At 62.1% G+C, this 101183-nt stretch carries 92 protein-coding genes, 1 tRNA gene and 6 pseudogenes; 53 read left to right on the plus strand and 46 right to left on the minus strand.

Features of this window, described 5'->3' with window-relative positions:
- Positions 1 to 177 precede the first annotated feature (177 nt).
- The 3 genes from EOB49_RS06300 to EOB49_RS06310 form a co-directional block, all read right to left on the minus strand.
- Positions 178 to 828, minus strand: a complete 651-nt coding sequence (locus EOB49_RS06300; RefSeq protein WP_127380496.1) for a dihydrofolate reductase family protein — start codon at positions 826 to 828, stop codon at positions 178 to 180.
- 108 nt (positions 829 to 936) lie between these two features.
- Positions 937 to 1779 carry a protein-L-isoaspartate O-methyltransferase gene (locus EOB49_RS06305; RefSeq protein WP_164781603.1) on the minus strand — a complete coding sequence of 281 codons (843 nt, stop codon included), beginning with the start codon at positions 1777 to 1779 and terminating at the stop codon, positions 937 to 939.
- A gap of 81 nt (positions 1780 to 1860) precedes the next feature.
- A complete protein-coding gene (locus tag EOB49_RS06310) occupies positions 1861 to 3225 on the minus strand; it encodes an Nramp family divalent metal transporter (RefSeq protein WP_127380498.1) in 1365 nt (454 codons plus the stop codon).
- A 232-nt stretch (positions 3226 to 3457) separates the two neighbouring features.
- Between EOB49_RS06310 and mntR the strand changes: the two genes are divergently transcribed.
- Both mntR and EOB49_RS06320 read left to right on the plus strand, forming a co-directional pair.
- Positions 3458 to 3907, plus strand: coding sequence for a manganese-binding transcriptional regulator MntR (gene mntR, locus EOB49_RS06315; RefSeq protein WP_127271216.1), 450 nt, complete (start codon positions 3458 to 3460; stop codon positions 3905 to 3907).
- A gap of 90 nt (positions 3908 to 3997) precedes the next feature.
- Positions 3998 to 4186 (plus strand): hypothetical protein, encoded by a 189-nt coding sequence (locus EOB49_RS06320; protein ID WP_127380499.1) that lies wholly within the window; start codon positions 3998 to 4000, stop codon positions 4184 to 4186.
- Between the two features lie 157 nt (positions 4187 to 4343).
- Here EOB49_RS06320 and EOB49_RS06325 read toward each other — a convergent pair whose 3' ends face one another.
- Positions 4344 to 6413: a hypothetical protein gene (locus tag EOB49_RS06325; RefSeq protein ID WP_245472553.1), complete on the minus strand. Its 2070-nt coding sequence runs from the start codon at positions 6411 to 6413 to the stop codon at positions 4344 to 4346.
- 187 nt (positions 6414 to 6600) lie between these two features.
- Between EOB49_RS06325 and EOB49_RS06330 the strand changes: the two genes are divergently transcribed.
- The 3 genes from EOB49_RS06330 to EOB49_RS06340 all read left to right on the plus strand — a co-directional run bounded on the left by EOB49_RS06330 (position 6601) and on the right by EOB49_RS06340 (position 9845).
- Complete coding sequence (locus EOB49_RS06330; RefSeq protein ID WP_127380501.1) at positions 6601 to 7506, plus strand: neutral zinc metallopeptidase; 906 nt, start codon at positions 6601 to 6603, stop codon at positions 7504 to 7506.
- Between the two features lie 156 nt (positions 7507 to 7662).
- Positions 7663 to 8928, plus strand: coding sequence for a TCR/Tet family MFS transporter (locus EOB49_RS06335; protein ID WP_127380502.1), 1266 nt, complete (start codon positions 7663 to 7665; stop codon positions 8926 to 8928).
- Positions 8925 to 9845, plus strand: a complete 921-nt coding sequence (locus EOB49_RS06340) for an aldo/keto reductase family oxidoreductase (RefSeq protein ID WP_127380503.1) — start codon at positions 8925 to 8927, stop codon at positions 9843 to 9845. The genes EOB49_RS06335 and EOB49_RS06340 overlap by 4 nt, the downstream gene beginning before the upstream one ends.
- 248 nt (positions 9846 to 10093) lie before the next feature.
- Here EOB49_RS06340 and EOB49_RS06345 read toward each other — a convergent pair whose 3' ends face one another.
- On the minus strand, positions 10094 to 10285 hold the full coding sequence (locus EOB49_RS06345; protein WP_127326272.1) for a hypothetical protein: 192 nt from the start codon (positions 10283 to 10285) through the stop codon (positions 10094 to 10096).
- A gap of 41 nt (positions 10286 to 10326) precedes the next feature.
- Entirely contained in the window at positions 10327 to 11544 is a 1218-nt protein-coding gene (gene carA / locus EOB49_RS06350; RefSeq protein WP_127380504.1) for a glutamine-hydrolyzing carbamoyl-phosphate synthase small subunit, read from the minus strand.
- A 276-nt stretch (positions 11545 to 11820) separates the two neighbouring features.
- Between carA and EOB49_RS06355 the strand changes: the two genes are divergently transcribed.
- Both EOB49_RS06355 and EOB49_RS06360 read left to right on the plus strand, forming a co-directional pair.
- Entirely contained in the window at positions 11821 to 12270 is a 450-nt protein-coding gene (locus tag EOB49_RS06355) for a GatB/YqeY domain-containing protein (protein WP_127380505.1), read from the plus strand.
- Between the two features lie 133 nt (positions 12271 to 12403).
- The gene (locus EOB49_RS06360; protein WP_127380506.1) at positions 12404 to 12718 is read left to right on the plus strand and encodes a hypothetical protein; all 315 of its coding nucleotides are present in this window, start codon (positions 12404 to 12406) and stop codon (positions 12716 to 12718) included.
- 45 nt (positions 12719 to 12763) lie between these two features.
- On the opposite strand, the gene EOB49_RS06365 is transcribed toward EOB49_RS06360, so the two are convergent.
- On the minus strand, positions 12764 to 13738 hold the full coding sequence (locus EOB49_RS06365; protein WP_127380507.1) for a LysR family transcriptional regulator: 975 nt from the start codon (positions 13736 to 13738) through the stop codon (positions 12764 to 12766).
- Between the two features lie 101 nt (positions 13739 to 13839).
- Between EOB49_RS06365 and pcaD the strand changes: the two genes are divergently transcribed.
- From pcaD to EOB49_RS06380, 3 genes are all read left to right on the plus strand, one after another.
- Complete coding sequence (gene pcaD / locus EOB49_RS06370; protein WP_127380508.1) at positions 13840 to 14631, plus strand: 3-oxoadipate enol-lactonase; 792 nt, start codon at positions 13840 to 13842, stop codon at positions 14629 to 14631.
- 277 nt (positions 14632 to 14908) lie between these two features.
- Positions 14909 to 15154, plus strand: coding sequence for a hypothetical protein (locus EOB49_RS06375; protein WP_127380509.1), 246 nt, complete (start codon positions 14909 to 14911; stop codon positions 15152 to 15154).
- 44 nt (positions 15155 to 15198) lie between these two features.
- Positions 15199 to 15414 (plus strand): hypothetical protein, encoded by a 216-nt coding sequence (locus EOB49_RS06380; protein ID WP_127326277.1) that lies wholly within the window; start codon positions 15199 to 15201, stop codon positions 15412 to 15414.
- Positions 15415 to 15569: 155 nt separating this feature from the next.
- On the opposite strand, the gene EOB49_RS06385 is transcribed toward EOB49_RS06380, so the two are convergent.
- The 3 genes from EOB49_RS06385 to EOB49_RS06395 form a co-directional block, all read right to left on the minus strand.
- Positions 15570 to 17390 carry a DUF190 domain-containing protein gene (locus EOB49_RS06385; RefSeq protein ID WP_127380510.1) on the minus strand — a complete coding sequence of 607 codons (1821 nt, stop codon included), beginning with the start codon at positions 17388 to 17390 and terminating at the stop codon, positions 15570 to 15572.
- A 479-nt stretch (positions 17391 to 17869) separates the two neighbouring features.
- Entirely contained in the window at positions 17870 to 18787 is a 918-nt protein-coding gene (locus EOB49_RS06390; RefSeq protein ID WP_127380511.1) for an NADP-dependent oxidoreductase, read from the minus strand.
- Between the two features lie 501 nt (positions 18788 to 19288).
- Positions 19289 to 20266 (minus strand): hypothetical protein, encoded by a 978-nt coding sequence (locus EOB49_RS06395; RefSeq protein WP_127380512.1) that lies wholly within the window; start codon positions 20264 to 20266, stop codon positions 19289 to 19291.
- 583 nt (positions 20267 to 20849) lie between these two features.
- Between EOB49_RS06395 and EOB49_RS06400 the strand changes: the two genes are divergently transcribed.
- Positions 20850 to 21563, plus strand: a complete 714-nt coding sequence (locus EOB49_RS06400; RefSeq protein ID WP_127380513.1) for a DNA helicase — start codon at positions 20850 to 20852, stop codon at positions 21561 to 21563.
- Between the two features lie 19 nt (positions 21564 to 21582).
- Here the strand turns inward: EOB49_RS06400 and EOB49_RS06405 are convergent, their stop codons facing one another.
- The gene (locus EOB49_RS06405) at positions 21583 to 22536 is read right to left on the minus strand and encodes a hydrogen peroxide-inducible genes activator (protein ID WP_127380514.1); all 954 of its coding nucleotides are present in this window, start codon (positions 22534 to 22536) and stop codon (positions 21583 to 21585) included.
- 263 nt (positions 22537 to 22799) lie between these two features.
- Between EOB49_RS06405 and katG the strand changes: the two genes are divergently transcribed.
- Positions 22800 to 24995 (plus strand): catalase/peroxidase HPI, encoded by a 2196-nt coding sequence (gene katG, locus EOB49_RS06410; RefSeq protein WP_127380515.1) that lies wholly within the window; start codon positions 22800 to 22802, stop codon positions 24993 to 24995.
- Positions 24996 to 25229: 234 nt separating this feature from the next.
- Here katG and EOB49_RS06415 read toward each other — a convergent pair whose 3' ends face one another.
- On the minus strand, positions 25230 to 25673 hold the full coding sequence (locus EOB49_RS06415; protein ID WP_245472554.1) for a helix-turn-helix domain-containing protein: 444 nt from the start codon (positions 25671 to 25673) through the stop codon (positions 25230 to 25232).
- A gap of 78 nt (positions 25674 to 25751) precedes the next feature.
- On the opposite strand from EOB49_RS06415, the gene EOB49_RS06420 reads away from it, so the two are divergent.
- Complete coding sequence (locus tag EOB49_RS06420) at positions 25752 to 27938, plus strand: heavy metal translocating P-type ATPase (protein WP_127380517.1); 2187 nt, start codon at positions 25752 to 25754, stop codon at positions 27936 to 27938.
- Between the two features lie 6 nt (positions 27939 to 27944).
- Here the strand turns inward: EOB49_RS06420 and EOB49_RS06425 are convergent, their stop codons facing one another.
- Both EOB49_RS06425 and EOB49_RS06430 read right to left on the minus strand, forming a co-directional pair.
- Entirely contained in the window at positions 27945 to 29129 is a 1185-nt protein-coding gene (locus EOB49_RS06425) for an MFS transporter (RefSeq protein ID WP_127380518.1), read from the minus strand.
- A gap of 148 nt (positions 29130 to 29277) precedes the next feature.
- Entirely contained in the window at positions 29278 to 30942 is a 1665-nt protein-coding gene (locus tag EOB49_RS06430) for a Na/Pi cotransporter family protein (protein WP_127322913.1), read from the minus strand.
- 388 nt (positions 30943 to 31330) lie between these two features.
- Here EOB49_RS06430 and EOB49_RS38770 point away from each other — a divergent pair.
- The 7 genes and pseudogenes from EOB49_RS38770 to EOB49_RS06465 all read left to right on the plus strand — a co-directional run bounded on the left by EOB49_RS38770 (position 31331) and on the right by EOB49_RS06465 (position 38536).
- Positions 31331 to 31711: pseudogene (locus EOB49_RS38770) on the plus strand (RcnB family protein).
- A 136-nt stretch (positions 31712 to 31847) separates the two neighbouring features.
- On the plus strand, positions 31848 to 33782 hold the full coding sequence (dnaG, locus tag EOB49_RS06440; protein WP_127380519.1) for a DNA primase: 1935 nt from the start codon (positions 31848 to 31850) through the stop codon (positions 33780 to 33782).
- A gap of 421 nt (positions 33783 to 34203) precedes the next feature.
- Positions 34204 to 36225 (plus strand): RNA polymerase sigma factor RpoD, encoded by a 2022-nt coding sequence (gene rpoD, locus EOB49_RS06445; protein WP_013530149.1) that lies wholly within the window; start codon positions 34204 to 34206, stop codon positions 36223 to 36225.
- Positions 36226 to 36406: 181 nt separating this feature from the next.
- A complete protein-coding gene (locus EOB49_RS06450) occupies positions 36407 to 36700 on the plus strand; it encodes a GYD domain-containing protein (protein ID WP_027039270.1) in 294 nt (97 codons plus the stop codon).
- 106 nt (positions 36701 to 36806) lie between these two features.
- The gene (locus EOB49_RS06455) at positions 36807 to 37076 is read left to right on the plus strand and encodes a DUF333 domain-containing protein (protein WP_127380520.1); all 270 of its coding nucleotides are present in this window, start codon (positions 36807 to 36809) and stop codon (positions 37074 to 37076) included.
- Between the two features lie 26 nt (positions 37077 to 37102).
- Positions 37103 to 38167, plus strand: coding sequence for a DMT family transporter (locus EOB49_RS06460; RefSeq protein WP_127380521.1), 1065 nt, complete (start codon positions 37103 to 37105; stop codon positions 38165 to 38167).
- Complete coding sequence (locus EOB49_RS06465; RefSeq protein WP_127326291.1) at positions 38168 to 38536, plus strand: DCC1-like thiol-disulfide oxidoreductase family protein; 369 nt, start codon at positions 38168 to 38170, stop codon at positions 38534 to 38536. It begins immediately after the preceding gene.
- 66 nt (positions 38537 to 38602) lie between these two features.
- Here EOB49_RS06465 and EOB49_RS06470 read toward each other — a convergent pair whose 3' ends face one another.
- Entirely contained in the window at positions 38603 to 38860 is a 258-nt protein-coding gene (locus EOB49_RS06470) for a DUF2798 domain-containing protein (protein WP_127380522.1), read from the minus strand.
- Positions 38861 to 39129: 269 nt separating this feature from the next.
- On the opposite strand from EOB49_RS06470, the gene EOB49_RS06475 reads away from it, so the two are divergent.
- Positions 39130 to 39819 (plus strand): PadR family transcriptional regulator, encoded by a 690-nt coding sequence (locus EOB49_RS06475; RefSeq protein WP_127380523.1) that lies wholly within the window; start codon positions 39130 to 39132, stop codon positions 39817 to 39819.
- Between the two features lie 112 nt (positions 39820 to 39931).
- Positions 39932 to 40231, plus strand: coding sequence for an HlyU family transcriptional regulator (locus tag EOB49_RS06480; RefSeq protein ID WP_127380524.1), 300 nt, complete (start codon positions 39932 to 39934; stop codon positions 40229 to 40231).
- Between the two features lie 87 nt (positions 40232 to 40318).
- Here EOB49_RS06480 and EOB49_RS06485 read toward each other — a convergent pair whose 3' ends face one another.
- The 5 genes from EOB49_RS06485 to EOB49_RS06505 all read right to left on the minus strand — a co-directional run bounded on the left by EOB49_RS06485 (position 40319) and on the right by EOB49_RS06505 (position 43655).
- Positions 40319 to 40528, minus strand: a complete 210-nt coding sequence (locus EOB49_RS06485) for a hypothetical protein (RefSeq protein ID WP_127326295.1) — start codon at positions 40526 to 40528, stop codon at positions 40319 to 40321.
- Positions 40529 to 40620: 92 nt separating this feature from the next.
- On the minus strand, positions 40621 to 41256 hold the full coding sequence (locus EOB49_RS06490) for an outer membrane lipoprotein carrier protein LolA (protein WP_127380525.1): 636 nt from the start codon (positions 41254 to 41256) through the stop codon (positions 40621 to 40623).
- 49 nt (positions 41257 to 41305) lie between these two features.
- A complete protein-coding gene (locus tag EOB49_RS06495; protein WP_127268100.1) occupies positions 41306 to 41569 on the minus strand; it encodes a YMGG-like glycine zipper-containing protein in 264 nt (87 codons plus the stop codon).
- A gap of 298 nt (positions 41570 to 41867) precedes the next feature.
- Positions 41868 to 43070: an MFS transporter gene (locus tag EOB49_RS06500; protein WP_127321868.1), complete on the minus strand. Its 1203-nt coding sequence runs from the start codon at positions 43068 to 43070 to the stop codon at positions 41868 to 41870.
- A 126-nt stretch (positions 43071 to 43196) separates the two neighbouring features.
- Entirely contained in the window at positions 43197 to 43655 is a 459-nt protein-coding gene (locus EOB49_RS06505) for an Lrp/AsnC family transcriptional regulator (RefSeq protein ID WP_127268102.1), read from the minus strand.
- Between the two features lie 170 nt (positions 43656 to 43825).
- On the opposite strand from EOB49_RS06505, the gene EOB49_RS06510 reads away from it, so the two are divergent.
- Entirely contained in the window at positions 43826 to 44560 is a 735-nt protein-coding gene (locus EOB49_RS06510; protein WP_127321867.1) for an AzlC family ABC transporter permease, read from the plus strand.
- Positions 44557 to 44856, plus strand: coding sequence for an AzlD family protein (locus EOB49_RS06515; RefSeq protein ID WP_127326299.1), 300 nt, complete (start codon positions 44557 to 44559; stop codon positions 44854 to 44856). The genes EOB49_RS06510 and EOB49_RS06515 overlap by 4 nt, the downstream gene beginning before the upstream one ends.
- 20 nt (positions 44857 to 44876) lie before the next feature.
- Here EOB49_RS06515 and EOB49_RS06520 read toward each other — a convergent pair whose 3' ends face one another.
- The 3 genes from EOB49_RS06520 to EOB49_RS06530 all read right to left on the minus strand — a co-directional run bounded on the left by EOB49_RS06520 (position 44877) and on the right by EOB49_RS06530 (position 46218).
- A complete protein-coding gene (locus EOB49_RS06520) occupies positions 44877 to 45170 on the minus strand; it encodes a type II toxin-antitoxin system RelE/ParE family toxin (RefSeq protein ID WP_127268105.1) in 294 nt (97 codons plus the stop codon).
- 3 nt (positions 45171 to 45173) lie between these two features.
- Entirely contained in the window at positions 45174 to 45413 is a 240-nt protein-coding gene (locus EOB49_RS06525) for a CopG family ribbon-helix-helix protein (RefSeq protein WP_127256140.1), read from the minus strand.
- A gap of 169 nt (positions 45414 to 45582) precedes the next feature.
- Positions 45583 to 46218 carry an FMN-dependent NADH-azoreductase gene (locus EOB49_RS06530; protein WP_127268106.1) on the minus strand — a complete coding sequence of 212 codons (636 nt, stop codon included), beginning with the start codon at positions 46216 to 46218 and terminating at the stop codon, positions 45583 to 45585.
- Between the two features lie 111 nt (positions 46219 to 46329).
- Here EOB49_RS06530 and EOB49_RS06535 point away from each other — a divergent pair, with 111 nt between their 5' ends.
- Complete coding sequence (locus EOB49_RS06535) at positions 46330 to 47280, plus strand: LysR family transcriptional regulator (RefSeq protein WP_127326301.1); 951 nt, start codon at positions 46330 to 46332, stop codon at positions 47278 to 47280.
- On the opposite strand, the gene EOB49_RS06540 is transcribed toward EOB49_RS06535, so the two are convergent.
- Positions 47219 to 47839 carry a TetR/AcrR family transcriptional regulator gene (locus tag EOB49_RS06540; RefSeq protein ID WP_127380526.1) on the minus strand — a complete coding sequence of 207 codons (621 nt, stop codon included), beginning with the start codon at positions 47837 to 47839 and terminating at the stop codon, positions 47219 to 47221. The two genes, EOB49_RS06535 and EOB49_RS06540, sit on opposite strands and share 62 nt — an antisense overlap.
- Before the next feature lie 66 nt (positions 47840 to 47905).
- Here EOB49_RS06540 and EOB49_RS06545 point away from each other — a divergent pair, with 66 nt between their 5' ends.
- Together EOB49_RS06545 and EOB49_RS06550 are read left to right on the plus strand one after the other, a co-directional pair.
- Entirely contained in the window at positions 47906 to 48331 is a 426-nt protein-coding gene (locus tag EOB49_RS06545) for a VOC family protein (RefSeq protein ID WP_127380527.1), read from the plus strand.
- A gap of 131 nt (positions 48332 to 48462) precedes the next feature.
- Positions 48463 to 49566 carry a helix-turn-helix transcriptional regulator gene (locus tag EOB49_RS06550; RefSeq protein ID WP_127380528.1) on the plus strand — a complete coding sequence of 368 codons (1104 nt, stop codon included), beginning with the start codon at positions 48463 to 48465 and terminating at the stop codon, positions 49564 to 49566.
- 62 nt (positions 49567 to 49628) lie between these two features.
- On the opposite strand, the gene EOB49_RS06555 is transcribed toward EOB49_RS06550, so the two are convergent.
- A complete protein-coding gene (locus EOB49_RS06555) occupies positions 49629 to 50576 on the minus strand; it encodes a trypsin-like peptidase domain-containing protein (RefSeq protein ID WP_127318378.1) in 948 nt (315 codons plus the stop codon).
- A 169-nt stretch (positions 50577 to 50745) separates the two neighbouring features.
- On the opposite strand from EOB49_RS06555, the gene EOB49_RS06560 reads away from it, so the two are divergent.
- The 3 genes from EOB49_RS06560 (at position 50746) to EOB49_RS06570 (ending at position 53238) form a co-directional block, all read left to right on the plus strand.
- Positions 50746 to 51618: a S1C family serine protease gene (locus tag EOB49_RS06560; RefSeq protein WP_127380529.1), complete on the plus strand. Its 873-nt coding sequence runs from the start codon at positions 50746 to 50748 to the stop codon at positions 51616 to 51618.
- A gap of 7 nt (positions 51619 to 51625) precedes the next feature.
- Positions 51626 to 52261: a helix-turn-helix transcriptional regulator gene (locus EOB49_RS06565; RefSeq protein ID WP_127380530.1), complete on the plus strand. Its 636-nt coding sequence runs from the start codon at positions 51626 to 51628 to the stop codon at positions 52259 to 52261.
- 110 nt (positions 52262 to 52371) lie between these two features.
- Positions 52372 to 53238: an NAD(P)-dependent oxidoreductase gene (locus tag EOB49_RS06570; protein ID WP_127318372.1), complete on the plus strand. Its 867-nt coding sequence runs from the start codon at positions 52372 to 52374 to the stop codon at positions 53236 to 53238.
- 125 nt (positions 53239 to 53363) lie between these two features.
- Here EOB49_RS06570 and EOB49_RS06575 read toward each other — a convergent pair.
- Both EOB49_RS06575 and EOB49_RS06580 read right to left on the minus strand, forming a co-directional pair.
- Positions 53364 to 53857: pseudogene (locus EOB49_RS06575) on the minus strand (TIGR00645 family protein).
- Positions 53858 to 54162: 305 nt separating this feature from the next.
- The gene (locus EOB49_RS06580) at positions 54163 to 56058 is read right to left on the minus strand and encodes an OmpA family protein (protein ID WP_127380531.1); all 1896 of its coding nucleotides are present in this window, start codon (positions 56056 to 56058) and stop codon (positions 54163 to 54165) included.
- Between the two features lie 197 nt (positions 56059 to 56255).
- Between EOB49_RS06580 and EOB49_RS06585 the strand changes: the two genes are divergently transcribed.
- Positions 56256 to 56702, plus strand: a complete 447-nt coding sequence (locus EOB49_RS06585; protein ID WP_127318366.1) for a YcgN family cysteine cluster protein — start codon at positions 56256 to 56258, stop codon at positions 56700 to 56702.
- 253 nt (positions 56703 to 56955) lie between these two features.
- A complete protein-coding gene (locus EOB49_RS06590) occupies positions 56956 to 57312 on the plus strand; it encodes a hypothetical protein (RefSeq protein WP_127326311.1) in 357 nt (118 codons plus the stop codon).
- Between the two features lie 243 nt (positions 57313 to 57555).
- On the opposite strand, the gene EOB49_RS06595 is transcribed toward EOB49_RS06590, so the two are convergent.
- Positions 57556 to 58266: an SIMPL domain-containing protein gene (locus EOB49_RS06595; RefSeq protein ID WP_127318362.1), complete on the minus strand. Its 711-nt coding sequence runs from the start codon at positions 58264 to 58266 to the stop codon at positions 57556 to 57558.
- Positions 58267 to 58401: 135 nt separating this feature from the next.
- On the opposite strand from EOB49_RS06595, the gene EOB49_RS06600 reads away from it, so the two are divergent.
- Positions 58402 to 58477: transfer RNA gene (locus tag EOB49_RS06600), tRNA-Ile, on the plus strand.
- 116 nt (positions 58478 to 58593) lie between these two features.
- On the opposite strand, the gene EOB49_RS06605 is transcribed toward EOB49_RS06600, so the two are convergent.
- The 3 genes and pseudogenes from EOB49_RS06605 to EOB49_RS06620 form a co-directional block, all read right to left on the minus strand.
- Positions 58594 to 59784 (minus strand): site-specific integrase, encoded by a 1191-nt coding sequence (locus EOB49_RS06605; RefSeq protein ID WP_127380532.1) that lies wholly within the window; start codon positions 59782 to 59784, stop codon positions 58594 to 58596.
- Between the two features lie 532 nt (positions 59785 to 60316).
- Complete coding sequence (locus tag EOB49_RS06615; protein ID WP_127318356.1) at positions 60317 to 60982, minus strand: GntR family transcriptional regulator; 666 nt, start codon at positions 60980 to 60982, stop codon at positions 60317 to 60319.
- Positions 60983 to 61206: 224 nt separating this feature from the next.
- Positions 61207 to 61693, minus strand: a pseudogene (locus EOB49_RS06620) (adenylate/guanylate cyclase domain-containing protein); the annotation flags it as partial.
- An 823-nt stretch (positions 61694 to 62516) separates the two neighbouring features.
- Here EOB49_RS06620 and EOB49_RS06630 point away from each other — a divergent pair.
- The 8 genes from EOB49_RS06630 (at position 62517) to dhaL (EOB49_RS06665) (ending at position 71616) form a co-directional block, all read left to right on the plus strand.
- Entirely contained in the window at positions 62517 to 63992 is a 1476-nt protein-coding gene (locus EOB49_RS06630) for a sugar ABC transporter ATP-binding protein (RefSeq protein WP_127380533.1), read from the plus strand.
- 40 nt (positions 63993 to 64032) lie between these two features.
- The gene (locus EOB49_RS06635; protein ID WP_127380534.1) at positions 64033 to 65037 is read left to right on the plus strand and encodes an ABC transporter permease; all 1005 of its coding nucleotides are present in this window, start codon (positions 64033 to 64035) and stop codon (positions 65035 to 65037) included.
- Positions 65038 to 65122: 85 nt separating this feature from the next.
- On the plus strand, positions 65123 to 66109 hold the full coding sequence (locus EOB49_RS06640; RefSeq protein ID WP_127330537.1) for a substrate-binding domain-containing protein: 987 nt from the start codon (positions 65123 to 65125) through the stop codon (positions 66107 to 66109).
- Positions 66110 to 66169: 60 nt separating this feature from the next.
- Positions 66170 to 66940, plus strand: a complete 771-nt coding sequence (locus EOB49_RS06645) for an SDR family oxidoreductase (RefSeq protein ID WP_127380535.1) — start codon at positions 66170 to 66172, stop codon at positions 66938 to 66940.
- Positions 66941 to 66962: 22 nt separating this feature from the next.
- Entirely contained in the window at positions 66963 to 67955 is a 993-nt protein-coding gene (locus EOB49_RS06650) for a dihydroxyacetone kinase subunit DhaK (protein WP_127330541.1), read from the plus strand.
- A gap of 11 nt (positions 67956 to 67966) precedes the next feature.
- Complete coding sequence (dhaL, locus tag EOB49_RS06655; protein ID WP_127380536.1) at positions 67967 to 68629, plus strand: dihydroxyacetone kinase subunit DhaL; 663 nt, start codon at positions 67967 to 67969, stop codon at positions 68627 to 68629.
- Between the two features lie 175 nt (positions 68630 to 68804).
- Positions 68805 to 70901 (plus strand): bifunctional sugar-binding transcriptional regulator/dihydroxyacetone kinase subunit DhaK, encoded by a 2097-nt coding sequence (locus EOB49_RS06660; RefSeq protein ID WP_127380537.1) that lies wholly within the window; start codon positions 68805 to 68807, stop codon positions 70899 to 70901.
- A gap of 61 nt (positions 70902 to 70962) precedes the next feature.
- On the plus strand, positions 70963 to 71616 hold the full coding sequence (gene dhaL / locus EOB49_RS06665) for a dihydroxyacetone kinase subunit DhaL (RefSeq protein WP_127380538.1): 654 nt from the start codon (positions 70963 to 70965) through the stop codon (positions 71614 to 71616).
- A gap of 221 nt (positions 71617 to 71837) precedes the next feature.
- Here the strand turns inward: dhaL (EOB49_RS06665) and EOB49_RS37405 are convergent.
- Both EOB49_RS37405 and EOB49_RS37410 read right to left on the minus strand, forming a co-directional pair.
- A pseudogene (locus tag EOB49_RS37405) lies at positions 71838 to 72094 on the minus strand (ATP-binding cassette domain-containing protein); the annotation flags it as partial.
- Between the two features lie 69 nt (positions 72095 to 72163).
- Positions 72164 to 72562: pseudogene (locus tag EOB49_RS37410) on the minus strand (hypothetical protein); the annotation flags it as partial.
- Here EOB49_RS37410 and nanR point away from each other — a divergent pair.
- The 10 genes and pseudogenes from nanR to EOB49_RS37415 form a co-directional block, all read left to right on the plus strand.
- Complete coding sequence (gene nanR / locus EOB49_RS06675; RefSeq protein ID WP_127321679.1) at positions 72509 to 73216, plus strand: transcriptional regulator NanR; 708 nt, start codon at positions 72509 to 72511, stop codon at positions 73214 to 73216. The pseudogene EOB49_RS37410 and the gene nanR overlap by 54 nt on opposite strands.
- Positions 73216 to 73521 (plus strand): putative quinol monooxygenase, encoded by a 306-nt coding sequence (locus EOB49_RS06680; RefSeq protein ID WP_127321680.1) that lies wholly within the window; start codon positions 73216 to 73218, stop codon positions 73519 to 73521. Before nanR ends, EOB49_RS06680 begins: the two co-directional genes overlap by 1 nt.
- Positions 73522 to 73569: 48 nt before the next feature.
- The gene (locus EOB49_RS06685) at positions 73570 to 74346 is read left to right on the plus strand and encodes an aldolase/citrate lyase family protein (protein WP_127321681.1); all 777 of its coding nucleotides are present in this window, start codon (positions 73570 to 73572) and stop codon (positions 74344 to 74346) included.
- Between the two features lie 13 nt (positions 74347 to 74359).
- Positions 74360 to 75412, plus strand: a complete 1053-nt coding sequence (locus tag EOB49_RS06690; protein ID WP_127380540.1) for an NAD(P)-dependent oxidoreductase — start codon at positions 74360 to 74362, stop codon at positions 75410 to 75412.
- Positions 75413 to 75531: 119 nt separating this feature from the next.
- Complete coding sequence (locus EOB49_RS06695; protein ID WP_127380541.1) at positions 75532 to 77187, plus strand: extracellular solute-binding protein; 1656 nt, start codon at positions 75532 to 75534, stop codon at positions 77185 to 77187.
- Between the two features lie 88 nt (positions 77188 to 77275).
- Positions 77276 to 78217, plus strand: a complete 942-nt coding sequence (locus EOB49_RS06700; RefSeq protein WP_127380542.1) for a sugar ABC transporter permease — start codon at positions 77276 to 77278, stop codon at positions 78215 to 78217.
- 41 nt (positions 78218 to 78258) lie between these two features.
- Positions 78259 to 79065 (plus strand): carbohydrate ABC transporter permease, encoded by an 807-nt coding sequence (locus EOB49_RS06705; RefSeq protein WP_245463715.1) that lies wholly within the window; start codon positions 78259 to 78261, stop codon positions 79063 to 79065.
- A gap of 12 nt (positions 79066 to 79077) precedes the next feature.
- The gene (gene ugpC, locus EOB49_RS06710) at positions 79078 to 80172 is read left to right on the plus strand and encodes a sn-glycerol-3-phosphate ABC transporter ATP-binding protein UgpC (RefSeq protein WP_127380543.1); all 1095 of its coding nucleotides are present in this window, start codon (positions 79078 to 79080) and stop codon (positions 80170 to 80172) included.
- Complete coding sequence (locus EOB49_RS06715) at positions 80169 to 82145, plus strand: hypothetical protein (protein ID WP_127380544.1); 1977 nt, start codon at positions 80169 to 80171, stop codon at positions 82143 to 82145. Before ugpC ends, EOB49_RS06715 begins: the two co-directional genes overlap by 4 nt.
- Positions 82146 to 82172: 27 nt before the next feature.
- Positions 82173 to 82262: pseudogene (locus EOB49_RS37415) on the plus strand (SAM-dependent methyltransferase); the annotation flags it as partial.
- A gap of 362 nt (positions 82263 to 82624) precedes the next feature.
- Here the strand turns inward: EOB49_RS37415 and EOB49_RS06725 are convergent.
- From EOB49_RS06725 to EOB49_RS06785, 12 genes are all read right to left on the minus strand, one after another.
- Positions 82625 to 83155 carry a GNAT family N-acetyltransferase gene (locus tag EOB49_RS06725; RefSeq protein WP_164781605.1) on the minus strand — a complete coding sequence of 177 codons (531 nt, stop codon included), beginning with the start codon at positions 83153 to 83155 and terminating at the stop codon, positions 82625 to 82627.
- A gap of 1138 nt (positions 83156 to 84293) precedes the next feature.
- Positions 84294 to 85808 carry a zinc-binding dehydrogenase gene (locus EOB49_RS06735; RefSeq protein WP_127380546.1) on the minus strand — a complete coding sequence of 505 codons (1515 nt, stop codon included), beginning with the start codon at positions 85806 to 85808 and terminating at the stop codon, positions 84294 to 84296.
- Between the two features lie 9 nt (positions 85809 to 85817).
- A complete protein-coding gene (locus tag EOB49_RS06740) occupies positions 85818 to 86255 on the minus strand; it encodes an SRPBCC family protein (RefSeq protein WP_127380547.1) in 438 nt (145 codons plus the stop codon).
- A gap of 17 nt (positions 86256 to 86272) precedes the next feature.
- Positions 86273 to 88462 (minus strand): flotillin family protein, encoded by a 2190-nt coding sequence (locus EOB49_RS06745; RefSeq protein ID WP_127380548.1) that lies wholly within the window; start codon positions 88460 to 88462, stop codon positions 86273 to 86275.
- Positions 88463 to 88543: 81 nt separating this feature from the next.
- Complete coding sequence (locus tag EOB49_RS06750) at positions 88544 to 90751, minus strand: ABC transporter permease (RefSeq protein WP_127380549.1); 2208 nt, start codon at positions 90749 to 90751, stop codon at positions 88544 to 88546.
- Positions 90744 to 91514, minus strand: coding sequence for an ABC transporter ATP-binding protein (locus EOB49_RS06755; protein ID WP_127318638.1), 771 nt, complete (start codon positions 91512 to 91514; stop codon positions 90744 to 90746). The genes EOB49_RS06750 and EOB49_RS06755 overlap by 8 nt, the downstream gene beginning before the upstream one ends.
- A gap of 41 nt (positions 91515 to 91555) precedes the next feature.
- Complete coding sequence (locus EOB49_RS06760; protein ID WP_127318640.1) at positions 91556 to 92803, minus strand: ABC transporter substrate-binding protein; 1248 nt, start codon at positions 92801 to 92803, stop codon at positions 91556 to 91558.
- 49 nt (positions 92804 to 92852) lie between these two features.
- Entirely contained in the window at positions 92853 to 93881 is a 1029-nt protein-coding gene (locus tag EOB49_RS06765) for a branched-chain amino acid ABC transporter permease (protein ID WP_127380550.1), read from the minus strand.
- Complete coding sequence (locus EOB49_RS06770) at positions 93878 to 94927, minus strand: branched-chain amino acid ABC transporter permease (protein ID WP_127380551.1); 1050 nt, start codon at positions 94925 to 94927, stop codon at positions 93878 to 93880. Before EOB49_RS06770 ends, EOB49_RS06765 begins: the two co-directional genes overlap by 4 nt.
- A complete protein-coding gene (locus EOB49_RS06775; RefSeq protein ID WP_127318646.1) occupies positions 94924 to 96252 on the minus strand; it encodes an amidohydrolase family protein in 1329 nt (442 codons plus the stop codon). Before EOB49_RS06775 ends, EOB49_RS06770 begins: the two co-directional genes overlap by 4 nt.
- A 51-nt stretch (positions 96253 to 96303) precedes the next feature.
- Positions 96304 to 97083: an alpha/beta fold hydrolase gene (locus EOB49_RS06780; RefSeq protein WP_127318648.1), complete on the minus strand. Its 780-nt coding sequence runs from the start codon at positions 97081 to 97083 to the stop codon at positions 96304 to 96306.
- The gene (locus EOB49_RS06785) at positions 97080 to 97958 is read right to left on the minus strand and encodes a fumarylacetoacetate hydrolase family protein (RefSeq protein WP_127380552.1); all 879 of its coding nucleotides are present in this window, start codon (positions 97956 to 97958) and stop codon (positions 97080 to 97082) included. Before EOB49_RS06785 ends, EOB49_RS06780 begins: the two co-directional genes overlap by 4 nt.
- Positions 97959 to 98161: 203 nt before the next feature.
- Here EOB49_RS06785 and EOB49_RS06790 point away from each other — a divergent pair, with 203 nt between their 5' ends.
- Together EOB49_RS06790 and EOB49_RS06795 are read left to right on the plus strand one after the other, a co-directional pair.
- Entirely contained in the window at positions 98162 to 98833 is a 672-nt protein-coding gene (locus EOB49_RS06790; RefSeq protein WP_127380553.1) for an FCD domain-containing protein, read from the plus strand.
- Complete coding sequence (locus EOB49_RS06795; RefSeq protein ID WP_245472557.1) at positions 98830 to 99747, plus strand: LysR family transcriptional regulator; 918 nt, start codon at positions 98830 to 98832, stop codon at positions 99745 to 99747. The genes EOB49_RS06790 and EOB49_RS06795 overlap by 4 nt, the downstream gene beginning before the upstream one ends.
- 636 nt (positions 99748 to 100383) lie before the next feature.
- On the opposite strand, the gene EOB49_RS06800 is transcribed toward EOB49_RS06795, so the two are convergent.
- Positions 100384 to 100638 carry a hypothetical protein gene (locus EOB49_RS06800; protein ID WP_127380554.1) on the minus strand — a complete coding sequence of 85 codons (255 nt, stop codon included), beginning with the start codon at positions 100636 to 100638 and terminating at the stop codon, positions 100384 to 100386.
- Between the last annotated feature and the right edge of the window lie 545 nt (positions 100639 to 101183).

Below are 101183 nucleotides of genomic sequence, written 5' to 3' on the forward strand. Positions count from 1 at the left end.
ACTCCGTCGCTGCTTCGCAGCGCCACCTCTCCCCCCTCCGGAGGGAGAGGAAGGGAGCCAACCTTTCTAAAGCTCGCGCCTTTCCTCTACCCCGTCGATCGGGGGAGAGGTGGCTCGGCGAAGCCGAGACGGAGTGGGGGTCGATCTTTCATCGTGGGGCGAGGAACCCAGGTCCTGCTACTTCCAATTCTTGCGTCGCTCGAGCTCGGCGTCGGATGCTTCTCCTGTGACAAACGAGCCGACCTTGATCTCGCCTGATCGTTCGTAGGTCGCCATGATGACGCCTGTGCTGGTTGCCTGCGACTTGATGAGCTTGAAGGCGGCCGGCATCGCGCTGTCGCCGAACAGCCGCTTGCCCTTGCCCAGCAACAGCGGGAAGATCATCAGCCGAATTTCGTCGATCAGCCCGTTGGCGAGCAAGGTCTGGATCAGATCGCCAGATCCCTGGATGAGCAGGTCAGGTCCATCCTCCTGCTTGAGGCGGCGCAACGTCGCGACGATATCGGGTCCGAGCGCTTGCGTGTTCTGCCAGGTGAGGGTGTCAGGCCGATGCGTCGCCACATATTTGGTCGCGGGGTTGAAGGCATCCGCGATCGGATCCTTCTGATACGGCCAGTAGGCGGCGAAGATGTCGTAGGTTCTGCGGCCGAGCAGCAGGGCGAAAGGCTTGGAGAACAGTTCATCCATCGCCGCGCCCCCCGCCTCGTCGAAGTAATGGAAGGTCCAGCCGCCGAACTTGAAGCCGCCGACCGGATCCTCTTGCGGGCCGCCGGGCGCCTGCATGACGCCGTCGAGGCTGACGAATGTCGCAGAGATGATCTTTCTCATTCCAATGCTCCCGCTCTTCGGTCCACGCCGTCGTGGCCGGACTTCAGCCCAAGGACGGGCGACGAGCCACCGGTCCGACAGGACATATGAAATTTTGGCAAACCACCATCATTTGCGAGGCCCGGGATGGAGATCTTCCGACGAGAACCAGACATCGCCCGATATGGCGGTGGCGGTGTCGTCCGGCGCCCTGTCCTGCACCAGCCAGATCGAGCGGCTGCGCGCGGCCTGCTCGCGCGTCGGGATCCTCGACGCTGAGTCTGCGAGCGAGGCGCCGACGCAGGGAATGAACCACGACCGCATGAACGGATCGCAGGCGAAGCCTTTTTCGGTGCGGATCACCATCACCGCCAGCGGGACGCGCTCGGCCGGGCGCCAAGGGAAGATCATGCGGCCGCCGGGCCGCAGCGCCTTCAGCCACCCTGCTGGTGGCGCTGCGACGCCAGCATTGACGTAGATGATGTCGGATGGCGGCAGGGGCGTCGTCACCGCATCGCCATGGACGACCGTTGCATTGCCATATGCTTCGAGATTTTTGCGCGCCAGATCGGCCAGTTTTTCGTCGAGTTCGAAGCCGGTGACGGTGCCGCCTGGTAAAACCAGCCTGGCCAGCACGGCGGTGTAGTAGCCGGTGCCGGCGCCGATATGAGTGACGGCCTCGCCAGGTTTAGCCGCAAGCTTTCCGATCCACATGGCATGCAGGAAGGGCTCGCCATTGTTGATGCCCTTGTCGTCGTCGAGCGTCACCAGCACGTTCTGGTAGACATGGGCCGGGTCGGCGCTCGGCGTCGTGACCTTGCCGTTGCCGGCGATGACCGTCCACGGACCGGGACCGAGAAACGCTTCGCGCGGCACCTCGGCGAAAGCCGCTTCCAGGCGTGGGTCGGGCGAGCCGGCATGGGCGACCAGCAGCCGCGCGTAGAATTTCCTGATGTCTTCGATCCGGGCCATGCTGGGGGACAACATAGCGCGGATTGCCGATTTGTCGCGAGACTACCCTTTGCGCACGGTAGTCGATTTTAGAAGCGGAGCTTAGCCGATGCCGAACATGGTGTCGTAGAGCAGCTTGAAGTTGAGCCCCAGGATGACCGCGGCGACTACCCAGGCAAGGGCGGCGACGCCGCGCGGAATGGCGAGATTGCCCATCTTCTTCTTGTCGGAGACGAACTGCACCAGCGGGACGACCGCGAAGGGCAACTGCATCGACAGGATCACCTGGCTGAACACCAGTAACTGGCCGGTGCCCTTTTCGCCATAGAGCGCGGTGACGACCACCACCGGGATGATGGCGAGGCCGCGCGTCAAGAGCCGGCGTGCCCAGTTGGGGATGCGCAGGCGCAGGAAACCCTCCATGACGATCTGGCCGGCAAGCGTTGCGGTCACCGTCGAGTTCAGGCCGGAAGCCAGCAGCGCCACCGCGAACAGGATCGAGGCGATGCCAAGGCCGAGCAGCGGCGACAACAGCTCGAAAGCCTGGCCGATCTCGGCAACATCCTGATGGCCGGTGTTGTGGAAGGCGACCGCCGACACGATCAGGATCGCGGCATTGACGAACAAAGCCAGCATCAGGGCGATGGTCGAGTCCGTCGTTGCCCATTTGATGGCGTCGCGCTTGCCCTTTTCGGTGCGTTCATAGGCGCGGGTCTGCACGATTGAGGAGTGCAGATAGAGATTGTGCGGCATGACGGTGGCGCCGATGATGCCGATGGCGATGTAGAGCATCTCCGGGTTGGTGACGATCTGCGACGACGGCACGAACATGGCATGCAGGATCGAGCCGGCCGGCGGGGCGGCGACAAAGATCTGGATGGCGAAGCAGCTGAAGATGATGATCAGCAGCGTGACGACGAAAGCTTCGAGATAGCGGAAGCCCTTGTTCATCAGCAGCAGCACGAGGAAGGCGTCGAGCGCCGTCAGCATGGCGCCGCCGATAAGCGGAATGCCGAACAGAAGTTGCAGCGCGATCGCGGTGCCGATGACTTCGGCCAGGTCGCAGGCGATGATGGCCAGTTCGCAGGCAATCCACAGCACGAAGTTGACTGGACGGGGATAGTAGGCGCGGCAGGCCTGGGCGAGGTCGCGGCCGGTGGCGATGCCGAGTCGTGCCGCCAGCGCCTGCAAAAGGATCGCCATCAGGTTGGACAGCATGATGATGAACAGCAGCGTGTAGCCGAACTGCGCGCCGCCGGCGAGGTCGGTCGCCCAGTTGCCCGGATCCATATAGCCGACCGAGACCATGTAGCCGGGACCCATGAAGGCGAACAGGCGGCGGAACCAGACCCCCGAACTCGGAACGGCGATCGACGCGTTGACCTCGCGCAGGCTGGGCTCCTCGTCCTCGTCGGGCCTGGCGAACCGCCATGAGGAACGGGAGGCTGTGGCTTCGACTTCGGACATGGGGGAGGGCTTTCCGGGAGACTGGGCGATGTTCCCTAAAGCTATGCCATGGCTCAACATTATGCAATATGCTATATTTCATTGTCGGTGCTTTTTATTCTGCTGGCGGTATCGGGCGAACTCGCAATCGGAAGTCCGGTTGCACCTGTTGCGGAATGCAAATAAACGGCCTGAAGAATCAGAGCCCGTGCTATGAAAGCATGGATGGCAATAGTCCTGGGAGGAGCGCGTATTGGCGCTGAAGAACAGACCGGTCCCGCGCGAGCCGCTGCTCGACGCCGAAATTCATTCGGAGGGCTTCCGGCAGCAGCGCGAAGCGCGCCGCAGCGCGCTGGTCGAGGATTATGTCGAGCTGATCGCCGACCTGATCGAAGACGGCAACGAGGCGCGCCAGGTGGACATCGCCGCACGCCTGGGCGTCGCCCAGCCGACAGTGGCCAAGATGCTGACCAGGCTGTGCGCCGACGGCCTGGTGTCGAGAAAGCCCTATCGCGGCGTGTTCCTGACCGATGCCGGCCGCAAGGTCGCGGAGCAAAGCCGCATCCGCCATCAGACGGTGGAAGCCTTTTTGCGCTCGCTTGGTGTCAGCGCCGAGACGGCGCGCATCGACGCCGAAGGCATCGAGCACCATGTCAGCGCCGAGACGCTGGAAGCTTTCCGCAAGGCGATGACGGCGCGCTGAGCCGCCAGATTTCCGGCGCTGCCGGAACCGTGGCACGCCGGGCACGTTGCTCCCGACAGCGCGCGTTTTGTCGCGCGAACGGAGGAAGCGATGGGCATCGAACAAGCACCGACCGCAAAGGGCAAGCAGGCGGCCGCGGGACTGAAACAGGCGGCGGCGAGGGAGGAGCGCAAGACCGAGGCGGAAACCGGCCGTCCGCTTAAAAAGGGCGCGGCGCGTTTCGAGGAACGGTCGAAGAGCTCTGACGGCAAGAGCGCCGGCGCCAAACAGGAAGATTAGGCGTCTGACGTGATTGGCTGCAGGCCAAGGCCGCTGTTGGACGTGGTTTACGTCCTTTCTTGCGGCAGTGTCTATCGCCCTCCGCTATGGCTGCGGGCGTTCGAGCCTTTTGAAAGGTCCAGTGGACCTTTCAATTTGCCTGCGGCAAACCGTTCCCTCACTCCCTGACATCCTGCACCCAGCTGCGCGGGTGGCCGTCGACGCGGAACTGGAAGATGAAATAGGGTGGGATGCAGGTGCCTTTGCCGGCTTTTGCTTGCGCCAGATCATCATAGCCTGCCGTGCAGATATAGTCCTCGCGGCAGGGATGCGCCTTGTCGCAGGCGCGCAGGCCGGCGGTCTTGGTGAATTCCTTCGTGCAGAATTTGTGGTCCTTGCCCGACGCGATACAGTCGTTGAAGCCGGTCTTGGCCAGACGCCCGCACGTCGCCTCGTCGGGAAGCTTGTCGCAGCTCGCCTTGCGCAGCATGCCACCGGGAAAGCCGCCGGTCTTCTGCTGCGGATTGTCGTAGCGCTGGCGCGCCGCGCCATAGCCGGCGAGCTTGACCGGCGGCTTCTTGTCCCGCGCCGGGTCGATGGCGCAGGCCTTGGCGGTGGTCGGCGAGATGCGGCAATATTGGTCGTTGCCCCAGCTCGACATCTTGATCTCGCCGAACTCGACGGGATCACCGACCGCGGTGCCGGCCTCGCTGACGCAGGTGCCGAAGCCCGGATGGATGGCGCTTTCGTGGACGCCTGCGCAGCGCAGGCCCGCACCGCAGTTCCAGTCCTTGAAACTTGCATCCTCGCCGCGATAGCAGATCGAGCCCCAGCCATTGTAGAGGTCGGTGCCTTTCAGCGCCTCGGCATATCTGGCGTCCGGACGGGCGGCGAAGCCGCGCGTAAAGTCCGGGTGACTGCCGGCGGCGAACTGCTCGACGATGGCGCGGCGGCGCGGCAGGTCGGCGAAGAACACGGCCGAGCCCGGCACGAAGACGGCGTTGCGGCGCGGCTCGCTGGCCGGATCGGCGCCGGTGTAATGAAAGCCGGCAATGCCGCGCGTCTGATGGCAGCCGGTGCAGCTCATCTCGTTGAGCCGCAATTTGAAGCCGGCCGCCGACTTGATGGTGGCGAGCGTGTTGCCTTTGGCGACGTAGTCCTTCAGCGCCTTGTCGATGTCGGCGTCGTCGACCAGCCCGTAGACGATGTTGTTCTGCGACCGGCTGAGGCCGCCGGGTGCGACGGAGACGGCGCTCCTGGCCAGGAATTTTTCATCGATGACCAGCCGGCCATGGTCGAGGTCGTAGATGTTGCGGTCGGTGAGCAGCCATTTGGCGAAAGACGGCTTGTCGGCCAGCACGGTGGCGCGGTCGATCTGGTTTTCCATCTTCGCTTCATAGAAGCTGGACGTCGCCGGATCCCATTTGAAGATCTTCAGGAGGTATTCGGCATGGCCGCCGAAATCGCGCCGCGTCGAGGCCGACAGCCTGAGCACCTGCATGTTGAGTTCGAGCCGCATGATCTGCGACGAATTGAGCATGGCGCCCGAGAGCGGCCCCTCGTCGGAGCGCAGCCAGGCGGCAAGCTGGTCGGGTGGCAGGTCTTTCTTTCCGGCTGCCAGCCAGCGCTGGGCAACATCGGCGCAGGACACGTCGGTGGCGCTTGGCAGGTCCTTGGAGGCGCGCGCTTGTGCCTGCCTGGGTTTGGCGTTGAACACCAGGCTCATGGTCAACGGCAGCCGCGAGGAAATGCGCTGGCCTGCCTTTCCCTTGACCGGCTTTTCAGCAATCGAATAGTGGAAGCGGTAGATCAGCCGGATCTCGCCGCATTCTGTGTGCCCGAGATAGCCGCGGTCCATGCGGTTGACGACGCCGGTGAGATCCAGCGTCGAGCCGTCGTCGTCGATGTATTTCGGGTTGAATTTCTGGCTGGTGTCCTTCGATCCGGCCATGTCGGCGACATAGGGGTCCGGACTGGTCTTCGGCTCGTCGGCGATCTGCTGCTTGACCGTGTCGCGCACTGTCGCCAAAGCCGGCACCGAAAACAGGCCGCGATTGTCGACCTCGCGGGTCAGGCCGAGCGCTGGCCCCAGCAGGCGGCTGATCGACAGTCCGCCACGCTCCAGTGCCTGCAAGGTGGCGGGGTCGGTGACGGCAACGCTGGAATCGAGCGTCACCGCGCCGGCTACCGGCGTGCCGAGGCAAAACAACGCCGCAATCAGCGACAGGAACGAACCGATCGTCTTCAAGCCCAATACATCCCCCATCCACGAGCAATGCTACAGGCCTTGCGCACTCTCGGCCAGAGCGGTGAGGCCGTCATGCCAGAACCGCCGCGGTCTGGAAAAATACTGTGACTTGGAGCAACCATTGAGATAGTTGTTTGTTGGGTTGAGCCCCGCAACAACGGGGAAGTTTGCAGCGCGAGGAGTTGCCATGCTCTGGAGAGGCCGTCGTCAGAGTGACAATATCGAGGACGACCGCAGCGGCGGTGGCGGGCTCGGCGGCGGCGGTGGCCAGTTCCGCATTCCGATCGGCGGCCGCACCGGTGGCGGCGGCAGCATCTTCCTTGTCATCCTGGTGGTGCTGGCCGGATGGTATTTCGGCTTCGATCCGTCGACGATCCTGGGTGGCGGCGGCGGCGGACTGGCGCCGGGCGGCGGCGGCCAGATTACCGAGGACAGCGGCTCTGCTACGCCCGCCAATGATGAGATGAAGCAGTTCGTGGCGACCGTGCTGGCCGAGACCGAGGACACGTGGACCGGCATCTTCAAATCGCAGGGGCTGACATATGAGGACCCGAAGCTGGTGCTGTTCAGCGGCCAGATCCGTTCGGCCTGCGGCTCGGCATCGTCGGCCGCCGGGCCGTTCTATTGTCCGGGCGACCACAAGGTCTATCTCGATACAACTTTCTTCCAGCAACTTGACCAGCAGTTCGGCGCCTCTGGCGACTTCGCCCAAGCCTATGTGATCGCGCACGAGGTAGGCCACCACGTGCAGAACTTGACGGGCATTATGTCCAAGTTCAACCAGATGCGGCAAGGCATGGACCAGGCGGAGGCCAACCAGATGTCGGTGCGCATCGAGCTGCAAGCCGACTGCTTCGCCGGGGTGTGGGCGCATTTCACCGGGCAGAAGGGCATCTTGGAGCAGGGCGATTTCGAAGAGGCGCTCAATGCTGCCCAAAAGATCGGCGACGACACGCTGCAGAAGAAGACGCAGGGCTATGTCGTACCGGAAAGCTTCAACCACGGCACCTCGCAGCAGCGGCAGACCTGGCTGGCGCGTGGTTACAAGAGCGGCAAGCTGTCGGATTGCAACACGCTGAGTGGGCCGATCTGACCAGACCGTTTTCAAGCTTCACCTGCCGGCGATGTTGTCGTCAGGGGGTGTCAGGATGACCAGATTCGGCCTGTTCCCGCATTGTTCCTTGCCGCGAGCTCGCCTATAAGCTGCGTCCGCCTGCGCCTGAGGGCGAGCAGAGGAGCTTGACCCAGCATGATCGATCCCAAAACCGCCAGACGGGGCCTTGCGCTCGTCTTCACCACGCTGCTGCTCGACATTATCGGCTTCGGCATGATCATGCCGGTGCTGCCGGCCTATCTCAAGGAATTGACCGGGGTCAGCATCAGTGGCGCGGCGATCGAAGGCGGCTGGCTGTTCTTCGTCTATGCGGCGATGCAGTTCGTCTTCGCGCCGATCATGGGCGGCTTGAGCGACCGGTTCGGGCGGCGGCCGATCTTGCTCGCATCGGTGCTGACCTTCTCCATCGACAATCTGATCTGCGCGGTCGCCTGGTCCTACCCGATGCTGTTCATCGGGCGTGTGCTGGCCGGCATTTCAGGCGCCAGCTATTCGACGACTTCAGCCTTCATCGCGGATATCTCGAACGATGAGAACCGGGCAAAGAATTTCGGCCTGCTCGGTATCGCGTTTGGCGTCGGCTTCGTCATCGGGCCGGTTCTGGGCGGGCTGCTCGGCACGTTCGGGCCGCGCGTGCCATTCTATTTCGCCGCCGGGCTCGCCTTCGTGAATTTCCTCATTGCGTTGTTTTTCCTCCCGGAAACGCTCGATGACAAGCATCGCCGCCGCTTCGAGTGGAAACGCGCCAACCCGGTCGGCACGCTGCTGCAGATGCGCCAATATCAAGGCATCGGCTGGATCGGGCTTGTCTTCTTCCTGATGACGCTCGGACACATGATGTATCCGGCGGTCTGGTCGTTCGTCTCCAGCTACCGCTATGGCTGGAGCGAGCAGCAGATCGGCTTCTCGCTCGGCGCCTTCGGCCTGTGCGGTGCGATCGTCATGGCGACGGTTCTGCCGCGAGTGATCCCGAGGCTTGGCGAGTGGAAGACGGCGGTCATCGGCCTGACATTCACGGCAGCCAGCGCTTTCGGCTATGCCTTCGCGTCGCAAGGCTGGATGATCTATGCGGTGATCGTCGTCGGCTGTCTGGAAGCGCTGGCCGATCCGCCGCTGAGGAGCCTCGCCGCCGCCAAGGTGCCGCCTTCGGCGCAGGGCGAGTTGCAGGGCGCGATGACCTCGATCTTCTCGATCACCTCGATCATCACGCCGCTGCTCTATACGGCGATCTTTTCCTGGTTCACCGGGCCAAGCGCGTCGGCGACCTTCGGCGGTGCGCCCTATCTGGTCGGCGCATGTTTTCTGACGCTGGCGGTCATCGTCTTCGTCACCAAGGTGGCGAGGCCCGCGGCGCGCGCAAATGTCTCCGTCGGCGTCGCCGAAGATGGAGCGCAGGTGTGAGCCATGACAGCCGCATTGCGCTGACTCGGGACGGACTGTCGCTGTCGCGGTTGGTCTTCGGCGCCTCGCGTCTGCTCGACAGCGCCGACCGCCCGGATGCCGATCAGGTCGCACGGCTGATCGGCACCGCCGTCGATCTCGGACTGACCAGCTTTGATCATGCCGACATCTATGGGCACTATGAGGTTGAAGCGGCCTTCGGCGCCGGGCTGGCGCGCTGGAAAGGCAAGCGCGACAGCATCGAACTGATCTCGAAATGCGACATCATGAAGAAATCGCCAAACCGGCCGGACAACCGGCTGAAGCACTACGATACCAGCGCCACTCATATCGCGGCCTCGGTCGACCGCTCGCTCGCCAATCTCGGCACCGACTATCTCGACCTGTTGCTGCTGCATCGGCCGGACCCGTTGATGGATGCCGATGAGACGGCGACGGCACTGGCCGGCCTGGTCAAAGCCGGTAAGGTGAGGGCGGTCGGCGTCTCCAATTTCACGCCGTCGCAGTTCGATCTGCTGGCCTCGCGAATGCCGTTCGCGCTCGCCACCAACCAGATCGAGATGTCGGTGCTGAAGACATCAGCGCTGACCGATGGCAGCCTCGACCACGCGCAGCGCCTTGCCTATGCGCCGATGATCTGGTCGCCGCTCGGGGGCGGCTCGCTGTTCACCGGCAAGGAGGGGCGCGAGGCGCGGGTGCGGGCAGCGCTTGCCGAGGTGGCAGCGGAAATCGGTGCCGGCGATCTTGCCGCAGTCGCCATCGCCTGGCTACTGCGCCATCCGGCCCGATTGGTGCCGGTGCTGGGTTCGATGAAGCCGGAACGGCTGGCCGCCATGGTCAAGGCGCTCGATATCGTGCTCGACCGCCAGAAATGGTTCGCCGTCCTGGAAGCCAGTGAAGGCCGGCCGGTGGCGTAAGGGTGGCGCTCGTGCTGCTTGGAGGTCTGCCGGTGGCACTATCCATCATTCGCTTTAGCGGACTGTTGTTCCATGGATATTGGCCGCGCCCCCAAGCATCGTCATCCTCGGGTCTGCGCTGCGTCGCTACGCTCCTTGCTCCGCCCGTGGATGACGATGGGAGGCAAGTCTCAGCCAAATGTCGAAGTCACGCGATTTGCCTTCGAATGATCAAAGCTTCTTCGTCGAGGATTTAGTGCTCAATTCATTTACTCGGAATGCCGAATATTGATCTGCGCCAGTTCGGCGAGCGTGAGCCGGCCCTGCAAGATATCCATGGTCACGTCAGCGGGCAGTGTTTTTTCGATTTTCAGCTGAGCCTTGCGTTCATCGTAGATCGCCACATCTGCGGCGTCTTCAAGGGCTTCTTCAGCGGCATGTAGGTTCGTATTTTTGCGCATGTCTTTGCCCCAAAACTGTGCCGCGCCGTCGCGGCGGTCCGCTAAGCCCGCTCGGCCAGCAATTCCTCGCCGCGCTTTTCGCGGATCAAATTGACGAAGCGACGGAACAGATAGTGCGAATCCTGCGGGCCGGGCGAAGCTTCCGGGTGATGCTGGACCGAGAACACCGGCCGGCCGGTCAGCGTGATGCCGCAGTTCGAACCATCGAACAGCGAGACGTGGGTTTCCTCGACGCCTGATGGCAGCGAGTCGGCATCGACGGCAAAGCCGTGGTTCATCGAGACGATCTCGACCTTGCCGGTGGTGTGATCCTTGACCGGATGGTTGGCGCCGTGATGGCCCTGGTGCATCTTGGCGGTCTTGCCGCCCAGCGCCAGTGCCAGCATCTGGTGGCCGAGGCAGATGCCGAACACCGGGATGTCGGTCTTCAACAGATCCCGAATGACCGGCACGGCATAGTCACCGGTGGCTTCCGGGTCGCCGGGGCCATTGGAGAGAAAAATGCCGTCCGGCTGCATGGCAAGGATTTCTTCGGCGCCGGTCTTGGCCGGCACCACCGTGACCTTGGCGCCGAGGCCGGCGAGCAGGCGCAATATGTTGCGTTTGACGCCATAATCGATGGCGACGACGTGCATTGTCGGTTCGGTCTGTTCGCCAAAGCCTTCGTTCCACACCCAGGGCGTCTCGCGCCAGACCGAGGACTGGCCCGAGGTGACATCCTTGGCGAGGTCGAGCCCGATCAGGCCCGACCATGCGGCAGCGCGCCGCTTCAGATCGTCGAGATCGAACACGCCGTCGGGCGCGTGTGCGATCACGGCGTTGGGCATGCCCTTTTCGCGGATCAGTGCTGTCAGCGCGCGCGTGTCGATGCCCGACAGGGCGACGATGCCGCGCTTCTTCAGCCATTGGTCGAGACCGGTGCCGGCGCGATAGTTGGAAGGGTTGGTGACATCGGCCTTGAACACGGCGCCGACGGCGCCGGCGCGGGCGGCGGGATTGAGGTCCTCGATATCCTCGTCATTGGTGCCGATGTTGCCGATATGCGGGAAGGTGAAGGTGACGATCTGGCCGGCATAGGACGGGTCTGTGAGGATTTCCTGGTAGCCGGTCAGCGCCGTGTTGAAGCAGACTTCGGCGACGGCGGAGCCGGTGGCACCGAGACCGCGACCTTCGATGACGGTGCCGTCGGCCAGCACCAGAAGGGCGGTCGGCTTTTCAGTGGCCCATGCGGGGGTCAAGGCGGGCGTCATCTCGGCCATGCGGCACTCCTATCAGGCCGCGCGCTGCAACCGCCCCGGGAGGCCATCTGCGCGGCAAACGGCGCGAAGCGGCGATTTCGCGGCTCCCACGCAGTCAAATTTCCGTTCATGCAAGGCCCAGTACATAGGGGAAGGGGGCAGGACGGTCAATGATCATGCGAAATGCCGCCATGTTTTATTTCACCTAGCAAAATCAGTGGCTTGCCCCGGCATATCAGGGTTTGCCTTGGCTTGCGCCTGGCGCTATTGTCCGCGCCGATCGAAGGAGAATGCACCATGCGCGGCAAAATCGCCGAATCCCTGAAGAGCGCGATGAAGGCGCAGGACAAGCACCGGCTGCCGACATTGCGGCTGATCCAGGCGGCTATTCACGACCGCGACATCGCCAATCGCGGTTCGGGCAAGGAGCCGGCCAGCGACGAGGAGATCCTGCAGATCCTGGCCAAGATGGTGAAGCAGCGCGAGGAATCGGCCAAAGCCTTCGACGACGGCAAACGGCCCGAACTCGCCGCGCAGGAGCGTGGCGAGATGGAGATCATCCGCACCTTCCTGCCGACGCAGTTGGACGATGCGGCGGTGACGGCTGCGGCGCGCGAGGCGATCGCCGCGACCGGTGCGGCCAGCCAGAAGGACATGGGCAAGGTGATTGCCGTACTGAAGCAGAAATATGCCGGCCAGATGGATTTCGGCAAGGCGAGCGGCATCGTCAAGGGCCTGCTGCAGTAGGGTGCTGCTCATCTCGTCGCTTGGGTGGCCGACCGGGCGCTCCCGGAACCCAGATCCGTCCAGAATCGAAGTCCAGGAGTTGGAACTCGGATACCGCTGAGATGTTTATCCGTCATGCAACTGGAGAGATGTCATGACTGAGAACGAAACCCGCTATGAAACCGGTGCGACGAAATATCCGGCAAAGACCGATGCCGACGCTTCCGATGAATTCTCCCAGGATGCGGCCGCCAACAAGAAGCCCGCAGGCGGAATGGGGCTCACCCGCAGGAAGGATGAAGTAGAAGACCGCACCCGCCAGTCGGAGGGACAAAACCCGCCAAGGCAAGTCACGCCGAGCGCCGCAACCGAAAAGACGTCCGGGGCCGGCCCCGCTATCGCGGAGCGTTCAAAGGACGCCAAGGCTCCGAAGAGCGGCCGCCAGCCCGGAGCGTATGTCAAGAAGTGATCGCTGGACGGGACCCGAGAGGACCTGGCATTGCACGGCCGGTCATCAGCGACCGGTTTCCACTTGCGCCTTTCGCGACAGGTTGGTCGGTATCTGTCCGGCGGGCCTGCTCGGCTCCAATGCGCGGCGCAATGCCGGCGCTTCCTGCTGGATATGATCCCACAGCCGGTTGGCGATCGGCCCATGCGGCCGGTCGCGGCGCCGCGCCACCACCAGTTCGTCGGTGCGGCCCGGCAGATGGCGGCCGGCAATGGATTGCAGGCGCCCGTCATGCAGTTCTTCCTCGATCAGGAAGCGGGGCAGGTGGCCCCAGCCAAGGCCCTGCAGGATGATCTCCTTCTTCATGCCCTGGTCGGCGACGAGGCATTGCGGCGCGCCTTCGATCAGCGAATAGTTTTGTTGTGGCGAATGGCGGGCGCTGTCGCGCATGACGCATTGGGTGAGTGCCTGCATCTGGTCCAGAGTGATCGGCTGCTCGATACGCTCGGGCAGAAAGCCCGGCGCCACCACGGGAATGAAGGACACCTTGCAGAGATCGACCCATTCCACCCGCGCATCGCCCTTGTCGACCCAGTGCAGGATCAGATCGGCTTCGTCATCGAATAGACGCTCCCATGGGCCGCCCACCGCTTCAAAATGCAGATGCAGGCGCGTGCCGGGGCACTGTGCGAAGAACCGCCCGAGCATGCCCAGCACATGCGGGCGCGGGCACAGGTCGCCTATCACCACGTGGATCTCGCTTTCCTCACCCATCGCCAACTGGGCGGCATGGACGCGCAAACCGTCCAACTCGCGCAGCAGCGATAGCGTTCGGCGGTGGAACGAAAGCCCGGCCTCGGTCGGACGCACGCGATAGCCGCTGCGGTCCAAAAGGATGAGGCCGAGCTGTCGTTCCAGCTTGGCGACGGCGGCGAACACCGCCGGGTGCGAGCGATACAGCATGGCCGCCGCAGGTTGAAAACCGCCGGTGCGGACCACTGCATCGAAGCATTGCAGGTCGTGCAAGGTGAATTCGGCCATGTCAGTTTTTATTACAGAGATCGTCCTATCTTTGTAATATCAACAAAATCGCTTCACGGCTAGGCTCTGTCTCGTTCAACGTTCCAGAAGGAATCTTCATCATGAATGAGCTGAATTTCGTCACAACGGGCGACGGCACGCGCATCGCCTACCGCTTCGATGGCGAGGCAAGCAAGCCGGTGCTGGTGCTGTCGAATTCCATCGGCACCACGCTGCACATGTGGGACAGGCAGATCGGCGAATTGTCGAAGCATTTCCGTGTCTTGCGCTACGATTTTCGCGGCCATGGCGGATCGAGCGTTCCCGTCGGCGCCTACTCGCTCGACCGGCTTGGCCGCGACGTCATCGAGCTGCTCGACGCGCTCGACCTGCAACGCGTACATTTCCTTGGCCTGTCGCTCGGCGGGTTCGTCGCGCAGTGGCTCGGCATCCACGCGCCCGAGCGGATCGACCGGCTGATCCTGAGCAACACCTCGTCCCATCTCTCGCCGGCAAGCTATTTCGACGAGCGGATTGCCGCGGTGCGGCAGGCGCCGGACATGTCGGAAACCGCCGAGACGTTCCTGAGCAACTGGTTCCCCACGTCGATGGTTGCCGCCAACGAGCCGGTGGTCGAAGAGTTTCGCATCATGCTGCTGGCTATCGACCGGCAAGGTCTGGCGGGCCTGTTCGCGGCGGTTCGCGACGCCGATCTTCGCCGCACCGTAGCACTGATATCGCGGCCGACGCTGGTGATCGCCGGTCGGCACGACACGGTGACAGCAGCCAGCCACGGCGAGATGATTGCCGCGGCGGTGCCCGGCGCGAAGCTGATAGTGCTGCCCGCGGTCCATCTGTCGAACATCGAATATCCGGCAGAGTTCATCCAGGCTGTGGTCGATTTCCTGCGCTGAGCTGGAGCGCGACGGAAAGGCGTCCGGCACCAGTCCGGCGGTCGCCGAAACGTTCAAAGGACGTATTGGTTCAGAAGGCGGGGCGGCGGCCTCGGTCAACGTGAGCGCCTCGGTGAACCGAGCCATCCGGCGAAAAGCTTATTCAACGCCTTCGGAACGATCCCGTCACCTTGCCATTATCAGCACGAGAGCCGGCTCGGACAGGCAAACGCCGTGACCCGACCTTAGAGGCGGCCGATGACTTTCGAGCGCCAACACGAACACGCCGGAGGAAGCGATGACTGGACGCAAAACCCATGACCAACAAATTCGCATCATTGAAGAGCGGGAAAACACAAGGAATGCCGGCAAGGATTTCGATTCAGAGGCGGATCTGAAACGATCAGCGGCGGAACGCGAAGCGCTGCGCAAGGGATCGGACATGAGGACCGACACGCCTGACCTCGTCGATCCGGACGACCGCAACATCCTTCGCGGTAAAAATCAGGAAAGCGTCCATCACAAAAACCGTCCTGACGACTAGATGAGCACCGATCCTGGAACATTTGTCATAGATTGGAGGCAGCCATGGCACGCGGGAGCAAGAAACACATCGGAGCAGGTTCGCAGGGAAAGGGTTCTGGCACAGGCGCCATGACCGTAACGCCAAAAGACAAGCTTGAAGAAAACAAGGTTCTGTCCAATCGCGACAAGGCACAGCATTCCAAAGAACGCGGTTTGGACTCCAGGCAGATCGCGACCGAGCAGCACCAGGATCATGCCGCCAACCGTTTGCGAGACTGACGCCCTCGGCGCGCCAGCCTCGGCAAGGTTGCTCGCAAAGCCGTCGGATTCGTTGCCGTCGCTATTTTCGGGCCAGAGCGCCTGGATTTCCTTCGGCAGCGCACGACGCGATCCCAGCGCCGACGAAGACGACCGAGTAGATCATTCCGGTCTCTTCAAAGTGTAGCCTTCATCAGCGCCTCTTGGGCGGCGATCTCGTGGCCGAGAACATCCCAGTGCTCGATGTGTTTGTAGACGATCACCTTGTTCCTCAGGAGCGCCCCATGGGTGCAGCAGAAATCTTCGAGTTGCTCACGGTCCGCGATCAGTTCGACGCACATGGTCAGATCGGGATTGGGAATCTCCACGCCCTCCTGCTGAAGCTTCCCATGGTTCGAGTATCCGAAATGAGTGCTATGCGCGACGGCATTCATGATACCGGCGGCCTTGGCCTGCATGACCAACTCCCTGTAGAGGGGCTTGCCACTGCCGAACCAAGCAGCCTTGCCGACTGCTTTCTCGCGCGGCTTCATGTAGATGCGGACCATCCCAACTTCGCGGGAGGTGAGCTTGTGGCTGGTCATGACGGTAGGCCTTTCCTGAAAGTTTGCGGTTGTCCGGAGGGAGCGCAGCCGTGCACGGCTAATGAGGTCGCCCATGGCTTGGGCGTTCATGTCGCGCATGTGGCGAACGGAAATATCCGGCGGAATGTCATTGGCGGCGACCGTCTTCGGCACGCCGACCCGTTGGGAGAGATAGATGCTGGAATGGCCGCTACAGAGATAGGCAACGAAGCAGGCGACCGCCAGATAGACGGCGTGTGTGGCCCCGAACAGTTCGATGCCCATGATCATGCAGGCGAGCGGTGTATTGGTTGCGCCAGCGAAAACCGCCACGAATCCAAGAGCTGCGAACAGGTCTGGCGGTGCACCGAGGACGCCTGCAACCGCACTGCCGAGGGCCGCGCCGATGAAGAACAGAGGCGTGACCTCACCGCCCTTGGAGCCTGCGCTCAGGGTGACGATGGTGAAAAGCCCTTTCCAGGCCCAGCTCCAGTAGTCGATATGATCCGGACGGAAGAAGCCAAGGAGCGTCGCGTCATCAGGATTGGGGGACCAGACGCCCAGGCCGAGATACTCCCGTGTACCAAGGAGGTAGACGAGACCAATCAGCATGGCACTCGCCAGCACGGGCCGTAGCGGAGCGTAGGGCAGGATTGTCTTGTAGAGTGAAGACGCTTGATGAGAGAGTTCTGCAAAGACGTGTGCGGCCAGCCCAAAGGCGACGCCAGCGATCACCACCTTGAGCATCAGAAAAGCGTCAAGATGGAAGCCGATCCCTTTGCCGACACCGCCGAGATAGGTGATCGAGTAGTGGACGTGGCCGATGCTCCAGGCATGGCAGGTCCAATCGGCAACGACCGCCGCGAGCAGGGCTGGCAGCAGCGCTTCATATTGCATCCGGCCGATGGTGAGAACCTCCAGGGCGAAGACCGCTCCCGCGATCGGCGTGCCGAACACCGCCCCGAAGCCCGCCGCAATACCTGCCATCAGGAGGATGCGGACGTCGGCAGGAGGCAGCTTGAATACCTTGCCACATGCGCTTGCCAGGCTGCCACCAAGTTGGACGGCCGTACCCTCTCGTCCGGCCGAGCCGCCGACAAGATGCGTCATGACAGTGCTCACCAGGATGAATGGAGCCATGCGGAACGGCACGCCGCCGCCCGGTTCATGGATTTGATCGACAATGAGATTGTTGCCGCCTTCGGCGGACTTCCCGAAGCTGCCATAGGCCCAGACCATGGCAAAACCCGCCACCGGCATGCAGAAGATCAGCCAGGGAAACGCGAAGCGAAGCTCTGTCGCCCTGTCGAGGCTCCAGAGAAATAGTGCAATCAGCGATCCCACCGCGACCGCCATGGGGACAACGGTCATGATCCACTTTGTGAGACTGCGGATTTGCTGAAAACGGAGGCCGAAAATCGATGCCGGCGTCATGCGTGCGACGCTCCGTCGAGGACGGCACCCTGATTGGGAGAACACAGAAAGTGAATTCCAGGCACGACTCTACTCCTTCGCGTGGCTCGCGTTGAGTAGGAGTCATCAGCTTCATCGGGGAAGCGGTACGGCGTAATGCCCGGCAGAATCCATTACCGTGTGGACGTGGATAAGTCATGCTTGGCAAGGCTGTCAACTGCAATCACGACCGTCACCGTGAGATGGCACAACGCTTACGCATCATCGCTCCTCATTGAATTCATGTCTGGTTTCGAAACGATGCTTGGGGACAATCGTTTCGCTATCTGTCGCTAAAATTGGCTTGGCGGCCCGTGATCCGGCTCTGCTTCCGGAATCCACGGAACGCTCTTGGTTGCGCTGCCGGCATGATGGTCAAGACTGTCATTGGCTCGACAGTCGCGACGGCGACGCGCGGATCGGATAACCCGTTCCAGAGGGACGGCAGAAGCACCAACTCGCTAGGCGGAAACCTCAAGCACGATCTTGCCACGCACATGCTCATTTTCCAGCCGTTCTTCCGCTTTGGCGACCTCTCCAAGAGGGTAGGTGGCTTGCACGAAGGGGGCGACCTTGCCGGCCTCGATGAGGCGGCCGATCTCGGCAAGATGCGCCGCATTCGGTTCGGCCAGATAGGAGACGCCACGCGCCCGGCGCAAGTTTGCCTTTTCCTGCGACGGTTCGGAAAGAGTGGAAACGAGCGTCCCGCCTGGCTTGAGCACCTCCCAGGAGCGGTCCTGCGTGTCGCCCGCGACAAGGTCGAACACCAGATCGACCGCATCGACGACCTCTTCGAAACGCTGGTTCTTGTAGTCGACCGTCTGATCGGCTCCGAGCTCACGCACGAAAACCGCGTCCTCGGCGGAAACGGTTGTCGCGACGAACGCGCCCGCCGCCTTGGCGAATTGGATCGCCAGATGGCCGACGCCGCCGGCGCCGCCATGGATGAGAACCCGTTGCCCGGATTTGAGGCCGCCATGGTCGAAAAGGCCCTGCCATGCAGTGATGCCGGCAAGCGGCACCGCCGCGGCTTCGACATGGCTGAGACGATCCGGTTTCGCAGCCGCCTCCGTCGCCTTGACCACGACAAATTCGGCATTGCCGCCCCGGTCATGACCAAGCATCGCAAATAACGGGTCGCCCTTCTTCAACGTATGCGCCCGCGTGCCGCATATTTCCACCGTGCCGGACACGTCGCGCCCGAGCGTGACCGGCAGGGTTTCGCTCGTCGAACTTTCGCGGATCTTGTAGTCGATCGGATTGACGCTCGCGGCGCGAACCCTGAGCACAACCTCGTCGTCAAGCGGTTGAGGCAAGGGGACTTGATCGATCGAAACAACCTCAGGTCCGCCAAAAGCATGGATGCGGGCTGCTTTCATGTCGGCATATCTCCTGTTGTTTGGCTGTCGGCGACGGTGTCTGCTGGGCTGTCGTCAGCGGCTGTGCAGCCCAGGTTGCGGAGGCAGGCACACCGGTTTCCCAGCGGGCCACCGCCGCTGCAAGGTCGCCACTCCTGCTAGGCCGTAGACTGCGTCGGCGGGTTTTGATTCACATGGCGGCAAGGCTACAACCAGACTTGCTGGCTTTCTAACTGGGTAGCAGGCCGTTGGTTCCAACCACCGCAATCGGCTGAACGTGGTGCCGGAAATTCTCTCCTCGGCCAGAGCATTCAACCAGTCTGATCCATCCGGCCCTTATGCACACAGCTGTTTTGAGTAGCGACGCCGAGGAGAGAGGCGGGGGCCGAAGCTGCTGGCGCGCTGACCTTGGAGATCGGATTGAATCATTGCTGGTGGGTCGCAGGGCCGCCGATCAATGCGGTTCGCACGACGAACATAAAGCAGCACGGTCTTAATCGACGCGGCGGCGCGATGCGGACTTCAAGACGCTTCGCAGATCGGCAGCGGCTGCGGCGGCGGTGCCGGATGATCCTTCCTGTATTGGGCGATGATCGGCTCAAGGGTCTTTCTCGGCCAGAATTTCGGTGTGCCGATTTCCTTCAGGCAGGACGCGTTCCAGTAGGCGCCCGGCTGTGAACGGTCGGCTGCGACCGCGGTGATGTCGCGCGATTCCGGATAGATGTAGAGCGTCGTCGGATTGTCCTTGACCATCGGGATGATCCGCTTGGCATCCGCCGGCGACCAGCTGGTGCAGCCATTGCTGCGACCGCCGGCATAGTCCACCAGCTTGCCGAACGGCACGAAGCCGTCATGGTCGGCGTGCGAACTGTTCGGGTTTTTGCGCAGGCACATGCCGTGCAGCACCTGGGCTGCGTGGCCGCCGATCACCCGCTGCCTGGCGTTCGCGGCTTCGCCTTCGCCGTCGAACTGGATGAAGGTGCGCTGGAAAACCGCGTCCTGCTTCGCGCCGGTGCGGTAGTAGCCCTTGAACGAGGTTTTGGCCTCTCTGGTCATATAGGCGCCGCCGGCCGTCAACGATGAATCCATCGCATTGCCGAAGTTCTTCGCGCACCGTTTGCCGTTTGAAAAATCGACGACGCCTTTCAAATTCCGGCCGCTGCCGTGGCCTGACGAAATCGCGCGAAATGATTGGCTGGCCTCGCAGATGACGTAATAGCGACGGCCGAGCACGCCATTGCCCAGATCGCTGGGGCGTGTCGCATCCATGGCGAAGTAGCAGGGGTTCTTGACAGCGCCTTGCGCGACCTTCTTCCGGTAAAGCGCGCGGGCTCGTTCGAGGACAATCTGTGAGATCTGGCCGTCGCTGTTGCCGACATGAGCCTGCAGCCAGGCCGGCACGTCAGAAGGTGCGGCAAAGGATCGAGCCGACACCGTCACGGCGATGACGGCGACGAAAAAGCTGGCGACGACGCCCAGAGGAACAGATCTCAACCGCACCGGATCAATTCTCCTTGTCGAAGCGAATGGCGATTTCTTGCGGCATTGCCGCGAGAATCGATCATAGATGGCCTCGCATTATCGGGCGAAACACATCTTGTTTAGCGTACCCGCATGAAGAGCCGTAAAGCAGGTCGATGCATGCAACGGCCTACGCCGACATGCTGGCTCCAGGCTTGCGGCGGACGTCTTCGCTTCCTTGAAGCAGGGCAACGAACTCGGGTTGGCGGGTCCCTTCGGAGGCCGTCGGCGCGTTGGCTGACGGAGCATCAAACGAAAACCCGCCTGTGCGGCGGGTCATTGGCGCAAATCAGCACCATGAACAAATATGTACCATAGCTGAGGGCAGGAAGTCAAGAAAAAATTCCTATCGTGAAGAGCCGCGAGTCCGGAGCCTGATCCCTGGAGGTCCGCGATTTTCGATCTGCAGGGATTGAGTTATCATCTGATTCTGGCGCGGCCCACGCCACCTCCCTCCGCCGGGAAAGCATCGTTCATGCAGGGCGCTATCCAATCACTGAACCGACTGTCGAGCGCCAGGCATAAGGAGGGGTTGCGAAAAGGCTCGCACCAGGAGGTTTTCATGAAGCTGTCCGCGCCCATCTACCATCTCAAGCGTCAAGCCAGGCTTTTGTCTCGAGAGGCCAAGATTGCGCTGCACGAAGCGCTTGACCGTGTCGCAGCGCAGGAAGGTTTCACCAGTTGGAGCCTGCTTGTCGCCAAGGCATCCCAGGCAGCGCCTGCCGGCAGACTGTTTGCGCAACTTGCGCCCGGCGATATGGTTCTGGTCGGTGCCCGACCCGGCCACGGCAAGACGCTGATGAGCCTCGAGCTCGCGGTCGAAGCCATGAAATCAGGTCATCGCGGTGTGTTCTTTACGCTCGAATATACGCAAAGGGATGTGCTGGACCGATTTCGCGCCATCGGGGCGGACCCGGTGCAGTTCAACGACCAGTTCACATTCGATAATTCCGACGCCATCAGTGCCGCCTATATCGTCAAGGCATTGGGTGCGGCGCCGCGCGGCACGCTGGTGGTGATCGATTATCTGCAACTGCTCGATCAGAAGCGGGAAAACCCGGACCTGATGGCGCAGGTTCGCACGCTGAAGGCCTTTGCCCGCGACAAAGGATTGATCCTCGTCTTCATCTCGCAGATCGATCGGTCATACGATCCGGCGGAGAAGCCATGTCCCGATATCGGCGATGTGCGGTTGCCGAACGCTCTGGACCTGTCGCTGTTCGACAAGACCTGCTTCCTCAACAAGGGCGAAATCCGGTTCCAGGCGGCAGGCTGACGATCAGGTCAGCCTGCCTTCATTGGGCCGCTGCCGGCAGATTCAGAGGCTGCGCAACCGATGCCGAACTGTGCTGCGCGCGCAATGCTTCGGCCGCCTGGCGAACCACTTCGGATATAAGCAGCAGCTGTTTGGCGATCGGGCTTGTCTTGCGCCAGATCATGCCGATCGTCCGCGACGGTTGGGGGTTGGCGAAGTGGGCGATAGAGACCGCCGCCGAGCGCGTCTCCACCGGCACGGCCATTTCGGGGATCAAGGTGACGCCGACGCCGGCGCCGACCATCTGCACCAGGGTCGACAGCGAGCTGCCGTCCAGCAACTCCCTTGGGCGCACCGAATGCATGTTGCAGAACGACAGCGCCTGGTCGCGAAAACAATGGCCTTCCTCGAGCAGGAGCAGCCGCATCTCGCGCAGCATTTCGCGGTTGGGCACCGGCTTTCCCTCATCCTCGCCGGGTCGGACCAGCACGAAGTTCTCGGCAAACAGCACGATTTCCGTCAGCGACGCTTCCGATACCGGCAAGGCAACGATGGCGGCGTCGAGCCGCCCGTCGGCCAGTTCCTGGATCAGCTTCTGCGTCTGCGTTTCGCGCACGTGGATATCGAGCCCGTCATGCATGCGGGCGAGGTTGCCGATGATGGCAGGCAGAAGGTAGGGTGCGATCGTCGGGATCACCCCGATGCGCAACCGTCCCACCAGCCGGTCGCGCGAGGCGCGGGCCAGATCCGTCAGCTCATCCACCGAGCGCAGGATGTCGCGAACGCGCAAGGCGAATTCCTCGCCGAAATTGGTCAGCCGGACCTGACGTGGCCCTCTTTGGAAAAGCTCCGTGCCAAGCGTTTCCTCCAACTCCCGGATCTGCACCGAGATGGCGGGCTGCGAGATCGCGCAGGCATCGGCGGCACGGCCGAAATGATTGTGCCGCGCCAGTGCCTCGAAATAACGCAACTGCTTCAGCGTCAGGTTTGTCATAATTTCATCTTATCGCTGTAATCAGGAAATCCAACTTAAATTAATCAAGCGGCTTTGCTATAGGAGTCCCAACGAAGATGAGGAGCAGCCGGGACCGCCTGGTGAGGCGCATGCCCGCGGCAACGGGACATCCAACATATTCGGTCGCGTATCGGGCATATGGTCATCGCGCCAGCCATGAAACGGACCGCCTCCAGGGACATCCAACGTCCCTGTTCACGCAGCAGTTGAACAGCTCAACACAGCCACGATCGGAGAAGAACATGGACGCACAGACCGATGATCCCAGCGCCGGCAAATGCCCCGTTGCACACGGATCCTCCAGCAGGAGCAACCGTGACTGGTGGCCCAACCAACTCGATCTTGGCGTTCTCCATCAGCAATCGAACCTTTCGGATCCGATGGGCGAAGAGTTCGACTATGCCGAGGAATTCAAGTCGCTCGATCTCGATGCGGTGATCAAGGACCTGCACCAGGTGATGACGGATTCGCAGGAGTGGTGGCCGGCCGACTTCGGCCATTACGGGCCGCTGTTCATCCGCATGGCCTGGCACAGTGCCGGCACCTACCGCATCGGCGATGGCCGTGGCGGCGCCGGGGCCGGCCAGCAGCGTTTTGCTCCGCTCAACAGCTGGCCGGACAATGCCAATCTCGACAAGGCGCGCCGGCTGCTGTGGCCGGTCAAGCAGAAATATGGCCGCAAGATCTCCTGGGCCGACCTGCTGATCCTCACCGGCAACGTCGCGCTGGAATCGATGGGCTTCAAGACCTTCGGTTTTGCTGGCGGCCGCGCCGACGTCTGGGAACCCGAACAGGACGTCGATTGGGGTTCGGAAACCAAGTGGCTCGACGACAAGCGCTACTCCGGCGACCGCGAACTCCAGGGCCATCTCGGCGCCGTCCAGATGGGACTGATCTACGTCAATCCGGAAGGGCCGAACGGCAAGCCGGATCCGCTGGCCTCGGCACGCGACATCCGCGAGACCTTCGCGCGCATGGCCATGAACGACGAGGAGACCGTGGCGCTGATCGCTGGCGGTCACACCTTCGGCAAGACGCACGGCGCCGGCGATGCCTCGCTGGTGGGCGCGGAGCCTGAAGGCTCGAGCATCGAGGCGCAGGGCCTCGGCTGGTCGAGCAAGCACGCCTCCGGCATTGCAGGCGACGCCATCACCTCGGGCCTCGAGGTGACCTGGACCACGACGCCGACCAAGTGGAGCAACAACTTCTTCGACAATCTGTTCAACTTCGAATGGGAGCTGACCACGAGCCCGGCGGGAGCGCATCAGTGGACGCCGAAGGGCGGCGCCGGTGCCGGGACCGTGCCGGATGCCCACGATCCGTCCAAGCGCCGCGCGCCTGCCATGCTGACGACCGATCTCGCACTGCGGGCCGATCCGGCCTACGAGAAGATCTCGAGGCGCTTCCATGAGCATCCGGACCATTTCGCCGACGCGTTCGCCCGCGCCTGGTACAAGCTGACCCATCGCGACATGGGTCCGGTCGTTCGTTATCTCGGTCCGCTCGTGCCGAAGGAAGAGCTGATCTGGCAGGACCCGATCCCGGCGGTCGACCATGAACTGGTCGGCGAGCAGGACATTGCGTCGCTGAAGGCGAAGATCCTCGCATCGGGCCTTTCGGTCTCCGAATTGGTCTCGACTGCGTGGGCCTCGGCCTCGACGTTCCGCAATTCCGACAAGCGCGGTGGTGCCAACGGGGCACGTATCCGACTGGCACCGCAGAAGGATTGGGACGTCAACCAGCCGGCGGAACTGTCGCCGGTGCTGGCGAAGCTGGAAGCCATCCAGACGGAGTTCAACGCGGCACAGACCGGCGGGAAAAAGATCTCGCTGGCCGACCTTATCGTGCTCGGCGGCGTCGCTGCGGTCGAGAAGGCGGCGAAGGACGGCGGTCACGAGACCAAGGTGCCGTTCACGCCGGGCCGCATGGATGCTTCGCAGGAACAGACGGATGTCCATTCCTTCGCCGCGCTCGAGCCGAAAGTCGACGGCTTCCGCAACTATGTCAGGGGCAGGCAGCCGCTGTCGATCGAGGCCATGCTTGTCGACCGGGCGCAATTGCTGTCGCTGACCGCGCCCGAGATGACGGTTCTGGTCGGCGGTCTGCGTGTGCTCGGCGCCAACACGGCCAAGTCGAAGCACGGCGTGCTCACCGACCGGCCGGGTACGTTGACCAACGACTTCTTCGTCAATCTGCTCAGCATGAACACGGTCTGGGACCCGGCCGCCGGCTCCGACGAAGTCTACGAGGCGCGTGACCGCAAGACCAAGGCGGTCAAGTGGACCGGCACCCGTGCCGACCTGATCTTCGGCTCGCACGCCCAGCTCCGCGCGCTTGCCGAGGTCTACGGGTCGGCGGACGCCAAGGCGAAATTCACCAGGGATTTCGTCGCGGCGTGGACCAAGGTGATGAACGCCGACCGCTTCGACATCGCCTGAGACCGCTAAAGGTGCTCCGGCGCAGCCGCGCCGGAGTGCCAGTCCTCCCAAGGACCCAACGTCCGGGCCGTGTTTCCAGCGATGGGAGCGCGGCCCTTGTCGTAAGAGACTGCGCTTTGGTGGACCGTGCCTCGCCGGGCGAGATCGTTGCGGGGTGATCTCGTCGGATTGAGTTCACCCCCTCATTTCGAACTCGGCGCCGACTTTGACGCGCAAGTTTGTCCTTCGCACCTCTCAACCATGCTCATCGGCGCACAGCGCATGATCCGATAGCGCGCGGATGACGTAGCAGTCGCCGACCGTCTGGCCATTGCAGCACGTGGCGATGCGTTCGAGCTCGGCCTCGAGCCGATTCAACTGGGCAATCTTTTCCCGCACCGAGATCAGTTGCTCCTCGGCGATCTTGTCGGCGTGGCCGCAGGGCTGCTCGGGGTGGCCGCTCAACTCGATCAGGGAGCGGATGTCCTCGACGGCGAAGCCGAGGTCGCGGGCGTGGCGGATGAAGGCCAACCGCTCCAGCTCCTGCCTGGAATAGCGGCGCTGGTTGCCTTCCGAACGCTCGGGTGCGGCAACAAGGCCCATCTGCTCGTAATAGCGGATGGTCGGCACCTTGACCCCGGTGCGGCGCGAGAGATCACCGATGGAAAACTTGAATTTGCCTCTTGAAGCTCTAGTCACTAGAGCAATTACAATGCCTGACATCAGCATTCAAGACCATACGGCGACGCCGCGCGGGCAAGACAGGCAGGTGATGTGATGACGACGCTCCTCAAGCAGGAAACAATCGGGCAGACACGGTTCAAGATCGGCGGCATGGACTGCGCCTCCTGCGCGGCCAAGATCGATACGGCGGTGCGTCGCCTCGACGGCGTCGCCGATGTCTCGGTTTCGGTGACCGGCGCCAGCATGACGGTCAGCCACGGCGGCGCGCTGCCGGAAGACAAGGTGCTGCGGCAGGTGGCGCGGCTCGGCTACGGCATCGTCAAGGCCGAGGCGCACGTATCGCCGATCTCAGACAAGGCGCACGCCGATCACGTCCCCAATGACCATGAAGGCCACGATCATGGCCACGCCGAGCCGGGGCAGGGGTGGTGGCGTTCCCGCCGGACGGTGTTGACGCTGGCCTGCGCGGCAGCGCTTCTCGCCGCCTATGGCATCGGCCATCTGTTCCCAGTGGCGGAGCGCTGGGTCTTCCTTGCCGCCCTGCTGGTCGGCCTGGTGCCGATCGGGCGGCGCGCGCTGATGGCGGCATTGGCCGGCACGCCGTTTTCGATCGAGATGCTGATGACCATAGCGGCGATAGGCGCCGTGATGATCGGCGCCACGGAAGAGGCAGCCGCCGTGGTGGTGCTGTTCCTGATTGGCGAACTTCTGGAAGGTGTCGCAGCCGGCCGGGCGCGGACGAGCATCCAGGGACTTGCGGACCTGGTGCCGAAGACGGCCTTGGTCGAGCGCGCGAGCGGCACATCGGAAGTTCCTGCCGAACGGCTCGGCGTCGGCGACATCATCTTGGTGCGGCCGGGCGACCGCATCCCGGCCGATGGCGAGATCATCGAGGGATCGAGCGATATCGACGAGGCGCCGGTGACCGGCGAGAGCACGCCAAAGCGCAAGGGTGTCGCTGACGCCGTCTTTGCCGGCACCATTAGCACAGACGGCGTGCTCAGGGTTCGCGTGACGGCGGCCGCGTCTGACAACACCATCGCCCGCATCGTGCGGCTGGTGGAGGAGGCGCAGGAAGCCAAGGCACCGACCGAACGCTTCATCGACCGCTTCTCGCGCACCTACACCCCGGCGGTGCTGGCGGTCGGCGCGCTGGTTGCGCTGTTGCCGCCGCTGCTCATTGGCGGCGACTGGAACGAATGGATCTACAAGGGCCTGGCGATCCTGCTGATCGGTTGCCCCTGCGCGCTCGTCATCTCGACGCCGGCGGCAATCGCCGCTGGCCTTGCGACCGGCGCGCGGCGTGGCCTGCTGATGAAAGGCGGTGCGGTGCTGGAAGGGTTTCGCCGGATCACGGCGGTGGCCTTCGACAAGACCGGCACGCTGACCGCGGGCAGGCCCGTGGTGACCGACATCATGGCCTATGGCCGCGATGAACGCACCGTGCTGGCGCTAGCGGCAGCGCTCGAGCAGGGTTCCAGCCATCCGCTGGCCATGGCGATCCTCGACAGGGCCAAGGCTGATGGTGCGCCGGTGCCGCCGGCTCTGGCGGCGAAGGCGATCTCGGGCAAAGGTATCGAGGGCAGCGTCGGTGGCGTCGCCGTCTTCCTCGGCTCCGGTCCGGCGGCGGGCGAACGCGCCGACATGACGCAAGTGCAGCGCCTCGCCGTCGACAGCCTCAACGGGCAGGGCAAGACCGTGTCAGTGCTGGTCGCCGACGGCGTGGTGGCAGGGCTGATCGCCATGCGCGACGAGCCGCGACCGGATGCGGCGGCCGGCATTGCGGCGCTTAAGGCCGAAGGCATCCGCACGATCATGCTGACCGGCGACAATCGCCGCACGGCGCAAGCCATTGCCGCTTCGCTCGGCATCGAGGCTCGGGCGGAGCTGTTGCCTCAGGACAAGCAGCGCATCATCGGTGAATTGCAGCGCGAAGGGCTGAAGATCGCCAAGGTCGGCGATGGCATCAACGACGCACCGGCGCTCGCCGCCGCCGACATCGGCATCGCCATGGGCGGCGGCACCGATGTGGCGCTGGAGACCGCCGATGCGGCAATCCTGCATGGCCGCGTCATGGACGTCGTGCGCATGGTAAGACTGTCGCGGGCGGTGATGGCCAATATCGGCCAGAACATCAGCGTTGCGCTCGGCTTGAAGGCGGTGTTCCTGGTCACCACCATTTTGGGCATCACCGGCCTGTGGCCGGCGATCCTGGCCGATACCGGCGCCACGGTGCTGGTCACCGCCAACGCCATGCGCCTGCTGCGCTGGCGCGGGTGAAGTGGTCTATTCCGCCGGAGCCGTCAGCGGCGGCGTGGCGTGGCTGCGCCCTTCCCAGACATAGGATGCCAGCGCCACCGCGACGGCGACCAGCATGGCTATGGCGCCCAGCAGCGGCAGGCTGCGGTAGCCATAGCCGCTGTTCAGCATCGCGGCGCCCAACGACGCGGCCAGCGCGATGCCGACATTGAAGCCGGACGGAATGAGCGACGAGGCGAGGTTCGAGGCGTCCGCCGTCCAGGCCAGGATGCGGGTCTGGATCGGTGTGCCGATGGCGAAGTTGAGGCCGCCCCAGACGACGATCGCCACAACCATCGGCAGGGGATAGGGGCTGACGGCGTAGATGACGGCCAGCGTCACCGCCTGCAGGGCCAGCATGGTGATCAATGACGGCATCAGCTTCCAGTCGGACAGCTTGCCGCCGAGGAAGACGCCGAGCGTGGCGCCGACGCCGTTGAGCAGCAGCACCCACGGCACCAGGTTCTCGTCGAGCCCGGTGACCTCCAGCAGTGTCGGGGTGATGTAGGTGAACAGGCCGAACTGGCCGATCATCAGCATCAGCATCAGGATCAGCGAAGTCCAGACCTGCTGGCGGGCCAGCACACGGACCTCGCGGGCGAAACCGGCGGGCCTGGCCGATGAGCCGGTGGTGCGCGGCAACAGGGCTGCCATGGCAAGCGTCGCCGCCACGCCGAGCGCGCACATCACCCAGAAGGTGGCGCGCCAGCCCCAGATGTTGCCGATCGCGGTGCCGGCCGGCACGCCGATGACGTTGGAGACGGTGAGGCCAGACAGGATGACGGCGACAGCCATGCCGCGCTGGTCCTCGCGCACGAGACCGACGGCGACGACCATGGCGACGCCGAAATAGGCGCCATGCGCGACCGCCACGGCAATGCGCAACAGTAGCATCGAGGTGAAGTCGGGCGCCAGCGCGCAAGCCGCCTGGCCGATGGTGAAGGCGATGGCGAGGCCGAGCAGCAGGCTCTTGCGCGACAGCGACTTGGTGGCGAGCGCCAGCAGTGGACCGCCGATGGCGATGCCGCAGGCATAGCCGGAGACGAGATAGCCGGCCGAGGGAACCGAGACGCCAAGACCGTGCGCCACTTGCGGCAGCACGCCGGCAATGACGAATTCAGTGGTGCCGAAGGCAAAGGCGGCAATGAACAGCGCAATGAGCGGAAGCGACATGGGGAAGCCTTAGCTGGAACGGCCTCAAACCACGGATGAGCGTCGCGGGCAATCCAGAAATTTTTGTCGCGAGTTTAGGTTTTCTTCAGTGGGGGCGCGAGGCGATGAAGCGCCAATCTCCCTCACGAGGGGGGAGATCGGCTGCTTCTCAGCTCGCCTTCAACCTGGATCCAGTCAGCAGACCGCGCTCTTCGAGCACCGGATAGGCCATCGAGGCCAGCAGCGAATTGATCTGCTTCAGGTCGCGGATGGTGTCGAGATGGATCGAGCTGGTCTCGACGCTCTTGGCAGTGCCGTCGCGCAGGCGCACGAAATGGCTGGCGCTGGTTTCTTTTTCGCGGTCGCGAAGCCGGTCTTTTTCCAGCACCAACTGGCGGGCGGTCTCGGGATCGCGCGACACCAGAACGTTGAAGGCAAGCCGCGCATTGGCCAGCACCGAGCTATGGAAGGCGCACAGCTCGGCCCAGCCCTCGTCGGTGAATTCCAGTCCGCGCTCGAACTTCTTTTTCACATGCACCAGCATGTTGCGCACGATGATGTCGCCGACCTGCTCCAGCTTGACGCAGGCGCCGATCAGCTCCTGGCAGCGTAGCGCCTCGTCCTCGGTCAGCGCGTTCCTGGTCAACTTGGCGAGGTAGAGCTTGATCGCGGCGTGCTTGCGGTCGACGCGGTCGTCGAGTGCGGCCAGCGCTTTAATCTTGTCGGCGTCGGCGCTTTCATAGAGTTCGATGATGCGCTTGAGCATGATCTCGATCGTCTCGCAGACCCGCACCACCTCGCGGGTGGCATTGGCAAGCGCCTGGCTCGGCACGTCGAGCGCGCTTTCGTTGAGCGCGGACAGCTCGACGACGTCAAGCGAGGCGGCCGGCACGGGCTTGGTGCCAAGTGCGACGATCTTCTCCGAAGCGCGGTAGACAAACCCTGCCAGTGGCAGGCCGGCGAGCAGGATCAGCACATTGAACAGGATGTGGGCATTGACGATCTGGTCCGCCGCCGTCGAACCGAGAAAGGCGAAGTGCGGCCTGAAGATCATGACCAGGATCAGCATGACAAGCGAGCCAAGCCCGCGCATCAGGAGATTGCCGATCGGCACGACGCGCACTTCGGGGCTCGACGAGCGGGTCAGCATCGGCGCGATGATCGAGGAGCCGAGGTTGACGCCGAGGATAAGAACAACGCCGAGTTCAGGCGTGATCAGGCCGCGGCCTGCCAGCGTCGCCATCAACAGCACCGCCGCGATGCTCGACTGGAACAGCCAGGTGATCAGCGCCGCCAGCAGATAGGCGGTGATGGAATCGGTCGAGAAGTAGTTGATGATGACCGGCATGAGCTGGCTGTTGCGCAGCGGCTCAGACGCCTGTCCGATCATCTCCAGCGACAGGATCAAAAGGCCGATGCCGACGAGGATGCGGCCGGTCTGGCGCCAGTCGCGCCGCTCGGTGGCCATGAACATGACCGTGCCGGTGATCAGGCACAGCGGCACCAGCAAGGTGAGGTCGAAGGTCAGCAGCTTGACCACCAGCGCAGAGCCGATCTCGGCGCCGCGCACTGCCAATTGGCCCGCGGCGCCCGAGACGATGCCAGAGCCGGCGAAGGAGCCGACCAGCAGCGTGACGGCGGTGGAGCTTTGCAGGGCGATGGCAAGGCCGGTGCCGGCCAGCACCGCCATGATCGGATTGCGCATGGTGGCGCGCAGGCGATGGCGCAGCACGTCGCCATAGGCGCGTTCGACGCCGGTCTTCACCATGCGGGTGGCAAACAGCATCAGCGCCACGGCGCCGGCCAGGTGCAGAAGGACGACGGACCCGCTCATTTCGTCCCCCGCATGCAAACAGGATGCGCGTCCTGTTTGGCGTGGCGATCAGAAGGGAAAACGAGGGTACGAATCATGTTCATGGCGGTGGCTTATAATAGCTCGAATATTTTAGCCGGATAATAAAATCTTGTCGATTTCAAGGGCCGTTGCAGCGCGACGGGCGGTGTCGGAAAATGGACGGACGCGCAAATGGTTGCATTGCGGGGCGGGCGCGAAGCAACGGATAGGCCGAGTTAGCAGCGCGACAGACTCCTGACCTTTGCGATTATGTTCAGCTCTATCGGGTAAATCAAGGAATTCATTACGCAATTGTAATGCAGGCGTTCAGTTTCGGTTCATCGGTGGCCCGCTATTCCTCTGGCATCGACAACCAAGGAGACTTCTCTTGAAACGCATTGTCCTTTCCGCACTCGCTTTCTCGATGCTGGCCGCTACGTCGCTCACCGGCCAAGCCGCACCACTGAACGCACCGAACGCTCCGCAGTCGAACTAGAGCCAGGTCGACTGGCAAAAGCCCAACAACAGGGATGTCAAGAAGCGCTTCATCCAGAAGCGCGTCATCCATAAGAAGGTCATCGTAAAGCGCAACAACTGGCGCAACGGCCACAAATATTCAGGCTGGAGACAGCACCAGCCGATCCGCGACTACGGCCGCTACGGCCTGCATCGTCCCGGCCGCGGCCAGGAATGGATCCGCGTCGGCAACGACTATGTGTTGGTCGGTGTGCTCTCCGGCGTCATTTTCGGCGCGCTTGCCGCGTACTGATCGCTCCCCAGGCGGATATTGGAAAGAGGCGGCCCGCAACGGCCGCCTCTTTTGCCTGTGGAAACCGGGTATGGCCCGCATTAAGGGTCGTCGGATTTCGCGGGTATGATTATATAATCGGGAAACGAGTTCCCCGATGCGCTTTCCACCCGCCTTCCTCGACGAGATACGCGACCGCGTGCCGATTTCATCGGTGATCGGCCAGCGCGTTGCGTGGGACAGGAAGAAAACCAGCGCGCCGCGCGGCGACTATTGGGCGTGCTGCCCGTTTCATGGCGAGAAGAGCCCATCCTTCCACTGCGAGGACAAGAAGGGCCGCTATCACTGTTTCGGCTGCTCGGTTTCGGGCGATCATTTCAAGTTCCTCACCGAACTCGATGGGATGAGCTTTCCCGAAGCGGTCGAAAAGATCGCCGACATGGCCGGTGTGCCGATGCCGGTTCGCGATGCGCAGGAGGAGCGGCGCGAAAAGGAACGCGCCAGCCTGACCGACGTCATGGAGATGGCCACCACCTTCTTCCAGGAACGGCTGCAGGGGCCGGAAGGCGCCAAGGCGCGTGCCTATCTGCGCGACCGCGGACTGACGCCGGCGACGCAGCAATCGTTCCGGCTCGGTTTTGCGCCCGACAGCCGCAATGCGCTGAAGGAGCATCTCGCCGCCAAGGGCGTGCCCAAGGCCGACATCGAGGCTTGTGGACTGGTGCGCCACGGTGACGACATCCCGGTTTCCTATGACTGGTTCCGTGACCGCATCATGTTCCCGATTCCGGATTCCCGGGGCAAGATCATCGCCTTCGGCGGCCGTGCTTTGCAGCCGGACGCGCTGGCCAAATACATGAACTCGCCTGACACCGAGCTCTTCCACAAGGGCAACGTACTCTATAATTTCGCCCGCGCCCGCAAGGCCTTGGCCAAGGGCGGCACGGTCATCGCCGTCGAAGGCTATATGGACGTGATCGCGCTGGCGCAGGCCGGCTTCGAGAATGTCGTGGCGCCGCTCGGCACCGCGCTTACCGAGAACCAGCTCGAACTGCTCTGGCGCATGGCGCCGGAGCCGATGCTGTGCTTCGACGGCGACAAGGCCGGGCTTAAGGCAGCGTGGCGGGCCGCCGACATGGCGCTGCCATCTGTGCAGGCCGGCCGTTCGGCGCGCTTCGCGCTGCTGCCGGAAGGCAAGGATCCCGACGATCTGGTCAAGGCCGAAGGACCGGATGCGTTTCGTAGCGTTCTGGCCGAGGCGCGGCCGCTGGTCGACCTTTTGTGGATGCGTGAGACGGCGGGCGGCGTCTTCGATACGCCGGAGCGGCGGGCCGAACTCGAGAAGACGCTGCGCGAGCTGACCAGCCGCATCCGCGACGAAAGCCTGCGCTACCACTACCAGCAGGAGATGCGCGAGCGTGTGCTGAGCTTCTTCGGCTCGCAGCGCAGTGGGCGTCAAGGTCGGCAGGACTGGAAACAGGGCCAGGGCAAGACGGCCGCGCCCGGCGGGCAGTTCGCCAAAGGCGGTGGCGGCCGCATTGCGATCACCGAAAGCCTCGGCCAGTCGGCTTTGGTCAAGCGCGGCGGCGAGGGGATGTCGGTGCGCGAGGCGACGATCATCGTCGCGTTGATCAACCATCCGGCGCTGATCGACGAGAATTTCGCCCATATCGAGTTCCTCGATCTCGCCAACTCCGACCTGAGGCGGCTGCATGCGGCAATCCTCGATGCAATGGCGCATGACATGGCCAATGACCGTCAGGCGGTGATTGCGACGATCGAACGCGCCGGCTGCGCCGAGATCTGGGAGCGGGCCGTCGGGCTGATCCGGCGGATGCGGCAATGGCCGGCGCTGGAGACCGCCGCCCTTGAAGATGCCCGCGATGCTTTCAGCCAGGCGCTGCACTTGCAGCGCAGCGCGCGCACCTTACATAAGGAGCTGAAACAGGCGGAAGCGGCGCTCGCCACCGATCCCACAGACGAAAACTACCGGCATCTGATCGAAATTCAGGCGCAATTCCAGGATGTGCAGGCCACGGAAGCGCTGATCGAAGGGTTTGGCGTCTCCTCGGGCAGGGCTGGGCGAGCTTAGTTGGAAGCGAGTGAATTGAGAAAGCGTCGTTGCGCGTCCAAATGGCGCGTAACGGGCTAAGTCGGGTAATTGATTCGCTTTTTTCATGCGAATCATGCGAGAGGCGCTTGACCTTCTGGCAGATTGGCGGAATCAGGACGATTCGAAACGTTAACCCGACCCGCGTCGACGGGAAATAAGCGATGTGAGGTACTGGTCACTGGACAGGCAGCCCGCCTGCCACAGATATCAGGGTTAATCTGGACTTAATGCATGTCGCCCAAAAGGGGAAACCGATTTGGGCAACGACATACACCAAACGAAACGAGTTGATGCAGTTACTGGCCCGGTGAAGCGCGTTTCATAAGCGAGCGCATCCGATTTGACTGGTCCGACAGCTTACGCGGCTTTGAAGTTCGGCCGCTAGGAGAAGATAAAGACTATGGCGACAAAGGAAAAGGAAGAGGTCGAAACCGAACGCGAAGGCGCCACCGATGGCCCTCTGCTCGACCTTTCCGATGATGCTGTCAAGAAGATGATCAAGGCCGCCAAGAAGCGCGGCTATGTCACCATGGACGAGCTGAATTCGGTGCTGCCCTCAGAGGAAGTGACCTCCGAGCAGATCGAGGACACGATGGCGATGCTGTCCGACATGGGCATCAACGTGGTCGAGGACGACGAGCAGGGCGAGGAGCCCGAGGCCGCCGACACCGCGGCCGATGCCGAGGAAGACGCCAACGAGTTGGCTGAGCAGACCGGCACCGCGGTCGCCGCCACCACCACCAAGAAAGAACCGACCGATCGCACCGACGATCCGGTGCGCATGTATCTGCGCGAGATGGGCTCGGTCGAGCTGTTGTCGCGCGAGGGCGAAATTGCCATCGCCAAGCGCATCGAGGCCGGCCGCGAGACGATGATCGCGGGTCTGTGCGAAAGCCCGCTGACCTTCCAGGCCATCATCATCTGGCGCGACGAACTCAACGAATCCAAGATCCTGCTGCGTGAGATCATCGATCTCGAAGCCACCTATGCCGGCCCCGAGGCCAAACAGGCGCCGGTGGTCGAGCGCGTCGAGGAAGCCAAGGTCGAGGACAAGCCGCGCCGTTCGCGCGACGACGAAGACGACATCACGAATGTCGGCGCCGATACGCGTGGGCTGACGGATGACGACGACGAAGACGAGGACGAAGCGAGCCTGTCGCTGGCCGCGATGGAAGCGGAACTCCGCCCCCAGGTGATGGAGACGCTCGACGTTATCGCCGACACCTACAAAAAGCTGCGCAAGCTGCAGGACCAGCAGGTCGAGAACCGTCTGGCCGCCGCCGGCACGCTGTCGCCCAGCCAGGACCGCCGGCTGAAGGAGCTCAAGGACCAGCTGATCAAGGCGGTGAAGTCGCTGTCGCTCAACACGGCGCGCATCGAGGCGCTGGTCGAGCAGCTCTACGACATCAACAAGCGCCTGGTGCAGAACGAAGGCAAGCTGCTCAGGCTGGCCGAAAGCTACGGCGTGCGCCGCGAAGAGTTCCTGAAGGAATATCAGGGTTCCGAGCTCGACCCGAACTGGACGCGCTCGATCGGCAATCTGACCTCGCGCGGCTGGAAGGAATTCACCAAGAACGAGAAGGATGCGATCAAGGACCTGCGCGCCGAGATCCAGAACCTCGCCACCGAAACGGCGATCTCGATCCTGGAATTCCGCAAGATCGTCAATCAGGTGCAGAAAGGCGAGCGCGAAGCGGCGATCGCCAAGAAGGAAATGGTCGAAGCCAATCTGCGCCTCGTCATCTCCATCGCCAAGAAGTACACCAATCGCGGCCTGCAGTTCCTCGACCTGATCCAGGAAGGCAATATCGGCCTGATGAAGGCGGTCGACAAATTCGAATACCGCCGTGGTTACAAGTTCTCGACCTACGCGACGTGGTGGATCCGGCAGGCGATCACGCGTTCGATCGCCGATCAGGCTCGCACCATCCGTATTCCGGTGCACATGATCGAGACGATCAACAAGATCGTGCGCACCTCGCGCCAGATGCTGCACGAGATCGGCCGCGAACCGACGCCGGAAGAACTGGCCGAAAAGCTCGCCATGCCGCTCGAAAAGGTGCGCAAGGTCCTGAAGATCGCCAAGGAGCCGATCTCGCTCGAAACGCCGGTCGGCGACGAGGAGGATTCGCATCTGGGCGATTTCATCGAAGACAAGATGGCGATCCTGCCGATCGACGCGGCGATCCAGGCCAATCTGCGCGAGACCACCACGCGCGTGCTGGCCTCGCTGACGCCGCGCGAGGAGCGCGTGCTCAGAATGCGCTTCGGTATCGGCATGAACACCGACCACACGCTGGAAGAAGTCGGCCAGCAGTTCTCGGTCACCCGCGAGCGTATCCGCCAGATCGAAGCCAAGGCGCTGCGCAAGCTCAAGCACCCGAGCAGGTCGCGCAAGCTGCGCAGCTTCCTGGATAGCTGAGACTTACCGATGCAAAAAGTTCAAGGGCGCCGATGGCGCCCTTTTTTGTTGTGGGGCGCACTCTTGCGGGCGAGGCCCTTCGGGAGGATAATTTCGGTATCGGATGCATTTTCTGGGCGACAACCCGGATGCCCGCCCCGGCGAAGCCGCCGTGCTCCGTGGCCCCGGAGGGAGGTGTGCCATGACAAGCTACATCGTGCTGATGAACTGGACGGAGCAAGGTGCCAGGAACGTACGCGAGTCACCGAAGCGGCTCGACGCCGCCAGGAGGCAACTGGGAGACATGGGCGGATCGTTCAAAGCGTTCTACCTGACCATGGGCGAATACGATATGGTGGCGGTGGTCGAAGCGCCCGACGACGCGGTGCTGGCGCGCTTCTCGCTGATGCTGGCGGCAGCGGGCAATGTCAGGACGCGGACGCTGAAGGCCTTTCCCGAATTAGCCTACCGCGAGATCATCACCTCGCTCGGGTGAAGGAATCGGCAGGGTTTCTCGAAGTCGCTGGTTGGTGCCGGCCTGGTGGCGCTTTGCCGCAAGACGGGGCGCTTCGCCGTGATAGAATGCGGCCGGGGAGATCGCGATGAAGAAGGTTTCGATATTGGTCGCCAGCTTTGCCGCTTTGTCCTCGCTGCCGTTTTCCGCCGGCGCCAGTGCGCAAAAACCGGTCGGCATGGCCAATCCGGCATCCGTCCATTGTGGCGATATCGGCGGGCGCTCGATGATCAGGAAGGACAAGGCCGGCAACGAATATAAGTTTTGCCGCTTGCCCAACGGGCGCCTTTGCGAGGAGTGGGCGCTGTTTCGCGACAACAAGTGCGTCGGGCCGAAGGCGGCCATGCGCCGCAAGTGACACACCTGCCATCATAGGGTGAAATCATGTCCGAACCGCATTCCCATTCGCATCTGTGGCCCGGCGTGCCACTCGCGCTTGGCTCGGCCGCCCTGTTCGGGGCGACGCCGCCGCTCAGCAAGCTGCTGCTCAATGGCGTCAATCCCTTCATGCTGGCCGGGCTGCTCTATCTCGGTGCCGGTCTTGGCCTCGCTCTGTACCGCCTGCTTCGGGGCAGGCAGGCCGTGGCCGGGGAGGCGCAACTGACCGCTGGGGATATTCCCTGGCTGGCGCTGGCGATCGGCATGGGCGGCGTTATCGCGCCGGTGCTGCTGATGTTCGGCTTGACCCTCAACACGGCGTCCAGTTCGGCGCTGCTGCTCAATCTGGAAGGGCTGGCGACGATGGCGATCGCCTGGCTCGTCTATCGCGAGAATGTCGACCGGCGCCTGCTTTTTGGCGCCTTCGCCATTCTGGCGGGTGCCATTCTTCTGTCGTGGCAAGGTGAGGGCGTCGCCTTCAACCGTGGCGCCCTGATGGTGGCAGGGGCTTGTCTGGCCTGGGGGATCGACAACAATTTCACGCGCAGGATCTCCGCCACCGACCCGGTGGTGATCGCCATGCTCAAAGGGCTGGTGGCGGGTGTCGTCAATGTCGGGCTGGCGCTTGCCGGCGGGGCCTTGTTTCCCCCGGCGTCGGTCATTGCAGCGACCGCCGCAGTCGGTTTCTTCGGCATTGGGGTCAGCCTGGTGATGTTCATCGTGGCGCTGCGTCATCTGGGCACCGCCCGGACAGGGGCCTATTACTCGCTCGCTCCCTTCATCGGCGCGTTGCTGGCAATCGCCATCCTGGGTGACGCCGTCACGCTCAAGCTTGCGGCCGCCGGAGTTCTGATGGGCGTTGGCCTATGGCTGCATTTGTCGGAACGCCATGAGCATGAGCACGACCATGAGGAACTGGAACACGAGCACAGCCATGTGCATGACGAGCACCACCAGCACCATCATGACGGGCCGGTGAGCGAGCCGCATTCGCACTGGCACCGGCATGCCCCGATGCGCCACCGGCATCCGCATTATCCCGACCTGCACCACAGGCATGGCCACGGATAGATGCTGACCGTCTGGTACAACACGCGCTGCCCGGTCTGCGATGCCGGTATCAGCAGGCAGAAGCGGCGGCTGATCGAGGCGGTCAAGGCCGGGCGGATCGAGTTCCGAGACATCAATCTTGAACCGGCAGCGCTTGCCGGACATGGCGCGTCGCTTGAGGACATCCGCCGCCGGCTGCACGCCACCGATGCGGCGGGCAGGCTGCTGGTCGGCGCCGACGTTGCCATCGCCGTGTGGAAGGTCACGCCGGGCGAAGGCTGGCTGGCGATGGTGTTCGGCAATCCGGTTGCCTTGCCGGTGACACGCTTTGCCTACGACCGCTTCGCCGATCTTCTCTATGCCTGGAACCGCCGCAAGGGTCGCTGGTAGCGGTTCGTCATTGATGACCGCAGGGCAAAAGGTCCGGAGGACATCTCCGGACCTTTTTCGTGCGCGCTATCGGCTGGCCGGCTTGCACAGCGCGCCGACGATGCGGCGCACTATCGGCAGCACCAGCAGCAGCGTCGGAAACGCCACCAACCACGACAGACCCCAGGCGGTCAGCCAGATGGACGGCAGCTCGGGGTGGAAGCCAAGGCTTTTCAACGTCGAGATGAACGAGACGATGAAGGTCATCAACAGCAACAGCACCAGCGGGCTGAGAACAGCGGCATAGCGCGCAGGCAGTTTCCTGCGCTGATATCTTGCATTCATTTCGGGTGTTCCCTGAAAGTGTCCGGTCCGTCGCATTGGCATCCATTCGCCGGTGGCCGGCAAAATTGCCCGGAAGACCGGGTTGGATGCGTTGCTTGACGTCAGACGCTTACGGAGCAGCCGAGGCGCTCGCCGGCCTTCTAGCGGCACGTTCCAGTGAAAGCAAGCCTCTGGCGCCGCATTCAGATACATCGTAAGATATATCTTGACTCCGTCGATTGGCTTGCCTAACTAAGATATATCGTAAGATACAACTCAAGGAGCAATCAATGCACAAACATTTTGGGAACAATCATTTCGGCGAACGCATGTTCATGCACATGGCCGGCAAATTTGGTGGCAGAGGGGGCGGCGGTTTTGGCCCGTTCGGGCAGGGCGGTCGCGGTGGCGGGCGCGGCGGCCCGGGCGACATGTTCCGCGCCGGGCGCATGCTGGCCGACGGCGACCTCAAGCTGATCACGTTGTCGCTGCTGGCCGAGGCGCCGCGCCACGGCTACGACATCATCAAGGCCCTGGAAGAGCGCACCAGCGGCATCTACAGCCCGAGCCCGGGCGTGGTCTACCCGACGCTGACCTTCCTGGAAGAGGCCGGCTATGCCGCCTCCGCCGCCGACGGCAACAAGAAGGTGTTTTCGATCACCGAAGCTGGTCAGGCGCATCTCGCCGACAACCGCGAGATGATCGATGGCGTGCTCGACCATCTCGAGCGCTTCGGCCGCAAAATGGCCAAGGCGCGCGACTGGTTCGGCTGGAACGACGAGAGTGAAGAGGGCGGGCGTCGTGGCGGCCGGGGTAGCCGCGGGGATCGTTCGGAAGCGCGCGACGAATTCCGCGGAGTCCGCCACCGACTGCGCGAGGCTCTGGGCGACTTCGTCGACGCCCCGGCCGACAAGCAGGCCGAGGCGATCGCCATCCTCGAAGCCGCCGCCGAGGCGCTGGAAGCGCTGTCGCACAAGTAAGCTCGTCCAGCCGACCGGACGCAGCCCTTGCCCGCTGGGCCAAGGACCGATAGTGAAATTCATCCCGCGTCACTCTACATGGTGCGGGATGAATGCTGTTGGAGGAAGCCCGATGTCTTTTCTGAAGCGTCTTTTCGGCGGTGGTGGCGGCGGGACCCAGGCGGCTGAGCCGACGAGTCCAGCGCCAGCCAAGCAGGTCGAGCACAAGGGCTTCCTGATCAGCGCCACGCCCTACAAGGCGGATGGCCAGTACCAGACGTGCGGCGTCGTCTCCAAGGAGATCGACGGTGTGGCGAAGGAACACAAATTCATCCGCGCAGACCGTTTCGCCGGGCTCGACGATGCCGTCGACATCTCGATCAAGAAGGGCATCCAACTGGTCGACGAGCAGGGCGACCGGATTTTTGGGTAGATCACCGCCAGCAGGGCACTGCCTAACCATGCCGGCCTTTGCACCACGATGGGCCTCTCGGTCCGGGTTGACCTGACCGCCGGCGAATCAACTCGTCCTGGCGGGATCGATCGTCATCAGGCGGGTCCTGGCCTCGATCAGATGCCTTCTCGCGGCCCTTATCCGGCCGCACAATGCCAGATTAAGAGCGACGCCGCCTTCCTCGTCGAGTAAGTCATTCGCGCGCTTCAGAGAGTGCTCAGCTCTCCTTATGCGCAGTCTGGCGTTGGCCGCTTCGATGCTGTGAATTTCAATCATTGTGCCGCGTCCTTTGCGGTTCCGGTCCCTTCACGGATTAAACCGCCGCTGATCATATTGGTTCCGGTGCTGTGACCATTCTGCGGCCGCCGCTATTTCGTTGTGGTGTTGAATTCACGGTTCGCCGCATAATCGATAACGAAGGTGCCCTCGGGAGCGCGAACGCCCTGCTTCACATTCGATATAGTCACCGTTGTGGTAAGTCCCTTCTCGTCGGTGAGGCTCCATCTGCGCAGATCGAGCGATTTTCTGTCGAACACCATGGAGATGTTCGAATTGCCGAAAGCCGATCTGTCGGCCAGCTTAACGGTAACTTGGGCGCCGTCGTCTCTGATGCTCTTGAGGCGACTGCCGGAGAAGTCGACCTTGTTGTCGAGCAGCAGCTTCAGCGGCGTCTTCGAGAGAGCATAGAGCCGCGATGTCTTCAGTTTCCTGTTGTAAACCACCAGGGATTTACCATCCGCAATCACGCTGATCCCAGATTGGCCAGCATAATTGAACCGGATCTTGCCCGGGCGTTGGAGAAAAAACCTGCCATGTTTTGTTTCCGCCTTCGGGCCCGACTGCACGAAATCCCCTGACATGGATTTCACCGATGAGAAGTGATCGGCAATCGTCTTCGCATCAACCGGCGCGGCCGAAATCGCAATCGTGGACGCGATATTCACTGCGGCAGCGCCGACAGCGGCAAACAAGAAACCCGGCAGCTTTTTGATCCGATAGGCCATTCGACTACTCCTGGCAGACGCGTGATCGAAGGAGATCACGCGCCTTGGATCAGTAGCCGTCTGGGCACCGCGCGACGTAAACCCGGCCGTACCGATCGCGATATCTGCACTGGCCGGCTTCGCTCGCGTGGCCGATGACGGCCCCGGCTATCGCTCCCACCGCACCGCCAACAACCGCCCCTTCCACAGGGTCTCCGGCCACCGCGGCGCCTACGGCCGCGCCACCCAAGCCGCCGACAGCGGCGCCTTGTTCGGTACGGGAGCACGCCGAGAGCGGAATGAGCAGGCTCAAAATGAGCAGCGTCTTTTTCATCGTTTCTCTCCTGAGGCTACTATTAGCCAAAGCTTAAATGCTTAAGAGAGCTTTTCGATCCATCGACCGTTGCCTGCCATTCAAGCCTGGCCGTGGCGGAGCCGCGTGCCTTCGGCTCAAATGGTACCCTCACTGGTGTGGATGGGTGCGCGAAGTCGTCGCTTGGTGCAAACGTTGGCCGTGGACTTCCGCACTCGCACAAGGGGGAACGGATGAAACAGAGGACAGGATCCGCGGCGAACCGAACGGGCCAGGCTGATTGCGCGCCTGGCCAGCAAGGTTTGGAAGTCGACCCCAACTAAGCCGGCTGCAGTTCCCTGCGCGGTAGTGGCGGGAACGCGATGGCGATGCCGACCGCGCCGAGCCCGATAAGAGCAGAGCCGATGAACAGCCAGGAATAGTTGGCGTAGGCATCGAACACCATGCCGCCGGCAAGCGGTCCCAGCGCCATGCCGAGGCTGGACAGCATGGTGGCGGCGCCGAACACGGTGCCGAGGATGCGCTGGCCGAAATATTCGCGCGCCAGCACCGCATAGAGCGGCATGACGCCGCCATAGGTGGCACCGAAGATAACGGCCAGCATGTAGAACTGCTCAAGCTGGCTGATCGACAGATAGGCGGCAATGACGATCGCCTGGATCGCCAGGCCCGCGATCAGCACCGGCTTGACGCCCAGCCGGTCGGCCAGCACGCCGTAGAAGAGCCGGCCGCCAAGGCCTGCCAGACCTTCGACACTGTAGATCGAGACCGCTGCCATGGGGGCGACGCCACACAGCATGGCATAGCTGACCATATGGAAGATCGGTCCGGAATGCGCCGCGCAGCAGGCAAAGAAGGTCAGCCCGAGCACGATGAATTGCGGCGAGCGCAGCGCCTGGCCGACTGTCAGGCCGGCACCTTCGGCAACCGGCGCGGAGCCGGTGTCGACCAAGACGGGCTTCGGCGGCTGGCGCACCAGCAGCACCGCCGGCAACAGCAGCACCCAGGCGGTAATGCCGATGTCGAACATGGCGGTGCGCCAGTCATAGGCGGAGATCAACCAGCGGGCGAAGGGCGAGATCGTCATCGGCGCCACGCCCATGCCGGCCGAGACCAGTGAGACGGCAAGGCTGCGGTTGGTGTCGAACCAGCCTGTGGTCAGCGCGATCATCGGCGCAAAAAAGGCGCTTGCCGCGAGACCGACCAGCACGCCATAGGTGATCTGGAAGCTCAGCAGCGAACCGGCGCGGCTGGCCAGCACCAGCGCCAACCCGAGCAGCACCGCGCCGATCATCACGACGATGCGGGCGCCAAAACGGTCCGATATCGCGCCCCAGGCGAAGCCACCAAGGCCCATCACCAGGAAGTTGAGCGTCATGGCGCTGGAAATGCCGGCGCGCGACCAGTTGGTGTCGATCGCCATCGGCTCCAGGAATATCGCCAGCGAAAACATCGTCCCGATGGCGACACAGGACATCAGCGCGCCAGCGGCGACGATGACCCAACGATAGGAAAGGCTCATTCAAATCTCCCATGCCTAAAGGCAGCGCTGCGCGCTGCTTGCACCCGAAGGACGCCGGCACCGGGTTCGATCCTACAATCCGGTTGCATTTTTTATCCAGTTTGACGTGACGCCGTTTTCGGCAGCTCAGATCGGCAGTTCCGACGTGTATTTGATCGTCTGGCTGGGGACGTCGGTCTTGACGTTCTGCACGCCCTTGATGCGGCTCAGATGCTCCGACTGGAAGCGGCGGTAATCGTCGATGCCGGCCGCCACCACGCGCACCATGGCGTCGCAATCGCCGAGCATCAAATAGCACTCCATCACCTGCGGCAGCTTGGCGACTTCGGTGGCGAAATGCTCGATCGTGTCCTCATCCTGCGTTTTCAGCCAGATGCGGGTGAAGAAGGTGAGGCCCTTGCCGATGCTGCCGGGGTTCAGCACTGCGACGTAGCGATCGATGATGCCGGCTTCCTCCAGCAGCTTCACGCGCCGCAGGCAAGGCGAGGGCGACAGGCCGACCTCTTTGGCCAGATCGTTGTTGGCCATGCGGCCGTCGCGCTGCAGCGCCCGCAGGATCCGCTTGTCGATCTCATCCAGCTTCATGGCTCTAGATTCCATCTATTTTGAAATTAATGGCACTCAATGCCGAGCCTAGTTGAAGTACAACAATATTCGCAACCATATTGCGGAGAATTGTGGGTATGTTTGCCGCCAGTATCATGAGAGTTCAAACGCAGGGCAGCGGCGGCCGCGAGGCGCGCCAGTGGAGACACATGAGCATTTCACAGGCAGTCGAGGCGGCGGGCAATGGTTCGCGATCCGAATTCCGCCGTGGCGTGGCGTCCTGCGCGCCGGTGCTGTTCGGCACCATCCCCTATGCGCTGGTGCTTGGCGCCCAGGCCACGCAAAAAGGGCTGAGCACGGTCGAACTGTCCATGATGACAGGACTGAATTTCGCCGGCGGTTCGGAATTCGCGGCGATCCAATTGTGGACGTCGCCGCCGCACATCGTGCTCATCGTCGCCATCACCTTCCTGGTCAACAGCCGTCACCTGCTGATGGGTGCGGCACTGGCGCCGTTCCTGCGCCACCTGCCACGGCGCAAGGTGTTTCCGGCGCTTTTCTTTATGTGCGATGAAAGCTGGGCACTGGGCCTGGCCGATGCCAAACAGCGCACCGCTGCCGGCGTCACGCCGGCCTTCAGCCCGCGCTACTATATGGGCGCGGCGCTGGCGATGTATCTCACCTGGGTGGCCTTCACCACGCTGGGTGCCTTGCTCGGTCCGATGCTCGGCGACGTCGGCACCTATGGTTTCGACATGGCGTTCCCGGCCGTATTCCTGGTGCTGATGCGCGGTATGTGGACGGGTATGGCGGCGGCGCGACCCTGGCTGGTCAGCCTGGTCGTGGCGGCACTGGTCTATCTCTTCGTTCCCGGCGCCTGGTATGTCGCCGCGGGCGCCATGTCGGGTCTGGTCGCGGCCTGGCTGATGGCGAGTGATGCATGATCGATGCAACGACCTTTTTCACCATCGTGCTGATGGCCGGCGTCACTTATCTCACGCGCATCGGCGGCTATGTCGTGCTGCGCAACCGTACGCTCAGCGGGCGTGCCACGGCGGTGATGGAAGCGGCGCCCGGTTGCGTGCTGATTGCGGTCATCGCACCGGCCTTCGTGTCGAAGTCCCCGGCGGATATTCTGGCGCTGGCTGTTACGCTGGTGGCCGCCACGCGGCTTTCCATGCTGCCGACTGTGCTGATCGGAGTCGCTTCGGCGGGGTTGCTCAGGCATTTCATCGGCTAGAAAGGCAGCGGCCAGTTGGCTCAGAGGCTCTTTGGCCACTGTTGGGCGGCATGTATGACGGTAAGTATTTCGACGGCATCTTCGCTTACGCGATAGGGGACGATATATGGGATATCGGCCAAAACGAGTTCTCGCGTCGCCTTGATGCGTCCAACGCGACCCATAGCCGGCTGTTCGGTAAGCAACTCCGCTGCGGACAAGATGCGCCCAATGACACGGGCGGCAGCTTCGGGACTGTCTTTCTCGATATGCGCGCCGATTTCGCCAAGCCGACGCAAAGCCCGCTTGGTCCAACGGATTGTCTTGCGGCTCATGGATCAGCCGGCGGGCTTGACGTATTTCCCGATCACGGCGGCCAACTCTTGTTCGCTGGCGAACTCACCGCGCTCGGCCTCGGCCAATCCGGCCTCTATCTCAGCGAGTTGCCACTCTTGACGAGCTACAAAGTCTTCGATGGCCTTGGCGGCCACATAAGAGCGCGAGCGATCGAGCTTTTCGGCAAGTTGGTCGAGCCTGTTTGTCGTGTCGTCGGGGAGGCGTACGGTGAAAGCCGTCATGGTTTCGATCCACTTGGTTCATTGTGATTGTGAGTGAACCAAGGTGGATCGTCAAGTCACACCCAAAGGACTCTGGTCGCTTCGCGCTGTTTACTGTCAGGAAAACAAGCGGGAGCGCATTGAAAAAGGGCGGGCGCCAAGCGCCTGCCCTCCAATTTAAGTCTTTTCCCTATGCGGCAGCCGCGACACCCTGGCTGGCTGCCACCACGGCATCGACCTTGGCGGTCGCCTTGGCGAGCGCTGCGGTCACCGCGTCAGGACCCATGCCGACGCCTTCGATGCGGATGACATCGACATCGGTCATGCCGAGGAAGCCGAGCACGCCGCGCAGGTAGGGAATGGCGTGATCGAACTGCACGGCCGCACCTTCGGAATAGATGCCGCCCGAAGCCAGCACGATATAGACCTTCTTGCCGGTGACGAGACCCTTGGGGCCGTTCTCGCCATAGGAAAAGCTCTTGCCGGAACGAGAGATATGATCGACCCAGGACTTCAGCGTTGAGGAGATGTTGAAGTTGATGAAGCCTGTGGCCAGGATCACGGTGTCGGCAGCAAACAGCTCGTCGAGCACGACATCGGAGACGCCGACGACCTCAGCCTGGCGCGCAGTGCGCGCTTCCGCCGGCACGTAGATGCCGCTCGCGTAGTCGGCGTCGATATGGGGGAGCGGATTGGCGACGAGGTCGCGCACGACGAGCGTGTTCGACGGATCGGCGGCGACGAGCTTTTCAGCGAATTCGGTAGCGATGCGGGTCGAATGGGAGGCGGCGCCGCGCGGGCTCGAAGTGATGAGAAGAATGGACATTTTGGGCTCTCCAGCGGTTGGAATGATTTGTCCCGCCAGATATGGGACTTTCGATCCATTCAATAAACTGGTATATTTTCTATACGATCCATCTATAAGTTAGATATCACGATGCAGCCCAATCCGACGCTCGATCAACTTCAGATCTTTGTGACAGTCGCCGAAGCCGGCAGCTTCTCGGCCGCCGGCCGCAGGCTCAATCGGGCACAGTCCGTCATCAGCTACGGCATAGCCAATCTCGAGGCGCAGCTGGGGCTGAAACTGTTCGAGCGCGAGGGTACCCGCGAGCCGCAATTGACCGAGATCGGCCGGGCGATGCTGGAGGATGCGCGGCGCATGATCGGTGTGCTGCAGCGCATCCGCTCGCGCGTCGACGGCCATCATCAAGGGCTCGAGGCTGAAGTCGCGCTGTCGGTCGACGCAGCGTTGCCGTCGCCGGTGCTGGTGCGGGTGCTGAAGGCGTTCGAGGCGCAGTTTCCGACCGTGATGCTGCGCCTGCATATCGGTACGCTCGGCCTGATCCCCGATCATGTCGTCAGCGGGCAGGCCGACCTTGGCATTGGCGGCCTGCTGGGCGATGTCGATGTGCATCTCGTGCGCATCGGCTTCATGTCGATCGTGCTGGCCGCCGCGCCCAGCCATCCGCTGGCTCTGCTGCCGAAGCCGGTGGCGATCGAGGATGCGCGCGAACACACGCAGCTTGTCGTCACCGACCAGTCGGAGCGCACCAAGGGGCGCGACTTCGGCGTCTTCGCCTACCGCACCTGGCGGCTGACGGATGTGCGCACCAAGCATATGCTGATGCGCGAGGGGCTGGGCTGGGGCGGGCTGCCGCGCTGGCTGATAGCAGACGACCTGGCGAGTGGCCGGCTGGTCGAAATTGACCTCGAATCCTTCAGGGAGGTGAGTTCGCCGCTGTTTGCCATGCACCGCAACGATCGCAGCCCGAAGCCCGCGGCGGCCTGGCTGATCGACCAGTTCAAGCGCCAGCTCGGCTGCTTCAACGAGTTCGAACCGGGCGAGGTGCCTGAGGAAGAGACAGGCCATCGATCAGTGCCATGAGCACGGCGCGGTAGTCCTGAGCTGACGCACCGGCCTCGATGGCCAGGGCGGCACGATCGAAGGCGGAGCCGAGCAGCGCGGTCAGCGCGTCGGCCGGCAATCTCGTCATCGTCTGCGCCCGCATCGCCGCGACCAGCCCTTCGCGCAGCGAACGGTTGCCGTGGCGGTTGTCGATCGCGTCCATGGCGGCGCGGCCAAGCACGGCCGGGCCGTCGAGCAGCAGCAGCCGCGTGCGGCCGGGTGCGCGCATCGCAGTGAGATAGGCGTCGGAGCCGGCAATGAGCGCGTCGCGGGCATTGAGCGATGGCGGCGAGGCGCGCTCGATCTCCTCGGCGACAGCCGCTGCCTCCTGCTCGACCACGGCGGCAAACAGCGCCTGCTTGTCGGCGAAGTGATGGTAAAGCGCGCCGCGCGTGACGCCGGCGGCAGCGACGATCTCCGGCGTGCCGGTCTCGGCATAGGATTTTTCGGTGAACAGCTTTCGTGCCGCGGCAATCAGGTCGGCGCGCGTCGCCTCGGTGCGGTCACGGTTGGAACGACGCGCGGAATCGCGTTGCATACATGCAGCCTGTATGTTAATTCAATCTACATGCAGACTGTATGTTAACTCACGGGAGAAGGAAAGATGAAGACGACGAGCTATTACCCGGTGCTGATGACCGGCGACGTCGCCGGCACGGCGGCGTTCTATATCGAGCATTTTCGCTTCCAGCCGCTATTCGAAAGCGACTGGTATGTGCATCTGCAATCGGTGGAGGACAGAAGAGTCAATCTCGGCATCGTCCAGGGCGATCATGAGACGATCCCGGAAGAGGGGCGAGGCCGCGCGTCGGGCCTGCTGATCAACTTCGAGGTGAGGGACCCGGATGCGGTCTATGAACGGATCGTCGCGGCCGGGCTGCCGATCCTGCGCTCTCTACGCGACGAACCCTTCGGCCAGCGCCATTTCATCACGCGGGATCCCAATGGCGTGCTGATCGACGTCATCAAGCCGATTCCGCCGAGCGAGGCGTTTCTGGCGCAGTACGCGGAGGGGGCGGTGGGCGCCTGAACGATGTTTTCGTGTTGGCTGTTTCCTACGCAATTTATGATCATCCGGTAATTGCCAAGCCGAGAAAGGTTTGATTTCTGAGCAGATGTGCGATGCAATCATGCGAGTGCAGGTGGCGAGCGGACCATTGAATGACCGAAGATCTTGTCGATCGAATTTATGAAGCGGCGTTCGTCCCCGATTTATGGCCAGACGTCTTCGACAGGTTGAGCGAACTGTCGAACTCGGCCGGAGGCGGTATGGGTTTATTCGATGATCGGCTGGACCCGATGCTCATCGCGTCGGACCTGGTCCGGCCGATACTGGAGGGCATCTCTGCGGAAGGCGGGGTCAAGAGCAGCAGTGTCTCCCAACTCCTGCTGACGCTGCCCCCACCCTCGGAATTCGTCTACGACGCGGATTACTTCCCCAAGGAGGCGCTCGAGAACAATCGGACGCGGCTCGACCGGACGCTGCCATTGGGAATCGGTGGCGAAGTCGGTACGTTCATATCCCTGCCTACAGGCGAAGTTCTGTTGTTTACGATGGAGCGTTGGCTGACCAATGATCGGCCATCCCGAGACGAATTGGACCAGCTCAACCGCATGAGGCCACATTTGGCGCGCGCCGGCCTGATTGGTGCGCGCCTGCGGCTGGAACGAGCGCGCGCTACGACTACGGCGCTTGGGGCGATCGGCCTGCCGGCCGCGGTGATGACGAGCAGGGGACGCGTTGTGGCGACCAATCAACTGCTTGACGCTCTGCCCCTTGTGTTCGTGCCGACGGCCCGTGATGGGCTCGCCCTTGCCGATGCCAAGGCAAACAAGTTGTTTCAGCAGGCGATTGCAAGCGGGACTGGTGACGCTGCGTCGGGTCGCTCCGTGCCCATAGCGCCAAGCGAGAATAGCGAGGCCATGATCGTTCACCTCATCCCTCTTCGCCGTCTGGCGCACGAACTTCTCTCAGGCGCCGACATACTGATCGCAGCCACGGCTCTCAACCCGACGAATCTGGTGCCTTCGCCGACCATCCTGACGGGCCTTTTCGACCTCTCGCCGGCCGAGGCGCGATTGGCAGCGGCATTGGTATCGGGGGATAGCCTTGGTGTGGCGGCGACAAGCGCCAACATCACCTATCGCACGGCCAGCACGTATCTTGGTCGTATCTTCGACAAGACAGGCACGCATCATCAGGCGCAACTCGTAGCTCTCCTGAAGGGAGCCTATGTCCCCGTTGCTCCCTCGAAGGGGGAGTGAGCAACGGCGGCCTTAAAGTCTTCGTTGTCCCAGAACCGCGGCACACTTCTGGGCGACATGCACTAGCTTCGCGCCACCGGCGTCACCGTCACCTGGCTGACGCCGGTGCGGCGCACCACGGTGCATTGTGTCTCGCGGCCGATGCGCTCGGCGTCGAGCACGCGCACCAGGTCGTCGACACCGGTGACCGGGCGGCCGTCTATTGCGGCGATGATGTCGCCCTCCTTCAAGCCGGCCTTGGCCGCCGGGCCATCCTTCTCGACGCTGCGCAGCCGCACCGCGGTATTCGTCGACACTTGCGACAGGAGCGCGGCGCGTCTCGGCAGATTGACGGTGTCGGCCGAGACGCCGATGAAGGCGCGGCGCACGCGGCCGAAGCGGATGATCTCCGAAATGACGAAATTGGCGGTGTTGGAGGCAACCGCGAAGGCGATGCCTTGCGCGCCATGGATCATGGCGGTGTTTACGCCGATGACCTCGCCGGCCGACGATACCAGCGGTCCGCCGGAATTGCCGGGATTGAGCGCTGCGTCGGTCTGGATGACGTCGTCGATCAGCCGGCCGGTGGAGGCGCGCATCGAGCGGCCGAGCGCGGAGACGACGCCGGAGGTGACGGTCCATTCGAAACCGAGCGGGTTGCCGATTGCAATGGCGATCTGGCCGCGCCGCAGCCGTTTGGAATCGCCCAGCGGTGCGACGTCGGCAAAGCTGCCGTCGGCGCGCACCAGCGCGATGTCGGTGTCGGGATCGCGGCCAAGAACACGACCCTCTCTCGAGGCGCCGTCCGGCATCGAGACGCGTACTGTCCTGGCATCGCCGACGACATGGAAGTTGGTGACCACCAGCCCGTCCGGCGCAATGACGAAGCCGGAGCCATGGCCGCCCTGACCGCCAACGCGCTCGATGCGGCAGACGGCCGGACCGATGCGGTCGACAGCGTCGGCAACCGTAGTCGAATAGGCGTCGAGCAGCGTATCATCGGTTTGGAATTTGGCGGCGGCGAGGGCCATGGGAGGGCTCCGTGTGTTCAGGCTTGATCGTGACTATATGTGCGGAGCGGCTGGAACCGCAGCGACCTGACCAGATGGCCAGTCAAACCGGCAACTAGCCGTCAGGCGAGTACCCGCGGACGCGCTGTCGAGCGATATCTGGGGCATGGATGAACCCAGGAGACCATTAATGAGCGATTTCAATCTGAGCGCGTTTTCGCAAGCCGTCGCCGATCTCGCCGCCAAGGCCGCGCCGGCAACGGCTGGATTCGCTACGCATCATCACCGCACGGCAAGCGCCTTCCACTGGCGTGACGGCTATTTCGTCACCGCTGAAGAGGCTGTCGAGGCCGGCGAGGAGATCGATCTGGTGTTGGCCTCGGGGGAAACGGTGAAGGCCGAGTTGGTTGGCCGCGACCCTTCGACCGGTGTTGCCCTGCTGAAGCCGGCGGAGGCCGTCAGCGCCGCGCCGCTGGCCAAGGCCGATGCGGTGCGGCCGGGCAACATCGCCATTGCCATCGGCAGCAGCGACGGTTCGGCTTTGGCTGTTTCGGGCTCGGTGGGCGAAGTCGGCCCGGCCTGGCGCTCGATGCGCGGCGGCACCATCGACCGGCGCATCAATCTTGCCGTCGGCGCCGGCGGCCGTTTCGAGGGCGGCCCGGTTCTCGACGCCAAGGGTGCGCTGATCGGCATGCTGTTGTTTGGACCGCGCCACCGGGCGCTGGTCATGCCTTACGAGACGATCGAGCGGGCGGTCGCGACCTTGCGCGAAAAGGGCCATGTCGCGCGCGGCTATCTCGGCGCCGGCTTGCATCCGGTACGCGACCGCGACGCGCAGGGCGCGATGGTGATGAGTCTCGATGACGATGGTCCCGCGAAGGCCGCCGGTCTCTCTCTTGGCGATATCATCGTGGCGTGGAACGGTGAGGCGGTGCACGGCCCGCGGGACCTGATCTGCAGGCTCGGACCCGACAGTGCCGGCGCTTCGGTGACGCTCGGTGTCGTGCGCGGCGGCGAACAGCGCGATGTCGTGCTGACAATCGGCGAAAAGCCGCTGAGCTGAGGCATCCATGGACACGCTCACCAGCGACAGGATCATGCATGACGGTGCCGTCTCGCGGCGGCTGGTGGTGCTGATTGCGCTTGGCGATGCGTCACGCGCCGAGCGCCTGGCGGCCTCGCTGGCCGCGAGCGATGACCTGCTGCCGGTCGTGGCCGGCGGTGGAAGAGCCGACGTCGCCATCGTTGACGACAGCATTGGTGATGGCGTGCCGGCCCTCATTCCACGGGTGCTGCTGACCGGACGCGCTGGCGGCGAGCGGCCCGCCGGTGAGGTGCTGGCCGTGAGGTCCGCTGGCGCGGAGGATTTGCTGATCGCCGCGGCGGCGCGGCTGGCCGCGGCCGGCTATCGCGTCTCGGGCGAGCGCGGAAGCGGACGCGATGAGGATTTCCGTGCCGGCGATGGCGAGCCGTTCGAGGAGGAGGCCTCCGACGAGCATGCCGCCCGGCCTTCGCTGTCGCCGCGTGAGGCGGAAGTGTTGGCGCTGCTGGCCGAGGGCGCTCCAAACAAGGTGATTGCGCGGCGGCTGAACATTTCGGTGCACACCGCGAAGTTCCATGTCGCTGCAATCCTGATCAAGCTCGGCGCCGCCAACCGCACCGACGCGATTGCCATTGCGATGCGCCAAGGGCTGGTGCTGGTTTAGTCATAAACCCTACGCTGCGTAACGCGGTGTCCAGCGTGTCGGGTCTTGCGCTGCGGTCGCCCGCCGCGCAAAGGTTTGCGCCTGTTGTGTTGCAAGGGAGGCGCAAGGAAATGTCGCTCAAGGGAAAGACGCTGTTCATCTCCGGCGGGTCGCGCGGCATCGGGCTGGCGATCGCGCTGCGCGCGGCGCGCGACGGCGCCAATGTGACGATCGCAGCCAAGACCGCCGAACCGCATCCGAAGCTGCCGGGCACGATTTATAGCGCTGCCGAAGAGATCGAGCAGGCTGGCGGCAAGGCGCTGCCTGTTTTGTGCGACATCCGCGAGGAGGCGCAGGTGGCCGAGGCGGTCGCCAGGACCGTGGAAAAATTCGGCGGCATCGACATCTGCGTCAACAATGCCAGCGCCATCCAACTCACCGGCACGCTCGAGACCGACATGAAGCGCTACGATCTGATGCATCAGATCAACACGCGCGGTACCTTCCTGGTCTCGAAAATGTGCATTCCTCACCTGAAGTTGGCGCAAAATGCTCACATCCTGAATCTGGCGCCGCCGCTCGACATGAAGGCCAAGTGGTTCAGGAATCACGTCGCCTACACCATGGCCAAGTTCGGCATGTCGATGTGCACGCTGGGCATGAGTGCGGAGTTCGCCAAGGACGGCATCGCTGTCAATTCACTGTGGCCGATCTCGACCATCGACACGGCGGCGGTGCGCAATCTGCTCGGCGGCGCGACGGTGGCGGCGATGAGCCGTTTGCCCGACATCATGGCCGACGCCGCGCATGCCATCTTCATGCGCCCGGCGCGCGAGACAACAGGTAATTTCTACATCGACGAGGAGGTGCTGCGCGCCGAGGGCGTCAGTGACTTTTCAGCCTATGCGCCAGCTGCGACGGGGCCTCTGGCCGGTGACTTTTTTGTCCCTGACGAGGTGTTTGCCCGCACGGACAGCAAGATCAAGAGTATCTACTAGATCCGCGTCATTGTGAGCGTCGAGCTAAGCCGTCCGCCGTGGCTGAGCCACGGCAAAGCCTCGTTCAAACAAAGCGATAGGGCGCCAACCCTGCCGGGGTGATTCAAGGTCCGGCAGGCGCTTGCTTACGCCTCATCCTTCTTGCCTTTGCCGAGGCCCATCAGCCGGTCGATATAGGCGAGCATGAGGGCCGAGGCGACGAAGGCGAGATGGATGATGGTCAGCCACATCAGCTGGTCGGTCGTGTAGGTCGACGAGTTCAAAAACACCTGCAAAAGGTGGATGGACGAGATGGCGACGATGGTCGAGGCAACCTTGACCTTCAGCGAGCCGACATCGATGGTGCCCAGCCAGTGCACGCCACCCTCCTGGTCGTCGAAGCGGCTGACGAAGTTCTCGTAGCCCGAGATGATGACCATCACCACCAGCGAGGCAACCAGTGCGGCATCGATCAGGCCGAGCATCTTGAGGATAGTGTCGGTGTCACCGAGCGTGAACGCCAGGGTAATGAACTCATAAAGCTTCTTGCCAATGCCAGGGCCAGGCCGATATAGAAAACGACGAGCAACCAGCGTGAAGCGAGAATGATCGATTCGATGGCGAGTTCGAGACGCTTCACGGGATGATTCCGGCTGGTTATCTCTCAGACAATGGTCGTATTCGGCCACGCCGCCACCGTTTGCAAGACAAAAAACCCCGCCGAACAAGGTCCGGCGGGGTTCAATGCGTCCCGCTGGAGCCGGGACGGGGCAGGGAACGCCCAGCACCGAATCTGGGGTGGCTGGGCTCGCGATTCAATGAGCCGTGTCTAATGCCCGTACAATTCTTGTTGAACCCGTCACATCCATCCATCCCCGGCGGTGCCGGGGATGGATGCTTCTCGTGCCGATTCCACAAACCGGGACATGATTTTGAAATCATGACCTAATTGTTGTTGGCCACAGGTGCCACCAGCGAGGTGATGCGGCGAATGCCGACGCGCCGGTTCTCGCGGTTCGGCGCCGACGTATTGACCTTCAGATACTCCTCGCCATAGCCCTGTGTCGTCAGGTTCTCCGGCGGGATGCCGAAGGCGTTGGTCAGAGCCTCGGCCACCGATTCTGCGCGGCGATCGGAAAGAGCCAGGTTAGCCTCCGGTGTGCCGACGGCGTCGGTGTGACCTTCGATCAGGAAGGTCTCGGCCGGATTCTTCTTCAACAGCTTCTCCATTGCGGTGGCGACGCCCTCGAGCTTCTGCACCTCGGTGTCGGAGATCGAGGCCGAGCCGAATTCGAAGTTGAGCGTGTCGAGATCGACGCGCCGTGCAATGTCGCGCACGCGTGCCGAACGTTTGACCTCGTCGATCGAGTAGAGGCGCTGGACCTTCTCCACCGGTGGCTGTTCGAGGAAGGTGTAGTAGTCGTCCGGATCTTCGACATCCTCGGAGTCCAGAATGTACTCCTCGCGCGGGATTGTCAGCCGCATCGGCGGCAGATCATCGCCGGGATCGCGCCAGTCGCTGTCGTCCTCATAGTGCCGCTCATCGACATAGCTCAGCACATATTCGCGTCCATCCGGCGCAATGCGGGAACGCTGGATAACGTCGCCATAGCGGTTGCGGATGGTGACGATCTGAACACCGTTGTCACGCTCGACGATTTCCCGGGTGCGGTCGCCCGACAGATCCTCATAGTAGACGTTCCTGGCGCCGCGGGCCATGCGCGGGGCGTCATTGCTCTCGACGAATGTCTGGTTGTTGAACTGCAGGATGACGCGGTCGCCGAGTTCCCTGACGACGTCGACGCCTTTCGGACGCCGGCGGTCACGGACGTTCTCATCGGGCGCACGCTCTACGCGCGTGCCCTTTTCCTCGGTCACCGGCGCGATCTTCTCGGGCTTGATCTCCTGTTGTGCGGCCCTGTCGTCGGTGGGCGGCGGACCTTGGTCGATGGGAGCAGCCACCGGCTTGCGGCCCTGATCGCCACCTTGCTGGGCATTTTGCCCGCCATTCTGCTGCTCGCCATCCTGGGGGACGATCTTGTCGCCCTGCTTGCGGCCGCCCCTGCGCTCGGCGTCCTTCTGGCTGTCCAGGATGGGAGCGGCGTTTGGATCGGCCGGTGCTTCGCCTTGCACCGGGTTTTCGCCCTGTGCCGGTGCTGCCGTCTCACCATTGGCCGGTTGTTCGCCGGTGGCTGGCTGTTCGGCTGTGGCCGGCTGCTCGCCAACAGGTTTCCTGACACGCTTCTTCGTCGTGTCCTGGGGCTGCTCGCCCTGGGCCGCGGGCTGTTCGCCGGCAGGGGCCGTCGCCTCTCCAGCGGGAGCCTCTTTCGGTGCCGGGGCGACTTCAGGTTGGGCCTGCTGGTCCTGCCTGTTCTTCTTGCGCGGCTTGGCCTGCTCGCCGGGCTGATTGTCGTTGGCCGGTTCCGCCTGGTTGGCCGGCGCCTGCTCGGTCTGCTGCTGCTGGTCGCGCTTTTTCCTGCGCGGCTGCTGTTCCTCGGCTGGCGCGGCCTGTTCGGCCGGCGCCTGCTCAGCCTGCTGCTGCTGGTCGCGCTTCTTCCGGCGTGGCTGCTGCCCCTCGGCGGGCTGTTCGCTCTGGGCAGGCGCGGCCTGCTGTTCAGGCTCGGCCTTCTTGCGCTCGCGCTTCTGTTCGGGTTCCGCCTGCTGCTGTTGTGCGCAGGCTTCGCCTTCGGCGCATGCTGCTTGCGCCAGGATGAATGGGGCTGCCGTGCGCTGGGCAAGGCCGGACGCGACACTTCCCTGAAGCGGGAACGCGCCCAACGGCGCGGATGCCATAAGCAGGCCGAGTGCCGTGCCTGCCAGAATCCGTGGTTGGCGTTTCATCGAAATTCTCCTTGTGGGGTCCCATCCTTGCCGAAACCGATCTTGTGCCGATTGGTTCCAGTCTGGCACGGATAGAGGCCATACGGGGCGATTGACCGACCTTTTGAAGGCAACTTCATGTCATTCACCTGGCGATAGCCGCAATTGCGACCATTGCCGCGCTTGACCTTGCCCGCGGCTGGGGCCACATCCCGGAAATGGAAACGCCATTCTGGAAAACCAAGGCGCTGGAGGCGATGAGCCCGGCCGAGTGGGAATCGCTGTGCGACGGCTGCGGTAAATGCTGCCTTTCGAAGCTTGAGGACGAGGACACCGGCGAGATATACTGGACCAGCGTCGGCTGTCGGCTGTTCGATGCCGAGACCTGCCGCTGTTCGGACTACGTCAACCGGCTGGCGCGCGTTCCCGACTGCGTCGGGCTGACGCCACAGAATGTGCGAACCATCAGTTGGCTGCCCAGCACCTGTGCCTATCGGCTGGTGGCCGAGGGCCGCGACCTCTACTGGTGGCACCGGCTGGTGTCGGGCAGCGCCGAGACCGTGCATGAAGCCGGCATCTCGATGCGCGGCCGGGTCAAGGCGAGCGAAACCGATCTTGCCGAGCCGGAAGACTATTTTGACTATGTACTGGACGAGGAGCCGTAGACCAGCGGCGGTGAGCAAGAGCCTCGCGTTTGAAGACATTCGGCCAATCCGCGGGGTCGGAACCGGGCGCCGGGTCAGGCGTTCTGGCCTTCACCGAGGGCTGGGGACGACGGCGAATGGCGGGAACTTTCCTTTTCCCGCCATATGAACCGGAGATGAACGGCAGGTTCGTAAAGAGTTCAGACAGGCAGGCGCATTCTCCCACCATCGGTTCACGAGGACGGGCGAAGGCCCGCAAAAAGGAGAGAAGACGATGTTCAACACGATCAAGACGGCAGCCCTTTCGGCCCTGGTCGGTCTCGGCACGCTGGCGGCCGTTCCCGCTCACGCCGACAGCCTCTATCTCGGCTTCGGCAACAACAACGATCCGCGTTTCGGCGTCTATACCGGTGACGACGGTTATCGCCATCGCCGTGACGAGCGCCGTGGCAACTGGCGCCGTGGCTGCTCGCCGGACCGCGCCCTCGACAAGGCCGAACGCATGGGCCTCCACCGCGTCCGGATCGTCGACGTCAACCGTCGTACGGTAAAAGTGGCGGGCCGCCAGGATGGCGACCGTGTCGTGGTGGTGTTCGCCAATGAGCGCGGCTGCCCGGTCATCTATCGCTAAGCTCGGGTTTGGCCGATCAAGAGGCATGATCCTCTGCAAGGATCAGCCGGCGGCATGATCTTCTACGAAGATCAGCCGGGAGACACAATCTTCTGCGAAGATTGGTCTGGACTAGCCGAGCCCCTTTCCGTTTGAAGGGTGTGGCTCGAAAAAACCCGCGGGAGCAATCCCGCGGGTTTTTTCATGCACTCTATTGGTTGATGATTGCCGTGGCCAGGCTCAGCCACGGATCTTCAGAGCCGCTTATTTCAGCTCGAAGGTGACGGTGACCTGCACATTGTAGGCGTTCTCACCGGCCTGTACCGGAGCCGCGCCGGCCGCGGCATCGAAGGCTTTGGCATTGATCGGCATCGGCGCCGGCCTGATGTTCTGGTCTGTGATCTCGAGCACCCGGCCCAGGCTGACGCCGGCGGCTTCGGCCAGCGTCTTGGCCTTGGCCATGGCGTCGGCGACCGCCTTCTTGCGCGCCTCGGTGACCGTAGCTGCCGGGTTGTCATTGGTGAAGGCAATGCCGCCGCCCTGGTTGACGCCTAGCGACACCGCCTTGTCGAGGATCTCGCCTGTCTTGTCGACGTCGCGCACCCGCACCGAAAGCGTGTTGGTCACCTGGTAGGCGACGAGTTCGGCTTCCTGACTGCCGTCCGGCTTGTTGGTGTAGTTGTAGCGCGGGTTGATCTGGATGCCAGCGGTCTGCAGATCGCGGTCCTTGATGCCGGCGGACTTCATCGCCGCGATCACGGCGGCCATGGCGTCATTGTTGGCATCGAGCGCGGCGCGCGCGGTTTTGGCCTCGCGCATGACGCTCAGCGTCAGGACCGCCAGATCGGGGGCTACGGTTGCTTCGCCTTCGCCCGACACGATGATGCGGGGCGGCGTCGGCAGATCGGCGGCTCCAGCCATCGCCGGAAAAGCGATTGCAGTGGCGAGCGCGAGAGGCAAAAGATGTCTGGTCATGAAAATCTCCTTGGTCTGCGATCAAGTCGCATGGGGTCGCGTAGAGCGCGATTATGGGTTGATTTGGGCGATCTGCGGAAGCCCGTCGGGAAAGCCTTGTGCCGCGATGCGAAAAACATTAATCCAGCCCGCGTGGGGCCTGTAGCTCAATGGTTAGAGCCGGCGGCTCATAACCGCTTGGTTGGGGGTTCGAGTCCCTCCGGGCCCACCATAACCATTGATTTTATTGATAAAAATATGCCTCGGCCCAAAACGTTTTGGGCCCATTATGGGCCCAAAGAGAAAGGTCGGTTGATATGCCATCCTGCGCACGGTCGGTTGATTGGCTTACTTGACGACGCGCAGGGCCGCTCGCTGCTTCATCGCATCGCGTTTGGCCTCACGCTCGTTGATGGCGCGGGCTATGTCGACAGCCATTCGCTTCTTGTTTGCCCCTCGGACATATTCGTCCGTCACCGTCATGGAAGAATGCCCCATCGCCTCCATGATGGCGCGCGCTTGGATGTTGCATTCGGCGAGATACGTGCCGAAGGTGCGGCGGAGCCCGTGCAGAGTGTAGCCCTCCGGAATGCCTGCCTGCTTGTTCCAATGTGCCATCATGCCGGTGAGGCTCTTTTCGGCGAATGGATGCCCATAGGCATTCTTCAGTACCGTCCCGCCTTCCGAACGATCGAGCGGCGCCAACGCTTGCGCCAGTTTGTCGACGATTGGGATGAACATCTCGCGCCCGCCGTGACGGTTGCGGTTCTTCTTCTGCCGGAAATCGAAGGCCTCGATCATCTCCAGAGAGCCATCGAACAGTTCGATCTCCTCGAAGACCAAATCGTCCCATTCCAACGAGGCGATATCGCCGCGTCGGTTGCCGAGCCAGAAGGCGAGCGCGTAACAGGTGCGCGGCGGGGAGCCGATCGGATGGCGCGCCTCGAACTTTTCACGAATGGGGACCGGCCACGCGGGATTGGCGGTCGATTTAGGAATGCGGACGCGGATCGACAGTGAGGGATCGTCCTGTGGTTTGATCCATTTCTCAACTTCGATCCCCACCCACAGGAGCTTCTTGATCGCGACCAGCAGGTGCTTGGCAACCGTCCGGTTGGCGGCAAAGACGCTTTCGATAATCGCGCGCAGATGGTCGGCGTCGAGATGTTCTACTGGCGTATCGCGCCAAGTCAGCGGATAGGCAGGATCGACCTGCATCCGGAGGAAGCGTTCAATAAGCCGGGCATTTTTCCGTTGCGTAGCTTCGTCAAAGTCCAGCCATTCCATCGTCGCTTCAAGTCGCCGCGCAGCATGACCGAACGTTTTTGGCAACGCCCGACCGGGGAGGTCGATAATAATTGCCTTCAGGCCCTGGCCTTGCGTTGCCCTTTCATAGGCAGCCTCGAATTCCGGATCGCCGGGCTGACCGGGAAGGCGGATTTCGGGCATTCCCTTTGCACGATAACGATAGACTGTTTTTCCGTTTTTGAGGCGCGACGAAACGCCGGGGTAAGTGTCATCCTTGAATGGCCGGGCCACTAATGCCTCCTTCCAGTCCTCTACCGCCGCTTTTCCGCATGCGGAGAGGCCTCTATCATCGCCTGAAGCGAAAGGGATTTGCTTTCGAGAGCAACGCGTAGGAGTATCGGGTACGGGAAACCTCGGCCTTGCTCTATGCCTTCGTATGTTCGTTTCGGTATTCCCAACACCTTGGCTGCACTTTCAGCAGTGAATCCCCCCTTCGCCCGCCAGGCTTTCACATCTCGCGCAAGCTTCTCATTCTCGTTCACGTCATCCCTTCCGCTCAGACGATGACCGTACTACGCCAACAGCGTATACGCAATGTGCGTAGTCTCTATCTTGTTGCTGCCTTCCGCTTACTCCGATCCAACAGTTCTTGGAGACCGCTATCTTTGTCCGGCAGGGAGGCTGGTCATGCATTCCTATGGGCCTCCCAAGCCTAGCTCTCGGCCATCCGAATCCCCTCAAGGGAGATGGATGGTCAGAGCGCTGGTGGCCAAGGCAATGCTTGCTCAGGACTCGATTCGGCGGCCAATGCGCCTTCAGGTCCTTACATCATGCTGGTTTCGAGGCGCTCCACGATCTCGTCAATTTCCTTGGCGCTACGACGGCGCTGTTGTTTATGTATGGATCGCGCCAACAGCAGATCTCCTTTGAGAAGGGCGTCGACGAGGGCCCCGTGAGCTTCCGTCGAAGGCACCGGAGTTGGCCTAAACGTGCGGGTTATGGTCCGTACGCGCCACATCTGTTCGAGGAACTGGTTGGCGCATTTGATTAGGACTTCGTTGCCGCTCAGTCCCAGCAATGCGCCATGGAATTCCGCGTCCGCTTCGGACCACCGCTTCAGGTCGTCCATCTCGTTCGCCTTCCGCATCTTGGCGACGGCGACCACGAGGGATTGAAGCAGCTCCTGGGAACAGCGCTCGTGGATCACGTCGATCGCGAGCAATTCGAGGCCGGCAAGAACCTCTTGGATGTCCCACAGTTCCTTTCGCGAAATCAGGGGCACGCGGAAGCCCTGGCGCGGCAGCACCTCCAGCAAATTTTCTTCAGAAAGACGCTGCAACGCAACTCTGATCGGCGTACGACTCATCCCCAGACGTTTCTCGACCTCGCCGATGGAGATGGACACGCCCGGCCGATAGCTACCTGCGAGGATGTCACGCTTGAGTGATGCATAGGCCACGTCGTAGTTCGTTTGATTTTCAGAAGCCATCGGCGCTCCAGATTATGACAGGAATTATACGCTATTGTATACCTAGAAAGGCCCCAAATGTCCATCTCGCCTTCTTCCTTTGAAAGCGGAAGTAGGTGTGCCCGATCCCGACGAAGCCAAACGGATGACTCAGAGACGGCACATCAGGTTGCTCTCACGACGGCTGCGCGCTCTTGAGGGCTTGATCGAGGTGGCGATTTCTCGAATCCACGCATTGCCCCTTGCATTCTGACGCTGTAGGTGCGAACCGGCTCGGCGATATTCTTGACCTTTTGAGCGCCGGCAAAGTCGATTGGCAGGCTGAGCTTGCCCTTCATGTGATCGTAGGCGGTGCCCGAGATGAGAACGCCGCCCGGCGGGCAAAGCTGCTCAAGGCGCGCCGCCACGTTCACGCCGTCGCCGAAGAGATCATCGCCTTCGACCATAACGTCGCCGAGATTGATGCCGATACGAAATACTACGCGACGCTCGGCAGGTGCCTCGATCTGATGCGCGGCGACGCTGGTCTGAATGGCCACGGCGCAAGCAACGGCATCGACGACGGAGTGGAACTCAACCAGGGCGCCATCGCCCATGAGCTTGACGACGCGTCCCTTATGCTCGTTGAGTAGTGGATCGATCACCTCCGCCCGGAGCGCCTTGATCGCTCCCGAGCGTCGCCGCCTCGTCGGCCTCCATGAGGCGCGAGTAACCGACGATGTCGGCGGCCATAATGGCCGCCAAGCGCCGCTCCGGTCGAGTGGTCACCACGCTGGTGTGCTCCCACAGCCAAAGGTGTGCTCTCGCATCTGGCTCGCTTCGATCCTTTCAGGTCTCGACTCAAACCGCAAGGCGAATGGGCTACGGGTAGTGGGTCAGTTTGAAATCTATTGCTCGGCAGCTTACCGCAGTTCCGATCGGGGAGCGGACCGTCCGGTCTTGGCCCCAATCCTGTCGTTCATTGGTAATCCGACCGGTATTCGCCGATGCGGCGAGAGCGGCTTGCGAGAATAGGCGGGGCAGGCGAGGGCTATTCTTAGGCTTAGTTCGGCCTTCGATGGTCTGGCATTCTCCAAGCAGGCTAACGCCTCTATAGACGCCAGTGTGTTTGCCCTTCTGAAGCCTTCCCCTTGCCCCTCTCTGATAGTCAATCGCTATCAACGCCATTGCGCGGCCCTCTGCAACACCTCGGCAAAACTGGCTCAATGAGATCCGTCCGCGTGATGCGGTCTTGCGGCCAGATGCGCTGCAATCACGTCCAGAAGCGGCTTTCCCGCCCTGTCGGTGCGGGTAGTAATTTTCATAGGCTCCCTCCCTCGTTTGGTGTCCCTCCGCCATGGCGCCGGTGCGGGACGGGGCTTGGCTTTCTGGGCTAGGCATTCATCGGGAATTCGAACCACGGTCCACGCCCGAGCAACTAAGATAAATTCACCTGCCCAGATTGACATTTGTCGAGCGCTAATCGACTATTGTAAAAATCGACAGGGAGTAGCAATTCTTCTGTCGATCGGCTCGAGCCAGGGAGGGGTGTCGAGCATCCGTGGGAGGAGAAAAATTGGAATTTCTGCTCGAAGTAGATGGGCTGAAGAAATCCTTCGGCGGCGTCGCGGCCTTGCGCGAAGGCCGCTTTCAACTTCACGCTGGCACGGTTCACGCACTCTGCGGCGGTAACGGCGCGGGCAAGTCGACCTTCCTCAAGATACTGATGGGCATCTACAAGCGTGATGCCGGCACAATCCGCCGCCGCGGCAAGGACGTGGAATTCGCAGGCCCGGCCGACGCATTGGCCTCGGGCATTGCCATCATCGAACAGGAACTCAGCCCTGTCCCTCACATGACGGTCGCAGAGAACATCTATCTTGGCCGCGAGCCTTCGCGGTTCGGAGGCATCGATTTCCGCGCGATGAACCGGTCCGCGCAAAAGTTGCTGGACGGTCTCGAATTCGATATCCGAGCCACGCAATACATGATGAACCTCTCCGTCGCGCAGATGCAGCTCGTCGAGATCGCCAAGGCGCTCAGTCACGACGCCGAGGTCATCTTCATGGATGAGCCGACATCGGCGATCGGCGAACGCGAGGCGCAGCATCTGTTTGCGGCGATCCGCCGCCTGCAGGCCCAGGGCCGCGGCATCGTCTATGTTTCCCACCGGCTGTCGGAGATCTTCCAGATCGCCGATTCCTACACGGTCTTTCGCGACGGGGCCTATGTCGGCAGCGGGACGCTGGCCGACATCGACCGACCCGGTCTCATTCGCATGATCGTCGGCCGCGAGCTGTCGGAAGAATACATCAAGACCAACACACCCACCTTGGAAACCGGCCTCGAAGTTGCCGGGCTGAGTTGCCCCAACAGAATCGAGGATATCTCCTTCTCCGTGCGCAAGGGCGAGATCTTCGGCATCTACGGCCTGATGGGCGCCGGACGGACGGAGATCTTCAATTGTCTGTTCGGGCTCGACAAGCCTTCGGCGGGAAGCGTCTCGGTCGACGGAGTGAAGATAGCCGTTTCGAAGCCATCGGATGCCATGGCGCATGGGCTGGCACTGGTCACCGAGGACCGCAAGCTGACCGGCCTCAATCCGAGCGCCTCCGTTCGTGCCAACATTTGCATGGCGAGCCTGCCGGAAATGAGCCCTGCCTTTGCCATGGATCGCGCCCGGGAGGCGCAGGCAAGCCAGCAGATGCAGGAGCGGTTTCAGATCAAGGCGGCGCGCGACACGATGCCAGTTTCCGGCCTTTCAGGCGGCAACCAGCAGAAGGTGGTGCTGGGCAAATGGTTCCTTCGAAATCCGAAGGTCCTTCTTCTGGACGAGCCGACCCGCGGCGTCGACGTCGGCGCCAAGCGTGAAATCTATCGAATCATCTGCGAATTCGCCGCTGTCGGCGGCACGGTGGTCATGATCTCGTCGGAAATCGACGAGGTTCTGGGCATGTCGGATCGGATCATGGTGATGCGCGCCGGCCGAAGCGCCGGCATCTACAGCCGGGAGGAAACGGATGCCCAATCACTCGTCCACCTTTCAACATGAGCAAGGACTGGGTGCCCGTCCGGCAGCAGAGGAGTCAGTAATGTCGGTTGGCGACAAGGAGAATACGAATGGCTGGCTCGGTTCGGAGCAGCGCCGGATGCTGATCCAGGAATACGGCATCTTCCTTGCGTTCCTCATCCTGGCGGCCGTGCTGTCGGTCTCCAACGAGTTCTTTTTGACCGCCGGCAACATCTCCAACGTGCTGTTGCAGACCTCTATCAACGGTGTCCTCGCCATCGGCATGACCTTCGTGATCCTCACGCGCGGCATCGACCTTTCGGTCGGTTCCATCGTCGCGCTTGCCGGCCTCATCAGCGCCAGCTTCGTCACCACATCCGCCACCGCCGGGATTGCAGGCGCGCCCTACCCTGTCGTCTTCGGCCTCGGCATCGGCCTGCTGGTCGGCGTTGCCTGCGGCGCCGTCTCCGGCGTGATTGTGTCGCGGTTTTCCGTGCCGGCCTTCGTGGCGACGCTCGGCATGCTGTCGGCGGCACGCGGACTGACGCTGATCTATGGCGGCGGCCGACCTGTTCCCGCGCTGACGCCGGCCTTTCGCTGGATCGGCACGGGCGACGTCCTTGGCTTGCCCACACCGGTCATCATTCTGGTGGTGGTGTTCGCCGTCTCCTGGTGGATCCTCAACCGGACCCGCTTCGGCCGTTACATCTATGCCGTTGGCGGCAACCCTCACGCCGCCAGGACCTCGGGCATCAACACGACCCGCATTCAGTTCGTCGTCTATGTCATCTCCGGCGGTCTTGCCGGTCTCGCTGGAATGCTGCTCAGCGCCCGCACCGGCTCCGCGCTGCCGCAGGCCGGCATTGCCTATGAACTGGACGCGATCGCGGCGGTGGTGATCGGAGGAACCAGCCTTTCGGGAGGGGTCGGCCGGGTGACCGGCACGCTGATTGGCGCGCTGATCATCGGCGTCATGAACAACGGCCTCGACCTGATGGGAATCCAATCCTATTACCAGCAAGTGCTCAAGGGCGCCCTCATCGTCGGCGCCGTGATGCTCGACCAGAAGAGAAACTACGGGGCCTAAGCCCCCTTTCGGGATCGGACCTGCACAACGCGTGTCCGTTGATAGGCGAACCATGTCGGTCGCTCACTTAAGGTGGAGGTACGAAATGAAAAGATTGATGATAGCGCTCGCATCCGCGACCGCGTTGTTGGCCTCGCCGGCCATGGCGCAGGAGAAGATCAAGATCGGCGCGGCGCCTTACGGATTGAATGCCGAGTTCATGCAGATCTGGGCGGCAGCGCTTCAGGATCATCCGGCCGTCAAGAGCGGTGAAGTCGAGCTGACGATCTTCGACGGCCGCTATGATGCCCTGGTCCAGCAGGACCAGTTCAAGACGATGGTCACGCAGAAATACAATGCGATCATCTTCGCGCCGATCGATGTCGACGCGGGCGCGGCTGCCGTGCAGTCGGCCGCCGATGCCGGCATCCCGGTTGTCGGCTCGAACACCCGCGTCAATTCCGACCTGCTGGCCTCTTATGTCGGATCCGACGACACGATCTCTGGCTACATGGAAGCCAAGACCGTGCTCGACAAGATCGGCTGCAAGGGCAATGTGGTCATCCTCGAAGGACCAGTGGGGCAGTCCGCGCAGATCTCTCGTCTCGAAGGCAACAAGAAGGCGCTTGCCGAGTGCCCGGATGTCAAGATCCTCGAAGATCAGACAGCAAACTGGTCGCGCGCCGAAGCCCAGACGCTGATGGAAAACTGGCTCACCGCGCACCCCAAGCAGATCAATGGCGTGATCGGCCAGAACGACGAAATGGCGCTTGGGGCGATCGAGGCGATCAAGGCCGCAGGCCTGGACGTGAAGAGCTTCGCCATTGCCGGCATCGACGGCATCACCGATGCGCTGCACGCCGTCAAGGCCGGCGAGATGACATCGATCCTTCAGGACGCGCGCGCCCAGGCACAAGGCGCGCTCGATCTTGCCATCTTCAATGCCAAGAAGGGCGACTACAAACCACAGTCCGACATCTGGGCAACCTACAAGGACATGCCGTGGAAGGACGGCAAGGAGAAGATCTACAATGTGCCATGGACGCCGGTGACGGCGGAAAACGTCGACAAGCTTCTTGCGACGCGCAAGTAACGCAGCCCTGGGGTGTGCTTTCTTGCACACCCCACTTTTCAACAGGCCGAGAAGAGAACCATGACGGACTCAATACGGGTTGATCTCAACTTTTCACTTGGCGGCAAGGTCGCTCTGGTCACCGGCGGCGCCTCCGGCATCGGCAGTGCGATTGCCTCGGCATTTGCCGAGAAAGGGGCTGCGGTCGGCGTGATCGATATCAATGAATCGGTTGCGCGATCGAAGGCCGACGAACTCGGCAACGGCGCGAAGTCCTTCGTCTGCGATGTGTCCGATCCGCAATCCGTGGAGGCCGTGTTTGCCGCGGCGCAAGCCGCTTTCGGTCACATAGACATCGTCGTCAACAGCGCCGGGGTCGTTATGCTTGCTCCCGCCGAGGAGCTCAGTCTCGATGCCTGGGACAAGACCATCGCCATCAATCTTAAGGGAACGTTCCTTGTGTCCCAGGCCGCGGGACGCGTCCTGATCAAGGCCGGCAAAGGCGGCAAGATCATCAACATGGCGTCGCAGGCCGGCACCGTCGCGATCGACCAGCACGTTGCCTATTGCGCCTCGAAATTCGGCGTCATCGGCCTGTCCAAGACGCTGGCCGCCGAATGGGGCAAGCATGGCATCACCGTGAATACGATATCGCCTACCGTGGTTCTAACCGAGCTTGGCAAAAAAGCCTGGGACGGCCCACGTGGCGAGGCGCTGAAGCAACGCATTCCGACCGGCCGCTTTGCCTTCCCCGAAGAAATAGCCGCCGCGGCGGTGTTTCTGGCATCGAACGCCGCCGACATGATCAACGGCGCCGACCTACTGGTCGATGGCGGCTACACCATAATCTGACCGGCGCAAGATTGGAGCAACAATGCAGCGGTTTATCAACAATCCCGACGAGGTCGTCGAGGATACGGTCAAGGGCTTCGTCAAGGCGCATGCCGACATCGTCAGGCTCGGCGACAATCCCCGCGTCATCGTCGCCCGCCAGGCGCCGGTCAGCGGCAAGGTCGGCGTCATCACCGGCGGCGGCTCCGGCCACGAGCCTGCCTTCATCGGCTATGCCGGACGCAACATGCTGGACGCGGTTGCGGTCGGCGAGCTGTTTTCGTCGCCGACAGCAAAGAGCTTCTTCGACGCCGCGCGCGAAGCCAATGGCGGCAAGGGTGTCGTCTGCCTGTACGGTAATTATGCCGGCGACAACATGAATGTGAAGATGGCCATCAAGCTCGCCGCCAAGGACGGCATCGAGATCGCAACGGTCGTTGCCAACGACGATGTGTGCTCGGCGGGACCGGATGAGCGCCACAAGCGCCGCGGCGTTGCCGGCGAGATCTTCATGTGGAAATGCGCCGGCGCCAAGGCCGCGGAAAGTGCCGATCTCGCGGACGTGCAGGCAGTGGCGCAAAGGGCGATCGACAACTGCCGCTCGATTGGTGTTGGCCTTGGCCCTTGTACGCTGCCCGCCGTGGGGCACCCCAACTTTCTGATCGAACCGGGCACGATGGAAGTCGGCATCGGCCATCACGGTGAACCGGGCGTCAGGATCGAGCCGCTGAAGCCCGCGGCCGAGATCGCGCGGGACATGGTCAAGATCGTCCTGGACGATCATGACCTTGCGGCCGGAACCGAGGTTGCGGTCCTGGTGTCCGGCCTCGGCGCAACGCCGGTCAACGAACTCTACATCCTCAACGGCACGATCGAACAGGAAATCGCCGGGCGCGGATTGAACATCTACAGAACCTACATCGGCAACTATTTCACCTCGCTGGAAATGGTCGGAGCCACGCTCACGGTCATGGCGCTCGACGCCGAACTGAAAAGGCTGCTGGACGTGGACGTCGATTGTCCCGCAAGGCTCTAGGAGACAGACGAATGCAGCACTTTGACAACGCTTCCGCCGGCGACATCGTTCTTTCGATCGCGGATCGGATCATCGAAAATCGGGCCTATCTGAGCGAGATCGACGGCAAGATCGGTGACGGCGACCACGGCGTCAACATGGCCAAGGGCTTCGGCATGGCCGCGGAGCGAATCAGGGGCAACGACATGTCGCTGGCCACGGCGCTCGATACGCTGGGCACGGTGTTGATGACGGAGATCGGTGGCTCGATGGGACCACTCTACGGCGTCATGTTCACGCAATTCGCCGAAACCATCGAGACATCGCCGTCCATCGACGCAAAGACCTTCAGTGCCATGCTAACGAACGGTCTTGAAGGCGTCCAGGCGATCGGATCCGCCAAGGTCGGCGACAAGACGCTGCTTGATACCCTCGTTCCGGCCATCGAGGCTTTCGACGGCGCCAACGCCGACGGCAAGCCGTTCCCGGAAGCCCTGGATGCGCTGGTTGTCGCGGCCGAAAAGGGTCGCGACGGCACGAAGGATCTGGTGGCGAAGATTGGCCGGGCCAGCCGCCTGGGCGAACGCTCGCTCGGCGTCCTCGATGCCGGCGCCACATCCTGTGCGTTGATCCTGAAGGCCCTGGCGCTTGGTGCCAGGCAGAAACTGCAGCTGTCGGTGACGGCAGGTCGTTGAATTGTGAAGTATGCTCCTCCCGAGCAATGGCTCCCGGCTGACCTTCCAGCCGGGAGCGAGCCAGAGCATGATCCCGAAAAGTGGAATTCTGGTGCCTGATCGGAGCCAGATTGAGAGTTCGCCCGTTTGCGCTCATCTTGGCGATCGATCTTGGGATTCGGGGAAACCGGGCAGCATGACCGTCAAGACACCATCAGCACGGAAGAACGGAACCGTGCGAGCCGGAGCCGACGCTACGGCTGAACCCATTCCGTTGCGCTATGGCGACGACCCCTATGTCTGGGCCTGCTGGCTCTATTACGAAGATCGCATGACGCAGGGCGATATCGCCGACATCATGGGCATTTCGCGGGCGACGGTGAACAGTTATTTGGCTGATGCGCGCGCCAGGGGGATCGTCAACATTTCCCTCGAGCCATCGCGGCTGAGTTCACTCTCGATCGCGCAGGAACTCAAGCGCCATTTCGGGTTGCACGATTGTCTGGTCGTGCCAAGCGACGACAATACCCGTCCGCTGATCGATCGGCTCGGCGGGGCCGCGGCGCAGGCCCTTGCCAAGCTTTTGAAATCCGGGGACACGCTTGCCGTTGCCTGGGGGAGGACCGTATTGACAATCGGGGAGCAGGCCTCTGTGCCCGGCCTCCAGGACGTCACCATCGTCCAGGCAACGGGGGGCACGCGTGCGAGTTTTGCCTACACGCCGGAACTCTGCGCGGCCGCCATCGCCGGCGCCGTGGGCGGGAAACTGATCAACATCACCGCACCAGCAGTTGTTTCGACGGCCGAGGTTCGCGACATGCTGTTGCGCGAGACGCTGATCGAAAGCCAGTTCGAGGCGCTTGCCAAAGCCAACAAGGCGCTTTTCGGCATCTCTTCCCTGCGCCCCAATTCGACGATCCACACCAGCGGCTTCTTTGAATCGGTTTCACTTCAACAGTACCTCGCCAAGGATGCCGTGGGGGTCGTTGCCGGCCGCTTCATCGACGGACAGGGCAATCCGGTGGCCGGCCCGCTCGACGACCGCACGATCGGTATATCGCTCGACAGGCTGAAGGCCATTGGTTTGCGCATCGCGGTCGCCGGCGGTTTCGACAAGGTGCCGGCGATCCTTGCCGCGCTGCGCGGCGGTTATGTCAACGTGCTCATCACGGACGCTGCCACGGGCCGCGGCATTCTGAATGCCGACGGCGTGACGGAGCTCGACCAGAAGCTTTCGCAACGTCCAAGGCTCGACAACGCCGTGGCTTTGCCCAGCAACTTCCGCACCCATGTCAAGAAGTTCCTCAACGATCCCGACGATGTCGTTGAGGAAATGCTTGACGGCGTGGTGAAGGCCCACGCCGCTTACATCGAGCCGATAAAGGGTTCGCATCGTGCTCTCGTTGCCCGTGCGGGGCCGAGGCCTGGGAAGGTGGGGCTGGTGATCGGCGGCGGCACCGGGCATGAGCCCTGCTTTCTCGGCTATGTAGGAAAGGGGCTCGCCGATGCCGTGGCCGTCGGCAACATCTTTTCGTCACCGCCTCCCGGCACGATCTTCCAGTGCGCCAATGCCGCCTCGGGCGGGCAAGGCCTGCTCTTCGTCTACGGCAACTATGCCGGCGACGTGATGAATTTCGAAATGGCGGCCGAGATAGCGGCGGAAAAAAACATCGAGGTTCGCACGGTGGTGACGACAGACGACATCGCCTCGTCCCCGATCGAGGATAGGGAGGGCCGCCGTGGCGTTGCCGGCAACTTCTTCATCTTCAAGATCGCCGGTGCCGCCTGCGACCGTGGCTTGTCGCTCGACGCATGCGAGGCCGTGACGCGCAAGGCCAATGCACGAACATTCACCATGGGCGTCGCGCTGGAGCCTTGCTCCATGCCGCAGACCCGTCGCCACAATTTCGAGATCGGTCCCGACGACATCGAGATCGGCATGGGCATCCACGGCGAGCCTGGTGTCATCCGCGATAGGATGATGAGCGCCGACGCGATCACGGACCGGATCATGGACCGCATCTTTTCGGAAATGAGGCCGGCAGCGGGCGACCGTGTCGCCGTGCTGATCAATTCATTCGGTGCCACGCCGCTGATGGAACTTTATATCCTATTCAGGCGTGTCGCGCAGCGATTGAGCGCCAAGGACATCACCATAGAGGCGAACTGGGTCGGGCATTATTGCACGTCGCTCGACATGGTCGGTGCGTCGATAACGATCTTGCACCTCGACAACGAGTTGACGGAAATGTTGCATCACCCTTGCGATACGGCTGTCCTGCGGGTCGGCTGAGTTTCTTAGAAGCATGCGCCGATACGATGGGCCGCATCCTGCTTGAACTGGGAGGAACACGATGTCGGACAATGCGGCGCGACGCCTGAGCAGGATGTTCTATCGCATCTCCATTGCGATCGAGGCGGGGAAGGATCACCTCTCGGATCTGGATGGCGCCATCGGCGACGCAGACCATGGCATCACCATGTCACTCGGCTTCCTGGCGGTCAACGCGGAGCTGGCCAAGCTCGACCTCGACCACATGCTTGCGTCGGAAATCTTCTCCGCTGCCGCATCGGCCTTTCTCGATGCCGTCGGCGCCTCCACGGGGCCGCTTTATGCGACGGCGTTTCGAAGAGCGGCACAAGCCCTGAAACAGGATGAACGGCTTTCAGCCGCCGGCCAGGCCGCCATCATCGAAGCCATCACGACCGGCATCAAGGAGCGCGGCAAAGGGCAGCGCGGCGACAAGACCATGCTGGATGCCTGGATTCCCGCAACGGACGCAGCCGTCAATGCATGTGCCCGCGCTGCCGGAAGCCGGGAGATGTGGAACAGCATCCTGCAGGCTGCGGAAGCCGGTGCAAATTCGACACGATCCATGGTCGCCGCCCGCGGAAGGGCGGCCCGGCTTGGGGAGCGATCCCTGGGGCACATGGACCCGGGAGCGGCCTCGGCCGTCATCATCCTGCGCGCGATGAAAGACACCTTTTGCGGAGACGGTGCGAAGTAGCGAGGGCTGCCAAATCCAGGGGAAGCTCGGGCTCCGCCCCACTTCGAAAATTTGGATGTCCCTGAGCGAAGCATCAGTAGAACGTCGCCACCCAGATGAGCATTGTGTCAAAGCCACTCAAATTGGCCAAGCACCACTTCGCCGATCTTGCTTTTTGTCAGTGTTCTTCAACCTCAGCGCGAAGGCCCACATTCTCGGGCGTCATGTGCGGGCAGAGCGACATAGTTATGGAACAGCATGGCGAGATCGCGCGACTTCGCCGCAGCGTCGTTAATGCCCCTGCCTTCGAGCCCGATCTCGGCGGCGCTGATATCTTCAAGTCCGGCAATCATCTGAACAAAGTCGACTCGCCGCAGCCGGGCGGGCCGACCAGGATGACGAATTCACCTGATCCAATGTCGACCGACACGCCATGAATAACTCGGACCGTGCCATAGGCTTTCTCGAAACCTGATGCGGTCTTGTCGCTGCCCTTCAGCCTCAAGATCACCCACTCGGCGGTGGATTTCGCCAATTGGCCCTTGCCGATCCACAGCCAGTCCTCCAGTCCAACGCGCACATCGCAGCCCGCTGCGATCGCCTGGGGTGGCCATCGCAGCGGCTGCGACCGGCGCCCAGCACCAACCAATGGCGATCCTGTTCGAACCGCGGGTCGGCGGTGCGCTTCATATGCGCCACGTCCTCGGGATGAGTGCCGATGCCACTGTGTGCCGAAGAGGCTCTGTACGGAGAACGATGCGTTGACCAGGCCCGCTCGACGGATGGCGAGTGTAGAGATGGCCGATGTCGTAGCACTCGATTTCGAAACGCGTGCCGTTCGCCGCGCAGAAGCCTCGTTGACAGAGGCGCTCTGGGGCCATAGCGTATCTGACTGGTATAACAGGTATGCCAGATGATCGGGGTACAGATCAAACAGCGGAAGCTTTCGGACGAGGTTGCGGAGCACCTCGAGCGGATGATCCGTAAGGGAGAGCTGGCCGAAGCCGACCGCCTCCCTTCTGAACGGGAACTCATGCGACAGTTCGGGGTAGGGAGGCCTTCCATCCGTGAGGCACTGCTGCACCTGAGCAAAATGGGCCTTGTCGAAGTAAAATCGGGCGAGCGTGCCCGCGTCACTCGACCCACTCCTCAATTCGTGATCGATGCCCTTTCAGGGCCGGCGCGGCACATGATTTCGGCTCCGGGCGGGATTCACGACTTCCAGAGCGCACGTTTGTTTTTCGAGATCGGCCTTGCCCGCAACGCCGCTGTGCATGCCACCCCCGAAGACATCGAGAACCTCAAGGAGGCGCTCGAACTGAACCGGCAGTCGATCGGCGATCTCGCGCGCTTCGAGCGCACGGACGTGGACTTTCACTACGTGCTGGCGGTAATCACCCGCAATCGGATCTTTACGGCTATTCACGCAGCATTGGCTGAATGGCTGCTCGAACAGCGGCGCACGACGTTGGCCAAGGGTGAAGACCGCAAGGCGTACCAGGCGCATCGCGAAATCTTCGAGGCCGTCGCCGCGCGCGATCCAGACGCATCAGAGGCGGCCATGCGCAGCCATCTCGACTATGTGGCCAAGCGGTACCTGCAACTTGCGAGGCCCAAGTGATGACCGGGTTTGTCGTCTGGGTCGATTTTCGCCTGGCGCCCGGTGCCCGCGACAGGTTCCGACAACTTGTCGACGCCAACGCGACCGCGTCGGTGCGCAACGAGGCCGGCTGTCGCCGCTTCGACGTGACGGAGGCGCGGGGCGAACCGGACCGGGTCCTGCTCTATGAGATTTACGACAGCGAAGCCGCATTCGAGGACCACTGCCGCACCGCTCATTTCGATGAATTCAACACGCAGAGCGCGCCGCTCGTCGTCACCAAGCTGGTGACGACCTGCGATCTCGTTCTTGAGGCCACGCATTGAAGGCAACATAGGCAGATCGGCCCTTTGGGGCGAACGGGAGGGTAGTGCATGTCAGAGCCAAGTCTCAAGGCGTTAGCCTCTCACAGGCGGGTCAAGCTCGGTACGCTTGTCGCCGAATTCGCCACGCCGGGAATTGGTCACATCCTGAAGTCCGCTGGTTGCGATTTCGTCTTTTTCGACATGGAGCATTCGGGATTCAGCTTGGAAACGCTGAAGAGCGCGATCCGCTATTTCGAGGCAGCCGATCTGCCGGTTATGGTGCGCGTGCCGTCGCAGGACTACCATTTCCTTGCCCGCGCGATGGACATGGGCGCTGAAGGGCTGATCGCACCGATGGTGAGTTCGGTCGAACAGGCGCAACACATCATCAAATCCATGAAATACCATCCTGCCGGCGCCCGCGGCGTGGCGCTGCAGATCGCTCACGACCGCTACCGTCCGGGTTCGGTCGCTGACAAATTCGAGGCCGCCAACAAGCGCTCGACGTTCATCTGCCTGATCGAGACCGCCGACGGCGTCAAGAACATCGACGGCATCGCGGGACTGGACGGGGTCGATTGTCTGTGGGTCGGACATTTCGATCTGTCCGTCTCGCTCGGCATTCCGGGCGACTTCGCCCACCCCACTTTCACCGCTGCAATGGCCAAAATCGTTGCAGCCGCCAAGAAGCACAACAAATCGCTTGGACGCCTGGTGCCCAACGTCGCGCAGGGACACGACTTCTACGCACAAGGCTTCGATTTCATTTGTTATTCGGGCGACGTTTGGGTCTTGCACGACGCGATGGCTGACGCGGTTTCCAAAATCCGGGCCGGGTGCCAATAGAGCGGAGGAGACGATGGACAGCGTGAAATTCAGGGTGGCGCTTTCGGGTGATTTCCGTAAGCCGGACGGCTCGCCGACCTATCCAGATTTCGATCTGGAGCCGCTGCGCAATGCGGCGGGCGTCGAGATGGTGTTCCTGGAATCGAACAGTCCGCTTCGCGCCGACCAACTTGAGGATTTCGATGCGCTGATCCTTCTCGCCCATCGCTTCGATTCCACGAGTGTCCCCAGGAGCGGCCGCCTGGCCGTCGTTGCCCGCTTCGGGGTCGGCTACGACACTGTCGACGTTGAGGCCTGCACCGCCGCCGGCATTGCCTTGGTCATCACGCCCGATGGCGTGCGACGGCCCGTCGCCGTATCCGTCATCACCTTCATGCTGGCACTGACCGGCAAACTGCTGACAAAGGACGCGCTCACCCGCAAGGGATCTCATGGCTTCCAGGAGCGCTCGGAACATATGGGCGTCGGGCTCGTCGGGCGTACGCTTGGGTCGCTGGGCATCGGCAACATCGGCGCCGAGGTCTTCCGCTTGGCGAGGCCCTTTGACATGCAATTCATTGCCCATGACCCGTTCGCTGACAAGAGGGTTGCTGCCGACCTGGGCGTCGAACTGGTCGGGCTGGAGGACCTGTTTCGCCGCGCCGACGTGCTGTCGGTGAGTTGCCCGCTGTCGCCGCAGACCCACCACATCGTCAATGCTGAGCGGATCGCCCTTATGAAGCCGACAGCTTACCTGATCAACACCGCGCGCGGCCCGATCGTCGACCAGAAAGCGCTGACACAAGCGCTGCAGGCGCGCCGCATCGCGGGGGCCGGTCTCGACGTGCTCGAGCAGGAGCCTCCCGATGCAGGCGATGCGATCCTTAAACTCGACAATGTCATCCTGGCGCCGCACGCGCTTTGCTGGACCGACCAGTGCTTTGCCGGCAACGGTGCCGCCGACGTCAAGGCGGTGATCGAGGTGCAACACGGTCGCGAGCCGCGCGGCGTGGTCAATCGCGAGGTGCTTTCGAGCGAGCTGTGGAAGACCAGGCTGTCGGGGCTCGCGGCCCGCTTCGGAACCTAGGAGGACGCTGATTTTTTGGTGCGCCGCCGCGGCCCCCTTGCGGCGACTTTACGGGAGGAATGCTCGACCGCCGCGCCCGCGGACGAGTGAGGCAAATGGAAACGGGAGGACCAAGCACTATGAACGATCGTGACAAACGTGACTTTCAGGCAGGTCTCGAAGCAGAGGTCGACGCCTTCATGCGCGGCGAAACTACCCGCCGAACTTTCATAACCCGCTTCGGTCAGATGACCGGCATGTTGGCTGCGTCTGGCCCGATGCTGGGGATGATGACCGATTGGGCGGTGGCGCAGCAGACGCTGGAACTGGCGGACGCCACCTCGCCGCTCGGCCAAGCGCAGGCTGCAGCCCTGAAAGCATCGAAGGAAGGCCCGGCGGACGGTTCCGCGTTTCGCGCGGTGGAGGCCGCCAAGGCGCATTCGGGCGTCACCCTCAACATGACCTACGAGGCTGGCCTGCAGGCACTCGATCCGCGCAATTTCAGTGGGCCGATGTGGGAGCAGCTCACCGGGATGAAGTCGAATGTCGTCGAACTGTCGAACCCGGACCAGTACTCCAAGGCGGTCGCCGAGCACATCGCCGGCTCAGGTGCCTATGACGTCCTCGACGTCTCGCCGGCCTGGACACCATCGCTTGCCGATGGCGGCGTCATCGCACCTCTCGACGACTACATCGCCAAATACATGAACCCGGCAGACCTCGAGGACTATCACCCTCTGTACAAGGCGCTGCCAACCTACAAGGGCAAGATCTGGGGGTTCTTCGACGACGGCGACATGTTCGCTCTCTACTACCGCAAGGACATCTTCGAGGATCCGAAGATGATGGAGGCCTACCGGGCAAAGTTCAACGCCAAGCTTGGACCGCCGAAGACTTGGGAGGAATATGCCCAGATCGCCCAGTTCATCACCGACCAGATGGCGCCAAAGGTCTATGGCGCGGGACACTTCCGCAAGGCGGGCAGCCCCGGCAACCAGTTCGACTTCCTGCAGCAGTACCGCGCCAATGGCGGCAAACTGTTCGGCGACGACATGAAGGCGGGCCTGGTTTCGGACGCCGGCGTCAAGACGCTGACCAACATGCTCGCGGCGAACAAGGCCTCGATCCCCGGCAACAACGAGCTCGACGCCGTCTCCCTGTGGGCGGCCTTCCTGACCGGCAAAGTCGCGATGATCTATTCCTGGCCTCCCAGCGGCCGCATGGCGGCGAATTATTCGCAGTCCGCCACGGCGATCAACTTCATCCCCCAGTCCCAGATCGCTGGCAAGGTCGGCTATGCCGTCGTTCCGGGCAATCCGGAACATGCCACCGGCTACAACAAGGCGCTGTCGGCGGACTCGCCCAACCCCGAGGCGGCGTATCTGTTCATGCAATGGATATGCTCGCCACCGGTCTCTCTGGCGCGTTGCATGCTGCCCTATGCGCTACGAGACCCGTACCGTATCTCGCACTTCAAGTCCGAACTCTACGGCGCGCTCTTCCCAAGTGCCAAGGAGTACCTTGCCAATCTCAACAACTCGGCAAATGTTGGTCTGCTCGACCCGATCATGCCAGGCGCGCAGGACTACTTCTTGAGCATCGACCGTATGTGCACGGCGGTGTGGGCTGGTGCGGATCCGAAGGCGTCGCTGGAAACGGCGGCGGCCGAGTGGAACGAGACGACCGACCGACTGGGTGTGGATTCGCAGAAAGGTTTCTACACCGAGTTCCTGAAACTGCCTGGCGCCACCGCCGACAACACGGTGGAAAAACTTGGCATGGCGGTCACCCTCTGAGGGGAGGCAGAGCCTGGAGCAATTGGTGTTGCGGGCGCTTGGCTCGCAACACCTCGCCGAACCGCTAAGCAGCCTTTTGGATACACCGATGCAGCCCACCGCCACGATTCACCGCTTGAAGGCCGCCGGCGCACCGCCCCGGCTATCTGCGTTCGCCCAATGGGCCGACCGCCATTTCAAGTGGCTGCTGGTCGCGCCCGCGGTGCTGCTGATATTGGCGCTGTCGATCTATCCGCTCCTGTTCTCGCTGGTCGTATCCTTTATCAACTACGACTTCCAGGTGCCGGGCCACGCATTTGTCGGATTGAAGAACTTCGAGCGGGTCGTGTTCGATCCCGTGGCACGTTGGTCACTGTTGCTGACGGCATGGCTGTCGGGCATCAGCGTCGCTATCGAATTCGTGCTCGGTCTCTTGGTGGCGCTGACAATGGTGCGCAGCTTTCCGGGCCGCGGCGTGATCATGTCGATCCTGATCGTGCCGCTGTTCATCAGCCCAGTCATCGTCGGCCAGGCCTGGACGCTGCTTTTGCAGCGGCCTTTCGGACCGACCAACTATATCCTGACGCAATTGTTGGGGCAGGAGGTTACGATCGGCTGGATGACCGAGCGCCCGTGGCTCTATGTCTCGCTCATCATCGCCGATGTCTGGCAGTGGACGCCATTCATGTTCGTCATCCTGCTCGCTGGCCTGACCGCAATTCCTCCCAATCTCTATGAGGCGGCAGAACTCGACGGGGTCAACGCCTGGCAGGTCTTCTGGGCGATCACGCTCCCCCATCTGGGGCCGATGATGCTGCTGGCGCTGACTTTCCGTCTGCTCGACGCCATCCGTATGTTCGATACCATATTCATCATGACAGGCGGCGGCCCGGGAACACAAACGTACACGGCCTCCTATTATCTCTATACCGTCGGCTTCACGCAGTTTCATCTGTCGCAGGCAACGGCCGGAAGTTGGCTGTTCCTGATCTTTACGGCGCTCATCGTGGCGTTGCTGGTACGCCGGCTCTTGAAGGTCGATCCGGTCTGATGGCCGCCGTAGCGCCCGCCCGCCGCAGGAAACGCCGGTCGTTGCCGATCGGGCGAATCCTGCTTTTGGGGTTCTTCCTAGTGTTCGTGCTGTGGCCGCTCTACTGGATGTTCAACACCTCAATCAAGCCCAGCGACGACTACCTCACCGTACCGCCTGTCTGGTTCCCCGCGGAGCCGACGCTTGTCCACTACGAAGCCGCGCTGTTCACCTATCGCGGTCTCGACGGGCTTATCAACAGCCTGATTATTTCGCTTTCGGCCACGGTGCTTTCGGCACTGTTCGGCACGCTGATGGCCTATAGTCTGGCGCGCTACAACACGGGTGGCCGGCATCTGTCCTTCTGGGTGCTGTCGCAGCGCTTCCTGCCACCTATCGGCATCGTCCTACCGGTATTCCTGATCTACCGCGGCGTCGGGCTATACGACACCCATATCGGGCTGATCATAGCCTACACGGTCTTCACGCTGCCGGTGTCCGTTTGGATGATGTTCGCCTATTTCCGCGGCATGCCGAAGTCGATGGAGGAGGCGGCCCTCGTCGATGGCTGCACGCGATGGGAGGCTTTCTGGCGCGTTGCCGTGCCGCTGGCCGCGCCCGGCATCGTCGCGGCGGCTGTCTTCGCCTTCATTGCCTGCTGGACCGAGTTCTTCTTCGCGCTGATTTTGACAAGCCGTACCGCCTTCACGCTGCCAACGGTCTTCCGCGCCTTCATCGGCTTCCAGGGCGCACAATATGGTGAAGCCGCGGCCCTTGCCATCGTCTCCCTCGTGCCATCGATCGCCCTTGGAGTGCTTGCTCAACGACATCTCGTGCGCGGGCTGACGCTCGGCGCCGTTCGCGGATAGGGAAGGGTAGGCATGGCCGAAGTCAGAATCACCGGCTTGCACAAGCGCTACGGCGCCTTCCATGCGGTGCGCGGTATTGACCTCCACATCCGCGACGGCGAGTTCACCGTTCTGGTTGGTCCGTCCGGCTGCGGCAAGAGCACCCTGTTGAGGACCATCGCCGGACTGGAGGAGAGTTCACAAGGCACGATCGAGATCGGCGGCGAGGTGGTCAATGATTTCAGGCCGCGCGACCGCGACGTGGCAATGGTGTTCCAAGATTATGCGCTCTATCCGCATATGAGCGTGGCCAAGAACATTGGCTTCGGCCTCAAGGCTCGCAAGATGCCGAAGCCAGAGGTGGAGATGCGCGTTGCCGAGGCGGCGCGCATGCTTGGCATCACTCCCTTGCTGGGGCGTTTTCCGCGCCAACTGTCCGGTGGCCAGCGCCAGCGCGTCGCCATCGGCCGCGCCATAGTCCGCAACCCCCGCATCTTTTTGTTCGACGAGCCGCTGTCCAATCTCGACGCACAGCTTCGCGACGAAATGCGCGGCGAGATCAAACGCCTTCACCAGGACATTGCCACAACGATGATCTACGTCACCCATGACCAGATCGAAGCAATGACGTTGGCTGACCGCATCGTGCTGATGCGCGACGGGCTGATAGAGCAGCAGGGCGCGCCACTCGAGTTGTTCGAGCGCCCGGCCTCGACCTTCGTCGCTGGGTTCCTGGGTTCGCCGCGGATGAGCTTCCTGCCAGGGACCCTTGCCTTGGAGGGAAGCACCGCCGCCATCCGGCTCGCGGACGCACTGCTGCCTTTAGCGCCCGGCAGGGGGCTGCAGGGCGTCGCAGACGGACAGAAGGTGCTGCTCGGGTTGAGACCGGAGCACCTCACTCGTGCGCACACTGCCACGCCGGCGCAGGGCACGTTTCGCTATGAGGCAACAATCGACCTGCTGCAGCCGACCGGCTCGCGCAGCTACGCGACATTCCGACTTGCGGGTGCGCCGGTGATGGCGGAGTTGCAGGCGCACGACGTCAGCCGTCCTGGGGAGAAGCTGGCGATCGACATCAACATGAAACGGGCATCGATCTTCGACGCCACGACGGAGCGGGCACTTTGACCTCGACAGCTTCTCTGGCAGTCCGCTTGTGTGGCACCGAACAGCTCGAGGAACCGCTGCGCACACTGCGCGCCGGCTCCTTGTCGCTCGCGTTCGACAATGGGGCGTTGCGTTACATCCGCATTGGGACGATCGAGGTTTTGCGCGGAATCTCGTTCCTTGTACGGGACGAAAACTGGGGAACATGTACCCCCGTTCTCGATGATCTGCGGATCGATGAGAGGCCGGATGCGTTCGCCATTGAATACCGCGGAACATGTGCCGCAACATCGGGCCGCCTGGTTTACCGGGCCCGGATCTCGGGCAGTAGCGATGGCGCACTGTCGTTTGTGGCAGAAGCAGAGCCCGAGACCGACCTTTTGACCAACCGGACCGGCTTCGTCGTGCTGCATCCGATCGCGGCTTTGGCCGGCAAGCCGGTGAGGGTGCTGCATCAGGATGGTCTCGAAAGGCTTTCGCTTTTTCCAGACGTTATTGATCCTGAATGTCCGTTCACTGACGTGCGCGCGTTGTCGCATGAGATCGCGCCTGGGATCTGGGCCACCTGCACCATGGATGGTGATGCCTTTGAGATGGAGGACCAACGCAACTGGTCTGATGCCTCCTATAAGACCTATGTTCGTCCCCTGCGTCGCCCGTGGCCCTACAGACTGCCCGAGGGTGAGAAATTCACGCAGGCCGTCCGGCTTCATGTGTCGGGGACGCTTTGTAGAGGGACGTCTGAAAACCCCAACCCACCGATCAACGTGACAATTGGCGGACCGGCCGGCCGGGTGCCTCGCATTGGCGTCGGCGTCGCCGCCGGGGAAGCCAGGCACGCCCTTGAAACCTCCGATCTAATTCGGCTATTGGCTCCGCAGTGGATGGTCTGCCAGGTCGATCTCCGTCTCGGCCAAGGTCACGATGAACTTGAACGCTACGCAGCGCTGACCCGGTTGATCGGGGCAAGCGTCGTACTGGAGATCATAACCAGGGGAACGCTGGATCCGTTCGGCGAGTTGAAGCCGGTCGCGGACGCTGTCCGTCGCCTCGGCCTCGCTCCAGAGGCTGTCTGCGTCTTTCCGGCGCAGGACATGAAATCGGTACAGCCGGGAGCAACATGGCCGGCGATGCCAAGCTTCCACGAAAACTACTCCGCGGCGCGCCGGGCTTTCCCGGGTGTAACGCTGGGCGGCGGCATGGCCGCGTACTTCACCGAGCTCAATCGCAAGCGCCCGCCAGGCGAGGCGCTCGACTACGCGACCTTCACCACCTGTCCAAGCGTGCACGCTGCAGACGATGTGTCGGTGATGGAGACGCTTGAGGCCATTCCCCATCTGATCCGCTCTGCCCGTGCCTTCATGGGCGAACGCTTGCCCCTGCGTGTGGGCCCCAGTCAACTCGGCTGCCGCGAGAACCCTTACGGAGCCTCCACGGCGCAGAACGAAGCGAACGGTCGCGTCTGCCTCACCCGCCTCGATCCTCGCCAGCGCGGGCTGTTCAATGCGGCCTGGATCGTCGGCTATTTCGCGGCCTGCGCTCGCGAGGGCATCGAAGCCGTCGCCTTCGGTGACTTCACCGGCCCATTTGGTTTCGTCTACAGGAGAGGCAATTTCGCGCAGCCGTGGTTCGACCAACAGGATGGCCCAATGGTGTATCCCGCTTTCCATATCATGGCAGGCCTATCAAAGCTCGGTGGCGCCAGTCTGCTGTCGGTGGGAACTTCCGGAATTGACAGCATCGCGGCGATCGCCGCCGAAAAAGACGGGAGCACGACGCTTTGGCTTTCTAACCTTACTGCCAAGAGGCAATCCGTGCGGCTTTCGGGTATGCCGGTCGGCGCGCGCATTTGTCTTCTTTCTGCCGACCATTTCGAGCGGGCGGCCGCCGATCCGAACTTCATGGGAGGGTTCGGACGACAGTTGGATGAGCAATTAATTCTGGACGCCTACGCCGTGGCGCGGGTCGATCTGCACGGTTCGTCTGCGACTTAGCCCCGCGTAGGTGGATTGAGGCGTTGATCGCCCGACGCTTCGCAGCAAAAACCGCTGAAGCCGGGCTCGGCCAAGGTTTCGCTGAAGACTATACTGGAAAGTCCGGAAGGGCGCTGATCCACATTACTAAATAGCTGCTAAAAACAAAAGTAGCACAACATGCAGACTGGTACGTCTGGAATTATCTGGCATTTCACGGGTTTACCACTCCGGAATTATGGGATTTGTGGAAGAACCGGTCGACCGGCCGTGGAACGATTTTTTGGCCCATCGGTCAATCTTACGCCAGGCGGCCACCAGGGCGCCGGTCCGACTTTCTGCCGATCAGCCCCAAGCGCCCGCTGACCGGCCCGCCTACCTGATCGTCATCACGACGCACGAAACGGACGAGTAGCGGCAAAACGAACGGGCTCCGCGAAGTGCACCTGTAGCCCTTTTGTTCGGATAGCTGGTAACGGGGTTGTTGGCTACTGCGCCATTCAGTAGGTCGGCACGTCCGGACGAGACTGGGGCAAGGCAATCTCTCCAGGGCGTACCATCACATAATCCTCGAAATGATAAGGGCCCATCTGTACAGGCTCCAAGCTCTCGACGGTGAAGCCTTGCGACTTGTAGAACGCGATGGCTGTCTCATTGCGATCGCTTACGTAGACGGCCTGCGGGTGCTGCCTCCCGTAATGGTCTCTGATCGTCGCGATAAGCTGCTTTCCCAGCCCCATGCCCCGAACGGACGGCAGCAGGTAAAGCTTTTTGATCCACAGCCGCCCGTCTTTCAAGTAGGCCGACGCATAGCCAATATCTTTCCCGTCAACCGAGGCGATCCAGTACAGGTGGCCTCGCTCGCGCATGTCCGCGCCAAGCGTGTTAAGCGAATACATGTCCGCTACCATTGGTGGGATCAGGTCGGCGCCGATCAACGGCGCATAGTGCGCTGGCCAGATGTTCAGAGCCAGATCCCGGACCCGGTTCAGACCTGCCGCGTCGATCTGTGTAATATCGGCGTTCGCCACGTGCCCAACCCCTGTGAAATCCATTGCCCCGGCTGAACATTACGCAATGCAAACGCGTTCGCAAGGCAGTGTTCATAGAGGGCGGCCGGCGCCAAGGGTTGGGAGTTATGGGTCTCGACGCCGGCCAAGCGGACGCTCAGGCCCGCCGCCTATCCTAAATGGCCGATTCGTGGGCGTGCCGTTATGGTGCGATCGCGGCAGGGAACGCCCCGTTGACCAATGCTTGCGCCACTCCAATTCCCGCAGACGATCCAGCCTACAGAATTCGCTGGCTGTCCTAGTTTAATTCTCCGGCCGGGTGCGCTCAGCGAGAGCGAATGCCTGCAGGTTCCTGACCTTGACGGTTTCCTGATCCGCATTGGCAATAATCGAGTAGAACGCCGCTCTGGCGATACCCTTGTTGGCCGTTTTGGGATGCTCTTTCGAGCAGCCTTGAAGAGTGCTTGGGCGACATCTCCGGCGTGACCATCCTCGTAAGGGTTTCGCTAATCGCACGCGTCTCACTCGCCTTCAAGACAAGTTCCTCTGCCCAGGCGCGCTGCCACCACGTCAATGACCAATGCTTTGAGCCAACAAATATAGGTCTCAATATGTGAAAAGCCCCCACCGGCAGGGAGCTGAGGGGGCTTGCCCTAGGAGGAGGTCGCGCTTTGGCGTTCGTGCTTACCACCGGAAAGTTACGACGACAATGTGGCAACGGATGTCTGTTTCGGGCGCGGTTCGGCGAAATTTCCGCCAGCGTCCCGGATTCTCGCGGCGGTCCGGGCTCTTCTCGCGCGGCTTCTCACACTTCGCGCGCTATCAAACCGCAAGTCCAAGCACCTGGCTGGGCGCTCGGGACGGCCCAGCACCAGCGCTCATGAAACCCTCGTTGCATTCCTGCTGGGCGCTGCGGCCGGTGCTGTTGCGGTCGCCAATGATGAGCTGCGGCATACCTTCATCACCTGGTTGCGCGTCAATATGAAATACCGATTTTCACTCTGTTGGGGCCTCGACGCTTTTTTGCTGGCCGGAGCGCTGACTAGAAGGAGAGGTGAACGGCGGCCTTGCGCCTAATATCGGTCGTCAAAGCCCAACTCGACGTTCGTCAGAAGCGGACCTTGAGAGCGCCTGCAGAAGGCACCGGGGGGCAGTACTATCACACCCTCAGCACAAGTGCCCCGGTTGTCCTCCTAGCCTCGAGGTCGCGATGAGCGTCGGCAGCCCGTGCCAGATCATATTGCCTGGGCGCGCCGATCTTGATCACACCTTGGCGCAAAGCCGCGAAAAACCGGTTGATGTGAGGCCCAAGCTTCTCCGCACTGTCCGTATAGTGGGCGTAGTTCGGACGGGAAATGGTGATCGACTTCGACGAGAACCTGCCGATATCCCAATTTCCCACAGGCCCTGAAGCCTGGCCAAAACTGACGAGATGGCCACGAACGCCCAGAGCGGCCAGCGACCCGCCGAACGTGTCATTTCCGACCGCGTCATACGCCACATCCGCACCCTTGCCGCCTGTCAAATGCATGACGGACTCGGCGAAGTTCTCTCTGGAATAGACGATGACGTGATGGGCTCCGAGGCGTTCCACGATCCGCGCTTTGTCATCGCTCGATACGGTAGCGATCACCCTCGCGCCCAGATGGCGTGCCCATTGCATCAGCAACTGGCCGACCCCGCCAGCTGCCGCATGGATGAGCACGAAGGACCCGGGCTTCACGGGATGGACGTCGTGGAGCAGGAAGCTCGCGGTAATGCCTTTCAACAGACCTGCCGCGGCAGTTGCATCGGCAATATCGTCCGACAAGTGAACCAAAAGGTCCGGTGCCATGTTGCGTCGTTCGCAGTATGAGCCGACCGGCGGGCATGCGTAGGCAATCCGGTCGCCGACTGAAAAGCCCGAAACTTCGGGGCCGACCGCTGCAATGACGCCTGCGGCTTCCATGCCCGGAACGGCTGGCGGCTGCAGGAGATCGAAATAGCCGGTCCTGCAATAGACGTCGATGAAGTTGACCCCAATGAATGTGTGACGGATCTGGACCTCGCCACGCGATGGCGGTGCCAAGCCGATCTCCGAAAGCCGCAGAACCTCCGGTCCTCCGTGTCGCTCGACGAGGATTGCCTTGGTCCGTGTGCCCTGGGCGCTGGCTCCAGGCGGCTCCAGCTGGCGCATCTCGGGGATCAACCGCGCTACTGGTTGCTCTGACGTGGTCCCGGTTGGTCCGGCAACCGGCCTTCCGTTCAAGAGCCGGCGAACGGATTCAAAACCGGCTTGGTAGATGTCTTCGGTGACCAGCTTGACCAGTTCATCACGGCGATGCGCCGGCGGATGGAACTCCGAGGACCATTCCCAGAAGGTGGCGTTGCCGTCAGTCACCGGCTTCAACCGGATCGACGCGACATACCCCATCAACGGCAACGGCGCTTCCAGCAGACAATAGCTCAGCCGCCGGTCCTTGTCGGACAAGGCCAGGAGTTGTTCGCGCAGCTCGCTGCCATCCGTAAGCCTGAAATGACGAACCGCGCTGATCGCATCGGCCGCATCACCGCCCTCGATCTCGCTGAAGGAGATTGCCGGATGCCAGCGTTCATGACCGTTGAAATCGCGCAGGACAGACCAGACGTCCTGGACAGGCGCGTTGATGATCGTGCTCTGGCAAACCTTGACCATTCGTCGATGTCAGCGGGCGAAGCGCTGTTTGAGCGCTGTGAAGGCGCTCTGGAATACACCCGTGCCGATCTGCTGCACCAATGCGCTTTCACGCTCGGGTGCACAGTCGAACTCGGCCTGCCACTCGGCGAACGTCATGTTGCCGTCGGTTACAGGGGTCAGGGAGAGTGTGGCTATGTAGTTCTCGACCGCCATCGGGCTCTCCAGCATCGCATAGCTGCAGGAGAGGTCGTAGTCAGACAAAGCCAGCAGTTTCTCCCTGATCCGGCCGCCGTCCTTCAGCAAGAAATTGCGAATGCAGCCGATCTGGTCCGGATGCGCGTTCTGTTCGATGCGGCTCTCGGCGACAAAGGGTGTCCAGCTCGGCAAGCCATTGAAGCTTCGGACAAGTTTCCAAACGTCCACAGCTGGCGCGTTGATCGTCGACGACACATAGATCTTCGGCATCGGGTGATCCTAAACCTTCACTGGTCGCGATCGTCATCGTCGATATCCTTGCCGCTCTTTGCCTTGCCTTTCTTGTCGCGGCTCAGGCTGGCTATGTCCTTGGCGTCTCGCAAAACGTCCGTCATGCGGCCGAGCGATCCGCCCTCGATGCCGATCTCCTTCATCAGATTGTCGATCATCGGCGCCTGCACCCTGTAACGCAGCGCTGAATCGATGACCTCGTCGGTGACGTTGCGGCTGCCGCCCTGGCCACCGTTGATGCCGTCGACATGCAGGATTTTGATGCCTTCGATCTTCTCCATCGGCTTGACGCTCTCGCGGATGATGCCTTCCATATGGTCCAGCAACTTGCCGCGCAGGCGCCCCGCGCGGGCTTCGTCGGAAAGCAGGTTCTCGGCCTCGTTGAGCTGCCTGTGACCGGCGGCGTCGACCTCGTAGCGCTGGGCTGCGGCCAGGGCATGGATCTTCTCCGCTTCCGCCGAAGCGACAGCAGCGATCTTCTGCGCTTCCGCCAGGCTCTTGGCCGCCTTCATCTCGGCGTCGGCGGCCGAGGTGATGCGCAGGGCATCGCGCTCGGCTTCCCGGGCGGCACCGATGAGATCGGTCAGCTTGCGGCGCTCGGCAATCTCGCGCTCGCGGGCGGTGAAGGCCTGTTCCTCTGCCTGAATGGCCTTTGCACGAACGGCTTCCGAGGCGGCGATCGCGGACGAACGCTCCTGTGTTTTCTTGGCGATGTCGATGGCCTTCTGGATCTCGGCGATCTCGATCTTCTGGTCGCGATCGACGCCCAACTGGCGCATGTCGCGGTCCTTGATCAGGCGGGCTTCCTCAATGCCACGCTCGGTGGTGATGCGGGCACGTTCCACCTCTTCGCCGGCAGAAATCTCGGCTTCCTCGAACGCCTGGCGCTTTGCAATTTGCAACGCTTCAAGGTGACGCTCGCGAGCAATCCTCACCTCGTCAATGGCACGCTCTTGGCCAATGCGCGCGGTTTCCGTCGCCTGATTCTCGACAATTTCGGCGCGGCGCTTTTCAGCCTCTGCCTTGGTGACTTCCAAGGCCTTCTCCGCCAACGCGATCTGACGCTCAAGCTCCGCGATCTCGAGCACCTTCTTGCGCTCGATCTCCAGTCCGCTCTGCGCACCTTCGCGCTCGATGCGAGCCTTTTCCAGGGACAATTCCAGGGCGATCTGCTCCCGCTCGGTCAGTTCGCGCATTTTCATCTCGGTCTCGTCGAGGGACCGCCGGCGGGCGATTTCACGGCGCTGCGTGTCCTCTTCGCTCTTGATGCGCTCCTCGGTGATGTTTCGTTCCTGATTGAGGCGCGATTTCTCGACGGCTTCGCGCGAGGACAACTGTGCCTGTTCGGATTCCTGGTCGCGGAGCGCGCGCTCGATGGCCAGCTCAGAACGCTGCGAGGCACGGCGAATTTCGACCTCGCGTTCCTGTTCGAGCCGCGCATATTCGGTGTCACGGTCGATTTCGAGCACCTTGCGCTGCGTATCGAGGTTCTGGTTGCGGATATCGACGAGGGTGCGCTGTTCAATCTCGTTGCGCATCCGGCGGCGAGTTTCGATGGATTCGGTCAGTTGCGTCAGACCCTCGGCATCGAACGCGTTGGATGGATCGAAATACTCAAGACTGGTCTGGTCGAGATCGACGATGGCGACGCTTTCAAGTTCGAGGCCGTTTGCGGCTAGCGATTCGGAGGCAAGCGTGCGCACCTTGGCCGCATAGTCGCCGCGCAACTCGTGCATTTCCTCCAGGCTCATCTGCGCAGCGATCGTGCGCATGGCGCCGGCGAATTTTCCCTCAAGCAATTCGCGCAGGCTTTCCGGCTGCAATGTGCGCCGACCAAGTGTCTGCGCGGCAGCGGCGACCAATTCGCGACTTGCTCCTACGCGCACGAAGAATTCCGCGATCAGGTCGACCCGCATCCGGTTCTTGGTGATCAACGCATGAGCGTCTTCGCGACGCACCTCGATGCGCAGCACGTTCATGTTGACGGGCGTTATTTCGTGCAGGACAGGTATGACGAAAGCGCCGCCATTGACGACCACTTTCTCGCCCATGAAACCGGTTCGCACGAACGCAGTTTCCTTGGTGGAGCGGCGATACAGCCATCGCAGGATATAGACAGCAATCACAACGATGATCGCTGCGACGATCAACCACAAAAGGAACGTGCCAAAAGTCTGCGCGGCCATTTTTCTACCCTCCCAAACAGGATGCGATCGACCGAAGCCGACCGGCTTGATTTTCTTGAAGCTGTCGAACTGCAGATCGGGTCATGCGCGCCTCTGCAGTTTCGGTCCGATTGCATGGAATGCAGTGATCACCGCATCGATGAATGGCGCATCGTTGATGTTGGATCGGACCCGCTGAACCACACGCAGTGAGGTCTGGCGCACGGTTTTCTGGATCGCCTCGAACAGCGCATTGTCGGCTTCCGGATCGTGGAATGGCTGGCCGGGTGCGTCGAGCATCGAGACGCCGCCTTCGGGCAGGAGAAAGCGCACAGGCCCGTTCATGGAATTCAGCCGCGCGCCGATCCATTCGCCAAACTGCCGGTTTTCGTCCCTGGTGGTGCGCATCAGGGTGACGTTGGGATTGTGGACGACGAACTTCCGGCTTTTGAATTTCTCCGGCACACTGTCGCGCGGACCGAAATTGACCATGTCTAGCGCGCCGGTGGATCCGACATAGGGCAAGCCCGTGCGTATCGCCGCACCGAAGCGATCGTCGCTTGCCGGGAACACGCCGCCGACCACCATGTCGGCTATTTCAGTCGTTGTCAGGTCGATGAAGGCCGACAGCATTCGGGAATCGGCGAGGTTCTCCATGGCCCGGCCACCAATGCCTGTCGCGTGGAAAACCAGGCAGTCATAATCCGCTTCCAAACGTTTGGTCACGGCCTGCACTGCGGGCGTGGTGACGCCAAACATGGTGATGCCGACAGCCGGACGTGCCAGCTTTCGTTTGGCCTCCCAGGCTTCGCCGGAAGGCAACTGTGCGACCATACCCGCCATAGCGTGCGCAGCGTTGCCCAGGACGACCTCGGTGATCGAGTTGAGGCCCTGAACATCTGCGACCGAGTGGAACATCATGATATCGGCGCCACCGACATATTTGCTGACGTCGCCGGCTGCGACAGTGGACACCATCAGTTTGGGGATGCCTACCGGCAGGGCGCGCATACCGGCGGTGGCCATAGTCGTTCCACCTGAGCCGCCGGCTGAAATCACACCGCCGAGGCGTGGCTCGCGTTCGATCCAGCGCGCAAAGGCCTCGGCCATTGCCGCGACCGAGCTACCGCGGTCATTCGAAAACACCGCCGCCGATCCTCGCGCATGCATGCCTGCGACCTGCATAGCGGGAACGTCCGCGCTCGACGGTCTTCCCGAGGTGGAGAGGTCGACTGTGCGAACGGGGATCCCCAGCGATTTCAGACGATCTGCCACGAACCGCAGTTCCTTCGCCTTCGTGTCGAACGTTCCGGCGACAAGAACGGTGCGGCCGATCCGCTCGGCGAAGGGGATGGCGAAGCCCTTTTTAAGTTCGTCTCGAGGATTGTGTTTTTCGACTGCCGCTTGGCGCATGGCTGCAACCGGCACGTTCCACCGGTTTGGCAGCTCAGTGACCGGACGAAAGACCCCATTCTGAACCACCGGCTCTGTGCGTGTGCCTGCCCGATCAATGCGGTAGACCTCCGCCAGTTGCTCTTGCGCTTCGGCAATTGCGGCTGGAGAAACAGCAGGTTCATCGGAGTGGCGGCCAACGCCGAGCAGGCGTTGCTGCAAGTCGCGATCGGCAGCAAGAGCCGAGGCTTCCATGACCCGGTTGATGCGCCCGTTGACCATGATCGCGACGCGGTCCGACACCGCCGTTGCAACACCGATATTCTGTTCGATGACGAGGATCGCCATCTCGCCTTCTTCCGCCAGGCTGACGAGCATGCGCTCGACCTGTTCGACAATGACCGGCGCCAGCCCTTCGGTCGGCTCATCCATGACCAGCAGTTTAGGGTCGCTCAGCAGCGCACGCGAAATGGCCAGCATCTGCTGCTCGCCACCCGACAGTTGAGAGCCGCCATTGCTCTTGCGTTCCGCCAGGCGCGGAAAGGTCTGGTAGACACGCTCGACCGTCCAGTTGGCGTCGCGTTTCGACGACATCCGCAAATGCTCATCCACGGACAGGCTTGGCCAGACTCGCCTGCCTTGCGGGACGTAGCCGACGCCGAGGCGGTGGATCTCGTGCGGTTCGAGCGATGATATCTCTCGACCGTTGACTCGAATGGAACCGGATTGTGCGCGCTTCAGGCCAGTGATGGTGTTGCACAGTGTCGTCTTGCCCATGCCATTGCGGCCTACGACCGACAACACGCCGGTTTCCAAAGTCAGCGAGACGCCCTGCAGCGCATGACTTTGGCCATAGTAGACCTGAAGGTCCTCGATCTTGAGAACCGCCTTGCCTGAGGAAGCGGCGCGCTCAGCCATGCTTGCCTCCAAGGTAGATTTCCTGGACCTCAGGATCGGCCTCGATCTCCTGGGGCGTGCCTTCCTTGAACAGTCGGCCATTGTGCATCATCGAGACATATTCGGAGACACGAAGCGCCACGTCGAGATCATGCTCGATGATGACATAGCCTATGTGCTTGGGAAGGCCGTTCAGGATCGCAACCAGATCACGGCGCTCTGTCGGGGACAGACCGGCTGCGGGTTCGTCGAACAGTATGAAACGCGGTGCGCCGGCGAGCGCCAGAGCGATCTCCAGCTGTCTTTGCTGACCATGGCTTAGCGTCGCCACCAACGCGTCGCGGTCGCCGTCCAGATGCACGGCGTGGAGGATTGACTCGGCCTGAACCCTGTTGACGTCATTCAACCGCGGCCGAAGCAATGAGAACCGGCGGCGCGACACTCCACGGCACGCCAGGAAGATCGAATCCAGAACCGACAGCCCCTTGAACAGCTGCGAAATCTGGTAGGTCCGCCGCAAGCCACGCCTGATGCGTTCATGTGGGGGCAGATCGGTTATGTCTTCGCCGAAGAAACGGATGCGCCCGGCGGTTGGCAAGAAGTCGCCGGTCACCGCGTTGAAAAGCGTCGTCTTGCCCGCGCCGTTGGAGCCGAGGACCGCGCGCCGTTCACCGGCCGCGATCCTCATATTGATGCCGGAGAGCGCCACCAGAGCACCGAAGTGACGCGCGACGCCGTCCAGTTCCAGTGCGTAAGCACCGGTTCCTTGCAGACGGGAAGCCATGTCATTCTCGGCCACTGGCGCGCGCTCCTGCGTTCGACCGATTATGGGCAGCTCGGATTGTCGCGGCTCACTGCGCCCAGCGCCGTGAAGTCCGCTTCAGCAATGCCGAGTGTCTGGTTTACCTGCGGAACCACCTTGATCAGCTTGTTCAACAGCGTCCCGTCTTCGTTTTCAGTCACTTCCGTCAGGAAGATGTCGGCAATCGCATTGCGGTTCTTGTCGAGCGAAACCTTGCCCGTCGGCGTCTCAAAAGAAAGCGACGAAAGGGTTTCGCGGAGCTTCGCACCACCATCCGACACATCGCCACCGACCTTGTCGAGGCCAAGCAGCGCGGCTTTCATGTTGATGTAGTAGGCATGGGCAAACAGCGACGGCGACGGGAATGCACCTGGCTGTTTTTTGTAAGCCTCGACAAACTTGGTCCAGGAAGGGGTGTCATTCGTATCGGCCGTCGGACCGGCCGAAGGCGTTCCAACGAGCACGTCCCGCAGCTTGCCCTTGGCCGTGAGCACCGTCTGATCGACCGTGATCGAGCCTCCGATTAGCGGGGCTGCACCGCCGGACTGCTGGTATTGAGTGAGGAAGTTGACGGCATCTGCACCGCCGAGTGCCACATAGATTGCGTCGACATTCTCGGGGATGGCAGCGATGACGGATGAGAAATCCTTGTTGCCGATCGGCACCCAGGACTTCGATGGCACGTGCCCGCCTGCCTTGCAGAACTCGGCCATGAAGCCGAACACCTGCGTGTAGGGGAAGGAGTAGTCCTCCGCCACGGTCGCAACGTTCTTGTAGCCTTTGTCCTTGAAGGCGTAGGTGCCGAGGCCTGCCATCCATTGCGCACCATCGGTTCCAAAGCGGAAGAAGTTCGGCGCGGGATCCCGGAAAGTCGTGTCCTGGGCAGCAGAGGCGCCATTCAGGAAGGTGACGGTCGGTTGGGTCTTGGCATAGTCCTTGACTGCCAGGCCTTCGTCGCCGGAAAGCGGACCGATCAGAACCTTGACGCCATCCTGTTCGACCAGCTTGCGGGCTGCGCGCACCGCACTGTCGGGCGACGCGTCGGACGATCCCTTGACGATCTCGATTTTTTTGCCGGCCACGGTGCCGGCGACCTCTTCCACGGCAGTCATTGCGCCGCGCTCGCTATCTTCGCCAAGCACCGTGAAGGGCCCTTCGAAGGTCGCAAGCAGACCGATCTTGATGGTGTCGTCAGCGGCGAGAGCCAAGGACGGAGCGGTCAGTCCGCTCGCCAATGCCAAAGCCAGTAATGTGCGTCTGTGCATCTTCATTATTTCCTCCCTTGATTGACAGAGTTATGCAGTTCATTCCGCCCGGCCGTCACCGGCCGGGGCGCAAGGACTCCTGAGAAAAGTTGGGCTTGAACTTTGCCCACAACCCAAGAATTCCGTCTGGTGAAATGAAGACGATCACCAGGAAGACGAGGCCGATCAGCGTGTTGAAACGCTCGGCCCCGACGAGATCGATCGCGAACGTCTGCATCAGGACGACGACGAGGGCGCCAAGGAACGGCCCGATCGGATGCCGCAGGCCGCCAATGACAGCGATGATCAGAACATCGATTGCAGCGTCCACACCGATGGTGCCGGGCGAGACGCGGCCGTTGAACCAGACCAGGAGCACACCGCCCAAGCCACCTATGATGCCGGCCAGGAACCAGGCGAACACCTTGTGCGCGGTGACGTTGAAGCCCAGAGCGCGCATCCGGCGCGGATTGTCACGGATCGCCTGCAGGGTTAGCCCGAACGTTGACCTGGAGCCGTAGAGGATCGCGGCATAGGCGAGCACCGAGAACCCAAGGCACAGGTAATAGAACGCCTTCGGATCGCGCCAGTTCACGCCCCAGAAAGCTGGCGCGCGTATGCCGGCATAGCCCGAATGACCATTGAAGATCGCGTAGTTCTGCTGCGCGAAGTAGAAGGTGGCGGTGGCAATCGCCAGCGTGATCATGATGGTGTAGATGCCTTCGGTGCGGACCGATATCCATCCGATCAGGGACGAGGCGATCGCCGCGATCAGGATCGCAACCGGGGCTGCAATCCACCACGGCCAGCCAAAGCCAAGAAGATGGCTGTTGTTGTCGCCGAAGATCGCGATGCAATAGGCAGCGATGCCGGCAACGGTGATCTGAGCCAGGCTGACCATGCCGCCGTAGCCGGCGAGCATCATCAACGACAGCCCAAGCATGCCAAAGATCAAGGAGTAGCCGCCGATCTGCGTCAGGAAGAAATCCGACGCCACCAACGGATACAGAACCAGCGCGATGCCGAGGAGAATGTGGCCCGCGCCAATTTTGTCCAGCCAGTTTGGCTGGGTTGCGACGGGCGTGGATTGGAGGCTTATGGTCATCGTGATTTGCCCATGATGCCTTGCGGCCGGATCGCAAGTGTCACGACCATGATGATGAAGGTCAGCACGACGCCATAGGTCGGGAAGTAGACGAGGCCGAGTTGCTCGGCCAGACCAATGAGAAGCGCGCCTATGGCTGCGCCTGATATCGAGCCCATCCCGCCAACGATGACAACCACGAGCGAGGCCAGCAGGTAACGAATGTCTTCGCCCGGGGCGACGGACAGCGCCGATCCGCCAACGACGCCGGCAAAGCCGGCAAGTCCGGCGCCGACCGCAAAGACGATGGCAAAGACCGCATGCACGTTGACGCCGGACGCCGAGAGCATCGCGCGGTCGTCGACGCCGGCGCGGATCATCATGCCGACGTGGGTCTTGTTCAGCATCAGCCACAGGCCGATGCCAATGACGATGGCGGCGGCCAGCACGGCTATCCGATAAAATGGGTAGGTAAGAAAGACCGATGCGCCGTTGGATCGGACTGCCGTTATAACCGGCAAGGTCACTGCACCGTCCAGCCATTCCGGCACCGCGATCTGGTAAGTGCCGCCGGCCCAGACGGCAAGCATCAGGTCGGCAGCGACAATGGAGATGCCGATGCTGACCAGGGTTTGTCTGAGATCGTCACCCTCCAGGCGACGGAAGACGACGACCTGCATAACGACACCGATCGCGGCCAGCACGATGAAGCCGGCAGCGACCCCCAGCAGCCAGTAACCTGTGCGGCTCGCCACTTCGTAGCCGATGTAGGCGCCGAGCAGATAGAGCGAGCCATGCGCCAGGTTGACGTTGCGCATGAGGCCGAAGATCAATGTGAAACCGCTGGCAACCAGAAAGTAGAGACCTGCCAGGGTGATGCCATTGAGGATGGCGCTGACGAAGGCTTTCTTCGATATCAGGATCGCGTTGAGCCAATCCGGCCAGACGGCGAAAACCAGCCATGCGACGAACGCGGCGACCAGGAGCCAGAAAAGGCCCCACGCCTGCCGGCGCGACACGCCGCCGCCCGAAATCCCGGACGAAGATGGCCGGTCCAGGATACTCATGCAGTCAGCCGACGGCGCTGTTCGTTGATGCGCGGCGCCTTATGGAATTTGCCGTCCTTCATGATGGCGAGGATGCGGTTCTTGTCCTGCAGGATGCGCACGTCCGAGATCGGATCACCGTCGATCAGCAGCAGGTCGGCGAGATAGCCTTCCTTGATCAGACCGAGCTCGTCGCCCATGCCCATGATCTGGCCGCCAAACTTGGTTCCGGCCTGGATCGCTTCCATCGGTGAGTAGCCAAGCATCTCCACGAACGTCTGGATGTCCTTGGCGTTGGTGCCTTGCGGCGTCCACGCAAAACCATAGTCGCCGCCGATGCAGACGCGGATACCGCGCCGATGCATCTTCTTCATCGTATCGATGCACATTTCGAGCTCCCGCTCATATTCGAGCGAAAGTGGCGAGCCCGGCTTGATGCCCCATTGCTCGGCATGGCGAGCAGTGTTGATGAGCCAGGCAATGCCGGGCGCAACGAAGTGCTTGTCCTTGGCTGCTTCAAGCATGTCGAGTGCCTCTTCGTCGGCGAAAGAGGCATGGTAGATGTTCTGGATGCCGTGCCTGATGCACTGCTTGACCGATCCGGATGAGCGCGCGTGTGCCGACAACACCTTGTTGCGGCAGCGTGCCTCCGAGGCCGCCATGGCGACCTCCTCCTCGGACATCGGTGTCTCTTCGGCGCCCATGCCGGTGATGCTTTCACCGGACAGGTTGAGCTTGATCGAGTCGACGCCGTATTTGATCAGCTGGCGGACGGTGCGGCGGATTTCTTCCGGCCCCGAGACGACGATGCCGAGGTTGAGACCTTCATGCGGGATATGAGACGGCGACGAATCTCCGAGGCCTCCCACCGTGGTGATCTCGGGTCCAGCTGCAAGGTAGCGCGGGCCAGGAAACCGTCCCTGATTGATGAACTTCTTGCACACGACATCCAGCCTGGGCTTGGCTGCCGCAGCACCTCGGCCGGCTGTAAAGCCCGCGTCCAGCACGAGCTTGGCCATTTCCATGGTGACCAGCATATGCTCTTCGATTTCCATCATCTGGATCGGGTCGATGCCGGGCGCATTGTTCCAGGACAGGTGCAAATGGGCATCGATCATGCCGGGCATCAGCGTCGCGCCCATGCCGTCGATGACCGTCGCACCGCCACCATATGACGGTGACGATGATGAGCCAAAACGTGACGAACCCTTGGTGATCTGCTTGATGCGGTTGCCCTGCACCAGCACTTCCCCGGTGTAGGGATACTCACCCGTCGCGTCGAGCACGCGCACATTGGTGAAGAGCGTGCCGCCCGAACTGTTTCCGTTCCAGCTGTCTTCTGCCATCTTATCCTCCCAAAACTTTCGAACGCGCAGTTTTACGCGCTGTTCAGGTCCTCACCTATCAACGCGTCGCAAAAAATCGGCGAGCTTCTGGCTGCTTTCGCGGGGGCACTCAATGGTAGCCCAGTGTCCGCACCGATCGAGCGACGAGATTACGGCTCCCTTGATCCCATCGGCAAGCGCCTGACCGACGCTCATCGGATTGACCGTGTCGGCGTCGCCGGTAACCAACAGGGTAGGGGCCGCAATGCGCCGGGGGTCGACCGCCACCGCCTTCGCCAGTGCCTCGCAAGTGCGCGCATAGGACTCCGGATCCTGACGTGTTATCGACTCGCGCACGAAGGCGATTGCCGCAGGCGACGTCTCCCTTGTATGCGCCGACAGCGCATTGGCGACGATCTGATCGGCAATGTCGGCAATGCCGCCGGACCTGGCCAGTTGGGCTCGCTTGGCGAGGCCCAGCCGTGTCGCTTCGGCAGGTTCGGCCAAGGCGCCTAACAATGCCAGCGAGGCGACCAGTGCAGGATGTTTGGCAGCGATCTGCTGACAGACGATGGTGCCCATCGAATGGCCGATGAAATGTGCCCGCGTCACGCCCATGCCGTCCATGGCACGGACAACGGCCTCGCTCATAATTTCCATCGTCAGAGGCTCGAACGGCCTTGGCGAGCGCCCCGAGCCAGGCAAATCGAGCCGGACCACACGATATCCAGAAAGTGCGGCCATCTGGGGCTGGAACATATTTGACGTTCCGCCGAGGCCATGGATCATCACCACCGGCATCCCTTCGCCGGTGACCTCGGCAACGATCGGTCCGATCGTCACGGTCGTCATTGCGCATGCTCCGCGAAGCGGTTCTCCAGAGACCCAATGCCGTCGATCTCGACGCGCACAACGTCGCCGGCCTTCAGGTATCTCGGCGGGTCAAACCCGATACCGACTCCCGCTGGTGTGCCCGTCGCAATGATATCGCCCGGGTTCAGTGTGATGCCTTGCGAGAGCGTCGAGATGATCGTCGGGATATCGAAAATGAGCAGCGAAATCTTCGAGTTCTGGCGCAGGTCGTCGTTGACGAAACAGCGGACCGAAGCACTATCCAGGTCGAGTTCATCCTTGGTTATGGCCCAAGGCCCCATGGGGCAAAAAGTGTCCTGGGACTTGCCTATCAGCCACTGACTGTATTTGCCCTGCAAATCGCGGGCGGTGACGTCGTTGACGATCGTGTAGCCCCAAACGTGATCGTAAGCGTCTTCCTTTGAAATTCCACGCCCACCCTTGCCGATGATGACGGCAAGCTCTGCCTCATAGTCGATGGAAGTCGATACAGAGGAGTCGATCAACACATTGGTGTTGGTCGGTATCACCGACTCTGGGACCTTGGTGAAGATAATCGGGTGCTTGGGGATGGTCCCTGCGGCCGCACTTGAGTCAAAACCGCTGCGGGAAAATTCGTGGGCATGTTCATGATAGTTCTTGCCGACGCAGAAAATATTGCGGGCCGGCAGCGGGATTGGCGCTTCGATCTCGACCTGCGCAAGCGGGATCGGCGAAAGCGTTCGCGGCATCCCGGCGCCATTGCGACGCATCAACGCCAGAAGACCTGTCTGCGCCTGTTCGACGGGCAGATCAAAAGGCGAAACGGTCTGCTTCTCGAGATCGATGATGCCGACGCGACGCTCTCCGGCGATCGCGAATGTCGCAATTTTCATGCCTCTCTCCCTGGACCTTTTATGAGCCAATATGCGGCCTTTGAAGACACGATAGTCACGATTGGTTGGGCTTGGCAATGGGTTGCATGCAAGAATCTTTGCACATCTGGCTGAAAAGGCCTGTTTTGGGGCTCGGACTACTAGACCGGGCGCCAAATGACTGATACTATTGGTCCACAATTGGATCATATAGAAGCTTCATTATGCCAAAGCTCGTTGCGAACGATATTGCCTTGATGCTCAAGAAGCGGATTTCATCCGGCGAATGGCTTGAGGACGGCCGGATGCCTCCTGAGCGTGACCTGGCGATCGAGTTTGGGGTGGCGCGCAACACCGTGCGGCGCGCCGTTGGTTTCCTGCAAGACGATGGGACGGTTGTTCGCCACGTCGGCCGCGGGACGTTTCTAACCGCGACAAATCCCCTGTCGATTGCCTCGATGGTTGCGCGGATGGAAGGCACCAGCCCGGCCGATATGATGGAGATCAGGCAATTGCTGGAACCGGCTGCCGCGGCTTTTGCCGCGACTAATGCAAGTGCGGCCGAGCTGAATGCAGTGCGCGAAGCACATAAAACCGCGTGCGAGTCGCAAGACATGCCCACATTCGAGCATTGGGACGCGGAATTCCATCACCGCGTGTTCGCATGCTGCCGCAATGATTTTTTGAAGGAAATCCACAATCTCATGCGTGCGATCCGAAACCAGTCGCCCTGGTTCGAGATGAAAAAGCGGTCATTCTCCGAAGAGCGCCGCCAAGTGTATTGCGAGGAACATCAGGCGCTTCTAGATGCATTGCTCCGTCGCGATCCCGATGGCGCCAAGACAGCGATGCTGGTTCATCTCAGAACCGTCGAGAAGAACCTTCTGGGACGTTGAAGTCGGCCAAAGTCAGCGTGCCTGGCCATTCGATTGTCTCCTCGACCCCTCAGTCTGTGTTGCGGGCCGGTTCGACAAGGCGAGCAGCGGCAGCCCTCGGGATAAGCCAGCCGGCTGTCAGTCAACATGTGAAGCAACTCGAGACCACGCTCGGCATCACCTTCAAGAGATCAGCCAACCGCATCGTCCCCTTGCAGGAAGCATGGGAGCTCCTGCGAAACGTTGAACTTGCCCTGACGTCCCTGGATCGGCTGGAAGCGTCGATCTTCGCGATGAAGAACGAGGAAAAGCAGAGGATTGCGATTGCCGCGCCTTCTGTTTTCGGTTTCGTGACCATGCCCAAGGTGGTGGCGATTATCCACGCAAAGACCGCTTCGAACGTCAGGTCAATTTCTGGAAGCTACGATCAGGTCGGCGAGCACATCCTGGCAGGGCGTGCGGACCTGGGGATTTCGAGATTGCCGCTGGACCCACGCCTGTTTGAATGGGCGCCGCTCGGGTCGGCGCGCAACGTGTGCATCTTTCATCCCGACCACCGCTTTTCGAAACAGGCCTGCATCGAGGCTCACGACCTGGCAGGCGAAACGATCGTCGATATCGATCCCCAGTTCGCCGCCCACCAGATGAACTTCAATGCGTTGCGCTTCGCCGGCGTTGAGCCGAACATACTGGTGGAATTCGATTGCAACGGTCACGAGGCCGGATACGTTTCGGCTGGCCTGGGCATTTCCATAACCAATGAAATCATTGCGCGTGAATACGAAGCGTTTAACCTCCAAGCAAAACCGGTGGAACCGTCAGCGCTCTATCATTACGTCGCGATTTGGCAGAAGGGCAGGACCTTTTCGAATACTCTGAGCGTGTCGCTCGAGGCGATCATCGCAGCCTTTTCCACCGCCCCTGCGAAAGGGTGAGATTTCTCAGAGGGCGGCTAGAGAACGACACTAGGCGGCCAAGCGCGGCGCGTGCGCCGGCGGCCGCACTGGGAACTCAAGCCGTTTCCAAACCGCCTTGGAATTGAGCGAGTTGCTTTGGAAAATGATGAGCGAGGTAGCGCACGAGTTTGTAGCTATCCATCAGCCGGTTTAGGTATCGTCGTACCGCTACAAGTTCGAGGCCCCACGAACCCATGTGCTCAGCGGAGTTTCGAAATTCCTGGCTCAACTCGGCCTGGCAGGGCCTGCGTGAAAAATGAGCTGCCCGCAGACGTGACCGGCTGAGCCACTTCCTGGCTGATGTCGGGGTGATTAACGGCTCGGAAGTGCGGCAGCGTCGCCTTTTGAAAACCATGAGCTCGAGGCAGCCATTTCATACGCTTTCTGGCCGCATCAACCAGTTCCTCTTCGCGGGTAAGGCCGTTCATAAAGAGCTTTAGGAGGTGAGAAGCCGCTTATTCGGCATCGGGCGAAGTAAGCGGCAATTTGCTCTCGTCGCACACAGTCCGGCGAATGCGGGACAACATTTCAATCTCGCACGGACCAAGGCAGTGACCAGGGTACAACATAAATTTTCCTCCATACGGCTGTGGTCAAAACTGACCACCCACCGTGTCACTGGAACCACTTACCGGACGAGCCTACGGACTGGGCCTGCCAGTGGTTCAACCTGGCGCGCATCAAGACCATCAGCACAGTCTCGTCTTTGATGCCTGTTTGAAACAGTCGGACCAACTCTGAGGCGAGTTCCCCGGCCTCACCGGAAGTGGTTAGAATCTCGTGTTCCTCACAAAGCTGCGAGAATACAATCCTCAGCGTGCCCAGTTCCTCGGGGAAAATAGGTTGCTCGCCGCCGATGGGGAAATTCATATGAACGTCCTTTGAATAATGCTGATCTTGAGTGCTGAAGAATGGCTCCAAAGCCAGCAACGGTCATTATCATTTGCGTACAAGGCGGCGCTTGGTAAAATCGGGGCCGGAAACTGCACTACTTAAGCGGCCTCTATCTCTACCGACTAAAGAATGCTGTTCGTCATGTTCTTGGCGATGGATGATCCCTTCGATGACTCTCGCCTCGGCATCGCATTCCGCCGCCCGGGCGGCCATGTGCCAAGCTGTGTCGTTCCCGAGCGGCTTGACTTTTGCCGTCCGTATCTGGAACTCAGCTCTTGCGCGCCCTGAGAAGGCAAGCAATTGCCCACGGAGAATGCGGAACAGGCTCCTTGCAGTCTCATCCAAGTGTAAGGATAACTCGTGGAAACACCCGAGCAGAGGCCCGTCACTGATTTCCCTGAAGTCCAGTGACGGGCCTACTTCGTCAGACGTCGGCTAGCGCTAAATCTTTCTCGTAGGGCTGGAACAAGCATCCGCAATTGAAGTTGGAAATGTGCTTGGTTGAGATGTCCCCTCCTCAA

The sequence above is a fragment of the Mesorhizobium sp. M7A.F.Ca.MR.148.00.0.0 genome (assembly GCF_003997735.1).
In the GTDB taxonomy this organism is placed as follows: Bacteria; Pseudomonadota; Alphaproteobacteria; order Rhizobiales; family Rhizobiaceae; genus Mesorhizobium.

What these genes read in the sequence shown, in the direction of transcription:
- EOB49_RS06300 (WP_127380496.1), bottom strand. Translation starts at nt 828, where the DNA reads ATGAGAAAGATCATCTCTGCGACATTCGTCAGCCTCGACGGCGTCATG.
- EOB49_RS06305 (WP_164781603.1), bottom strand. Translation starts at nt 1,779, where the DNA reads ATGGCCCGGATCGAAGACATCAGGAAATTCTACGCGCGGCTGCTGGTC.
- EOB49_RS06310 (WP_127380498.1), bottom strand. Translation starts at nt 3,225, where the DNA reads ATGTCCGAAGTCGAAGCCACAGCCTCCCGTTCCTCATGGCGGTTCGCC.
- EOB49_RS06320 (WP_127380499.1), top strand. Translation starts at nt 3,998, where the DNA reads ATGGGCATCGAACAAGCACCGACCGCAAAGGGCAAGCAGGCGGCCGCG.
- EOB49_RS06330 (WP_127380501.1), top strand. Translation starts at nt 6,601, where the DNA reads ATGCTCTGGAGAGGCCGTCGTCAGAGTGACAATATCGAGGACGACCGC.
- EOB49_RS06335 (WP_127380502.1), top strand. Translation starts at nt 7,663, where the DNA reads ATGATCGATCCCAAAACCGCCAGACGGGGCCTTGCGCTCGTCTTCACC.
- EOB49_RS06345 (WP_127326272.1), bottom strand. Translation starts at nt 10,285, where the DNA reads ATGCGCAAAAATACGAACCTACATGCCGCTGAAGAAGCCCTTGAAGAC.
- carA (WP_127380504.1), bottom strand. Translation starts at nt 11,544, where the DNA reads ATGGCCGAGATGACGCCCGCCTTGACCCCCGCATGGGCCACTGAAAAG.
- EOB49_RS06355 (WP_127380505.1), top strand. Translation starts at nt 11,821, where the DNA reads ATGCGCGGCAAAATCGCCGAATCCCTGAAGAGCGCGATGAAGGCGCAG.
- EOB49_RS06360 (WP_127380506.1), top strand. Translation starts at nt 12,404, where the DNA reads ATGACTGAGAACGAAACCCGCTATGAAACCGGTGCGACGAAATATCCG.
- EOB49_RS06365 (WP_127380507.1), bottom strand. Translation starts at nt 13,738, where the DNA reads ATGGCCGAATTCACCTTGCACGACCTGCAATGCTTCGATGCAGTGGTC.
- pcaD (WP_127380508.1), top strand. Translation starts at nt 13,840, where the DNA reads ATGAATGAGCTGAATTTCGTCACAACGGGCGACGGCACGCGCATCGCC.
- EOB49_RS06375 (WP_127380509.1), top strand. Translation starts at nt 14,909, where the DNA reads ATGACTGGACGCAAAACCCATGACCAACAAATTCGCATCATTGAAGAG.
- EOB49_RS06380 (WP_127326277.1), top strand. Translation starts at nt 15,199, where the DNA reads ATGGCACGCGGGAGCAAGAAACACATCGGAGCAGGTTCGCAGGGAAAG.
- EOB49_RS06385 (WP_127380510.1), bottom strand. Translation starts at nt 17,390, where the DNA reads ATGACGCCGGCATCGATTTTCGGCCTCCGTTTTCAGCAAATCCGCAGT.
- EOB49_RS06390 (WP_127380511.1), bottom strand. Translation starts at nt 18,787, where the DNA reads ATGAAAGCAGCCCGCATCCATGCTTTTGGCGGACCTGAGGTTGTTTCG.
- EOB49_RS06400 (WP_127380513.1), top strand. Translation starts at nt 20,850, where the DNA reads ATGAAGCTGTCCGCGCCCATCTACCATCTCAAGCGTCAAGCCAGGCTT.
- EOB49_RS06405 (WP_127380514.1), bottom strand. Translation starts at nt 22,536, where the DNA reads ATGACAAACCTGACGCTGAAGCAGTTGCGTTATTTCGAGGCACTGGCG.
- katG (WP_127380515.1), top strand. Translation starts at nt 22,800, where the DNA reads ATGGACGCACAGACCGATGATCCCAGCGCCGGCAAATGCCCCGTTGCA.
- EOB49_RS06420 (WP_127380517.1), top strand. Translation starts at nt 25,752, where the DNA reads ATGACGACGCTCCTCAAGCAGGAAACAATCGGGCAGACACGGTTCAAG.
- EOB49_RS06425 (WP_127380518.1), bottom strand. Translation starts at nt 29,129, where the DNA reads ATGTCGCTTCCGCTCATTGCGCTGTTCATTGCCGCCTTTGCCTTCGGC.
- EOB49_RS06430 (WP_127322913.1), bottom strand. Translation starts at nt 30,942, where the DNA reads ATGAGCGGGTCCGTCGTCCTTCTGCACCTGGCCGGCGCCGTGGCGCTG.
- dnaG (WP_127380519.1), top strand. Translation starts at nt 31,848, where the DNA reads ATGCGCTTTCCACCCGCCTTCCTCGACGAGATACGCGACCGCGTGCCG.
- rpoD (WP_013530149.1), top strand. Translation starts at nt 34,204, where the DNA reads ATGGCGACAAAGGAAAAGGAAGAGGTCGAAACCGAACGCGAAGGCGCC.
- EOB49_RS06450 (WP_027039270.1), top strand. Translation starts at nt 36,407, where the DNA reads ATGACAAGCTACATCGTGCTGATGAACTGGACGGAGCAAGGTGCCAGG.
- EOB49_RS06455 (WP_127380520.1), top strand. Translation starts at nt 36,807, where the DNA reads ATGAAGAAGGTTTCGATATTGGTCGCCAGCTTTGCCGCTTTGTCCTCG.
- EOB49_RS06460 (WP_127380521.1), top strand. Translation starts at nt 37,103, where the DNA reads ATGTCCGAACCGCATTCCCATTCGCATCTGTGGCCCGGCGTGCCACTC.
- EOB49_RS06465 (WP_127326291.1), top strand. Translation starts at nt 38,168, where the DNA reads ATGCTGACCGTCTGGTACAACACGCGCTGCCCGGTCTGCGATGCCGGT.
- EOB49_RS06470 (WP_127380522.1), bottom strand. Translation starts at nt 38,860, where the DNA reads ATGAATGCAAGATATCAGCGCAGGAAACTGCCTGCGCGCTATGCCGCT.
- EOB49_RS06475 (WP_127380523.1), top strand. Translation starts at nt 39,130, where the DNA reads ATGCACAAACATTTTGGGAACAATCATTTCGGCGAACGCATGTTCATG.
- EOB49_RS06480 (WP_127380524.1), top strand. Translation starts at nt 39,932, where the DNA reads ATGTCTTTTCTGAAGCGTCTTTTCGGCGGTGGTGGCGGCGGGACCCAG.
- EOB49_RS06485 (WP_127326295.1), bottom strand. Translation starts at nt 40,528, where the DNA reads ATGATTGAAATTCACAGCATCGAAGCGGCCAACGCCAGACTGCGCATA.
- EOB49_RS06490 (WP_127380525.1), bottom strand. Translation starts at nt 41,256, where the DNA reads ATGGCCTATCGGATCAAAAAGCTGCCGGGTTTCTTGTTTGCCGCTGTC.
- EOB49_RS06495 (WP_127268100.1), bottom strand. Translation starts at nt 41,569, where the DNA reads ATGAAAAAGACGCTGCTCATTTTGAGCCTGCTCATTCCGCTCTCGGCG.
- EOB49_RS06500 (WP_127321868.1), bottom strand. Translation starts at nt 43,070, where the DNA reads ATGAGCCTTTCCTATCGTTGGGTCATCGTCGCCGCTGGCGCGCTGATG.
- EOB49_RS06505 (WP_127268102.1), bottom strand. Translation starts at nt 43,655, where the DNA reads ATGAAGCTGGATGAGATCGACAAGCGGATCCTGCGGGCGCTGCAGCGC.
- EOB49_RS06510 (WP_127321867.1), top strand. Translation starts at nt 43,826, where the DNA reads ATGAGCATTTCACAGGCAGTCGAGGCGGCGGGCAATGGTTCGCGATCC.
- EOB49_RS06515 (WP_127326299.1), top strand. Translation starts at nt 44,557, where the DNA reads ATGATCGATGCAACGACCTTTTTCACCATCGTGCTGATGGCCGGCGTC.
- EOB49_RS06520 (WP_127268105.1), bottom strand. Translation starts at nt 45,170, where the DNA reads ATGAGCCGCAAGACAATCCGTTGGACCAAGCGGGCTTTGCGTCGGCTT.
- EOB49_RS06525 (WP_127256140.1), bottom strand. Translation starts at nt 45,413, where the DNA reads ATGACGGCTTTCACCGTACGCCTCCCCGACGACACGACAAACAGGCTC.
- EOB49_RS06530 (WP_127268106.1), bottom strand. Translation starts at nt 46,218, where the DNA reads ATGTCCATTCTTCTCATCACTTCGAGCCCGCGCGGCGCCGCCTCCCAT.
- EOB49_RS06535 (WP_127326301.1), top strand. Translation starts at nt 46,330, where the DNA reads ATGCAGCCCAATCCGACGCTCGATCAACTTCAGATCTTTGTGACAGTC.
- EOB49_RS06540 (WP_127380526.1), bottom strand. Translation starts at nt 47,839, where the DNA reads ATGCAACGCGATTCCGCGCGTCGTTCCAACCGTGACCGCACCGAGGCG.
- EOB49_RS06545 (WP_127380527.1), top strand. Translation starts at nt 47,906, where the DNA reads ATGAAGACGACGAGCTATTACCCGGTGCTGATGACCGGCGACGTCGCC.
- EOB49_RS06550 (WP_127380528.1), top strand. Translation starts at nt 48,463, where the DNA reads ATGACCGAAGATCTTGTCGATCGAATTTATGAAGCGGCGTTCGTCCCC.
- EOB49_RS06555 (WP_127318378.1), bottom strand. Translation starts at nt 50,576, where the DNA reads ATGGCCCTCGCCGCCGCCAAATTCCAAACCGATGATACGCTGCTCGAC.
- EOB49_RS06560 (WP_127380529.1), top strand. Translation starts at nt 50,746, where the DNA reads ATGAGCGATTTCAATCTGAGCGCGTTTTCGCAAGCCGTCGCCGATCTC.
- EOB49_RS06565 (WP_127380530.1), top strand. Translation starts at nt 51,626, where the DNA reads ATGGACACGCTCACCAGCGACAGGATCATGCATGACGGTGCCGTCTCG.
- EOB49_RS06570 (WP_127318372.1), top strand. Translation starts at nt 52,372, where the DNA reads ATGTCGCTCAAGGGAAAGACGCTGTTCATCTCCGGCGGGTCGCGCGGC.
- EOB49_RS06580 (WP_127380531.1), bottom strand. Translation starts at nt 56,058, where the DNA reads ATGAAACGCCAACCACGGATTCTGGCAGGCACGGCACTCGGCCTGCTT.
- EOB49_RS06585 (WP_127318366.1), top strand. Translation starts at nt 56,256, where the DNA reads ATGGAAACGCCATTCTGGAAAACCAAGGCGCTGGAGGCGATGAGCCCG.
- EOB49_RS06590 (WP_127326311.1), top strand. Translation starts at nt 56,956, where the DNA reads ATGTTCAACACGATCAAGACGGCAGCCCTTTCGGCCCTGGTCGGTCTC.
- EOB49_RS06595 (WP_127318362.1), bottom strand. Translation starts at nt 58,266, where the DNA reads ATGACCAGACATCTTTTGCCTCTCGCGCTCGCCACTGCAATCGCTTTT.
- EOB49_RS06615 (WP_127318356.1), bottom strand. Translation starts at nt 60,982, where the DNA reads ATGGCTTCTGAAAATCAAACGAACTACGACGTGGCCTATGCATCACTC.
- EOB49_RS06635 (WP_127380534.1), top strand. Translation starts at nt 64,033, where the DNA reads ATGTCGGTTGGCGACAAGGAGAATACGAATGGCTGGCTCGGTTCGGAG.
- EOB49_RS06640 (WP_127330537.1), top strand. Translation starts at nt 65,123, where the DNA reads ATGAAAAGATTGATGATAGCGCTCGCATCCGCGACCGCGTTGTTGGCC.
- EOB49_RS06645 (WP_127380535.1), top strand. Translation starts at nt 66,170, where the DNA reads ATGACGGACTCAATACGGGTTGATCTCAACTTTTCACTTGGCGGCAAG.
- EOB49_RS06650 (WP_127330541.1), top strand. Translation starts at nt 66,963, where the DNA reads ATGCAGCGGTTTATCAACAATCCCGACGAGGTCGTCGAGGATACGGTC.
- dhaL (WP_127380536.1), top strand. Translation starts at nt 67,967, where the DNA reads ATGCAGCACTTTGACAACGCTTCCGCCGGCGACATCGTTCTTTCGATC.
- EOB49_RS06660 (WP_127380537.1), top strand. Translation starts at nt 68,805, where the DNA reads ATGACCGTCAAGACACCATCAGCACGGAAGAACGGAACCGTGCGAGCC.
- dhaL (WP_127380538.1), top strand. Translation starts at nt 70,963, where the DNA reads ATGTCGGACAATGCGGCGCGACGCCTGAGCAGGATGTTCTATCGCATC.
- nanR (WP_127321679.1), top strand. Translation starts at nt 72,509, where the DNA reads ATGATCGGGGTACAGATCAAACAGCGGAAGCTTTCGGACGAGGTTGCG.
- EOB49_RS06680 (WP_127321680.1), top strand. Translation starts at nt 73,216, where the DNA reads ATGACCGGGTTTGTCGTCTGGGTCGATTTTCGCCTGGCGCCCGGTGCC.
- EOB49_RS06685 (WP_127321681.1), top strand. Translation starts at nt 73,570, where the DNA reads ATGTCAGAGCCAAGTCTCAAGGCGTTAGCCTCTCACAGGCGGGTCAAG.
- EOB49_RS06690 (WP_127380540.1), top strand. Translation starts at nt 74,360, where the DNA reads ATGGACAGCGTGAAATTCAGGGTGGCGCTTTCGGGTGATTTCCGTAAG.
- EOB49_RS06695 (WP_127380541.1), top strand. Translation starts at nt 75,532, where the DNA reads ATGAACGATCGTGACAAACGTGACTTTCAGGCAGGTCTCGAAGCAGAG.
- EOB49_RS06700 (WP_127380542.1), top strand. Translation starts at nt 77,276, where the DNA reads ATGCAGCCCACCGCCACGATTCACCGCTTGAAGGCCGCCGGCGCACCG.
- ugpC (WP_127380543.1), top strand. Translation starts at nt 79,078, where the DNA reads ATGGCCGAAGTCAGAATCACCGGCTTGCACAAGCGCTACGGCGCCTTC.
- EOB49_RS06735 (WP_127380546.1), bottom strand. Translation starts at nt 85,808, where the DNA reads ATGGTCAAGGTTTGCCAGAGCACGATCATCAACGCGCCTGTCCAGGAC.
- EOB49_RS06740 (WP_127380547.1), bottom strand. Translation starts at nt 86,255, where the DNA reads ATGCCGAAGATCTATGTGTCGTCGACGATCAACGCGCCAGCTGTGGAC.
- EOB49_RS06745 (WP_127380548.1), bottom strand. Translation starts at nt 88,462, where the DNA reads ATGGCCGCGCAGACTTTTGGCACGTTCCTTTTGTGGTTGATCGTCGCA.
- EOB49_RS06750 (WP_127380549.1), bottom strand. Translation starts at nt 90,751, where the DNA reads ATGGCTGAGCGCGCCGCTTCCTCAGGCAAGGCGGTTCTCAAGATCGAG.
- EOB49_RS06755 (WP_127318638.1), bottom strand. Translation starts at nt 91,514, where the DNA reads ATGGCTTCCCGTCTGCAAGGAACCGGTGCTTACGCACTGGAACTGGAC.
- EOB49_RS06760 (WP_127318640.1), bottom strand. Translation starts at nt 92,803, where the DNA reads ATGAAGATGCACAGACGCACATTACTGGCTTTGGCATTGGCGAGCGGA.
- EOB49_RS06765 (WP_127380550.1), bottom strand. Translation starts at nt 93,881, where the DNA reads ATGACCATAAGCCTCCAATCCACGCCCGTCGCAACCCAGCCAAACTGG.
- EOB49_RS06770 (WP_127380551.1), bottom strand. Translation starts at nt 94,927, where the DNA reads ATGAGTATCCTGGACCGGCCATCTTCGTCCGGGATTTCGGGCGGCGGC.
- EOB49_RS06775 (WP_127318646.1), bottom strand. Translation starts at nt 96,252, where the DNA reads ATGGCAGAAGACAGCTGGAACGGAAACAGTTCGGGCGGCACGCTCTTC.
- EOB49_RS06780 (WP_127318648.1), bottom strand. Translation starts at nt 97,083, where the DNA reads ATGACGACCGTGACGATCGGACCGATCGTTGCCGAGGTCACCGGCGAA.
- EOB49_RS06785 (WP_127380552.1), bottom strand. Translation starts at nt 97,958, where the DNA reads ATGAAAATTGCGACATTCGCGATCGCCGGAGAGCGTCGCGTCGGCATC.
- EOB49_RS06790 (WP_127380553.1), top strand. Translation starts at nt 98,162, where the DNA reads ATGCCAAAGCTCGTTGCGAACGATATTGCCTTGATGCTCAAGAAGCGG.
- EOB49_RS06800 (WP_127380554.1), bottom strand. Translation starts at nt 100,638, where the DNA reads ATGAATTTCCCCATCGGCGGCGAGCAACCTATTTTCCCCGAGGAACTG.